Consider the following 114,222-nt stretch of genomic DNA (forward strand, 5'->3'; position numbering starts at 1 on the left):
CGACCGCCACCGCCCGGACGTGGTCCTCCTGGACGTCCGTATGCCCGTCATGGACGGCATCGCGGCACTCCCGCACCTGGTGGGCATCGCGCCGGTCATGATGCTCACGTACAGCGGCGAGTCGGAGACCGTCCAGGAGGCGCTGCGCCGGGGGGCAGGCGGCTACCTGGTGCACGGCGAGTTCACGGTGGAACAACTCGTGGCGGCGGTACGGGACATCGTGGCGGGCCGCCCGCATCTGACGCCGACGGCGGCGGGGGCGCTGGTGGCGCACTTGAGGGAGACGGCGGTGAACACGAATGCGAATGCACATGACGACTTAGAAGTCCCGTTGAACCCAAGGGTAGTTACCCCCCCAAGGCCTTCACAATTGCAACCAAATATGGGACAGTCAAGGTTCCAGCTCAGTGGGAGGGAGGCGGAGATCATGGACCTCATCGCATCCGGGATGAACAACCAGCAGATCGCCGCCACCTGCTTCATCAGTGAGAAGACGGTCAAGAACCACATCAACCGCATCTTCGCCAAACTCCACAGCACCAACCGCGCGGAGGCGGCTGCCAAGTGGCTGGGGGCAGCGGGATGAACTCACGCGTGGGCCTGGATTGGGCCCGGAAATGGGCCCTGGGACCCTCGGCCCCCCGAGCCACCGCCCCGTACCGTGCTCGCGCCGGCAGCGCGACCAGCGGAGGGGAACACCATGAGCAACTGGATCAACACCACCGTCGCGTCCCTCAGGGGGCGGGCCGCTCGGGCCGGCCGGGGGGACCGGGGGCAGACGGCGGTGGAGTATCTGGGGATCATTGCTGTGGTGGTGGCGATTGTGCTGGCTATTACGGGGACGGACATCGGGCAGACGATCTACAACGCCATCACGGACAAGATCACCGAAGTCACGGGAGGCTGACGCCGTCCCGTAGGCGTGGCGACGCAGGGCAGGCTTTCCCCATCTACATCACGGTGGTGGCGGGCCTGCTCTTTCTCGCGTTCGCCTATCTGGCGGTCGGCCAGGCGGCGGCGAACCGAAACGGGGCCCAGACGGCAGCCGACGCGGCAGCGCTCGCCGCGGCCCAGGACACCAGGGACCAGTTGGCGGGCGAGTGGGTGGAGAACGTACTCGACCCGACGGTGTGGCAGCGCATCTTCGACGGAGACGCGGAAGGGATCGTCGACTCGTGCTGGCGGGCGTACGAACTCGCCGAGCAGAACGACGCCAGTGTGGACGGGTGCGACCCGGACGGCCTTCTCGGTTACACGGTCGCTGTCACCACCAACAAGAGTGTCGGGGACTCGATAGTGCCCGGAACCGAGGGCATGAGGTCCATCGCCTCCGCATCCGCCGTGATCGAGCCGCTCTGCACGTTCGAACCGCTCGGTGAGGACGCAGAGGAGGACGAGCTGCCGCAGCTCAACTGCGAGGACGACAGCATCTGGACCCTGGATCCGGAAGACCTGACCGATCTCCCGGAACCTCAGGACCTCTTCGACGTCCACCTGGCCGACTGACAAGCGAACGACGAACGACGAAGGAAGCAGGGGCATGAGCATTCGGTTCACGACGAAGGCCCTGAGGGGGATGGTCGCGTGCGCGGTCGCGGCCGGTCTGGCTCTCGGAGTGGCCGGCTGTGGCGGTGACGGTGACGACAGCGACAAGCCCAAGAGCTCGGCGTCCGCGTCGCAGGGCGATGGCTCCCAGCCGAGCCCTCAAGAGGGGCAGTCGGGCGATCCGCTGGCGGAGCTGAAGGGGCCTGACGGCCTGCTGCTGCAGATCACCACAGCCCAACGCGACTCGGGCGGCTTCGTCACGGTGAACGGGAGCCTGAAGAACGAGGGCGACAAGACGGCCAACGTGCCTGCACAGTTGAGCGGCAACGAGACCGAGATCATCCGGAACGGCCGGTCTCTCGGCGGGGCCACCCTGGTGGATGCCAAGGGGAAGAAGCGCTACTACGTGCTGCGTGACACTGACGGACGCCCGCTGACCACGACCAATTTCCCGGCGCTGAAGGCCGGTGAGTCCCTGTCCGTCTTCATGCAGTTCCCGGCGCCTCCGGCCGGAACCACGGAGGTGGCCTTCCAACTGCCCATGTTCCCGTCCGCCACGATCGGCATCTCCGGGTGAGGCCCACCATGACCTCTCCTCGAACCGCCCTGGCTGTGGCCACGGTCATGGCCGCCACCTGCCTGCTCGGCATCCCCACGGCCCACGCCGACGACTCACCCAGCGTCCCCCCGGGCACCGAACCCACCGCCACCGCCCCCGTGGAGGTCGACCCCAACGATCCCGACCTCAAGCTCCCCGAAGGCGGCACGCTGGCCGAGCCCAAGGTCCTCGACATCAAGCAGGTCGTGGAGGACCAGACGGGAGACGAACGCCGCGAGGACACCAACGCGGATGTGAAGTTCGCCCTCCAGGCGGAGGTTCTGTTCGGCAAGGACAGCGCCAAGCTGAGTGCCGAGTCGCAGGCACGTATCGCGGCGATCGCCGAGGAGATCAAGAAGCAGAACGCGACGAGAATCCGAGTCTTCGGCTTCACGGACAACCTGGGCTCCTCGGCCCACGGCGACGTCCTGTCGAGGCAGCGCGCGAACGCCGTACAGGCAGCCCTCGACGACGAGCTGAACGACCCGAACGTCACCTTCGACGTACGCGGCTACGGCGAGCAGTACCCCATCGCGTCCAACGCGACGGAGGAGAGCCGCAAGAAGAACCGCCGGGTCGAGATCACGTTCCCGCGCACGGAGGACTGACAGGCCGATCCTCGGCACGCTCGTCGGCTGCCCGCGGCATCCGGAGCCGCGTCGGGCAGCGGGTCGGCGACGAGGTGCCACGGTCGTGGACGGTCTCGATAAGCCCCCGAGCGAGCTGGGAACCCTGCAGGCACCCTCAGTCGGTGGACTCGTCGCTCTCGGAGGTGTCGGAGGGCATGGCGATGACGAACACTCCCTTGCCCTGGACTCCCTGAACGATCCCCTCTGCTTGCAACGCCTCGATAGCGGACTTGATGGTTCGGCGGCTGATCACTCCGCCCGTCTCCTGCTCCAGTTCGTGGTGAGAGGGGATGCGTCGGCCGACCGGGATCTCGCCGCGTCGGATGCGCTCGCGCAGGGCGGAGGCCAGCTGCACATACATGGGAATGATGCTCTCCCGGTCGATCTCTATCATGCCCTGGAGCGTAAAAGGCCAGCTCAAGCCAGCATAGGACGACTTAGCACGTGAAAACACGTACCAAGACGTTCCAAGTTGCCTTACAGTCGATGTCAGCAGAAGACCCCCGCGACGGTGGGCGCCGTCCGGGGGCATGGCCGCCAACCCTCTGGAGGTTGATGACAGTGAGCATTATCCACGCGCTGCTGCGCTGGACCTTGGGCGTGTGCGCTCCCGGCACCGGCAGGCGGAGGGCGGGCGCGCGCCCTGCCGCCGTACCGGCCCTCGCCCGCGAGCCGGAGATGCGCACCCCGGTTGTCGTACGGCTCCCCGCTCACCGCTCCCCTTACGGGCTGCCGGTGCTGCTCGACGGAGCCTCCACCGCCCCGGTCCGTCCGTACGTGCTCGCGGCGGAGAGGGCGGCGTGATGGGGGCGGGAGACAAGGCGCTGCGCCCGCCCGTGCGGATGTGCGTGCGCTGCGAGGTGACCACCGAGACCCCGGTCGTGGTCGCCGTGGTGCACCAGAACTCGGGGCCGGGCTTCGTCGTGTACGCGTGCCAGGCATGCGCCGCGCACTACCCGCCGCAGCCGGAGGTCCTCACTGTCGTGTCGCCGTCGCGCCGGGCCGAGGGCGAGCGGTGAAGCCGCGGGAACTGTCACCGGAGTGCACGCTGGCGTGCGAGCCGGGATACGAGGACGTCCACGGCGCGTGCCGTCGCCTGAGCGACATCCCGCTGCCGCACAGCGGAGGCCGCCTCCCGCTGCTGCGGCGCTGCGCCTGCCACCGCCCACTGGTGGGGGAGGGGACACGGTGAACGTCGGCACTCCACCCGAACCGGGAGCCTCCCGCCTGACACTGCGCACGTACCGCGTGGACGGAAACGGACGGCGTGTCAGCCCGGCCCGGGTCAGTGTCCATGGCGACGGCGGTGACCCCACCGCCCTGTGGGACGCCCCGTCGTGGCCGCCTTGTCGCTGTTTCCGTTGCAGGGAGGACGAGGGCTCGGCGGGCGTATAGCCCAGGCGTCCGGTGCGCGGGGATATGGACCCACTCGCGCACCGGACCTCCACGTGTCAGCCTGCCGTATCGACCTTGACCCCCACCCCCACCCGCACTCCCCACCCCTCCATCGTCCCCGCCCCCGCCTCCAGCACATGCCGCGCCCGCACCCGTGGCAGCCCCAACCGCCCTGGCTGCATCGTGCGCACCGCCATCACCCTCAAGTCACGGTCCAGATAAGCCACATCGATCGGCATACGCATCCGGAAGGTGTGCACACTGTTCGCGGGGGACAGAAGCATCGCCCCCTCGACGGAGCCCCGCCCGAGCAGCCCCTTCCTGCGAGCGCGGTAAGAGGTGGCGATCTCCAGCGGAACGCGCACCCCCTCCTCACCCACCACGAGCTCCCCCCACCCGTCACGCCAGCGCGCCATGCCCCGTCTCCCCTCGGCTGTGTCGCTACCCTCTGCACCGTAGCGAGCCGGGACACGAAGAGGTGGCCGTCGTATGCGGAAGATCGTCCTGATGATGTCGATGTCCCTCGACGGCTACATCGAGGGTCCAGACCGTGACATCTCCTGGCACCGCGTCGACGACGAACTCCATCAACACTTCAACGACACGGCCCGCGAGATGGGTGGCTTCCTGGACGGCCGCGTCACCCACGAGCTGATGGCGGGCTTCTGGCCCACGGCCGACCAGGACCCCGAGGCCCCCGCCCCCGTCGCCGAGTTCGCCGCCATCTGGCGCGAGAAACCGAAGATCGTCTACTCGCGGACCTTGCAGCACGCCGACTGGAACACCACGATCGTCCGCGAGGTCGTCCCCAGGAGGTCAGGGCCCTCAAGGAGCAGCCGGGCGGCGACCTGGGTCTCGGCGGTGCCCACCTCGCCGCCGCCTTCCTGCGGCACGGCCTCGTCGACGAGTTCCGGATGTACGTCCATCCCGTCCTCGTCGGCGCCGGCACCCCCCTCTTCCCGCAGGGCTCCGCTCCCGTCGACCTCCGCCTCGTCGAGAGCCGCACCTTCGGCAACGGGGTGGCGCACCTGCGATACGAGGTGGAGTCCTGACGCCGAACAGCGGTGTACAGGACCGGAATTGATGTCCCAGAAGTCACTACTGTTACCGGGCCCCGCGCGTTAAGTTCTGGCAAAGCGTTGCACGGGGGACCACGGGAGGTTGTGCGACATGGGGTGGGACGAGTGGGAGCAGCTGAAGGCCGACGCGGCTGAGCGCGGTTCGACGCAGATGCGGCTCAACCAGCTTCCCGCGGAAGGCGGCGGAGGCGGCGGTGCCCAAGCTGACCTGATCGTCAACCAGGACGACCTCGGCGCCGTCGGCCATGACGCGCACACCCTCTACGAGGACCTGCGGGTCGGTGCGGACATCGCCGGCGCCGGTGCGAACAGGGATGGCACGGGGTCCACGGGCCAGGCCGCGGCAGCGCTGAAGTCGCATGGGTTTGAAACGGGCGGTGCCCTGGAGACGACGGTCGACATCTGGACGTCGCAGCTGAAGACGGTGCTCCAGGCCTGTGCTCACATCTCTGACCACCTCGACTTCAGTAAGAAGCTGCATGCCCAGGATGACGCCAAGATCGGGGCCGTGATCCTCGGCAGTGACGGTGGTGCCCTGCCCGTTTCCCAGATCAGCAAGTACTTCCAGTAGGAGCAGCCCGGTGGCCCTCACGTACATGGACCTTGCCGAGGTCGACCTCGGCAAGCTCGGCACCGCGGTCTCCGACTGGAAGAAGAGCGTGGACGCGCTTAAGACTGCGGCGGAGAGTGCCCGCGACGGCATGCAGGCCAAGTCGGACAAGGCCCGGTGGGCCGGTGTGAACGCGACGGTGACACGGGAGTTCGTCACCAAGACGGTGAAGGAGATCGCCGACCTGCACATCGAGGCGGACAGCATCCACACGGTGCTTTTCGACGGCCACACGGAGCTCGTCGCGCTCCAGAAGAAGGTCAGGGCCGCCGTCGAGCAGGACGCCGCAAACCTCGGGGTCCGCGTCGAGGACATCGGCGAGGGCAAAGTCCGCTGCTTCTTCCCGCACATCCGGGGCGACAGCGACGACCGCACACAGGAACAGCTCGACGCCAAGCAAGAGCTGGAGGACCGCATCAACCGGCTCCTCGCGCACGCCTCCGAGATCGATTCCTCGCTGGCTCGCGCGTTGGGCAAGAGCCACGGGGGCGACAAGCACAACGCGGGTCACAAGTCGTACGAGTCCCTCGATGACGCCCAGGCCGAGCGCGCGGCCGAACTCGCGAAGGTCGGGCCGGAGATGAGCGACAAGCAGTACATGGAGCTCAACTCCATCATGAGGTTCAACGCCAGGGACGCGGACTTCTCCACGGACTTCTACAAGTCGCTGGGCGGTCCGAAGGAGGCGCTGGAGTTCTACGGCCGTATGTCTTTGGACGGCACGATGGGGGACGACAAGGAGCGGCTCGCCCTCACCCGGCAGCTCCAGCGGAACATGGGCCTGAGCCTTGCCTCGGCGACCGACCCCGACAACAGGTCTCACCTGCCGGCGAGCTGGGCGTCGGATTTCCGCAAGCTGGGCACGCAGCGGGTCGAGCTCTACCCCGGAGCGGGCAACTCCCCGTACGGCTACCAGCTCCTGGGCGGAATGCTGCGCTACGGCAACTACGACGCGAGGTTCATCAACCCCATCGCCGAGCACGTCGTGCAGCTGCACAAGAAGGACCCATACCGGTTCATGGACAACAAGCCCACGGTCCCTGGGTCCGACCTCGACTGGGGCTTCAACCCATCCGGAAAGAACGGCGTCGGCTACGACCCGCTGACGAGCGTCTTGGAAGGCCTCGGACACAGCCCCGAGGCCGCGAAGAAGTTCTTCACCGACCCGCCGACCGCCTACAACGAGGACGGCACGGTCGACAAGGACGGCACACTCGACTTCACGTCGTACTTCGACGAGCTGAACAAGAAGGACTTCGAATGGGCCCCGGACAGCCTCGTCCACCCCGGCAGTGATGAGGCCAAGCACGCGCGCGAGATGGGCCCTGACGCTCTCGGTCACGCGTTGGAGTCGGCAACGACGGGGGCGGCGTGGGACGCGGATCCGCCGGTGCTGCACCGGGACGAGCAGACGGCCGAGATCATGCGGCAGGTGATCGAGCGCTACAACGTCACGTCCGAGGACGGGCCGCCGCACGACGTCATGAAGGACAGCCTTGCCCGCATGGGCGCGGCGTACATCGACGATCTCAACTACTCGATCATGGACTTCGGCGGCTCGGGCGACCCGTTGAACCGCGACGCGCTTTTCGGACACAGCAGCGACGGCTCGACGCGCACGCCCTTCGGTGAGCAGCCGGCGCGGAACTTCATGATGTTGGTGGCAGGCGACGAGAACGGGTATAAGACGCTGACCTCAGCTCAACAGTTGTACATGGCGAGTGGCCTTGCAGCTTTCGAGAGCAATGAGGACAACGGCGTTTCATTCGCCCAGAATGCCGCCAAGGTGCACGGAGTTCTCGATGAATCACGGTCCCACGGGATCCGTGAGGAGTTCAAGGATTCGGAAGGTGCCCAGCAATTGGCCCGGGACCAGAACGGGGAATGGCGCAAGTCGCTCGTCACTGGAGGGGTCACTGTGGTGGCGACAGCAGGAGCCGCGATGCTCGTCGGTCCTGCAGCAGGATTCGTGGCCGCTACTGCCGTTCCGCTGGTGATGGAGTCCGCCGGGGCCGCGGTCAGCACCGCTTACGGCACCCATACGATGGAGTACTTGAAGGCCAACGAGTACAAGAACGACCCGGCGGCACTTCTCGCCGTGCAGGACCTGGAGAAGGTCGGAGAGCGAGCGGTCGCGCAACCCGTCTTGAACTATGCCCAGGCCACGGGAATGAACGACGTGGAGTCCCGCAACCTGATCAACGACATCGAGAAGTCCTACCTGACTGGAAAAACCGTCATCTCGAACAATGAGAAGGTGTCGTCGTGAGGTCTCTGATCCGGATTGCCTGGTGTGGTGTGATGGCGTCGCTGGTTCTGTCGACCGGTTGTTCGTACGACCAGTCTCTGAGTGAGAAGTACCCCACGCAGTGGAAGACCTGTAACACACTGTTCGGTGCGGGGAACATGGAGTCTCTGCGGGATTCCCTTGACTCCGGCGACCTGAAGTTCTCCGAAAGCGCTCTTTCCGTCGACCAGATCAAGAATGGCCTGATGCGGGAAGCGATCGAACCCTACGACAAATTCAAGGGTTTCGAGGAGTACAACGTCTGCAAGCTCTCGGGCGGCGGTCACTTCTCTGCCACGGTGGCGTGGGCCGCGGACTCCCTGAAGGCCGTGCAGACCTACACTGAGCGCTGGCATCGAGCGGCTGAAGACGTCTACGTGGCCGACATGGCCGGGGTCGTAGACCTCGTATTTCGCTGTGAGATCAAAGGCGCGAGCGGGCAGCAGGCGCAGGTCCTTCTCGAGGCCAGGGTCAGCGCACCGAACCCCCCAAGGGTCTCTGAAGCGTTCCACCAGAGGCTGACCGTGAAGCTGGCCCGCACGCTCAGGGACGAGCTGTCGTGCGCCAACGAGCCCGAGATCCCTGACGACTTGCCGATCAGTGGGTGACCGCGCCCCATGCGGTGTGTCGGAACGGCCCGGCCGTAAAGCAGTTGTCGCCGCAACGGCCGCCCGCTAGGAAGTCCCCATGACCCGACTCGGCGCCATCTTCCGCCCCCAACTCCCTCCCGAGCGCCTCCGCACCATCGCCCGGCTCGCCGACTCCACCGGACTCGACGAACTCTGGCTGTGGGAGGACTGTTTCCGGGAGGCCGGCATCTCCGCGGCGGCGGCCGCGCTTGCCTGGACGGAGCGGGTGCGGGTCGGTGTCGGCCTGCTGCCCGTGCCGCTGCGCAACGTCGCCCTCACCGCGATGGAGGCGGCCACGCTGCACCGTATGTTCCCGGACCGCGTCACCCTCGGCGTCGGCCACGGCGTCCAGGACTGGATGGGTCAGGTCGGCGCCCGCGCCGCGTCGCCGCTGACCCTGCTGCGCGAGTACACCCTCGCCCTGCGCGGCCTGCTGAACGGGGAGCGGATCACCACCGAGGGGCGGTACGTGACGCTGGACGACGTCGCGCTCGACTGGCCGCCGCGGGGCGGTGCCGAGGTGCTGGTCGGCGGTATCGGGCCGCGTACCCTGCGGCTGTCCGGTGAGGTCGCGGACGGCACGGTACTCAACGAGGTCTTTTCACCGGACGGTGTGCGCGAAGCCCGCCGGATCATCGAGGAAGGGAGGGCCGCGGCCGGCCGCGACGCCGGTAGCGCCCATCGGATCGTCGTCTATCTCTTCACCGCCACCGGGGTTGACGCCTCCGCCCGCCTCCAGCGTGAACTGACCGGGGCCGGCCTCACCGGCGTCCCCGGCCTCGGTGTCGCCGGCGACGCGGCCGAGGTCGCCGACACCGTCCAGCGCTTCGCCGACGCCGGCGCCGACACGGTCGTCCTCCTTCCGACCGCCGACGAGCCCGACCCGGAGGGATTCATACGGTTCGTGGGGGACGACGTACGGCCCCTGGTGAAGTAGAGGAGAGAGTCAGCCATGAGTGGCCACGGCAGAGAGCGGACCTTCGAGGACCTCGTCGCCGAAGGCGTCGCCGTTCCCACCGAAGGGTGGGACTTCTCCTGGTTCGAGGGGCGGGCCACCGAGGCGCGACCCTCCTGGGGTTACGCCGTTTCCCTGGCCGGGCGCCTGGCCACCGCCCGTGCCGCGCTCGATGTGCAGACCGGGGGAGGGGAGGTCCTGGACTTCGCCCTCGGGCGGGCCGCCCCGAAGGCCCCCGTCCTCGCCGTCGCCACCGAGGGCTGGCCGGCGAACGTCGCCAAGGCCACCGCTCTGCTGCGCCCGCGCGGCATCGCGGTCGTCGCGGCCCCGGAGGACGCGCCGCTGCCCTTCGCGGACGACACCTTCGACCTCGTCTCCAGTCGGCACCCGGTACGGCCGCTGTGGAGTGAGATCGCCCGTGTCCTCGAGCCGGGCGGCACCTACTTCGCCCAGCACGTCGGGCCGCGCAGCGTCTTCGAGCTCGTCGAGCACTTCCTCGGACCGCTGCCGGACGAGGTCAGCGCCGCCCGCCACCCCGACCGCGAACGCGCCGACGCCGAGGCGGCCGGCCTGGAGATCGTCGACCTGAGGGCGGAACGCCTCCGCATCGAGTTCCACGACATCGCCGCCGTCGTCCACTTCCTGCGCAAGGTGGTGTGGATGGTGCCGGGCTTCACGGTGGCGCGGTACGAGCCCCAACTGCGGGCGCTGCACGAGCAGATCCAGTCCGAGGGCCCGTTCGTCGCCCACAGCGCCCGCCACCTCTTCGAGGCCCGCAAGCCGGCCCGGTGACTCAGGCGTGCGGCCCGGCCGTCACCTCCCCGATCACCAACTCGGCCCGGGCCTCCAGTACTTCCCCCACTCGCTCCACCCGCTCGCCCAGCTCCCGTTCCTGCCGCTCCGTCAGCCGCCCGAGCGGCTCCACGGTGATGGTCGTACGACGGCCACGGCGGCGCTGGTGCCACACGCCCGCCACCACGCCGTCGACCAGCAGCACCGGATGGTTGCCCGCCTGCCCTCCGGCCAGCGCCCGCCGGTACGCGGCCCCCGGGAACAGCAGCTCGCGCGGCTGCGCGGCGATGACGTACGCGTCGAAGTACGGCAGCAGCCGGACGCCCCGTACGGCCGTGTCCGGGAAGTCGATGTCGGCCGCCGCCACCCATGCCGGCGCGCCCTCGAACAGCACCTCCTCGATCTCCCCCTCCGCCGCCAGCTCCCCGAACAGTCCGGCGGCCCAGCCTCCGGGGGCGGCCAGCCACTTGGCGAAGTGCTGGGGCGTCGCCGGCCCGTAGGCGGCGAGGTAGCGGCGTACGAACTCCCGCAGGGCCCGCTCCGGCGGGAGCGGGGCGAAGTGGGGCGGGCGGGTGTACGTCACCCTGCGGCCCCGGTGGGGGCCGAAGGAGAGCGCGCCCGCCTGGCCGGCCCGGTGCAGTACCTGCCGCCAGCGCGGCCACAGCTCCTGGAAGGCGGGCATCACCAGGTCACCGGCCCAGGGCCCGGTGCGCGCGACGACCTCCTGGCCCAACTCGTCCACCGTCAGACACACCCCCTCCAACGCCTCCCCGATCGCCGCCACCACCTGCCCGGCCTGCTCCTCGGTCAACCGGACGTCGGGCGGGAACGGACTCGGGCCCACCGGTACCGCCGTCAACACCGTGCTCCACAAAGGAAGTTCACGAGTGGGAAGCAGATGAACGGTCCCGCGCGGACCGTGCGTCCGCACCAGCGACCGGTCCTCCCACAGCGCCGCCCCTACGTCCGCCCGCGTCACCCCCTCGGCCCGCACCCCGACCGACACCTCCGCCGCGGACGGCACCTGCGCATGGGCCCCGAGCATCGCGGCCACGACCTCCGCGGGCGCGCCGGCGCCCCTCTCGGCGGGATTGGCCAGGAACTGCCGTTCGAGCCGCCGCGCACTCGCCTCACGCCAACTGATCCTCAAGGTCACGCCACCGACGCTAGAACCAGGAGAGGACGGATCCTGTCCTGTACGGCCACTCGGGGGAATCGGGCATTCCGTACCACACTCCAACAGATCACCTCTCTATCTCCACAGGGTTTCCACATCGTTATCGCGAACGGCTCGCATCGCCCGCCCGCCTCACGTAAGTTCGAGCCCAGGCAATTCGCGTGAGCAAAGCTGCGCGGGCGACACCGCGCAGTGGAGGGGGCTGCGCGGTGCCGTCGGCGTCAAGTCGGCGCCTGTCCTCGGGGTAGCCCGTCGGGGGGACGGCCGCCCGGTCGGCCGACAAGGGCCGAAGTGGCCCGAATGCCTCCACTTGCACCATCGGGCAGCCCGATTTGCCTGTGAATCCGCTGTCTTTCGGCCATGAATCACCCAAAAGCATGCCGCAGACGACCAGCGCCCCGTCGCCGGACAACTCCGGAGAGTAATTATCTCGCGCCGATGCACGCAGCAGCCCTTACGAAGGGTTATGGTGGAAACCCCCCCTCGGGCCGGTCCGTCTCCCCCCCCACGGACCGGCCCGTTTTTTCGTCCGTCCACGGGCGACTCGGAAGAGGGCGCTCACGTGCCCGACCTCAAGGGGCGCGGGGCCGTAGCAATGTGCGGCTCCACCGCGTGGGCGCGAGCAACCCACCACAACCCGCACCCGCGCGAAACAGGACCCACTCCCTCCTCCCGCGCCCCCGACCCACCCGCACCGCACAACCCCCGGAGGGGTAGGCTTCCGCCTCGCGGGGACCGCATCCGCACGGAGGGGCTGACATTCACGTGAACCTGCGCGACAAGCTGCGCGGCCTGCTGGTGAGGCTGTACGCGCGCCGGGTGGAAGGCCACCTGGACCACGCTCAGGTGCCCAAGCACATCGGCGTCATCATGGACGGCAACCGGCGCTGGGCGAAGGCCGCCGGCTCCACGACCGTGCACGGCCACCGGGCCGGAGCCGAAAAGATCGAGGAGTTCCTCGGCTGGTGCTCCGAGACGGACGTCGAGGTCGTCACCCTCTGGCTGCTCTCCACCGACAACTTCGACCGGGCCGAGGAAGAACTCGTCCCCCTGCTCGGCATCATCGAGGACGTCGTCCGCACCCTCGCCGCCGACGGCCGCTGGCGTGTGCACCACGTCGGCACCCTGGACCTCCTCCCGGCCGGCATGCAGCGCACGCTGAAGGAGGCCGAGGAGGCCACCGCCGACATCGACGGGATACTGGTCAACGTCGCCATCGGGTACGGCGGCCGACAGGAGATCGCCGACGCCGTGCGCTCGATGCTCGCCGACGCCCAGGACAAGGGCGTGTCGATGCAGGAGCTCGCCGAGTCCGTCGACGTCGACATGATCGGCCGCCACCTCTACACCGGCGCCCAGCCCGACCCCGACCTGGTGATCCGCACCAGCGGCGAACAGCGGCTGTCCGGATTCATGCTGTGGCAGACGGCCCACTCGGAGTACTACTTCTGCGAGGTCTTCTGGCCGGCCTTCCGCAAGGTCGACTTCCTGCGCGCCCTGCGCGACTACGCGGCCCGGCACCGCCGTTACGGCGGCTGACGGACGGACACTCCGCGGGGCATCACACCCCGCGTGAAAGCTTCCCGATTACCCCGTTCGGAGCAGTGGTAACGAGGAGTTCACCGGCGCGCCGTCATATGCCGTGGCATGGCAGCGCATGTTCGAGGGCATAAGCCAAGCAGGTCGACGCCCGAACCACGGGTGTCGGATCTCAGCGGACGGCACGGGGCCGTCCGCCCGGGAGGCCCTTTGCACCAGCCCGATCGTGCGGTCAGCACGGACGCAGCGGAGGGCCGGTTTTCGGCCCGTGCAGGGCGCCGAATTCCGGTCCAGCTCCACTCCGTCGCTCCCCGACCTCATCCGAGGGGGTACGTCCTTCCGTGGTGACCAGCACAAAGCGCCACAAGCCAGACCGGCGCACCTACGTTCTCGACACCAGCGTCCTGCTGGCCGACCCGAACGCCCTGACCCGCTTCGACGAGCACGAGGTCGTGCTCCCCATCGTCGTGGTCACGGAGCTTGAGGCCAAGCGGCACCATCCCGAACTCGGCTACTTCGCCCGGCAGGCCCTGCGTCTGCTCGACGACTACCGGGTGAAGTACGGTCGTCTCGACGCTCCCATCCCGATCGGGGAACTGGGCGGGACCATCCGTGTCGAGCTCAACCACTCGGACCCCAGCGTGCTGCCCACCGGCTACCGCCTGGGGGACAACGACTCACGCATCCTCGCGGTCGCCCGCAATCTGCAGGCCGAGGGGTTCGACGTCACCGTCGTATCGAAGGACCTCCCGCTCAGGATCAAGGCGTCCTCGGTCGGGCTCCTCGCCGAGGAGTACCGCGCCGAGCTCGCCATCACGGACGCCTCCGGCTGGACCGGAATGTCCGAACTGACCCTGTCCGGTGAGCAGGTGGACATCCTCTTCGAGGATGGACACGTATACGTCCCGGAGGCCTCCGACCTCCCCGTGCACACCGGCCTCACCATCCAGTCCGAGCGCGGCAAGGCACTCGGCCGGGTCACGCCCGACGGCAACGTCCGTCTCGTGCGCGGCGATCGCGAGGCTTTCGGCATCAAGGGCCGCAGCGCCGAACAGCGCATCGCGCTGGACCTGCTGCTCGACCCGGACGTCGGGATCGTGTCCATGGGCGGCCGGGCCGGCACCGGCAAGTCGGCGCTCGCACTGTGCGCGGGTCTCGAGGCGGTCCTGGAACGCCGCCAGCACCAGAAGGTGATGGTCTTCCGTCCGCTGTACGCGGTGGGCGGGCAGGAGCTGGGCTATCTGCCCGGCACCGAGGCCGAGAAGATGAGCCCCTGGGCGCAGGCGGTGTTCGACACACTGTCGGCGGTCACCAGCCGTGAGGTCATCGAGGAGGTCACCGCCCGCGGCATGCTGGAGGTCCTTCCGCTCACCCACATCCGCGGCCGCTCGCTCCACGACGCGTTCGTGATCGTGGACGAGGCCCAGTCGCTGGAACGGAATGTTCTGCTGACCGTTCTGTCCCGAATCGGCGCCAATTCGCGCGTGGTTCTGACCCACGATGTGGCGCAAAGGGACAATTTGCGGGTCGGTCGATATGACGGGGTTGTCGCCGTCGTGGAGAAACTGAAGGGGCATCCGCTCTTCGCGCACGTCACCCTGAATCGGTCCGAGAGGTCCCAGATCGCTGCCCTTGTGACCGAAATGCTGGAGGACGGGCAGATCTGACCGTCCCGACCGGGTTCACCAGGGTTACTCGGTAGTTGGCGCCGTCCGGCAAAGGCTGTGAGCCTAGTCGGGCGGCGCCTTCGCATGTGGTCGAACGATGAAATCCCCGGGGTCAAACCGGATGTGAGCTTTCACACGCAACTGGGAATTGCCCTACGGCGTCGGGTTACGGCAGAGTCTCACTCCTGTCAGGCCCCGCATACGACACATCTGTACCCCCAGCGGTACGGCACCACGAAAGCACCACCGCCAACTCCATACCTCCGTCGTATGCCGCCCGAGCATCACGCGGCGCTCCCTGGTCGGGAGTTGCCCACCGGGCCCGCGCCTCCCGTGACCCCTCAGTTGGGAGGCCAGTGCCAGGGGCACGATTGCGTCCGCCAGGGTCACCGAAGCGGGCGATGCTGGAAGGAAAACCGTGTGAGCCGGATCTCGGTCCGGGGATTCGCAGTGGCCTCGGCCACCGCGGTCACCGCAGTCGGAAGTGTCGTCGGCGTTGCCTCGGGCAGCACCGCACAGACCAACGACGCAGAGGCGACGGCCAGCGACTCGACGCTCCTCGCGGACATCCCTGTCGGCCAGCAGGCCCAGGTGCAGACCGCCTCCCTGACGCAGCAGGCCAGCATCCAGGCCATCGCCGCGGACGAGGGCGCCAAGAAGGACGCCGAGGAAGCGGCCCGCAAGGCTGCCGCCAAGACCGCGATCGCGAAGAAGGAGGCCGCCGAGAAGGCGGCCGAGGAGGCCAAGGAGCGCGCCGAGGCCAAGGCCGCGGCGACCCGCAGCGCCTCCGACTTCCCGATCCAGAGCTCCTACACCATCGCGCAGATCCAGGCGATGGCGCAGCAGATGGTCCCCAGCGGCCAGTTCCAGTGCTTCAGCAACATCGTGGACCACGAGTCCGACTGGCGCATCGACGCGGTGAACCCCTCCTCCGGCGCCTACGGCCTCTTCCAGGCCCTGCCCGCCTCCAAGTACTCCTCCGCGGGTGCCGACTGGCGGACCAACCCGGCCACGCAGATCAAGTGGGGCCTGAACTACATGAACGACCGCTACGGCAGCCCGTGTGGCGCCTGGTCGTTCTGGCAGGCCAACCACTGGTACTGAGCCCACGCGGCTTTCGACGTTCCTCCTTTCATCTGACGACCCAGTAGTAAGGAAGCCGTGTGAGCCGGATATCGGCCCGGGGATTCGCCGTGGCCTCGGCCACCGCGGTCACCACGGTCGGCGCTGTGATGGGAGTTGCCCAGGCGGGCACCGCCCAGCCCGCAGGCGACGCCGAGGCGACCGCGAGCGATTCGACCCTCCTCGCGGACTTACCCGCAGGCCAGCAGGCCCAGGTACAGACCGCCTCGCTGGCGGAGCAGGCCGACGTCCAGGCCATCGCCGCGGACGCCACCGCCCGGAAGACCGCGGAGGAAGCGGCCCGTAAGCAGGCGGCCAAGGACGCGGTGGCCAAGCAGAGGGAGGCCGCGGACAAGGCGGCCAAGGCGGCCAAGGCGGCCAAGGCCGCGCAGGACGCCAAGGACCGCCAGGAGGCGGAGACCAAGGCCACCAGCGCCTCGGCCGGGAACGTCGGCAGCTTCCCCCAGCAGGCGTCGTACACCGTCGCCGAGGTCCAGGCCATCGCACGTCAGATCGTGCCCGCCGGCCAGTTCCAGTGCTTCAGCAACATCGTGGACCACGAGTCCACCTGGAACTACCAGGCCGTCAACCCCTCTTCCGGCGCCTACGGTCTCGTCCAGGCCTATCCCGGCTCGAAGATGTCGTCCGCGGGTGCCGACTGGCGGACCAACCCGGCCACCCAGATCAAGTGGGGCCTGAACTACATGAACGAGCGCTACGGCAGCCCCTGTGACGCCTGGGACTACTGGCAGGCCAACGGCTCCTACTGAGCCGCCGCCGCGGCCGCTCAACCCTGGCACAGCCCCTCCCCGTCCTAGGGGGAGGGGCTTTCGCCCTGTACGGTCGTAAGCCGACGACTCCAGGGGGAGTGGTGGGGAGAGACGGGGGAAGAGGACGGATCATGTCGCGAGTGCCAGGGTGGCTCGGCCGGGTCGGTGCCGGGCTGACCGAGATGGGGGAGCGGCTCGACGAGCGGCGTGCCAAGGCCCGGCGGGAGGCCGGCGAAGGCGTCGGCTCCGAATCTCCACCGCCCGACCTCCACACCGTGCCCCCTGAGGACCTCCCGCCTCCCGGACCCCGCCCCGACCCCGCGCAGGTCGTGCCCTGGGGTGTCCGGGTCGCAGCCGAGGCCGGCTGGCGGCTGCTGGTGCTCGCCGGGACCGTCTGGGTCCTGATGAAGGTCATCAGCGCCGTCCAACTCGTCGTCCTGGCCTTCGTGGTGGCGCTGCTGCTGACCGCCCTGCTGGAACCCACCGTCGCCCGCCTCAAGAGCCTGGGTGTGCCCCGCGGGCCCGCGACCGCGCTGACGGCGATCCTCGGGTTCGTCGTCATCGGTCTCATGGGCTGGTTCGTGACCTGGCAGGTCATGGAGAACATCGACGACCTCTCCGACCAGGTCCAGGACGGCATCGAGGACCTGCGCCGGTGGCTGCTCAACAGCCCCTTCCACGTCACCGACAAGCAGATCAACGCCATTGCCAAGAACCTGCGGGAGGCCGTCGGCGCCAACACCGACGAGATCACCTCGGCGGGCCTGGAGGGCGTCACCGTCGTCGTCGAGGCCCTCACCGGCATCCTGCTGGCCTTCTTCTCCACGCTGTTCCTGCTCTACGACGGCAAGCGCATCTGGGAGTGGTTCCTCAAGCTGGTGCCGGCCGCCGCCCGGCCGGGCGTGGCGGGCGCGGGCCCGCGCGCCTGGGCGACGCTCACGGCGTATGTGCGGGGCACGGTGATCGTCGCGTTGATCGACGCGATCTTCATCGGCCTCGGTATCTACTTCCTCGACGTCCCCATGGCTGTCCCGCTCGCCGTCTTCATCTTCCTGTTCTCCTTCATCCCGCTCGTCGGCGCGGTGGCCTCCGGTGCGCTGGCGGTCGTCGTCGCGCTGGTCACGCAGGGCGTGTTCACCGCGGTGATGACCCTCGCGGTCGTCCTGGCCGTCCAGCAGATCGAGGGCCACATCCTCCAGCCGTTCATCCTCGGCCGCGCCGTGCGCGTCCATCCGCTGGCGGTGGTCCTGGCGGTGGCCTCCGGCGGCATGGTCGCGGGCATCGGGGGCGCCGTGGTCGCCGTACCGCTGGTGGCGGTGACGAACACGGTGGTCGGGTATCTGCACGCGTACTCGCGGGAGGCGACGGTGCGGATGGCTCCGCCGCCGCGGGGGGCTACGGCGGTGGATGCGGCGCCGGTCAGCCCGCCTCCGGTCCCGGCCCCGGAGGCTGTGCCTCCGGACCCCCCACTGTCGTGAACGCCGGCCGTTCCTCGCCCCCGCCGCCCCTACCCGTCCCGTCCCCGGGGGCTGCCGCCCCCGGACCCCCGCTTCGGCCCTGAACGGGCCTCGTCCTCAAGCTCCCCCAGAGGGGGTGCCCCCAGACGGGCTGTTCTCGCCGACCTGTGCTGAAAACCGTGCCCTCTTTCCCGACCGAGTCGGGCGGTGGGTGCGCACAGGCCGGGGGGCCTGGGGGCGGAGAACGACTGGGCCCCGCCCACCGACAGGTGAACGGGGCCCACGGAGTGAACCGGTGTCACTCGGCGAGAACCGCCTCCGCGTCCAGCGTCACGCCCACCGCCTGAACCACCGAGGCGATCTTGAACGCCTCCTGGATCACCTCACGGTCGACGCCCGCCTTGCGCAGCACCTGCTCGTGCGAGTCGAGGCACATCCCGCAGCCGTTGATGGCGGACACGGCGAACGACCACAGCTCGAAGTCGGCCTTGTCGACCCCGGGGTTGCCGATGACGTTCATCCGCAGCCCGGCTCGCAGGTTGCCGTACTCGTGGTCGGACAGCAGATGCCGGGTGCGGTAGAAGACGTTGTTCATCGCCATCACCGCGGCCGCGGACTTCGCGGCGGTGTACGCCTCCGGCGAGAGGTTCGCCTTCGCCTCCGGCTCCAACTCGCGCAGCACGATGGGGGAGCGCGAGGCGATCGCGGTCGCCAGCACGGTGCCCCACAGCTGCTGCGCGGGAAGGTCGGAGTTGCCGATGACCGAGCCCAGGTTGAGCTTCAGGTCCTTGGCGTAGTCCGGTACGGCGGACTTGAGGGAGTCGAGGGACATGTCAGCTCACTCCCCGGCCAGCAGCTTGACCGGGTCGAGGGTGTCCTCGCCCTTGGTCCAGTTGCACGGGCACAGCTCGTCGGTCTGCAGGGCGTCCAGAACCCGCAGGACCTCCTTCGGGTTCCGGCCGACGGAGCCCGCGGTGACCATCGTGAACTGGATCTCGCGGTTCGGGTCGACGACGAAGACGGCGCGCTGCGCGAAGCCGTCCTCGCCCTCGATGCCGAGGTCGCGCATCAGCTCGTGCTTGGAGTCGGCCATCATCGGGAACGGCAGGTCCGTCAGGTCCGGGTGGTCCTTGCGCCAGGCGTGGTGGACGAACTCGGAGTCACCGGAGAAGCCGAGGATCTGCGCGTCGCGGTCGGCGAACTCGTCGTTCAGCTTGCCGAACGCGGCGATCTCGGTGGGGCACACGAATGTGAAGTCCTTGGGCCATGCAAAGACCACCAACCACTTGCCCTCGTAGGACTTGTGGTGGATCTGCTCGAACTCCTTGCCCTTCTCCAGCGAGACGCAGGCGGTCAGTTCGAAATCGGGGAACTTGTCACCGACAGTGAGCACACGCTCTCCTTGCAGCGAAGAAACGTCCGGATCGCGGACGCTTCCCATGGGTTGGACTGTCCCGATGCTGGCACAAGGTGCATTGATCAAAGAAATCGCTACACTCTGTCGGGTTGATCGGAGGTGCCTATCAGTGACCGTGAGTAATGCAGACGGGAAGGGTTCCATGGGTGCCAAGAATGCCGGGGTGGCTGTGGGAGCGGGAGCCGGCGTGGGCGTCGGTTCCAAGCGGCGGCTGCCCAGCCTGGCCCAGCTGCGCGCCTTCGCGGCGGTCGCCGAGCATCTGCACTTCCGGGACGCGGCCGCCGCCATCGGTATGAGCCAGCCCGCCCTGTCCGGTGCCGTCTCCGCCCTGGAGGAGACGCTCGGCGTGACCCTCCTCGAGCGCACGACCCGCAAGGTGCTGCTCTCCCCGGCCGGCGAGCGGCTCGCCGTCCGGGCGAAGGCGGTGCTGGAGGAGGTCGGGGCGCTGCTGGAGGAGGCGGAGGCGGTACGGGCGCCGTTCACGGGGGTGCTGCGGCTCGGGGTCATCCCTACCGTCGCGCCGTATCTCCTGCCCACCGTCCTGCGCCTGGTCCACGACCGCTACCCGCACCTCGACCTCCAGGTCCATGAGGAGCAGACCGCCAGCCTGATCGACGGCCTGAACGGCGGGCGGCTCGACCTGCTGCTGCTCGCTGTGCCTCTCGGGGTGCCCGGGGTTACCGAACTCCCGCTGTTCGACGAGGACTTCGTGCTCGTGACCCCTCTCGACCACTGGCTCGGCGGCCGGGAGGGCATCCCGCGCGAGGCCCTCAAGGAGCTCAACCTGCTGCTCCTGGACGAGGGGCACTGTCTGCGCGACCAGGCTCTCGACATCTGCCGCGAGGCGGGCAGGGGAATCAGTGGGGCGGGGCGAAGCCCCTCGGGTGAGGGTGGTGGGCGACGGGAGGGCGCGCCGGTGACCACGACCGCCGCCGGGCTCTCCACGCTCGTCCAGCTCGTCGCCGGCGGACTCGGCTGCACCCTGCTGCCGCGCACCGCCGTCACCGTCGAGACCAGCCGCTCCACCCAGCTGCTCACCGGGTCCTTCACCGAGCCCGCGCCCGCCCGCCGTATCGCCCTCGCCATGCGCACGGGCGCGGCGCGTGGAGCGGAGTACACGGAGCTCGCGGAGGCCCTGCGAGAGGCGCTGCGGCCGTTGCCGGTGCGGGTGCTCGGCAGTGACGACTGATGTCCGCCGATCGGTCAAATGAGCGCCGAACAAAGAGAATTGACTTCACGGGCGGAGCAACTTCCGTCAGCTGAGAGCAGGTCGGAAATCCGCCGCTGGAATATGCGCCCCGGCTGATACACATTCCCTCCTCAGCGCTACGCGTCAGGCGTATGTGCGACAGGCCAAGGGGAGTGATGTCGGGCTACGAGCTGCTGGCACGCGACCTGGCCGCGTGCGGGCGTGACGGCTTCACCGGGGAAGTGCGGGTGTCCGGCTCGCCCGGCGGCACCGTCCATCTGCGCGGCGGTCTGGTCGTCGCCGTCGAGTCGCCGGGCGCGCCCGGACCGGAGGCACTGCTGCTGCGCTCCGGGCGGATCGGCGGCGAGGAGTGGGCCGGCCTGGTGCGCGAGTCCGGCGGGGCGCGCTGGCCGGCCGCCGGGCTGATCACCCACGGCTACACGGGGGCCGCCCAACTCAGGGTCGTCTGCGCGATGGCCCTCCAGGATGCCGCGTTCGCGGTCGTCGCAGGCAGCGTCGACGGCTGCGAACGCGGTCCGGCCGCCGAATCGCCGCCCGCCGCGGTCGCCGTGGGTGAACCTCCCACCCGGCTCCTGCAGGACGCGGCCCGCAAGCTCAACGCCCTGCTCGCGCTGCCCTACCCCGTACGTCCGGAGCGGGAACGCCCCGCCCCCGCTCCCCTCTCCCACGCGGCCGACCGTCTGACCGCGCTGCGGCGTGAGCTGATCGGCCACGCCGACGGCCGGCGCACCGCCCGTGACCTCGCCTTCCTCACCGGGCGCGGGGTCTACACCGTCACGGTCGAGGTGGCCCGGATGCTCGGCGAAGGGCTCCTGGAGTGCCCCGAGGCGCCCGCCCCGATCCCGGTGCGGTTACCGCCCGACGGGGCCGGAGTCCGCCCCCGGGAACCCGCCCCGCTCCCGCCGCCCCCGGTCGCCCCGCCCCCGGAACCGGTCGCCCTGCCCCGCCGCAGGCCCGGTGCCAGCGGTATCACCGAGGCGATCGGCGGCGAGCGGAACGGGACGAGCTGGAAGGAGTTCTTCCGCCTGCGCAATCCGACGGGGAAATGAAAGCCCCCACCCTTCTTTGCACCCCACATGCAATGCCCCCACGTGAAATGCCCTCACAGCCAACAGACGGTCACATGCGATCAGAAATAGGGGAGTTGCACTCATGGACCACCAAGCCCTCGCGCGGGAAATGCGCGGCCTGCGCGAGCAGGTGACCGGCATCACCGACACCGCGGTCGCGGCGGCCGACGGGCTGCTCATCGCCGCCGACACCGCCGACTCCATCGACCCCGAGGGCCTCGCCGCCCTCGCCGCGGCCGGTCTCGGCCTCGCCCGCCGCACCGCCGAGGCGACCGCCCGCGGCGCCCTGCACCGGACGGTGACGTACGGCAGCCACGGCTGCGCCGCCTTCTACGCGGTCGGCGACACCGCGCTCATGGTCGTGCTCGGCGACGAGGGCATGGACGTGGACCGCCTGCACACGGCGACCCAGCCGGCCCTGCGCCGCATCGACCTGATCCTCACCGAGAAGACCGAGAAGACCGAGAGATCCGAGAGGTCCGAGAGCTCCGAGAAGTTCGAGACGAACGTGAACTCCGCGAAGGCAGTCGAAGGAGTCTGAAGGGATGGCGACGAAGCGTATGACCCCGGGTTTCTCCGACCAGGTGATGGGCCTGGTCAAATCGCTCCGCACGGATGCCCCCGACTGCGTCGCCTCCGGCGTCGTCGACATGTCGACCGGCATGCTCCTGTCGTACGAGACCGTCGACAACCACCCGCCGGAGGTCCTGGACCTGCTGGCGGGCGCGACCCTCGACCTGTTCCAGGGCCGTACGGTCGTGATGATCGAGGACGTCTTCAAGGAGCGGCGCGGGGTCACCAGTGACAACCACTTCTTCCAGGAGATCCTCGTCAACAGCGACAACCTCACCCACCTGTTCGTGAGGATGACCGAGCAGCAGGACGTGGTCGCGGTGGTCGTGTGCCGCAAGTCGGTGAACGTGGGCATGCTCTTCGCCCAGGTACGGCGCGTCGTGAAGGAGTACAGCCTCTGAAGCGGGCCTCCGAAACGGGCGAAGGCCCCTCCCGGCGTCAGGGGAGGGGCCCTCGGCTCACTCGGTGCTCACTCGGTGCGCAGGCCGTCCGGCCGCAGCAGCCGCAGCAGCGGCGGCAGGCTGAGCAGCGTCACCACCAGGACCACGGCGGCGCCGATGCCGGTCATCGACAACACGCTCGCCCAGTCCACGTCCACCGGGGTGTCGGTCATCTTCAGCAGGACCGCCCCCAGCGTCAGCCCGACCGTCGAGGCCAGTGCCAGGCCCAGACCGATCGGGATCGCCGTCTGCCACAGCACCGACAGGCTCAGCGTGCGGCGCCGGGTGCCGAAGGCGACCAGCGACGACAGGAGCTTCTTGCGGTCGCGCAGCTGCTCCAGCTGCGACACCAGCAGGCTCGCGCCGATCAGTGCCAGCACACAGGTGGCGCCGATGAACAGGCCGGTGCGGATCTTGTCGTAGGTGTCCGTCCGCTCGCTGGACACCCACATCATCGGGTCGATGAGCGGATCGATCCGGTGGGCCGTGTTCCGCACGTGGTCGGGTGCGTCCGCCAGTGCCCGGTCCAGCCCTAGGTAGATCTCCCCGCTGACCCCCTGCTCGGCCCCCGCGGGCACCGCGCCCGGCGTCAGCAGGAAGCCGCCGCGCTTCACCCCGGTCGGGTCGTCGATCGACTGCGCCTGCTTCATGTGTGCCGGCACCGTCCAAGGCGACGGCTTGTCTTCGGCGTCGCCGTCGACGGGGTCGAACCACAGCGTCCTGCCGGGCTTCACCAGCTCGGGCGACGCCTCCTCGTACTCGCCGCCCTGGACGACGAAGGTGTCACCGTCCTTGCAGGAGGGCAGGGAGGCCACCTCGCGCAGGGACGCGCAGTCGGCGATGGTGACCTGGGCGAAGTTCTCGGGGTCCTTGCGACGGTCGCCGATGTAGCCCTCGTCGAAGGCGAAGACCTTCTTCACTCCCTTGGTCGCCTCGAACTCGGTCACCGCCTTGGCGAGCGGGGCGCCGTCCGGCAGGGCCACCTGCATCTGGGCGCGGGCGAGGTCGTTCTGGGAGTGCTCGGTGTACTGGCCCTCCACCCCGGAGAACAGCATCTGCAGCGCGATGGCGCCCGCCACCGCGACCGCGATGCCGTTGACCATGCGGGCGGCCGTGCCGCTGCTCAACTGGAGTCGGCGGATGGCCAGTTGCCAGGCGATGCCGCCCGAGCCGAGCCGGGTGACGACCGCCTCCACGACCCACGGCAGCAGCGCGGTCACCCCGACGAGCAGCAGCAGGACACCACCGGTGACCAGGTACTGGTTGAACTCACCGCTGTCCCGGCCGTTGCCGATCATCGGGTAGAGCATCGCGAGCCCGCCCAGCGGCAGCAGCAGCCGCCACCAGAGCCGGCGCCGCGGGGGCTTCGCTGTGCGCACCACACCGAGCGGCTCGATCACCACACCGCGCAGCGCGAACAGGGTGACCAGCACGGCGGCGGCCGGGACCGCGACCGCGACCAGCAGGGCGAGCGTGGGGGAGGGGGTCAGATAGCTGGGGAACACGCTCACCTCGAGCAGTTCCATGGTGCCGGCGGCCTCCCGGACGAGCAGGAAGAAGACCGTGCCGAGGACCAGGCCCGCCACGGAGCCCGCGAGCGCCTCGCCCGCGGCGATCCGCCGGGTCATCCTGCTGTCGGAGCCCACCAGCCTGAGGGCCGCGAGCCGCCGGTCCCGTCGCTCGCCGCCGAACCGCACGGCCGCGGCGATGAAGACGCCGACCGGCATCAGCAACACCACGAACACGACGAGGAGCAGCAGGAGCAGGACGGGGTCCGTCCGCGACGGGGGCGGATCGGGGTCGCCGAACCGTTCGAGGCGGACGACCTGGTAGCTGTCCTTCTCGGGTACGAGGTTGTCGGCGCCGCGGTAGAAGGTGAGTTCCTGGGAGCCGATCAGGCCGGGTTCGGCGATGGTGCCGACGATCCGGTCCGGCAGCCGCTCCCGCAGCAGCTTCCCGCCGTCCGACTCCAGCAGCCGCTTCAGCGCGGGGGAGACCACCATCTCGCCCACCCCGGGGAACTTCGCCACGCCCGGCGGCAGCGGTGCCCGGGGCCCCTCGGGCTGCAACTCCCGCCCGCGCACCTCCTCGTCGCGGAAGGTCGTCCCGACATCGGCGACCAGCAGCGTGTTGTCCGCCTTCGGCGGCAGCGAGTTCTCGTACGTGATGTCCGTGCGCGCTTCTCCCCGGTCGTGCCGGACGGCCAGCGCGTTCGGGATCGCGGTGGTGAGCAGCAGCAGCGCCACGCCGAGCCCCACGCCGACGGCGGTGAGCAGCATCCGCGCCCACCCCTCCCGCCCGCCGGCGAAGGCGAACCTGGCCCCCATGCCCAGGTCCCTGGACCACTGACGCAGGTTCATATCACCCGCTCCATGTCCCGCGACTTGCCGTCCCGTACGACGATCTCGCGGTCGGAGTAGGCCGCCACCCGCGCCTCATGGGTCACCAGCACCACGGCGGCGTTGGCCGACCGGGCCGCCTCGGTGAGCAGTTCCATCACGCGCTCGCCGTTGAGCGAGTCCAGCGCGCCGGTCGGCTCGTCGGCGAACACCACCCGCGGACTGGTGACCAGCGACCGGGCCACGGCCACCCGCTGACCCTGCCCGCCGGAGACCTCACCGGGCCGCTTCTTGCGCAGGTCGTCGACCTCCAGCCGCTCCATCCAGGCCAGCGCGGTCCGCTCGGCCTGCTTGCGCGGGGTGCCGTTCAGCCGCAGCGGCAGCGCCACGTTCTCCACACAGGTCAGCTCCGGCACGAGCTGCCCGAACTGGAACACGAACCCGAACTCCGAGCGCCGCAGCGCACTGCGCCGCGCGTCGCTCATCGTGGCGAGCTCCTGCCCGTCGTAGACGATCGAGCCCGAGTCGGGCGTCACGATCCCGGCGAGACAGTGCAGCAACGTGGACTTGCCGGACCCCGAGGGGCCCATCACGGCGACGACCTCGCCGGGGTGGATGGAGAACTCGGCGCCGTCCAGGGCCATCGTCGGCCCGTACGCCTTGCGCAGGTTCTCGGCGGCCAGCAGGGATCCCGCGGGAGCGGTCACGCGGTCACCACCTCTCGGAGCTTGTCGAGGCGCGCGGCGGTCAGCTCCAGCCAGCGCAGATCGGCCTCGAGATGGAACAGGGCGTGGTCGCAGATCAGCTGGTCGGCGAGGTCACCCCTGCGCTTGCGGTCGGTGAGGATGCGCATGCTGCGCAGATGCTCCGAGCGCTGCGTGTCGAGGATGTCGGCCGCGTCGCGGTGGGTGAGCAGCGCGAGGACGACCTTGGTGTAGAGCGTCGACTGCAGATACGGCTCGGGCTTCTCGGGCGTGGCGAGCCAGCGGGCGACGTCGGTGATCCCGGCGTCGGTGATGGCGTACCGCTTCCGCTCCGGGCCGCCGCCGGCCTCGATGCCGTCGACTTCGACGAGCCCGTTCTTCAGCAGCCGGGACATCGTCGAGTAGACCTGGCCGTAGTGCAGCGGCCGGTCGTGACCGAACTTCTCGTCGAAGGCCCGCTTCAGGTCGTAGCCGTGGCGGGGCCCGGACTCCAGGAGTCCCAGGAGGGTGTGACCGATGGACATGGGGAGGACTCTACATACGGTGTATACGCCGGATGTATACGCCGAGTGTGGAGTCGGTGGCGCGGGGTGCGACGGTGCAGGTGGGGGGCGATTGTCACAGCTCTGCTACAGGGGTGGGCGGGCGTGTCCCGCCCCCCGTGGGGGAGTTCGAGGACAGGGCCGTTCAGGCCGACGGGGGTCTGGGGGCCGAGCCCCCGGGCGGGCGGCCACGGCGCGGCAGCGGGCCGGCCTCACCGGGCAGCCTCCCCGCCTCCTTCAGGGCCTTCCGCAACAGGAACTCGATCTGCGCGTTCGCCGACCGCAGCTCGTCGGAGGCCCACCGGGCCAACGCGTCGTGCACCAGCGGATCCAGCCGCAGCAGCACCTGCTTGCGCTGCTGCGGCCGCCGCTTGGGTGCAGAGCCCTCCGAAGGATCCGCGGGCGAGGTCACTGGTAGAGCGTCCCCGTGTTCAGCACGGGCTGGGGCGCCCGGTCCCCGCACAGCACCACCATCAGGTTGGACACCATCGCCGCCTTCCGTTCCTCGTCCAGTTCCACGATGTCCTGCTCGGCGATCCGGTTGAGCGCCGCCTCCACCATGCCGACCGCGCCGTCGACGATCTCCCGCCGCGCCGCGACCACCGCGCCCGCCTGCTGCCGCTGGAGCATCGCGGAGGCGATCTCCGGAGCGTAGGCAAGATGGGTGAAGCGGGACTCGATGATCCGCACACCGGCCGCCTCCACGCGCGCGTGCAGCTCGGCGGCGAGCTTCTCGGTGATCTCCTCGGCGTTGCCCCGCAGCGAGAGCCCGCCCTCGTCGTGGGCGTCGTACGGGTACTCGATGGCGATGTGCCGCACGGCCGCCTCGGTCTGGGTGGAGACGAACTCGAAGTAGTCGTCCACCTCGAAGCTGGCCTGCGCGGTGTCCTGCACCTTCCACACCACGACCGCGGCGAGCTCGATCGGGTTGCCGTAGGCGTCGTTGACCTTCAGGACCGCCGTCTCGTGGTTGCGGACGCGGGTGGAGATCTTCTCGCGGGAGGTGAAGGGGTTCACCCAGCGCAGGCCGTCCTCGCGGATGGTCCCGCGGTAGCGCCCGAAGAGCTGGACCACACGGGCCTCGCCCGGCGCCACCATGTTCAGCCCGCACATCGAGAGGAAGGCGCCGGGGGCGACCAGGATGCCGACGACCATCAGCGCGGCCTTGGCGGCGCCCGCCACCACGGCCGCGGCGGCCACGATCAGTCCGACACCGATCAGCAGCCCGACCAGGCCGAGCAGCAGTGCGAGTCCGCCGCCCACGCTGCGTGCCGGGAACTCGTGCACACGCGGGGCGGGCATCTCGGGCGCGTCGACGCCTATGGAGGCGTCCGCGGTCGCCGACGGGGCCTGCGGGCCGTGCGGGTCATGCGTGGACATGAGGGTCCCCCTGTTTCTCGCGAGTGGTCTCTCGCGGGTTAGCTTCGATCTAGCTAAGTGATATCACTTTATCGGGGGATGGCAACCCTCGGGCCCTTTCGAACGTCGATTCCGGTGGAACGGTGTGCCGGTTCCACCGAGCGGGGTGCTGATTCTCACGGCCGCGCGGAGCCGGATCGACAGCCCTTCGTCATAGACAGCGGTGTTAGCTTTCTGAGCTGACCTGCCTCCGGGCACTGGTGTGACTGCCGAGTAGGAAGCGGAGCGAGCGGACTCATGGGACGAGCGGACGAGAGACGAGCGCGACAGCGCGGTGGCCGCCGCGCGGCGCCCAAGAACCGTTCGTCGCGGGCGGCGGCTCCCGCCTCGCGCAACGAGTCGGTACCGGCTGCCGAGCAGACCACGGCCGCGGCGACCGGCGGACGCGCGGCGGCCCGCAGGAGCGCCAAGAAGGGCGCCAAGGGCGCCAAGGCCGAGAAGGGCCGCATACGCCGGCTCTTCACCTGGAAGAAGATGCTCGGCACCTTCCTCGGCCTCGTCGTGCTCACCATCGGCGCCTTCATCGCGCTGTACATGACGACGCCGATCCCCGACACGGCGAACGCCGACGCCGAGCTCCAGAGCAACGTCTACAAGTACAGCGACGGCAACCTCCTGACCCGCGAAGGCAAGCTCAACCGCGAGAACGTCGACCTCGCGGAGATCCCCGAGCCCGTCCAGCGCACCTTCGTCGCCGCCGAGAACAAGACCTTCTACAACGACGCCGGCGTCGACCTGAGGGGCACCGCGCGCGGCATGCTCAACACGCTCATGGGCAAGGGCGCGCAGGGCGGTTCGACGATCACCCAGCAGTACGTCAAGAACTACTACCTGACGCAGGAACAGACCGTCACGCGCAAGCTGAAGGAACTGGTCATCTCCCTGAAGCTGGACCGGGAGAAGTCCAAGAACTACATCCTCGCCGGCTACCTCAACACCAGCTACTACGGCCGCGGCGCCTACGGCATCCAGGCCGCCGCCCAGGCCTACTACCGCGTCGACGCCGACAAGCTCACCGTCCCGCAGGGCGCCTACCTCGCCGCGCTGCTCCAGGCCCCCAGCCAGTACGACTGGCACGCCGCCTCCGACACCGGCAGGCGGCTGGTCCAGCAGCGCTGGAACTACGTCCTCAACAACATGGTCGAGGAGGGCTGGCTGGACAAGGCCGAGCGCAACGCCATGAAGTTCCCGGTGCCCAAGGAGCCCAAGGCCGCCCCCGGGATGGAGGGCCAGGTCGGCTATCTGGTCAATGCGGCCAACAACGAGCTGAAGAAGCAGCTCGTCGACCAGGGCGTCGCGGAGACCAGCAAGGAAGCCGACGCGATGGTCGACGCCGGCGGCTGGAACATCACGCTCAACATCGACAAGAAGAAGCAGAAGGCGCTGGAGGCCTCCGTCAAGGAGCAGCTGACCAGCAAGCTGGACAAGAAGAAGCGCTCGGTCGACGGCGACGTCCAGGCCGGCGCCGTCTCCGTGAACCCGAAGACGGGCGCGGTCGTGGCGATGTACGGCGGCGTCAACTACGTCGAGCACTTCACGAACAACGCCACCCGCACCGACTACCAGCCCGCCTCCACCTTCAAGCCGGTGATCCTCGCCGCCGCCCTCGACCAGGGCGCCGAGACCCAGGACGGCGAGAAGATCACCGCGAACACGATCTACGACGGCACCAGCAAGCGCCCGGTCGTCGGCAGCGACATCGGCTTCGCCCCGGAGAACGAGGACGACCTCGACTACGGCGACGTCACCGTCCAGACGGCCATGAACAAGTCCATCAACTCCGTCTTCGCGCAGCTGGGCGTCGACGTCGGCATGGACAAGGTGCTGAAGACCGCGGGCGACCTCGGCATGGACACCGAGGACCTGAAGGCGGTGCCCGCGCAGACCCTCGGCACCATGGGCGCGAGCCCGCTGCAGATGGCCGGTGTCTACGCGACCCTCGACAACCACGGCAAGAAGGTCACCCCGACCCTCATCAAGTCGGCGGAGAACAGCGCCCACGCGGTGAAGGCGGCCGAGCCGATCGGCGAGGAGGTCATCAGCCGCGAGGCCGCCGACACGGTCACCTCGGTGCTGACGGGCGTGGTCGACGACGGTACGGCCAAGAAGTCCGTGCGGGACAACCCCCTGCGCAAGGGCCAGAAGGTCGCCGGCAAGACCGGTACCTCCGACGACAACAAGTCGGCCTGGTTCACCGCCTACACCCCCGAACTGGTCACCTCCGTCGGCCTGTTCGGCGAGTCCGCCAAGCCGCCGCACCCCCAGGTCACCCTGACCGGCGCGACGACCGGCCTGAGCGGCGATGACGGCCGTGTCAACGGTGGTGGCTTCCCGGCGCAGATCTGGGCGGCGTACACCTTCGGCGTCTCCACCAAGGTCACCAAGTTCGACCTGGAGACCGACCAGGGCGCCGCGGTCCAGCCGAGCCGCTCGGCGAGCCCGTCCCCGTCCCAGTCGGAGGAGGAGGAGTCGGAGGCGCCGAGCCCGGAGGCCCCGACACCCAGCAAGTCCCCGCAGACCCCGACGACCCCGTCCAACACGCCGACGACGCAGGAGCCGTCGGAGGAGCCGAGCTCGGAGGCACCGACGCCCAGCAATTCCCCGTCGACCCCGTCGACACCACCTGAGGACCCCCTGGATCCGCAGTCGGGGCAGTAGACACGCAGAGAGGGCGCCCGGTGCTCACCGGGCGCCCTCTCCGCGTTCTCTTCGGGAAACTCAGCCCTGATTCAGCTCGAACCAGACCACTTTCCCGGTACTCAACCGAGTGGCCCCCCACCGCCGGGCCAGCCGGTTCACCAGGAACAACCCGCGTCCACCCTCGTCCGTGGCGCGGGCCTGCCGGAGCCGGGGCAACTGCGGCACGTCGTCCCCGACCTCGCACCGCAGGACGTCGGTGCGCAGCAGCCGCAAGGTGACCGGCCGCGTGGCATAGCGCACCGCGTTGGTGACCACCTCGCTCACCAACAGCTCCACCGAGTCGGTGAGTTCCTCCAGCCCCCACCGGGCCAGCGCACGACGGGCCAGCTTCCGGGCCCGTCCGGGCGCGGCGTCCTCCGGCTCCAGGAACCAGTACGCCACATCGCTCGGCGCGATCCCGTCGAACCGGGCGGCGAGCAGCGCGATGTCGTCGTCCCGGTCGCCCGGCCCGAGCATGTCCAGCACCTCGTCGCACAGCGCTTCCAGCGGCGGCGGATGATCGGGCCCGGTCAGCTGCGCGGTCGCCGCGAGCTTCTCGCGCAGTTGCTCTATGCCGGTCGCCACGTCCCGCAGCCGGGACTCCACCAGGCCGTCGGTGTACAGCAGCAGCGTCGCCCCGGCGGGCGCGTCCAGCTCCACGGCCTCGAAGTCGACACCGCCGACCCCGATCGGCGCGCCCGGCGGCACGCGCAGCACCTCGGCCCGGCCGCCCAGGTGCAGCAGGACGGGCGGCGGATGGCCGGCGTTGGCGATGGTGATGCGGTGCGAGACCGGGTCGTAGACGGCGTACAGGCAGGTCGCCATGCGGTCGGTGCCCAGCCGCTGGGCCTGCTCGTCGAGGTGGTGCAGCACCTCCTGCGGCGGCAGGTCGAGCCCGGCGAGGGTCTGCGCGGTCGTCCGCAGCTGCCCCATGATCGCGGCCGACGTCATGGAGTGACCCATGACGTCACCCACCACGAGCGCCACCCGGCTGCCCGGCAGCGGGATGGCGTCGTACCAGTCGCCGCCGACCCGCGCGGTCTCCGCGGCGGGCAGATAGCGGGAGGCCAGCCGTACGCCCGTGGGGCGGGGCAGGGTCTCCGGGAGCATGGTGCGCTGCAGTTCGTCGGCGATGTACGCCTCACGGTCGTACAGCACCGCCTTGTCGATGCCCAGGGCGCTGTGGGTGGCGAGCTGGGCGGCGACCAGCAGGTCGTCGTTCTCGAACGGGATGCGGTCCGGGCGGCGGATGAAGACGGCGGCGCCGATCACCCGGCGCCGGCCGCGCAGCGGGGCCAGGATCGCCCGCCGGCCGTCCGGGATGTCCAACTGGCTGTCCTCGCCCAGGAGCTCGGGCAGCGCGGCACGGGCGGCCGGGCTGTCGGCGAACACCGGACGCACCCCGCGCAGCACCTCCGCGAGGGCTCCGCCCGGCCGGACCTCGCACAGCTCGGCGACCGCCGCCGACAGCTCCGACCGGTCCGGTGCCTCCGGGAGCGGCAGGCCCAGCGCCGCGAACCCGGTCTCGGTGTCCCGCTCCTCCGGGATCCGGTCGGTGCGCCGCAGCCGCAGCACGACACGGTCCGCCGTCGGGCGTTCGTCGCCCACCGGCAGCGGGTCGCGCAGATGGACGAGGATCGCGTCGGAGAAGGTCGGCACGGTGGCCCGGCACAGCCCCATCACGATCTCGTCCAGGTCCAGACCGCGGGCGATCCGCCGGGTGGCCGCGCCCACGAAGCGCAGCCGGTCCCCGTCCCGCCGCATCGGCGTGGGCCGGCCGGGCGCCGGCACCTGTCCGGTACGGCGTTCCTGCCCGTCGGGGCCGTGCTCGGCGCCCGGCTGGGCCGGGATGGACTCGGGCACGGGGCGCGGCCGGTGGTCCCCCACGCTCGGCTCCGCTCGCCCGGGGAGTGCCCCCATGGTCTCGGCGGACGCCGACTGTGAGTGCTCGGGACCGGAACCGGCCGGATCCTTTCCCTCGCCCACCTCGGCCCCCTTGCCTGATGTGCCTCCCTTGCCTGCCTTACCGGTCCTGCCGTACGGCGCCGGAGAGCCCGGCGTGCCGATGCCCGGTGCCCCGTCGGTGCGGGCCTGGGCGGCGGGGGACGGTAAGGCCGTGGAGTCCGGCACGGGCGCCTGGGAACGCAGAAGCGCCCCGCGGGGGTCCGTGGGGTCGCCGCCCTGGGGGCGTTCGTAGGAGGTGGGCTGCTCCGTCACGCGTGTCGAATCCGTCCGTCCGGGGCTGCGCGCCGCGCGTGCAGTTGGTCCCGCAGAGAACCCGATACCCGGAATGCGTGTCCCCGGAACGGATTTCCCGCGTGGTCAGAGGCTGTTCCTGTGCCACCGGTGCACCGGGCGCGGCCCGCGAGGCCGGCGTCAAAAATCCCGCCCGCCCCACCGATGTTGCCCTCGTACCCCTCGCTCACGTCCTGCCGCCCCTCGGTGACATTCGGTCAGACCTGGCGTCTGCTCCGGGAGTTGCTGATTCAAGCCCTTGCGGAGGACGATCCTACGTTTGTTGCCCGGGGGCACATCAAGGGTCTCATGTGGACAGGTGCGCGGGCGTGCGGTCCCAGTCCTCCGGCAGCAACGGTACGGCCCAGGACGGATCCGGGCGCCAGTGCTGCCAGCCGTCCGAGAACGGCGGCCCCCAGGCGTGGATCATCTCCACCGCCGACCGGCCCGCCTCCCGCACCCGTTCGGCCGCCGACGCGTCCATCAGGCCGTCCTGCTGGGCCTGCGCGAACTCGTCCTCGTCGCGCCAGCCCCACGTGCGGTCCGGATACACGCAGATGTCCAGAAAGTGGTCCTCGGAGTCCACACCGCCCTCCCAACGGGCCAACGGCTGCTCCAGGTTGACGTACCAGTTCTTGAACTGCCAGCCCGGCTCCCAGAACAGCCACACCGACCACGGCTCGCCGGGCCGGGCCAGCTTCAGCACACCGGTGCCGAACCAGTGGTCGCGCACCACGGTCCGGGGCTTGGTGTACCGCGTCCGCAGCGGTTCCTGGTGCAGGGGGGTGCCGTCGGCGAGGACGGGCTTGACGCACTGGGTGCCGGGGGCCATCCACACGGCGAGCAGGTCCTCGTCGTCGCGCACGACGGTGACGGGCCGGGCGATGTGGAAGCGCTCGCCGCCGTTCTCCCGGTACCGCCACAGGATCTGCTTCCCGGGCTCCCAGAAGACCGCCGCACCGCCCGTTCCCACGCGTCTCACCGCTCCACCGTCTGCCATGCACAGATATTAGGTGCCATGGCCATACGACGCTGCGGCACGCGTCACGGTTCTCGCGCCGGACGCCAAAGGTTACGGACGCGTCATCCGCAGGACATCCAGCGCCTCGTCGAGCTGCTGATGCGTCAGGTCACCGCGCTCCACGTACCCGCCTTCGAGCACCGCCTCCCGGATGGTCTTCTGCTCCGCCATCGCCTTCTTGGCGACCTTCGCGGCCTCCTCGTACCCGATGTACTTGTTGAGCGGGGTGACCACGGACGGAGACGACTCGGCGTACTCACGGGCCCGCTCCCGGTGGGCGACGATGCCGTCGACGGTCCGGTCGGCGAGCAGCCGGGAGACGTTGGCGAGCAGCCGGATCGACTCGAGCACGTTCTTGGCGATGACCGGCAGCATCACATTGAGCTCGAAGTTGCCGGCGGCCCCCGCCGTGGCGACGGTGGCGTCGTTCCCGGTGACCTGCGCGGCGACCATGAGGACGGCCTCCGGGATCACGGGGTTGACCTTGCCGGGCATGATCGAGGAGCCGGGCTGGAGGTCGGGGAGGGAGATCTCGGCGAGTCCGGTGCGCGGCCCGGAGGACATCCACCGCAGATCATTGGCGATCTTCGTCAGCGATACGGCGATGGTCCGCAGTTGCCCGCTGGTCTCGACGATCCCGTCCCGCGCGCCCTGCGCCTCGAAGTGGTCGCGCGCCTCGGTGAGCGGCAGCCCGGTGACGCGGGCCACCTCCTGGATGACGGCGGCGGAGAAGCCGGGGGGCGTGTTGATGCCGGTGCCGACGGCGGTGCCGCCCAGCGGCAGTTCGGCGAGCCGGGGGAGGGAGGCCTTCAGCCGCTCGACGCCGTACCGCACCTGCGCGGCGTACCCGCCGAACTCCTGACCCAGTGTCACGGGTGTGGCGTCCATGAGATGGGTCCGGCCGGACTTCACCACGTCCGCGAACTCCTCGGCCTTGCGTTCGAGGGCGACGGCCAGGTGTTCCAGGGCCGGGATGAGATCCCGGGTGACGGCGGCGGTGGCGGCGATGTGGATGGAGGAGGGGAACACGTCGTTCGAGGACTGCGAGGCGTTGACGTGGTCGTTGGGGTGGACGTCCCGCCCGAGGCGCTCGCTCGCGAGGGTGGCGATGACCTCGTTGGTGTTCATGTTGGACGAGGTGCCCGAGCCGGTCTGGAACACGTCGACGGGAAAGTGCTCGTCCCAGCGCCCTTCCGCCACCTCGGCGGCGGCCTCCTGAACGGCGTCGGCCAGGTCCTTGTCGAGCACCCCCAACTCGGCGTTGACCTTGGCGGCGGCGCCCTTGATCCGGGCGAGGGCCTCGATGTGCGCGCGCTCCAGGCGCTGACCCGAGACGGGGAAGTTCTCCACCGCGCGCTGTGTCTGGGCCCGCCACTTCGCGTGCGCGGGGACGCGGACTTCGCCCATGGAGTCGTGCTCGATGCGGTAGTCGGTCATACCGGGTACAGCGTGGGGGAGGGTGCGGTTGTTCCGCGGGTTCCCCCGTCCGTGGCCGTTCCCGGGGACGGGACGGGTAGGGGCGGCGGGGGCGACGAAAGCCTCCCGCCGCCCCCGAACGGCTACGCCAGCCCCGGCCCCCGCACGGGAATGGTCGTGAACGTCGGCGCCGGCGCCGGGTCCTTGAAGAAGTCGTTGCCCTTGTCGTCGACGACGATGAACGCCGGGAAGTCCTCGACCTCGATCTTCCAGACGGCCTCCATGCCGAGCTCCTCGTACTCGACGACCTCGACCTTCTTGATGCAGTCCTGGGCGAGCCGGGCCGCCGGACCGCCGATCGAGCCGAGGTAGAAACCGCCGTGCGCCCCGCACGCGTCCGTGACCTGCTGCGACCGGTTGCCCTTCGCCAGCATCACCTTCGAACCCCCCGCCGCCTGGAACTGCTCGACGTAGGAGTCCATACGCCCGGCCGTGGTCGGCCCGAAGGAGCCGGACGCGTAGCCCTCGGGCGTCTTCGCCGGCCCGGCGTAGTACACGGGGTGGTCCTTCAGGTACTGCGGCATCTCCTCCCCCGCGTCCAGCCGCTCCTTGATCTTGGCGTGCGCGATGTCGCGGGCCACGACCAGCGGACCGGAGAGCGAGAGCCGCGTCTTCACCGGGTACTTGGTCAGCTCGGCGAGGATGTCGTCCATCGGCTGGTTGAGGTCGATCCTCACCACGTCGCCCTCGTCCAGGTGGTCGTCCGTCGTCTCCGGCAGGAACCGCGCCGGGTCCGTCTCCAGCTGCTCCAGGAAGACGCCCTCCGCCGTGATCTTCGCGACCGCCTGGCGGTCGGCCGAGCAGGACACAGCGATGGCGACAGGGCAGGACGCCCCGTGCCGCGGCAGCCGCACCACCCGCACGTCGTGGCAGAAGTACTTGCCGCCGAACTGCGCGCCGATGCCGATCTTCTGGGTCAGCTCGAAGACCTTCTCCTCCAGCTCCTTGTCCCGGAAGCCGTGCCCGAGCGGCGATCCCTCGGCCGGGATCTCGTCCAGGTAGTGCGCGGAGGCGTACTTCGCGGTCTTCAGCGCGTACTCGGCGGAGGTACCGCCGACGACGATCGCCAGGTGGTAGGGCGGGCAGGCGGCCGTACCCAGCGAGCGGATCTTCTCCTCCAGGAACTTCATCATGGAGGCCTCGTTCAGAACGGCCTTCGTCTCCTGGTACAGGAACGACTTGTTGGCGGAGCCGCCGCCCTTCGCCATGAACAGGAACTTGTAGGCGCCGCCGTCCGTCGCGTACAGCTCGATCTGCGCGGGGAGGTTGGAGCCCGTGTTCTTCTCCTCCCACATGGTGAGCGGAGCCATCTGCGAGTAGCGGAGGTTCAGCTTCGTGTAGGCGTCGTAGATGCCCCGGGACAGCGCCTCCTCGTCCCGCCCCTGCGTGAGCACGTTCTGCCCGCGCTTGCCCATGACGATCGCCGTGCCGGTGTCCTGGCACATCGGGAGCACGCCCGCCGCCGCGATGTTCGCGTTCTTCAGCAGGTCGAGGGCGACGAACTTGTCGTTGCCGGACGCCTCGGGGTCGTCGATGATGCGGCGCAGCTGCGCGAGGTGGGCCGGGCGCAGGTAGTGCTGGATGTCGTGGATGGCCTCCTCGGCCAGCTTGCGCAGCGCCTCCGGCTCCACCCTGAGGAACGTCCGCCCGTCGGCCTCGAAGGTGGAGACACCCTCGGAGGTCACCAGCCGGTAGGGGGTGGTGTCCTCTCCCATGGGGAGCAGATCGGTGTACTCGAACTCAGGCATCGGTGCCCATTCCTCACTCGACAGACAGCGCGGCCGGCCTCCATTGGCAAGCGCCCACCAGCGTAGAACCTGCCACTGACGCCGAGCTTGTGAGGTAAGGCTCAGTTCGACTCCGATCGATGGCCGAAGAGGGGCTATCGCGATCTATCGTGTTTCTGTACGCTGCTGCCGTGGACCTTCAGAAGCAGACCGAACCGCGCGCCTCCGTCGCCGAGTTGCGCGCCTCGGACGCCGACCGTGACCGTGTCGCCGACATCCTGCGCGAGGCCCTCGCCGAGGGGCGCCTCACCACCGAGGAGCACGCCGAGCGCGTCGAGGGCGTGCTGGCCGCCAAGACGGTCGGCGAACTGGACGTGTTCATCCGGGACCTGCCGGCCGCCCATCAGCGGCACGCCCCGCCGCACGCCCCGGCCCCGGGCCGCCCGTCGGCCGGCGCGATTCCCGCCGACCCCGACGACAACCTGGTCGCGATCTTCAGCAGCAGCGTCCGCAAGGGCCGCTGGCGCGCCGGGCGTCGCATCCACGCGTACGCGGTCTTCGGCAGCGTCGAGATCGACCTGAGCGAGGCGCTCTTCGAGTACCAGCAGGTCGTCATCAAGGCGTACTCGGTCTTCGGCAACGTCGAGGTCCGCGTCCCGGAGAACGTGTCGCTGCGCGGCACCGGCGGCGGCGTCCTCGGCAACTTCGAGGTGGACACGCTCGATTCGCCCGAGCCCGACGCCCCGGTCGTCTACGTCGACGGCTGGGCCGTCCTCGGCAACATCGAGGCCCGGCCGAAGCGCGGCAGACTCGTCGCGGACATCCTCGATCGCGTCCAGCGCAAGGTCGACAAGAGTCTGCGCAAACACCTGGACCGTTGACGGTTGTGAATGCCGGTGCGCTTCGGGACTCAGTGCATAGGCGCGCGCACAGCGGGTAGGGCTTGCTGCATCGTCTCTCGCTCGCGAAGCCGTCGTCAGGAGTAGACCGTGCTGCAACCGCCGCATTCGTCCCTGCAGGTAGCCGCTGTTCCGGCCCAGCGGGTGCCAGCGCGCGACAGGGACCAAGACGCTCCCTGGCACACCGAGGCCGTGTGCCGGCGCGACGAGGCAGGCTTGTTCTTCGCCCCCTCCAAGGAACCCACCGCCGCCCGCCTCTCCCGCGAGGAGGCGGCCAAGCGGGTCTGCGCCCGCTGTCCGGTCATGGTGGAGTGCCGCGAGCACGCCCTCCTGCAACCCGAGCCCTACGGCGTCTGGGGCGGCCTCACCGCCGCCGAACGCCGAGTGGTCCTGGCCCGGCGCCGCCGCCGCGACATGGAGCTGAAGAAAGCGGCGAGGGCAGCGAACCGCATAGCCGCGGCAGGCTGACACACGAAAAGCAGGGCGCCCCCTCCGCACCGGGGGCGCCCACTGCTTCCGGGTGCGGGGCCGCCCATGGTCCGCAGCTCCCGCACCGCGTGCGCGGCTACTTCGCGCGGTCGAAATCGATCGCGCTGTAAGCCCGCAGCTTGCTGAGCCGATGCTCGGAATCGATCCGCCGCACCGTCCCCGACTTGGACCGCATCACGATCGAGTCGGTGGTGGCGGTCTCCGACCGGTAGCGCACCCCCCGCAGCAACTCCCCGTCGGTGATCCCGGTGGCGACGAAGAAGACGTTCTCGCCGGTCACCAGATCCTCGGTCGTCAGCACACGATCAAGATCGTGCCCCGCGTCCAGCGCCCGCTGCCGCTCCTCGTCGTCCTTGGGCCACAACTTGCCCTGGATGGTGCCGCCCAGGCACTTCACGGCACAGGCCGAGATGATCCCCTCGGGCGTGCCGCCGACCCCGAGCAGCAGATCGATCCCGGTGCCCTCACGCAGCGCCAGGATCGAGCCGGCGACATCGCCGTCGGAGATCAGCTTGATGCGCGCGCCGGTGTCCCGGATTTCCTTGATCATGCCCTCGTGCCGGGGCCGGTCGAGGATGACGACGGTGACGTCCTCGGGGGTGGCCCGCTTGGCCTTCGCGACCCGGCGGATGTTGACCTCGATGGGCGCATTGATGTCGACGAACTCGGCGGCCTCCGGGCCGGTGACCAGCTTGTCCATGTAGAACACGGCGGACGGGTCGAACATCGCCCCGCGCTCGGTGGCCGCGAGGACGGCGATCGCGTTCGGCATGCCCTTGGCCGTCAGCGTGGTGCCGTCGATCGGGTCGACGGCGATGTCGACCTCGGGTCCGGTGCCGTCGCCGACGCGCTCGCCGTTGAAGAGCATCGGGGCCTCGTCCTTCTCGCCCTCGCCGATGACGACCACGCCGTTCATCGAGACGGTGGAGACGAGCGTCCGCATCGCACGCACCGCGGCGCCGTCGGCGCCGTTCTTGTCGCCGCGCCCCACCCAGCGGCCCGCGGCCATCGCGGCCGCTTCGGTCACCCGGACCAGTTCCAGGGCGAGGTTGCGGTCGGGGGCCTCGGAAGGGACATCGAGTTCGGACGGCAGATGATGATGCTCGGTCATCGGAGCGCACCTTTCTGATACGACGACGGCCGGATGAGGGTTCGAGCTCGACTCTATCGTCAGTCCGACAAAATGAGCAGGGGACCCCACGGATGAGCGCGCCGGGTACCTGCGACGATAGGGGGCGTGGCAGGTTCGAAAGGCAAGACGCAGACGGTCCGGGACATGGTGCTCTCCCTGGGCCTGATCATGGTCGCGGGGGCGGTGATGTACCTCTTCATCCCGCACGACGATCAGGCTCCCGACATCAAGCGGGTCGACTACCGCGTGGAGCTCCTCACGGCACGCCGCGCGGCCTCGTACCCGGTGGCCGCGCCCGAGGGCCTGCCGGCCGACTGGAAGGCGACCTCCGTGCGCTTCGACGGCGCCGACTCCGACGCCTGGCACCTCGGCTTCCACACCCCTGACGACGAGTACGTCCAGATCGAGCAGTCCGCTCAGGAGAAACGCTCCGAGTTCATCGACGAGGCGACCCAGGGCGCCCGGAAGACGGACGTCACCGAGACGCTGGGCGGCCAGACCTGGACGCGCTACACCGACGGCCGCTACGACGCCTTCGTCCTGGAGAGCGCCGACGGCTCGACGACGGTGGTGGCCGGCACGGCCTCGTTCGCCAAGCTGGCGCAGGTGGCGGAGTCGCTGCGCATGGAGTGAGGGTGCGGACGAGCGGGACGGCGTGAGCGTCGTGCCCAGCGCGCGAAGTGGCCCTACCCCTGCTGCTCCCCCTCTTCTTCCTCCTCGGCCAGCGCCGCGTCCAGCCGTGCCCGCGCGCCCTCCAGCCAGCGCCGGCACACCTTGGCCAGCTCCTCACCGCGCTCCCACAGGGCGAGGGACTCCTCCAGCGTCGTACCCCCCGCCTCCAGGCGGCGTACGACCTCGATCAGCTCGTCGCGCGCCTGCTCGTACCCGAGCGCCTCGTCCGTCTTGCCAGTCATGCACCCAATCCCTAAGTAACCGCCGACAACGAACCGCCGCCGGCCGACCGTCGCCGACTAGCCGTCGACTCGAACCGTGAACTCGCCCTCGGCGACCCGCGCCCGCAGCGCCTCGTCCGCCGTCACCTCGCCCGGATCCCGGACCACATGCCCGTCGGCCCTCTGCAGTACCGCGTACCCCCGCTTCAGTGTCGCGGCGGGGGAGAGCGCCACCACGCGCGCGTGGGTGTGCGTCAGCTCTGAGTCGGCGCGGTCCAGGAGATGGCCGAGCGTGCGCCGGGAACGGTCGACCAGCGAGGCGACCTGCTCCGCGCGCTCGTCGATCATCCGGTGCGGATCCTGTATCACGGGCCGCGCGATCGCGTGGGCGAGCCCGCGCTCCTCCCGCTCCACGAAGGCCTCCATGCACCGCCGCGCCCGGCCGCGCAGCATCCGCACCCGCTCCAGCTCCTCACCGACGTCCGGTACGACCTTCTTGGCCGCGTCGGTGGGCGTGGAGGCGCGCAGGTCGGCCACGTGATCCAGGAGCGGATTGTCGGGCTCGTGCCCGATCGCCGACACGACGGGCGTACGACAGGCCGCGACCGCCCGCACCAGCTGCTCGTCGGAGAACGGCAGCAGGTCCTCCACGCTGCCGCCGCCACGCGCCACGATGATCACGTCCACGTCCTCCAGCGCGTCCAGCTCCTTCACGGCCTGGACGACCTGCGGCACAGCGTGCACCCCCTGCACGGCGACGTTGCGTACCTCGAAGCGGACGGCCGGCCAGCGGTGCCGGGCGTTCTCGAGGACGTCCCGCTCCGCGGCGGAGGCCCGCCCGCAGACGAGTCCGATGAGCTGCGGGAGGAAAGGCAGAGCCTTCTTCCTCTCCGCCGCGAACAGCCCCTCCGCGGCGAGGGACTTCTTCAGCTGCTCCAACCGCGCCAGCAGCTCCCCGACCCCCACCGGCCGTATCTCGACCGCCCGCAGCGACAACTGCCCCCGCGGCGCGTACCACTCCGGCTTCGCGTGGACGACGACGCGCGCGCCCTCGCCGACGACGTCCGCGACCGCGTCGAACACCTGGCGGAAGCACGTCACACTCACCGAGATGTCGTACGACGGATCCCGCAGCGTCAGAAACACGACGCCCGCTCCCGGACGCCGCGACAACTGGGTGATCTGCCCCTCGACCCACACCGCGCCGAGCCGGTCGATCCACCCCCCGATGAGCCGGGACACCTCACCCACGGGCAGGGGCGTCTCGGCGGACGTGTTGACAGCCATGCCCGCGAGGGTAGTGGCCGTCACTGACAATCCGGCGTGCGCCGCATGGGGCGCGACTGCTGCGAGGGTCGAGCCCTTGGGTGCCGGCCGGAGAATCAGCCCGTCTGGGGGAGCTTGAGGACGAGGCCCGTCCAGGGCCGAAGCGGGGGTCTGGGGGCGGCAGCCCCCAGTGACCCAGCGGTGGCCGCACCCGGCCTTACGATGGGACGCATGACTGCTTCGTCTGGCCGCCGTGTCCTGCTCGCCGCCCCCCGGGGCTACTGCGCGGGTGTGGACCGCGCCGTGATCGCCGTCGAGAAAGCCCTGGAGCAGTACGGCGCTCCCGTCTACGTCCGCCACGAGATCGTCCACAACAAGTACGTCGTGCAGACCCTGGAGAAGAAGGGCGCCATCTTCGTCGAGCAGACGGAGGAGGTCCCGCCGGGCAACATCGTGATGTTCTCGGCGCACGGCGTCGCCCCCGTCGTCCACGAGGAGGCCAGGCGCGGCCGGCTCGCCACCATCGACGCGACCTGCCCCCTGGTCACCAAGGTCCACAAGGAAGCCGTCCGCTTCGCCGACGAGGACTACGACATCCTCCTGATCGGTCACGAGGGGCACGAGGAGGTCATCGGCACCTCCGGTGAGGCCCCCGACCACATCCAGCTCGTCGACGGCCCCGAGGACGTCGCGAAGGTCGAGGTCCGCGACCCGTCCAAGGTCGTCTGGCTGTCGCAGACCACCCTCTCCGTCGACGAGACCATGGAGACCGTCGACGCACTGAAGGGGAAGTTCCCGCAGCTGATCTCCCCGCCCAGCGACGACATCTGCTACGCCACGCAGAACCGTCAGCTCGCGGTGAAGCAGATGGGCGCCGAGGCGGAGCTGGTGATCGTCGTCGGCTCCCGCAACTCCTCCAACTCCAAGCGGCTCGTCGAGGTCGCCAAGCTCGCCGGCTCGCGCGCGGCGTACCTCGTGGACTTCGCCAGCGAGATCGACGAGGCCTGGCTGGAGGGCGTGACCACGGTGGGCGTCACCTCCGGCGCCTCCGTCCCGGAGGTTCTCGTCGAGGAGGTCCTGGCCTGGCTCGCCGAGCGTGGCTACGGCGACGTCGAGCTGGTCAAGGCCGCCGATGAGCACATCACCTTCTCGCTGCCCAAGGAACTCCGCCGTGACCTGCGCGAAGAGGCCGCGGCGCTGGTGGCCGAGCGGGGCGGCAGCGGGACGGCGGACGCCTCCGCGCAGTGACCGGCGGAGTGACTGTCAGTCGATCGTCGTAACGTAGAGCCATGCAGATCTTCGGCGTGGACATCGGTGGATCCGGGATCAAGGGCGCCCCTGTGGACCTGGACAGGGGCGATCTGGCCCAGGAGCGCTGCAAGGTGCTCACCCCTCAGCCGGCGACACCGGACGGGGTGGCCGACGGCGTGAAGCAGGTCGTCGACCACTTCGGGTGGACGGGACCGGTGGGGCTCACCTTCCCGGGTGTGGTCACCGGCGGCTCCACCATCCGTACGGCGGCCAACGTGGACAAGAGCTGGATCGACACGGACGCGCGTGCCCTGTTCAGCGAGCGGCTGGGCGGCCTGCCGGTGACGGTGGTCAACGACGCGGACGCGGCGGGCGTCGCCGAGGTCGCCTTCGGCGCCGGCCGCGACCGCAGCGGCACGGTGATCCTGCTGACGTTCGGCACGGGTATCGGCAGCGCCCTCTTCGCCGACGGCGTCCTCGTCCCCAACACCGAGCTGGGCCATCTCGAGCTGAACGGCCATGACGCGGAGAAGCGCGCCTCCAGCAAGGCCAAGGAGGACGCCGAGCTGACGTGGGAGCACTGGGCCCGCCGCGTCCAGAAGTACCTCGCCCATGTGGAGATGCTCTTCTCGCCCGAGCTGTTCATCATCGGCGGCGGCGTCAGCCGCAAGGCGCAGAAGTTCCTGCCCTTCATCGAGGGCATCAAGGCGGAGATCGTCCCGGCGCAGCTGCAGAACAACGCGGGCATCGTGGGGGCGGCGATGCGGGCGGCGAAGGGGAGCTAGAGCCAGGGCGGGTCCGGCGGCCCGGACGGCCAGCGCCGGACGCCTGCCCGGCCGCGTCGGCGACGTGTCCTGATCGCCACCCTCACCCGGCGCACCAGCGCCACCACTCCTGCCAGGAGCGTCCCCGCGTACAGCCAGCCGGCCTGGGTGGCCAGGGCGGTGAACAGGCCCATCAGGTGCGACCCCAGCCCGTTGCCGCTGTCGGCGACGGGTACGAGCCCCACGGCGAAGGCGATCGGTGCGACGACGGGCGCGGAGAACAGTTCGGCCCGGCGCACCCACAGCGCGGTCAGCAGACACACCGGCAGGAACAGCACGCTGTACACGGTCGGCGAGGCACCGAACAGCAGCTGGTCCAGCCAGCCGAGGGCCAGCATCAGTGCCACGCTGAACAGGCCGCCGCCGAGCCCGGTGAGCCGGGGGTTCGGCGGCCGCCGTACGGCTGGCGGCGGGGGCGGGGTGCGAGCGCCGGGGGCGCGGGCGGGCCGGGGGAGCGCCGAGGGGTGGCGGGCCTTCGGAGGCGTACCGGAGCCGGGTCCCCGGTTCCGGCCCGCGCCCTCGCCTCCGCCACCGGCCCTGCCCCGGTCTGCCTGCGGCGGAAGGGGTGGGGTGCCGCGTCGCGTTCCGTTCTGCGGGAGGCGGGTCCTGTGGTGCTCCATCGGTCCAACTTAGGTCGGTTTATGTGCCGAATCGGGCGCGGGACACGCCGTGAGAGAGACCTTGGCCATGCGTTCGAGCTGTCCGCCGGGGCGGTTGCGGGCACGCCGTAAACTGGTGGATCGGCCAGCCCCCTGGCCCCCTGGCCCTCTCACTACGGGAAGTCGCAACGTGTCGCTCACGATCGGAATCGTCGGTCTGCCGAATGTCGGCAAGTCGACCCTGTTCAACGCCCTGACCAAGAACGACGTGCTGGCGGCCAACTACCCGTTCGCCACGATCGAGCCCAACGTGGGCGTGGTCGGCGTCCCCGACGCCCGCCTCACCAAGCTGGCGGAGATCTTCAACTCGCAGCGGATCCTCCCGGCGACCGTCGACTTCGTCGACATCGCGGGCATCGTGCGCGGCGCGAGCGAGGGCGAGGGCCTGGGCAACAAGTTCCTGGCGAACATCCGGGAGTCCGACGCGATCTGCCAGGTCATCCGCGCCTTCAAGGACGAGAACGTCGTCCACGTCGACGGCAAGGTCTCGCCCAAGAACGACATCGAGACGATCAACACCGAGCTGATCCTCGCCGACCTCCAGACGATCGAGAAGGTCCTGCCGCGCCTCCAGAAGGAGTCGCGGATCAAGAAGGACATCGCCCCCAAGGTCAAGGCCGTCGAGGAGGCGAAGGAGATCCTGGAGAAGGGCGACACGCTCTTCGCGCATGGCATCGTCCAGGGCAGCGAGCGCGCGGAACCCCTGCACGACCTGCACCTTCTGACGACGAAGCCCTTCCTCTACGTCTTCAACGTCGACGAGGACGAGCTGGTCGACGACGCCTTCAAGGACGAGCAGCGCACCCTGGTCGCCCCCGCCGAGGCGATCTTCCTCAACGCCAAGCTGGAGGCGGACCTCGCCGAGCTCGACGAGGAGGACGCGATGGAACTGCTGGAGTCGGTCGGCGCCGAAGAGCCCGGCCTCGCCACCCTCGCCCGCGTCGGCTTCAACACCCTCGGCCTCCAGACCTACCTCACGGCCGGTCCCAAGGAGTCCCGCGCCTGGACCATCAAGAGGGGCGCCACCGCCCCCGAGGCCGCCGGCGTCATCCACACCGACTTCCAGAAGGGCTTCATCAAGGCGGAGGTCATCTCCTTCGCCGACCTGGTGGAGACCGGCTCGGTGGCGGAAGCCCGCGCGAAGGGGAAGGCGCGCATGGAGGGCAAGGACTATGTGATGCAGGACGGGGACGTCGTGGAGTTCCGCTTCAACGTGTGAGCGGATGACATGACACCACGTTGGTGTCCTGGTAAATATGCAGGTCAGATGGGGTCCGGCTCTTCGGGGTCGGGCCCCTGGTCTTTGCCCATGCTGGGATGGTGCCGGGAATCAATCACCCTCCGTACCCGACTCTGCACTCGCCCCCCCCAGGCCGGTGCCCTCGGTGTGGACGTCGTACGGGGGACCTGGCTGATACCTGGTCCCTGTGCGGTGTCTGCGACGGCGTCGACGTCGTGCTGCACCGGCGGCGCGTGATGAACTCTCCCTGACCGCATCGACGTACAGGGGGTTCAGTGGACAGCCATCGCGCACTGACGGGGAAGGTCGCGCTCGTCACCGGGGCCGCGCGGGGCATCGGCCGGGCCATCGCCGTCCGGCTCGCGCACGACGGGGCTCTGGTCGGGGTTCACTACGGCCACAGCGAGGCCGCGGCACTGGACACCGTGGCGGAGATCCGCAAGAACGGCGGGCGGGCCTTCCCGGTCGGCGCGGAGCTGGGGGTGCCGGGCGACGCTGCCGCCGTTTTCGAGGCGTTCGACGCCGGGCTGCGGGAGGAGGGGTCGGAAGCCGGCGAAGTCACCGAGGGCGGCGCGCTCGACATCCTCGTGAACAACGCGGGGGTGAGCGGTTCCGGGCCGGTGGGGCGGGCCGTTCCCGAGGTCTTCGACCGGATGATGGCCGTCAACGCCAAGGCCCCGTACTTTCTCGTGCAGCAAGCGCTGCCGCGGATGAGGGACGGCGGGCGGATCGTCAACGTCTCCTCGCTCGCCTCCCGGCACGCCTTCCCGGAGTCCGTGGCGTACGCGATGTCCAAGGGCGCGCTGGACACCCTGACCCTGTGCCTGGCGAAGGAACTCGGCGGCCGGGGCATCACCGTCAACACGGTCGCGCCGGGCTTCGTCGAGACGGACATGAACGCCCGGCGCAGGGCCACCCCCGAGGCGCGGGACGCGCTGGCCGCACGCTCGGTCTTCGGCCGGATCGGCATGCCCTCCGACGTGGCGGACGTGGTGGCCTTTCTCGCCTCCGACGACGCCCGCTGGGTCACCGGCCAGTACCTGGATGTGAGCGGGGGCACCGATCTGTGACGGTCGTACGGGACTCCCGGACCGCTGGTGACGCGTCGGGAGTCCCGCGACGTCCGCGCGGCGGCGCCGGTGCGGTCAGGCGGTGGGCCGGTCCAGGGTCAGCAGGCTGCTGAACACCTGCTCGCCGTCCTGGCGCCCCACGACCCGCACCCCGCCGGGCCGCCCGGCCGGGTCGTCGGCCGGCAGCTCCTCCGCCTCGATCCAGCACGGGGAGCCGAACTCCACGTACCGGTCGAAGCCGTTCTCCATGGCGACAAGCACACTGCCCTCGGGCGAGAGGGCCGTCGCGGCCTGGCGGGCCGCCTCCAGCAGCACCATCCCCGGTATGTGGTCGTCGGGGTGGTCGAAGAGGATGGGGTGAGCGGTGTCCACGCGCAGCTGCCAGCGCCGGGTCGACTCGCTCCCGGCCAGCACCACGTCGAACGCGGACTGACGGCCGACCGACGCCGGGGGCAGGGGCTGCGGGGGCGTCGCCGCCGCGCCGCCGCCCTGCGCGGACTGCTCCAGCCGCGCCCCGCGCAGCCGCCGGTAGACCGCGGGGGAGGTGCAGGTGAAGCGGGCGCCCCCGGTGGCCACGACCCGGTCCTCGAGACGGATAGTCACGGTGTACGGGCCTTCCAGCCGCCCCTTCGGGCCGCGCACCTCGCTGAAGTCCACGTCCAGTTCCAGGTCCGCGGGGCGCGTACCGACCGCCAGATGGTCGGGCCGAACCGTGAAGTGCAGCCCCCACATCAGGAAGCGGTGGCCCAGCGGCACGTCGTGGACGGCGTGCGCCACGAGGACCCCGGCCTGCCGGATGGTCTCGGCGACGAGCAGGGGGTCGTGCCGGCCGTCGACGGGCGTGTAGAAACTGTGGGCCCTGGGCCACTGGGCCAGGACGCGGGTGCGGCCCTCGTCGAGGGCCGACCAGCCCGTGAGAAAGACCTCGGCGACTGCGGCGCGATGCACCAGCTGCCGGGGCACGGTCCGGGTCAGCTCCGGAACGTCAACCGCCCCCGGGCGCGCGTCCGCCACGAACGACTGCATCATGAATGGTTCCCCCATGTGTAAGCCCCATGTGCCAGGTCGGTTCACATGGTCCTGTCCGCCGGGCGGAGACGTTACGTACTGGAGAGTTTACTTTGCAAGGGGCTACCTATCGTCTGTGTCATGAATAATCCTTGAATCCATACCTCACAGTTTGGTTTGAACAGGCGCAAGGCTGACGGCGGGAGCGCCGTGGCACAGAAGGGTGGTAACTCCGATGGCGAAGCAGGACAGAGCGATTCGCACGCGCCGCGCGATCCTGGAGGCGGCGGCGATCGTCTTCGACGAGAAGGGTTACCGGGCCGCGAAGCTGTCGGACATCCTGGAGCGGGCCAAGCTCACCAAGGGCGCGCTGTACTTCCACTTCACCAGCAAGGAAGCCCTCGCCAACGCGGTGCTGGACGCACAGGTCAGCGAGACGCCGGTGCCCTCCCCGCAGACGTACAAGATGCAGGAGTACGTCGACATGGGGCTGCTGTTCGCGCATCTGCTGGTCAGTGACCCGCTGCTGCGTGCCAGTGTGCGGCTGTCGCTGGAGCAGGTGCCCGAGATAAACCGCAGTTCACCGTATGTCGAGTGGGTGGAGCGCAACACCCGGGTGCTGACCGAGGCGAAGGAGTGCGGGGAACTGCTGCTGCACGTCGACCCGGCGGAGACCGCGCGTATCACGGTCGGGGCCTTCGGCGGCATGAACGCGATGGTGTCGACCATCACACCGCCACTGGATCTGGAGCGGGAAATCCTCACTCTCTACCGGCACTTGCTGGCCGGAATCGCCGTCCCCTCGGTGCTGCTGCGCCTGGACGTCCGCCCGGACCGGGGAGCCCAGGTACTGGCCGAGGCGGTCCTGGAGCCGGCCGCCGTGACACCCGGCGTGGACATCGCGTGAGCTGTGGATGAACGCGCGTCGGCATGTGATGGGCGCTACTTTTGGACTCGCTGGTCTGTTATTGACAGACCCGCAGGTATCTTTTTGAATCAATTCCAGCGCAGCACTGATTGTGTGAAGCGGGGGATTGATGGACATCAAGGTTCTTGGACGTCTGCAGGTGTCGGTGAGCGGCCGGTCGGCCCTGCCGGAGGAGCCGGAGGCCCGCAGGGTCCTGGCACTGCTGGCGCTCCGTGCGGATCAGGTCGTGCCGACCTGCCTGATCGCACAGGAGTTGTGGCCGAACGGTTCGCCGCCGGGCGGCGACTCACGGCTGGTCGCCCTCATCACCTCCATACGCTGGAAGCTGACGGAGGCGCTGCGCGCCTCGCACTCCCGCGGGAGGGGCCGGACCACGGGTGCGGATCTGCTGATCTCCACGCCCGCCGGGTACCGGCTGGACAACTGTGGCGGAGTGCTGGACGCCCGCCAGTTCGAGCGGCACATCGGCGCCGGATACCGGGCCATGGCCACCGGCAACGCGGTCAGGGCCGCCGAACGGCTGCGTCTGGCACTGTCGTTGTGGACCGACAACTCACTGTGCGACCTGGAGCAGGGCCCCGTGCTGCGGGCGCACACCACCTTGCTGCACGACGACCGGATGGCCGCACTCGACCAGTGGGCCGCGATCGAACTGCAACTGGGTCACCACCGTGAACGCCTCGTCGAACTCGGCGCACTCGTCGCCCGGCACAGCACCCACCAGGGGCTGCACCGCCACTACATGACCGCCCTGGCCCGCTGCGGACGCCCCGCCGAAGCGCTGCGGGTCTACGACCGGCTCTGCTCGACCCTGCACCGCGAGGGCGGCCCCGAAGTCAGCCCGGTGCTACGGCGGTTGCGTGACCGGATCCTCAACATGTCGATGGGACCCGGTGGTGCGGTCACGGAGTTCACCGCTCCACCGCTGGCCTGGGCAGGCTGACCCCGGGGCGATCCGGTGTCACCCGCGGGCCGGCCCGCCCGCGGCACGGGCGAAGTCCCGTGCACCGTGCAGCCACGCCACCTTGTCGTAGAGGTCGTCGACCGTCAGGGAACGCAGCATCGCGTTGCGTTCCTCGGCGGCCCGGCCCGCCGGGTGGTAGAGCCGGGTGCCCATCTCACGGGCCACGAGCTGGGTCCGCCCGGTGCGTTCACGCCGCTCGGCGTTGAACTTCTCCAGCCGCCGCGCCACGTCGTCGCCGGTGCCGCCCTCCAGCAGAGCGCCCAGCACGACCGCGTCCTCCAGGGCCTGGCAGGCCCCCTGGGCCGCGTACTGGAGCATCGGGTGGGCGGCGTCGCCCACCAGGACGACCCGGCCGTCGGTCCAGGTGTCCACCGGGTCACGGTCGCACAGCACCCACTCGCGCCAGCCCTCGCCGAGTTCGAGCAGCCGCGCCGGTGTCTCGCCCACGCCCGGGAACCGCCCGAGGACGTGCTCGCGCTCCACGGGACGGCCGGCCACCGGCACGCGGGCGCCGTCGTCACGGGTCACGGCGAGGTTCAGATACCGGCCGCCGCCGATGATGTAATGCACGAAGTGCCACTGGGGACCGGCCCACAGGGTCACGGCGTTCCACCGCAGTTCCTCCGGGACCTTCTCGATGGGGATCACCGACCGGTAGATGGTGTGCCCGGAGACCCGTGGATCGCCGTCGCCGAGCAGCTGTCGGCGCACCGTGGAGCGGATTCCGTCGGCGCCGACCAGGACGTCGGCCCGGAGGGTCCGGCCGTCGGCGGTGCGGACGTCGACACCGTCCGCGTCCTGCGTGTAGCGCTCGACGGTCGCGGCCGCGATCAGTTCGACGGCGTCGGACGCCTGGCACGCGGTCAGCAGCGGCTGGAACAGATCGCCCCGGTGCACCACCGCGTAGGGATTGCCGAAGCGGGTGCGGTACGCCTCGGTGAGCGGCATGGCCGCGACCTTCTCGTCCGTCGTCCCGTCCATGAAGCGCAGTTCGTCGATGAAGACGGCGCGGTCGCGCACCGCCTGCCCCACGCCCAGCAGATCGAGGGCGTGGAAGGCGTTCGGGCCGAGCTGGATGCCCGCGCCGATCTCCGCGAAGACCTCACCGCGTTCCAGCACCGTCGCGCGGTGACCCCGCTGTGCCAGGGACAGTGCGGTGGCGAGTCCACCTATGCCGCCGCCGGCGACAAGAATCCGAGCCATTCTTCCCGTATCCCTTCCGTTCCGTCGTGCGCTGTCTCGTTCGGTCGGACGCGGCGGGCCGACGCCGCTCGCTGTCCCGTTCCGGCACCTTCGGCGCGCGCGGCTCGTGTGCCGGGCTCGATCCAGCCATGCCACCGGGACGGCGGGCAACGCGGCGACGGGCACTTCGTCACAACGCCGTGGGCGCGGTCAGATCGGTGGCCCGGGGCGGGCGGTGGTGGCCAGTTCCCGGTCGGGGCCGCGCCCGGCGAGTAAAGCGACCGCGTGGGCCACCGAGGCCAGGGTGATGTGCCGGTGCCAGCCGTCGAAGGAGCGGCCCGAGTAGTCCCGCAGTCCTACCGGGCCGCCCGCCTCGGCGAGGTCGGCGGCCACCCGGCCCGCGAGTGCCGTCGTCCGCAGCAGCTGGGGCACGGACACGTCCGGCACATCGGTCAGCCACAGCCGGGCCGGCGGGCGCTGCGGGTCGTGCCACTCGCCCAGGAGCCGGAGCTGCCGTGATCCCCGCGGCCGGGGCAGCAGAGCGCCGAGCCGGGCGGGGGCCTCCACCAGCACGGCCGTCGCCAGCACCGGATGCGGGCCGGGTCCCGGCGCGGACGGGTGCGGCACCGACCGGCGCAGTCCCAGCACCGCCTGCATGATCCGCTCTGCGGGCAGCGGACCCGCCCCGAACCCGGGCAGCGCGGTGTCGGCGACACGCAGCCGGGTGGCCGGGTTCACCCGCGCCAGCACGGGGATCCGGGCTGTCGAGAGCCGGTGCCGTACGGCGTCCATGCCGGGTCCGCGGCCGTCGATCACCACCGGGCGCACCGGGACGTCCCAGTGCCGCACCGCTTCCAGGACCACGGCGGCGGCACACTCGTCGCGGGTCTCCGGCCGTATCTCCTCGGGCACCGACACCCGGTGGCGGCGTTCGGCGTCGCGCGCCCAGGCGTCGGGCAGCAGCAGCCGCCAGTTGACGGGCACGCTCAGCCGGGGCGAGGCGTACCACAGCCCGAACGCCTCCTGGCCGCGGAAGACATGGCCGAGCTGCGGATGGCGCTGCCGGGCCACGCCCACCGAGTGCCGGCCCGCTTTCGGGATGGGCAGCGGCTCGACCACCCAGGCGGCCGGCGGCGCGGTCCGCTGCAGGTGCCGGGCCAGGGCCGCCCGGATGGGGCGCCAGTCCCAGGTCGAGTCGGCGATGAAGTGATGCAGGTTCTGTTCCGACTCGGGGTGGCCCACGGCGGCGGCGATGTTGCGGACCGACTTGCGCCCCCGCGCGACCAGCAGGCCGCGGATGTACTGCTCTCCCCGCAGCCGCTGGTCTCGGCGGCGCAGGGAGGCGAACAACTCGTCGCTCAGCCCGGTGAGCAGATCCGCGGTGGCCGCGTCGCAAGGGGGCGGGGTCGCGCGGGTGGGCGCGTTCATGACTCTCCCGTCGATTCGGCAGCAGTGCGCGTGCGCCTTCACCGTCCCCCTCCGGCCGCCCGCCTGCGAGGTCCACCCGTCACCGTGCTGCACCGCGACCCAGGTGCCCGGCCACCTCCGCCGCGGGCTGCCGGGTACGCCGGGTGCGCGGTGGACGGGGTGGTGGTCCGGACACCACGCGGCAGGGCCCGGGCGGTGGTTCGGTCACCACCCGTAACCGCCTTGACTGCTACAAGTGACGGACCGTAGGTTAACGACGAGTACGACTTGGCCATCCTGGCCGTCTGGGGGGTCGGTTTCTGTGTCGGATGCGTCATCACCGGACGACGCTTATGCGTTCCAGGTCCTGGAACTGCTGGCACAGGAGGCACCGGCCGCCGAGATCGAGGCGCTGCTCGAAGCGGCGCGCGACTCCGGGGCCGGCCCCGGGCAACTGGAACGTGCCGAACGCGCCACCCGGCTGGGCATGTCCGTGCTGGCGCTCTTCGGCCAGCGGCAGAAACGTGAGGCCGATCTGGCGGCCCTGGTCGACACCGCCCGCGATCTGACGTACCCGCACGACCTCGACAGCCTGCTGCGGGTGATCATCCGTCAGGCCCGGCGGCTGCTCGGCTTCGACCTGGCCTACATCAGCCTGCTCGACGAGACCGACGGCAGCTGGCGCATCCGCACCTCCGAGGGCGAGACCACCGCGCTGAGCGTGGGCCTCCAGGTCGAGCCGGGCTATGGCTTCGGTGACGCGCTCACCGCCCGCAACGCCGCGTTCTGGACCGCCGACTACCTGAAGGACGAGCGGATACAGCACTGCGAGCGCATCGACGACGTGGTGCGGGCCGAGGGCCAGCGGGCCATCCTCGCCGTGCCGCTGCACCGCGGCGGCGCCCCCTTCGGCGCGCTGTACGGTTCCGACCGCACGGTGCGGCACTTCACCCCGAACGAGGCCGGGCTGATGCGCACCCTGGCCGATCTGGCCGCCGTCGCCATCGACAAGTCGCGGGTGCTGGACCAGGTCCGCGCCGACGTCAACGACCTGGAGGACGACTCCTACCGCGCCCAGCTGTCCCTCACCCGGATGCGCGGCCTGGTCGACATGCAGCGCCGGCTGATCGGCCTGGCCCTGGGCGGCAGCGACCTGGCGGCGGTCACCAGCGCGGCGGGACACGCCCTGGACGGCACGCTGGTGGTGCGCGACCCCGGTGGCCGGACCCTGACCGCCACCGGCGAGATATCCGGCCTGGACGACGCCGCCGTCGCCGAGGCCGTGCTCGACGCGCACGCCGGTGGTGCGCCCGTCACGCTCGCCAGCGGCCTGTGGATCGTCCCCCTCGACGCCAGCGGCGAGAACGTCGGCGCACTGATCCTGCGCCCGGCCGGTGAGCTGACCTCGGAGGACGAGCAGCTGCTGCAACTCGCCGCGCAGGCCGTGACCATGGTGCTGCTGCTCCAGCGCAGCACGGTCATCGCCGAGGGCCCGGTCCGCGACGAGCTGCTGGAGGACCTGCTGGCCGATCCGCCCAGCCGCTCCCAGCGCCAGTTCAGGGACCGCGCCGAGCGGCTCGGCATCGACCTGTGCGCGGAACACGTGGTGGTGCTGGCCCGGCCGGAGGGCGGGGAACAGGGTCGGGCCGCGGTCTGGGGCTCCTCCTACGCACACCGGATGAACGGCCTCAAGTGCGTACGGGCCGGCTGTCTCGTCCTTCTGCTGCCCGCCTCCGACGCCTCCGACGCGGCCCGCCGGGTGTCCGCCGAACTCTCGCCGCTGCTCGACCATCCCGTCTCGGTCGCCGCCGCCGGACCCGGCCGCGGCGCCGCCGACATCGGCCGGGTGTACCAGGAGGCGCTGCGCTGCCTGGACGCTCTGACCCTGCTGCGCGGGAAGGGTGCCACCGCGGCAAGTTCCGACCTGGGGTTCCTCGGGATGCTACTCTCCGACGACCACGACATCGACGGCTTCATCACCTCGGCGATCGGCCCGGTGCTGGAGTACGACAACGAGCGCTTCACCGAACTCGCCAAGACGCTCCAGGCGTACTTCGACTCCGACCGCAGCCCGACGTACGCCGCCGAGACGCTGCACGTCCACCCCAACACCGTCTCGCGCCGGCTGGAGCGGATCACCGAACTGCTGGGACCGGACTGGCACAAGCCGCAGCGGGCGCTCGAGGTGCAGCTGGCGCTGAAACTGCAGAACACCCGCAGGGTGCTGGAGGCACGGCGCCCCGACCGGCCGCGCCTCCACGGGGACGCCTGACACCGGCGGGGCCGCCGTACGTCGGTCTCATCCGGCCGGGGTCTCCAGCGCGATGCCCCGGCCCGCCAGGGCCGCGACGGTGTGCACGCCCTCGGCGGTGGCCTCCACGTCGAAGGCGAGGCGCACGCTCGGCGGCCGGCCGATGAGTTCGGCGGCACGGGACGGCAGCGGCGCCGCGGCGGCCTCGGCCGACTCCCACAGCAGCACGGCACCCCAGCGCTGGGCGGCCGTGTCGGAGATCCAGAACTTCAGCCGCAGGCCCTCGGCCCGGGAGAAACGATCCACCGCCTCGTCCCGCAGGAAGCCGCGCAGCGACTCCACGGTCTGCCCCGACCCCTCCAGGTCCCACCAGACCACTACCGCGTGCACGAGCGCACCACCTCGCCCAGCAGCGAGCCCACGATCTCCGGACCGTCCTGGGTCAGCACGGACTCGGCGTGGAACTGCATGGACGCGAAGCCCCGGCCCCGCAGCGCGTGCACCTCACCGGTCGCGGGATCCCGGCTGACCGCCACCTCGCCGAAGGCGGGATGGCCGAGTGTGTCCCGCTCGGAGCGGGCGGCGAAACTGTTGTAGAAGCCCACCTTGGCGGGCCGGCCGAACAGGTCGATCGTCCGCTGTACCCCCTGGTTCGGCACCGGGCGGGCGACCAGGTCCAGGCCGAGCAGCGAGCCGAGCACCTGGTGGCTCAGGCACACCGCCAGGAACGGCCTCCGCTCCTCCAGCAGCTGCGAGATCGTCGTGCGCAGGTGGGCGATCTTGGGGTGCCACACGTCCCGCGGATCGCCCGGCCCCGGCCCCATGACCACCAGGTCGTGGGCGTCGACGTCGTACTCCTCGTCGAACCGGCGGACCGTCACCTCCGGTCCCAGGGAGCGCAGCTGATGGGCGATCATCGCGGTGAAGGTGTCCTCGGCGTCCACCACCAGCACTCGGTGTCCGGCGAACACGCCGGTGTCCGGGGCCCGGCCGCCCGGCGCGTCCAGCCAGAAGTCCGCGATGCCGTCGTTGCGGGCCGTCAGCGCGGAGCGGACGTCGGGGTGCGCGGCGAACCGGGTGGGCTCCGGCTCGCCCAGCGCGGCCAGCAGACCCGACGCCTTGGCCCGCGTCTCGCGTACCTCGGAGTCCGGGTCGGAGTGACGGACCAGCGTGGCCCCGACCCCGATGCGCAGGTGCCCCTCGGCGGAGATGTCCGCGGTGCGGATCAGGATCGAGGAGTCCAGGGCACGGGCACCGGAGGCGTCCCGGCCGATCAGCGCGGCCACACCGCTGTAGTAGCCGCGCCCGGTCGGCTCGTAGCGGCTGATCACATGGGCGGCGTTCTCCAGCGGGGAACCGGTCACGGTCGGGGCGAACAGCGTCTCGCGCAGGATGTCCCGGACGTCGTGGTCGGTCTCGCCCTCGATGAAGTACTCGGTGTGGGCGAGCCGCGCCATCTCCTTGAGGTACGGGCCCACCACCCGGCCGCCCGAGGGGCAGATCCGGGCCATCATCTTCAGTTCCTCGTCGAGGACCATGTACAGCTCGTCGGTCTCCTTCCGGTCGGCGAGGAACTCCAGCACACCGTCCAGGGACGGGCCGCCGGCCGGGTACCGGTAGGTGCCGCTGATCGGGTTCATCACCGCCTTGCCCTTGTCGACGCTGATATGCCGCTCCGGCGTGGCCCCCACGAAGGTGCGCCGGCCGGTGTGGATCAGGAACGTCCAGTGGGCGCCGATCTCCCGCTCCAGCAGCCGGCGGAAGAACGACAGGGCGACCCGCGGGGTGAAACCGGGCAGCTGCGCGGTGAAGGCCCGCTTGATGACGAAGTTGGCGCCCTCGCCGGTGCCGATCTCGTCCGCGATCACCCGGCGCACGATGTCCGCGTAGTCCTCGTCGGAGACGTCGAAGCCGCCGTCGTCCACCTTCACCGGCTCGTTCGGCAGCCGGAGGAGAGCCTGGGACAGGGGCAGCGACTGGGCCGCGCGGACCGGCATCGCCATCAGCGGCTCGCCGTCGTCGTGGGCGGCGTAGCCGCGCTCGGCGATCTGGCGGTAGGGGATCAGGGCGAGCAGTTCGTGGCCGCCGCCCGGACCGGCGGAGTCCGGCAGCGGCAGCTCGGCGAGGGACGCGCACGGCGCCGCGTCGGTGAGCAGCACCTCCAGCGTGTCCCGGCCGGTGGCCTCGGGGCGGTGCAGCAGGGCGAACGCCGGCGCCGAACCGTCCAGGACGCGCGCCAGCAGGTCGGACGTGTCCTCCGGCCGGCCCGTGGGGGCTTCCTTCGTGGTCACCGGCGGTCCTCCTCGGGCATCGTGCCCAGCTCGTCGAGCAGGGACTTGGTGACGGCCACCCGGGCGCAGCGCTCGGCCGCGTACGTCAGGGCCAGACGGTGGTAGTCGGCGGAGAAGTCGGCGACGGCATCGGCCGCCAGGAAGGGCTGGATGTCGTGGGTGAAGGCGTCCACCGCCGTCATCAGCACCCCGACATGGGCGTACACACCGCAGACGATGAGTTGGTCCCGGCCGTGTGCGCGCATGCGGTCCAGCAGGTCCGAGCGGGCGAAGGCGCTGTAGCGCCACTTGGTGAGTACCCAGTCGCCGTCCGCGGGTTCCAGGGGCGCGACGACCCGGCGGTGCTCGGGGGAGGTGCGCATGCCGGGTCCCCAGAAGTCGGCCAGCAGACCGCGCTGTTCGGGGGTCATGCCGCCGGGCTGGGCCGTGTAGGCCACCGGGACGCCCAGCTGGGCGCACCGGTCGCGCAGCAGCGCCGCGTTGTGCACGAGAACGTCCGCGACATCGGGTGGGAAGGGCTTGAGGAAGTACTCCTGCATGTCGTGCACGAGCAGGACGGCACGTCGGGGGTCGGGCTGCCAGTCGACGGCCACCGGAGGCAGCTCGCCGGGTGCGGGCAACTCGTACGGCTCGATGGGCGGGATGCCGGCCATGGGTGGGGCGGGTCCTTTCGGGGCAGGGACGGGCGGGGCTCTCAGACGCCGAGGGTGGCTCCGCCGTCGACGGTGAGGCTGTGCATCGTGATGTGGCCGGCCTCGTCCGACAGCAGGAAGGCGACGGCCAGGGCTATGTCCTCGGGGCGGGCGATCTTGCCCAGGGGGATGCCGACCCGGTACGTGTCGGGGTTGCCGGCGATCGACGCCGCCGCGGCGCCGTGGTCCGTGTGCATGCCGTGCAGCATCGGGGTGTCCGTGGAACCCGGAGCCACCACGTTGCAGCGGATGTTGTGCCGGGCCACCTCCAGCCCGAGGCACTTGGTGAAGGCGGTGGTGGCCGCCTTGGACGCGGCGTACGCGGCCATCCGGTCGCGGGCCGTGCCCGCCGCGTTCGAGGCCACGGTGACGACGGCTCCCCGGCGGCGCGGGATCATGCGGTTCACGACGGCACGCGAGGTGAAGAAGACCCCGTTGGTGTTGACGCCGAAGGTCGTGGACCAGTCCTGGTCGGTGAGGGCGTGGGCCTCGGCCAGACGCAGCACACCGGCCGCGTTCACCAGGTGGTCGATCGGGCCGAGATCGCGCTCGACCGTGTCCACCAGCTGTTCCACCTCCCGGCTGGAGGTGACATCGGCGGGGTAGGCGCGCACGGTGTGTCCGTCCGCGGTGAGCTTGCCGACGGCGGTGGCCAGCCGGTCCGGGTCCAGGTCCACGGCGGCGACCGTGACGTCCCGCTCGGCGAGCAGCCTGACGACCGCCTCTCCGATTCCGCCTGCCGCCCCGGTCACCAGGGCGATGGTGCCTTTCACGGTGTTGCCTCCCAGCGCTGCTTCGTCTGCTGCTTCATGTGCCGCTCCGCCTGCCGTCCCGGGTGCCGTCGCGTGCGCCGCCTCCTTCGGGGTGCGGGTCGGGGTCCTGTGCCACGGGTCGTCAGCCACGCCAGGCCGAGACGACCTCGATGGCCTGCTGGAGGTTGAGCCGCGGGTCGCAGAAGGTCAGGTACTTGTCGCCGAGCCGGTCCAGGTGCGAGGCGTCGCGGACGCACTCGGTGACCGCCTCGGGGGTGGTCTCCAGATGCAGCCCGGCCGCGACACCGCCGTTGCCGTTCACCGCGCACTGGAAGTTCTCCACCTCGCGGACCACGGACTCGACATAACGGGTCTTCAGCCCCTCCGGGCTGGTGACGGTGTTGCCGTGCATGGGATCGGACAGCCACAGCACGGGGTGACCGGCGCCGGCGACGGCCGCCACCAGCGCGGGCAGCTTCTCGGCCGCGTTCCGCGCCCCCATCCGGGCGATCAGGGTGAGCCGGCCGGGCCGCCGCCCGGCGTCCAGGCGCTCGCACAGCGCCAGCAGTTCGTCCGGCGTCATGCTCGGGCCGACCTTGACGGAGACGGGGTTGTCGATCTCGGCGAGCAGCGCGATGTGCGCCCCGTCCAACTGCCGGGTGCGCTCCCCGACCCAGGGCCAGTGGGTGGAGGTGAGCAGCAGGGAACCGTCGGCCTCGCGGCGCAGCAGGGGGAGTTCGTAGTCCAGCAGCAGTGCCTCGTGGCTGGTCCACACGGGCACGTCCAGCTCCGGGCGCAGGGATGTGCCGCGCCAGCCGAGGAAGTGCATGGTGTCGCTCGCGGCCCGGTATCCGGAGAGCAGATGGCGCGGGTCGGGGCGGCGCAGCTCCGGGTCCGGCTCGGGGCGGTTGACCATGTGCCCCCGGTAGACGGGAAGTTCGGTGCCGCCCACGACCTCGGTGGGCCGGGAGCGCGGCTTGCCGTACTGGCCGGCGATCCGCCCCACCCGCAGCACGGGCTTGGCGGAGGTGAGCTTCAGCGTGCCGGCGAGCACATCGAGGAGAGCGGCCTTGCGGGCCACGTCGTCGGGTGTGGCCTCGGCGGGGTCCTCGGCGCAGTCGCCGGTCTGCAGCACCCGCAGACGGCCCGAGGCCGCCTCGCCGAGCAGGGCGCTCAGCCGCTGTACGGCGTCGGCGTCGACAAGCGCGGGCATGCGGCAGAGGTCGTGGCGGACTCCTTCGAGCGTGGGGTCGTCGTGCCAGTCCGGCTGCTGCCGGGCCGGGAGAGAACGCACGTAGGACACTGTGTCGATCATGAAAAGTCCCTGTGGGGGAAGACATCGGGCCAGGGCCCGGTGGATGGCTGGGGCTCGGAGGACGAAGGCGGAAGTGGTGTCCGGCGAGGGCCGCGGGCGTTACGGGGGAATCGCGCGCCGCCGGCCCCCGCCGGAGTCCTGGGGGCCGTGCCTGATCGACTGCGACTATCGATGCGCGTCAACCACGGGGGCAACGGCGTTCGTTCTAGTTCGTCAGGTGGCGGACGGCGTACGGCACCGCCGGTGGTCCGTGCACACCGGGCGGGTGGCGCGGTGGTGGCGCGGCCACTGCCCGACGTCAGGCGGTGAGCCTCGGACGCGGCTGGTCGAAGGGGCCGGAGGCGTCGGTGACCCCCGTCAGCAGGGACGCGGCGTGCGCCACCGCGGCGAGCGTCGTGTGGCGGTGCCAGCCGCGGAACGAGCGCCCCTCGAAGTCCCGCAGCCCGACCCGGTCACCGACCGTCGCGAGATCGCGCGCGACGCGGCGGCCCAGCTTGGTCAGCCGCAGCAGCCGACACGGGGGCGCAGCCAGATCGGTCAGCCACATCCGGGCCGGCGGCTGCCACTGGTCCTCCCACTCGCCCAGCAGGTACAGGGGCCGCCGGTCGCCCGCCGGGGCGGAACCGGGCGTGGCCACCCGGATCGACAGGGCGGAGGAGGCCCGCCGGGTGCCGTGTTCGGCGTCGTCCCACGCCACGGTCCGGCGCAGTCCTCGTACGGACATCAGGATCTGCTCCGCGGTCAGCGGCCCGGCGCCGTACCCGGGCATGGCCGGATCGGCGACCAGGAGCCGGGTGCCGGGCATCACACGGGCCACGACGGGCAGCCCGCAGCGGGCGAATCCGTCGAGCACCGCGCTGTCGGTCCAGTTGCCCGGGACGTCCAGGAGGACGGGGCGCGGGGTGACGTCCGGGTTGCGCAGGGTCTGGGAGACCGCGGCCAGCGCGCTCTCCTCGACCGTCTCGGCGGAGACGCCCTCCGGGAGCTCGGCGCGGCGCCGCAGGTCCGCGTCCTGCGTCCACTCCTCGGGCAGCAGCAGCCGCCAGTTGACCGGCGCGCTCACCGGCCCCGAGGCGAACCACACCCCGAGCGCGCACTGCCCGCGCAGTACCTGGCCCAGCTGGGGGACGAACCGCCGCCCCACACCCACGGAGTGCCGGCCCGACTTGGGGATGGTCAGTGCCTGGACGACCCATGCGGCGGGTGCGGTGGTCCGCTCCACATGGGCGGCGAGGGCGGCCCGCATCGGCCGCCAGTCCCAGGTGGAGCTGGAGACGAAGTGGTGCAGGGACTGCACCGCCGACCCGCCGCCCGCCTGCGCGGCGATGTTGCGCACCGACTTGCGGCCCGGTGTGGTCAGCAACCCGCGCACGTACTGCTCGCCGCGCACCCGCTGGTCCCTCCTGGGCAGTGACGCGAACATGAGCGAGCACAGCTCACCGACGATGTCGTCGCCCAGGAACGGGTAGCGCACGGGCCCGGTGGGGTGCCGCCGGTCGGCGGAACGTCCGGAGCCGTGGTCCATCGGGACGGATGACAGTTCGGATGGCTTCACCGCAACCTCGCCTCAGGGGTCAGGCAGCCCCGTTCGGACTGCCCTCTCACCGTCGCCTCGGAAGCGGCCGGTTCACGAGGTGGACCAGCCACCCTGATCGCGGACGCGCCGGTTGTGCGGCCACCGCCGCCGGCCGCCGGATCACGTGCCCGGAGAGGCGCGGACCGGTTACGGTCCGGACCACCGCGCCACCGCGGCCGACCGGTGGTCCGGGCACCGCACGTGTCAGGGGGAGGTGGTGGCGGCCGCTACGGTGCCCACGGCCAGGACGTTGCCCTCGCTGATGTAGCCGTCGGGGTCGTCGAGGGGGTGCGCGGGGCCGTCCGGGTCGAGCAGGTCCGCCCACCGTTCGCTCAGCCCGAGGTCGAGCGCCTGACGGGCCACCTGGGCGCAGGCGGCGGTGTAGAAGGCGCGGGCGGCCGGTGTCAGCGGGGCATGGTGCTCGATCAGCACGGTCCGCTGCCGTACACCGGTGAAGCCCGCCCGTCGCATCCAGCGGTACAGCTCACGCGAGCGCAGCAACTGGCGGGCGTAGCCGGGACCGGCGCCGGCGGCCCGGAAGAAGTCCGTGAACAGATACGGTTCGCCGGGCCGTACGGTGATCAGATGGGCGTCCAGGTCCTTCACGGCGACCGTGCCGCCGGGTCGGGTGACGCGCCGCAACTCGGCGAGCACCGCGGCGAGTTCGGTGTCGTCGAGATACTGCACGGTGTTGGCGCACCACACCGCGTCGAAGGTGTCGTCCGGGTAGGGGAGGGCGAGCAGGGTGCCCTGCCGGACCTCCACCGGGCAGCCCGGCGGCTGTTCCCGGACCCGCCGGGCGGCGAGGGCGGCGTTCTCCTCGGCCAGATCGATCGCGGTGACGCGGCCCGTGGGGCCGACGAGGGCGGCCAGATGCGGAAGGAAGTCGCCGCTGCCGCAGCCCGCGTCCAGGACGTGGTGGCCGCGCCGGACGCCTGCCTGCCCGAGCAGCTGGAGGTAGGGCACCTCGCACGCCTGGAAGTGGGCGTCGACGATGGTGTGGTGGGTGAACCCCAGGCCGGTGGAGGAAGTGTGGCCCCACGCCTCGTGGTCCTCGGTCAGCACGTGGCGGCTCCCACCCGGTCCAGGAGGGAGCACAGCGCGGCGGTCACCGCGTCCGGTGTCTCCAGCGGCTGGAGGTGGCCGGCCCCTTCGATGGTGACCAGCTCACCACGGGGCAGGGCCCGGACGGTGTGCAGCGACTCGTCGGCCGCGACCAGTTCGTCCTCGGCGCCCGCGATCACCAGAGCGGATACGTCCGTCTCCCGCAGTGTCGCGGTGTGGTCGGAGCGCTCGGCGATGGCGCGCTGCGCCCAGGCCACGGCCGCGGGATCGGCGCGGTGCGCGTCGGCCAGCACCCGGGCGAGCACCTCGGGCCGGGTCTCGCGTGTGGTACGGCCCACCAGACGAGGAGTCGTCCGGGCGACGACGGTCTCCCGCATGCCGTCGGCGGTGATCGCGTCCGCGAAACGCAGCCGCTGCTCCTGTGCTTCGGGCGGGTCCGCGGTAGCGCGAGCCGACAGCAGGCACACGGCCTCGGCCCGGCCGGGGTACCGGCGCAGAAACGTCATCAGGACGTAGCCGCCCATCGACGACCCGGCGAACACGGCCCGTTCGACGCCCCGCGCGTCCAGCTCACGGGCCAGGTCGTCGGCCACCACGTCCAGCGAGGGCGGCGCGTCGCCGAGCGGGGCCGAGCCGAAGCCGCGCTGGTCGACGGCGAGGACCTGGTGCCCGAGCGCGGTCAGCTCGCGGCGCTGGGCCTCCCACATGGATGCGTCCAGGGAGAGCGCGTGGAGCAGCACCACCTGGGTCATCGCTCGGCCCCGGCTTCCGCCGCCGCGACGAACCGCCGTACGTGCTGGGGCAGTTCGCGGTCGTTGCACCAGGCCAGGCTCACCGGAGCGGGCGGCAGGCCGGTCACCGGGACGACCCGCACCGTGGGCGGCGCGACATCGGCGAGGGAGATGAGGGAGAGGTGCACCGCGTTCCCCTCGGCCACCAGACGCATCATCGCGGGGATGTCGGTGACCCGGTGGCGGCGGTGGAGCGGCCGGCCGGCCGGGGTGTGCGGGGGCACCACCTCGTCCCACACGTACTGGGGCATCTCGCCCGGACGGTCGAAGAGTTCCTGGTCGGCCAACTCCTCCACGGAAATGGCGTCCTGCTTGGCGAGCGGGGAATCGGCCGCCACCACGGCGCCGCGTGCGTCGTACGTCAGAGCGCGGCTGCAGGCCAGGTCGGGCTCCTTGAGCCCGAACTTGACGATCATCACGTCGAATTCGCCCCGGCGCAGCTCGGTGAACGGATCGGCGATGTCGTACTGGCCGAGGCTCACCGCGGCCGGGTCCCATCCGGCGATCCGGACGATGTGCAGGGCGACGTCGGGGGAGCCGTGGAAGCCGAGGCGCAGGGGCGTGGGCTGGTCAGACAAGGGGGGTCTCCTGGGTGAGTCCGGCGGTGGCCATCAGCCGCCCGGGCCGCTCGAAGACGATCCGGACGGACGCCAGATGTCCGTGCTCCCCGGTCAGCCGGGGAACCTGGCGCAGCGTCAGCCGGTCGCCCGGTGCGAGCAGTCCGTCGATCACGGCTTCGGCCAGTACGTGGTTGAGGTCCACCAGGGTGTCGGCGACGGTGCGCCCGGCGGTGGCGAGACAGAGGTCACGGTGGGCGGCGGGACGGCCGGTGCCCGCGCCGGGCAGTTCGACGACGGTGTCCGGCGCGGGCGGCGGCGCTGCCCGGCCCTCGAACAGCTTGAGCAGCCGGCGCAGCGAGGACTGGTCGGCCTGGCCGGGCGCCGTCCACGCCGCGGAGCCGTCCTCGGCGATGTGCGCGAAGTCGAACCGTCCGCGCAGCCGGCCCGGATGGCCGGCGAGGAACACGGTGCGGGTGAACGAGCGGCGCCAGGCGGACGCCGTGTCCGGGTCGAGCCCGAAGGCGTACGCGCAGGTGTCCCGGACCCATCGGGCGAGGTCGACGTGGTGGATCACCACGACGGCGGTGGTCTGTCCGGTGTCGTCCTGCGCGGCGATGTCGTCCTGCGCGGCGAGGAGCCCCTCCGGCGAGGTCAGGTCGTGGCGCGCGGCCAGGTCGGGGCGGACCGCGACGATCCGCCGTCCGGCCGCCCGGCACAGCTCCGTCTGGACCGGGGTCACAGGAACACCCCCGCGAGCAGATCCCGGGCCGGCGGGGTGCGCCGTCTGCCGAGCAACTGGGCCGTCACCCGGTAGGGGTCGACGTACACATGGTCCTTGCGATGGCGGGCCAGCCGTTCGGCGAGGGGGACGTCCGGCGGCTCCTGGCCGTCGGCGATGAGCCGTTCGGCCCGCCGGAAGCACTGGTCGAGCAGGTCCGGGCGGTACGACTCGTGCTCACCCGGGCCCAGGGTCGCCACGAAGTAGAGGCGGACCCCGAGGCGCACCGCGGGCGGCGCGTACCGTTCGCGGGCGGCGGCCAGCAGGGTCCTGGCCTGATGGTCCCGCCAGCCGCCGTGCCGGGCGGAGCGGATGTGCCCGTCGACCGGAACGCGGCTGAGGGGCACCCGCCGCACGTGCGGGCCGAGCGCGCCCAGTACGCGGGCGAGCAGCTGGTAGTCGGGGTCGAGCTCACGGTCGTACAGCAGCACCACCTCGTCGAAGCCGACGGCCAGAGCGACCAGTTCGCGCAGCGCGCACGCGAGGTAGTTGGGCCGGCCGTCGGCGGTCACCAGACGGCGCAGCGGCAGCCCGCACCGGGTCAGGTCCAGATAGACGGGGCCGCCGTCGCGCCGCTGGTCCAGGCACATGCCGAGCCGGTCGAGCCGGTCCAGGACCTCGTCCAGGCCCAGACCAGGCGGCTGGTGGTGCAGCAGCCCCGGATCGTGCAGGCCGAGGCCGGCGTAGTGCTCCGACCACAACTGCAGGATCCGGGTGCTGGCCGGATGCACCCAGCCCCGTTCGGCCGCCTCTGCGTAGGGCCGCAGCGCCCGTGCGGAGGCGGTCCGGTCCGCGGTGCGGAACGCCATGTACAGCTCGCCGATCTCGTCCTCGGTCAGCGCGGAGTAGCCGGCGTCGCCGTGGGTGCGGTCGAGGAACTCCCAGAAGCCCAGGGTCTGTTCCGTCGGGTGGTAGGTCGTGTGGCTGTAGCGGTAGGTGACGTCGGCGAGATGGCGGGTCGCCCGGTACATCACGTCCGTCCACAGCAGACCCTTGAGGTGGCTCGGGGTGAGCGGCTTGGACGGGGTCACCGTGATCGGCGCCAGCAGCACCGAACGCCGGGCGGCGGACTGCCGTTCCGGGACGGTCTCCATGGACGGGGCGGCGGTCATACGGCCGCTCTCCGCGCCCCTGCCAGCAGCCGCAGCAGTTCGTCGCGCGGCGGGGCGCCGCCGGGCCGGGGCAGGTCCGCGCCGGGGTCGCCCGCGGCCTGCCGTACCCGCGCCACGAACTTGTCGTCACCCAGCAGCTGCGCGGGCGTCGTCAGGGTCATCAGCATGCGGGTCAGCCCTCGCCACACCTGTCCGTCCCGCTGCGCCGCTGCCGCGATCTCGTCGATCGTCGGCACTCCTTCGGCCGGTTCCGGGCGCGGCGGGGCAGCGCCGTTGATCGCCGCGCGCCAGCGGGCGATTCGCACCCGGTCGGACCCCACGGCCTGCTCGTACCAGGGCAGGAACAGTTCCTCGGTCATCTGCGCGACGGCCCGGGACTGGGCGATGCCGGCGTCCGGGTGGGCGGCGAGCACATCGGCGAGCCGGAAGGCGTGCTCCAGGGCCAGCGACACCCCGCGCCCGAACAGCGGGTCGGTGACACACGCGGCGTCACCCACCGGGAACAGCCCCGCGACCGGCCGCTGCGCGGTGGTGGCCAGGCCCCGCAGGGTGTTGGGCGGGCTGGTGATCGCCTGCACCGGCGAGACCGGTTCGCTCACCCCGTCCGCCAGCCACGGGGCGACTCCGGGCGTGGCGCGGGCCACCGCGGTGAACGCGGACGGCAGCCGCAGTTCGGCCATCGCCCGGTCGCCGGGCAGGGTGCCGAGGGCGACGGAGAAGACACCGCCGTCCGCGGGGTGGAGCACTCCGGCGTAGTGGTCCCAGATGCCGCCGGCGGCGTTGCCGCGGCCGAGCGGTCCGGGTCGTTCGGTTCCGGTCAGCCGGTAGAAGCGGGTCCAGCCGGTCAGTCCGGACGGGCTGGTTCGGTCATCGGCGACCGGCACCCCGGCGATCCGCAGCCAGGTGCGGGACAGCGCCTGTCGGCCAGTGGCGTCCACGACCAGGTCGGCGGGCACCCGCTCGCCGGTGGTGGTGATCACGGCCCGCACCCGCTGCCCGGACGGGTCCAGTTCCAGTCCGCCGACCGCCGTCTCGTGCCGCACGGCGACACCGGGCAGCTCCCGCACCACCCGGTGCAGCACCAGCTCCAGCACGGCACGCCGGCAGCCGAGGCCGACGAGGTCCTCGTCGCCGGGCGCCCGGCCGCCGTCGACCGCGTCGGCCGGCAGCGCTGCCGTCAGATCCAGGGTGACCGCCCCGGCCGCGACGGCCGCCTCCAGCACCTGCGGGGCGCGCTCGCGCAGCACCCGCACGCCCAGCGAGGTGAGGGTGTGGGCGTGCGCGGACTGCGGGACGGTGGGACGCCGCCATCGCCCGGCCGCCTCGGCGGGCGGACCCTCCGGTGGCGGCGCGGCCCGCTCCAGCACCAGTACCCGGTGGCCGGTACCGGACAGGGCCAGGGCGGTGGCGAGCCCCGCGACACTGCCGCCGGCGACGACCACGGCCGGCATGTCAGCGCCTCCTGCCGTGCACGAAGAACACCCGCCGTACGTCGCGCTCGGTACGCGGCGGCACCGGGTCGGGCCAGCGCCCGAAGTCCGCGCCCTCCTCGCCCGGTTGCAGCGCGTCCACCTCGTACCCGTACTCCGCGAACAGCGCCTCGGGCTCGTCGGTGCCGAACAGCCAGGGACAGCCCCAGCCCGCGAAGACGTCGAGCAGGCCCCGCATGTGCGGCAGGGTCAGCGCCGCCGCGTTCACGATGTCGGCGGCGATCCGGCTGCCCGGGGCCATCAGGGCCGCGACCCGGCGCAGGATCCGGTGCGCGTCCGCCTCGGGGATGTAGTAGAGCAACCCTTCCAGCAGCCAGGTCGACGGCACGGCCGGGTCGTAGCCCGCCGCCACCAGGTCCTGCTCCCAGTCGGGTGAGGTGAGATCGACGGCCACCGTACGGTGGTGCACGCGCGGCGCGGTCCTGCGCAGCCGGTCGGCCTTGTACGCCAGTACGGCGGGCCGGTCGACCTCGAACCAGCGCACGTGCTCCGGCCAGGGGAACCGGTAGGGCCGGGAGTCCATACCGGCCGGGGCCAGCACGATCTGGGTGGTGCCAGGGTCCTGGGCGGCCCGCAGCAGGTAGTCGTCGAAGAACCGGGTGCGGATGGCGTTGTAGTCGGGCGTGCTGGGCAGGGTGCGGGCCCGCCCGGGCGGGAAGGTCGCCTCCCGCACCTCGGCCAGCAGCTCCGGGCCGATGTCGCCGGCCAGCGCCGCGGCGAAGGGATCGGTGTAGAGCCGGTCCTCGCGCAGCGTCTCGGCGGCGCGCAGGGCGGCGGTCAGCAGGGCGGTCCGCTCGACGGCGTCCAGCCGGGGGGTCATCTCCCACTCTCCTCGTCGATTCGTGTCGATGGGTGCCGGGCCCGGCCGGTCAGCCGCGCCCATTGCTCCGGGTCCTGCCGGAAGAGGCGGTCCTTGACCTGGGTGGGGCGCACGCCGCTGCCCACGCGGTCCTGCCAGTCGCCCAGGAACGCCTCGGGAGTCAGTCGCAGTACGGAGGGCGTGCCGAGCCGTCCGTCGTGCCGAGCCGTGCCGTAGTCGGAGGACTCGGTGCCGAGGGCCGTGTCGAGCAGGGTGGTGAAACGGTCGGTCTCGTCCTCGCTCCACGGCAGACGCGGGGCCACCGCGAACGTGTACGCCGGGGCCGTGCCGGGCCGGGCGGTCGCCACCCGGCAGGCGGCGTTGGTGACCTCGAGGCCCGTGGCGGAGAGCGCCGTACGCAGTGCCCTGATCACCTGGGCCTCGCGCAGCCGTTCCCCGGCGTGGTCGGAGAGGGCGGCGCGGCCGTTGTACTCCAGCCTGGGCACTCCCCCCACCCGGTCGACGACTCGCACGACATCGCCGACCGCGTAGCGGTACAGGCCGCCGACGTGGCTGAACACCACGTGGTAGTCCCGGTCCGGCTCCAGCTCGTGCGGCAGCAGGGTCGGGGTGTCGGGGCCCAGGTCGGCGTCGGCGTCGGCGAACTCGTACAGGGCGGCGGTGACGACCAGGCTCCCGGCGGTCGGATGGCGGTCCAGGGCCACACCCACCGGCCCCTCCGACGCGGCCACCGGCGCCGGCAGCAGTGTCACTCCGGGGCCGTACTGTTCCCGCAGCCGGGGCAGATAGAGCGAGGCCAGGCCGGTCGTCCAGCAGAACAGCACCCGCATGTGCGGCCAGATGTGGGCCGGCAGAACCGTGCCGTGCCGTGCGGCGAGGCGCTCGAACTCGGCGGCCCGGCCGGGGTTCGGCGTGGTGAAGGGCCGCCCGCCCAGGGTGCCGTCGCGCACCTCCCGGACGATCCGCTCCCACCAGTGGTGAAGCTGGTACGGGACCGCCGCGACCATCGCCGGGTTGATGCCGATGACACAGCGGACGTCGCTCTCCACGGCCAGCCGCAGCCGCAGATACATCTTCTCCAGGTGGTCGCCGTCCGCGACCGGCACCGGCAGGGACCCCCAGGGAGCGGCGGTGCCCGGCTCCGCGGACAGCGGTTCGCCGAACCGCGCGCCGAAGTCGACCTGGCTGGCGCCGACATGGGGGCGGCCGGACGCGGTCGTGGGCGGGGCGGCCAGCGGGTCGTGCTTGAGGTTGAGCACCGCGTCGGGACGCTGGAGCACCTCGGCGAAGTGCTCGGCGAGCGGCGCCCAGGCGGTGAAGTAGAAGGGGAAGAACGTGGTCTTCATGAACCGCGGGGTGACCGGGATCTTCTTGTGCGCACCGGTGCTGCCGCTGCTGGTGAAGAAGACCTCCGGCCGGTCGGCGGTGAGCACGTTCGCCTCCCCGGCGGCGGCCCGCTCGATCCAGGGCGCGAGGTCCGCGTAGCGCTGCACGGGCACCGCCCGGCGGAACTCCTCGACGGTGCGGATGCGGCCGAAGCCGTACTTCCTCCCGTACTCCGTACCGGAGTTGAACTCCAGCAGATCCTCCAGCACCCGGCGCTGACGACCGGCCGGGTCCGCACAGGCCGCCCGCAGCCGCCGTCGCTCCCCGAAGACCCGCTCGCGGTAGCGGCTCAGCCGGTCCGGGTCCGTCCAGTCCTCAGTCGAACTCATCCGTGAGCACCTTCCGTATCTCCTCGGTGGTCCGGGCCGGCCCGTGCTCCTCGCCGATCACCGTCACCGGCAGGTCGCGGATCTCGTCCCACATCGTCTTGGCCAGGTCACGCTGGTACAGCTCGAAGCCGTCGCGCTCGGGCCGTTCGCCGTAGTACTCGAGGGCGTTGAGGTTCCGGCCGTGGCCGCAGCGCTGCCAGGCGCTCTCGGGCCGCACATCGAGATAGATCACCCGGCGCGGGCGGGGGAAGGAGCGCCACCAGTCGAACATGGGGTGGTCCAGCGCGCCCGCCAGACGGCACTTCGCCAGCAGTTTGTAGTAGTACGAGTCGACGACCGCCGGACGGGACGGATCACCGTGCAGCAGCTGGTCCCGCAGATGCACGACCGCCGTCTGCACCATGGTCGTCAGGAAGTCCGGGGACCAGACGCCGTCGGCACCCGTGACCTCCCCGACGACCTCCCGGCGCAGCCTGCCGATCAGGGCGTGCTCCGGCCCGAGGAACCGGTCGTCGACGGACAGCAGCCGCCAGGGCGCCCCGGATCCGCGCAGCCGCTCCATGACGGTCGACTTGCCCGCGTGGTCCGGGCCCAGCAGCACACAGAAGGGAGCCGCGCCGGCGTCGTGCGGACGCGTGGCGCGGGAACGGACGGAGACCATGGCGGTGCCCTCCCGGGAGTGTGACGGAAGTCGGGGGGCGGACCGGCCCTGGCGGGGCCGGTCCGCCCTGGGCGGGTCAGCTCGAGGCGAGACCGCGCTCGAGCGCCGCGGCGATCTCCACGCAGCGGGCGGTCTGGAAGCCGATCGACCCCAGGTTCTCCTCGGTGGCCCCCGTGGTGCCGTTGGCGGAAACGCAGCTGGCGCCGTAGGGGTTGCCGTTGGTGGGCGCGAACTGAACCTGGTCCGCGTAGCCGGGGGCCACGATGATCGCGCCCCAGTGGTAGAAGGTGTTGTTCAGCGCGAGTATCGTCGACTCCTGGCCGCCGTGCACGGTGGACGTGGAGGTGAACGAGGAGACGACCTTGTTCACCAGCTTGCCCTGCGCCCACAGGCCGCCGGTGGTGTCGATGAACTGCTTGATCTGGGAGGCCGGCAGACCGAACCGGGTGGGCGTGCCGAAGAGGACGACATCCGCCCACTCCAGGTCCTCGGGCGTGGCGACCGCGATGTCACGGGTGGCCTCGCGGTGCGCGGCCCAGTCCGGGTTCGCCGCGATGGCCTCTTCCGGGGCGAGTTCGGCCACCTGCCGCAGACGGACCTCCGCGCCCGCCTTTTCGGCGGCTTCGGCTGCCGCGACGGCCAGCTGGTGCACCCGGCCGGTGGACGAGTAGTAGATGACGGCGACGTTCGTCACGAGCGTGGGCTCCTCGGTCGATGGAGGCTCTGGTGAAAGAGGCAGAAGTGCCGGGGACGACTCTGGCCTGCAGGTGACGGCCGGCCAATGCGGCGGAGAAGACTTGGTCACCTGTGGTGTCGGAGGCCGGGTCGGCGGTGGCGCCGGCTCAGACGATCTGCATCGTCGCCATCATGCCCATCGCCGAGTGGTCGAGCATGTGGCAGTGGTAGACGTAGCTGCCCCGGTAGCCCTTGAAGGTGGCCTGCAGCTTGACGCTCTCGCCCGCCAGCAGCGTGACGGTGTCCTTCAGCCCGCCCTCCGGGCCACCGGTGACCGGTGTGCCGTTGCGTTCCAGTACCCGGAACTGCACCAGATGCATGTGGAAGTTGTGCGGGGCCAGTTCGTTGACGTTGCGCACGGTCCAGAGCTCGGTGGTGCCGTGCTGGATCACGGTGTCGACGCGGTGGTGGTCGTAGAGCTTCTCGTCGATGTAGGCGTTCGGGTGCGGCCGGCCGTCCTCGTCCATGCGCAGGTCGATCGTGCGCTCCACGGTCGGGGTCGGCAGGGCCGGCAGGGTGCGCAGCCGGGCGGGGACGGAACTGTCGTCGGCCGCCGTGCGGACCACGTCGAAACGCAGCACCTTGCCGACGTGCTCGGCCGGCCCCGGCCCGTTGTCGTTGACCAGCTCGAGCGACGTGCCGACCGGGTAGCGGGCGAAGTCGACGACGATGTCGGCGCGTTCACCGCAGGACAGCCTCAGCTCGGTCGTCTCGAACGGCTCCGCCAGCAGACCGCCGTCGGATCCGATCTGGGTGAACGAGCCGCCGTCGGACAGCTTGAGGGTGAAGAACCGCAGATTGGTCGAGTTCAGGATGCGGAAGCGGTACTTGCGCGCGGCGACCTGGAAGTACGGCCAGGGCCTGCCGTTGACCAGGATGGTGTTGCGGTTGAGGAAGTCGTCCATGACGTACACGAGTTGGTTGTCCGTGTCGAAACGGGCGTCGCGCAGCATGATCGGCACGTCGAACTCGCCCGACGGCAGCGGCAGGCTCCGCTCCGTGCGGTCGGAGAGCAGATAGAACGCGGACAGACCGCGGTAGACGTGTTCGGACTCGTGGTGGTGGGCGTGGTCGTGGAACCACAGGTTCGCGTGCGTCTGGGTGTTGGGGTACGTGTACGAGCGCCGGTCGCCCGGGGCGATCAGGTCCATCGGCCCGCCGTCGTGCTCGGGCGCGACATGGGCGCCGTGCAGATGCACGGAGGTCGCGGTGCCGAGCGTGTTGAGCCTGCTGACGACGGTGCGCCGGCCCGTGGTCGCGAGGAGCGTACGGCCGGGGAACGCGCCGCCGTACGTCAGCACACGCGTCTTGCGGCCGGGCAGGATCTGTACGTCGCTCTCCCGCATGTCCACGTCGAAGAACGAGGTGCCGCTGGTCAGCCGTGACGGTTTGAGCACCGGTATCCGCGGCATCGGGACCTCGTACTTGGGGATAGTGCCCGGGTCGAGATCCGCGGCGTGCGCGGGGCCCGCGGACAGCAGCGGGGCCGCGACACCGCCGCCCGCGAGTACGGCGGCGGTGCCGGCACCGGCCTTGAGCAAGGAACGTCGCGAAATCATGGACCTCAGCATGGACACGGCTCCGGCCGGGCGGCACGCGGTCCCGCGCTGATGTGTCAACTCCCGCCGCTGACCGAGGATTTGACCGGCTATTGACTAACTATCAAGGCCGTCGTGGCGGCTCCCGGGCGCTGGTGCGAGGCTGACCGGCACACCAGGAGGTTCGGCCCGAGATGGGGGATATCCATGGGGGAAATCAACTTCCGGATTCTGGGCCCGGTCCGGATCGGGAGCGCCGGCAGGCAGCTGCGACCGGGCGGCCAGCGCCAGCAGACCCTGCTGGCGCTGCTGCTGCTGGAGGCGAACCGGACCGTCGGCATGAGCGCGATCATCGACGCGGTGTGGGACGAGCGGCCGCCGGCCTCGGCGACCGCGCAGGTGCGCATCTGTGTGTCGTCGGTGCGCCGCGCGCTCGACGAGATCGGGCTGCCGGACGTCATCGAGACCCGGCCCGCCGGATACCAGCTCAACGTGGCGCGGGACGCTCTGGATCTGCACCGCTTCCAGGACATGGTCGCCCTCGGCCGGGCGAGGGCGAAGGAGGGACGGCTGGAGGAGGCCGTCGCGCTGCTGAGGGAGGCGCTGGAGCTGTGGCACGGGCCGGTCGCCGCGGGCCTGGAGAGCACACGGGTGCGCAACGCCGCCGCGCTCGCGGAGGAGGCACGGCTGTCCGCCGTGGAGGAGTGCCTCGACCATGAACTCGCTCTCGGACGGCACCACACGATCGTCGGCGAACTGCGTGACCACGCCGCCGAACACCCCTTCCGGGAGCGGTTCATCGCCCAGCTGATGCTGGCGCTGTACCGCTCGGGACGGCAGGCGGACGCGCTGGAGGTGTTCCGCTCGGCCCGCGCCCGCTTCGCCGGCGAACTCGGGCTGGAGCCGGGAGAGGGGCTGCGCTCGCTGGAGGCGGCCATCCTCTCCGGGGACTCGGCGCTGCTGCACACCCCGCCGATGGAGCGGGAGCGCGTGTCCGCGGTGCGGCCCCCTGTTCCTGGCGGCGCCGGCACCGCGGCCGACCGGCTGGACCAGCTGGAGCGCGAGAACAGCAGGTTGCGTGCCGAGCGTGACATCTTCAAACAGCTCGCGGCGTCCTGGCTGCGCTACCTGACGGATATCGACTGACCGATAGCGGCCGGGAAGGGCTTTTTTATCGGTTCGATAGGCCCCTCGCCAAGTCTCTGATCCCGACGAGACCGATGGTGAGAGGCGGTGCTGTGAGTCAGCTGCAGGACGGCGTCCTGGTGCAGAAGTACGGCGGCAGTTCCCTCGCGTCGCTCGACCAGATCCATGCCGTGGCCCGCAGAGTGGCCGCGGCGCGGGCCGGGGGCACACCCGTCGTCGTGGTGGTCTCCGCTCGCGGCGGCGCCACGGACGAGCTGCTCGCCCTCGCCGCCGAGGCGGGAGCGCTGCCTCCGCCGCGCGAGGTGGACCAGTTGCTCACCACCGGCGAGACGGCCTCCGCGGCCCTGCTGGCCATGGCGCTGTGGGAGGCCGGGACACGGGCCGGCTCGCTGGCGGGCGCCCAGACCGGGATCCGCACCGTGGGACCCAGCGGTGACGCCGTGGTCGACACGATCGACACCACGCACATCGAACGGCTGCTGGCCGGCGGACACGTGGTCGTGGTCGCCGGATTCCAGGGCACCACGGACGACGGCGATCCCCGGACCCTGGGCCGGGGCGGCTCGGACACCACGGCTGTCGCACTGGCCGCCGCCCTGGGCGCCGCGCGCTGCGAGATCTACACGGACGTGGACGGCGTCTACACCGCCGATCCGCGTGTGGTCCCCACCGCCCGTGTCCTGGCGGACGTGCCCGTCCGGGTCATGGAGGAGATGGCGTTCGCCGGGGCCCGGGTCCTGCACACGCGCGCCGTCGAACTCGCCGCCCTCACCGGGGTGGAGATCCATGTCCGGCACTCCGCCGGGGACGGTCCCGGAACGGTCGTCCAGGACCTCGGCGACCACGACGAGCAGGGGGACACGATGCTGGAGACACGACCCACCGTGGTCGCGGTGGTGCACGACGTCGATGTGGTCCGGGCCGTCGTCCGGATCCCCGAGACCTCCGGCGTGAGCGCCGTGGACGTTCTCGCCGAGGTGGCGCGGGGGCAGGTGGCCGTCGACATGGCCGGCTTCTCCGACGCGCCCGGAGACCGCCTGACGGTGAGCATGACCGTGAGCCGGCCCCAGCTGACCGCTCTCGGCGGCGTCCTGGGACGCCTGACCGAGCGCTGGGGCGGAGACACCGAGCTGTACGAGGACGAGGGCAAGGTCTCGCTGGTCGGCACCGGGCTGCTGAGCCGGCCGCAGTACGGGGCCCGGATGCTGTCGGCGCTGAGCGCGGCCGGGGTCGGGACAACCTCCCTCACCTCCTCCCAGCGCCGTATCTCGGTGACCGTGCCCGCCGACTGCGCGGTACGCGCCGTGGACGTGCTGCACCGGGAGTTCGAGCTGGAGTCTCCGGTCGTCACCTGACCCTCACCCGCCCTGCCCGACCGGCCGACATGGGAGAACACATGGCACTGGAACTGAACAATCCGTTCGGCCGCAGGCTGCGGCTGCGCCGACTGCACCGGCACCACCCCACCCGGCTGCTGATCGTGCCGCTGGACCACTCCGTCACCGACGGCCCGGTCACCGGCGGCAGCCGGGTCAACGCCCTGGTGGGCAGCCTCGCCAAGGCCGAGGTGGACGCGGTGGTGCTGCACAAGGGAGCCCTGCGCTACATCGAACCCGGATGGTTCACGGACACCTCGCTGATCGTGCATCTGAGCGCGAGCACCGTGCACGCCCCCGACCCCAACGCCAAGTACCTGGTGGCGAGCGTCGAGGAGGCCGTACGGCTGGGCGCCGACGCGGTCAGCGTGCATGTCAACCTGGGCTCGGACGAGGAGGCCCGGCAGGTCGCCGACATGGCCGCCGTCGCCGAGGCCTGCGACCGCTGGAACGTTCCGCTGATGGCGATGATGTATCCGCGCGGCCCCAAGGTGACCGACCCCAGCGACCCCGACCTCGTCGCCCACGCCGTCACCCTCGCCGCCGATCTCGGCGCCGACCTGGTCAAGACCCACTACGTCGGCTCCGTGGAGAAGATGGCCGAGATCACCCGTACCGCCCCGGTCCCCGTGCTGGTCGTCGGCGGCCCGCGGGTGGACGACCAGCACGCCCTGCTCGGCCATGTCGAGGAGGCGCTGCGCGCCGGCGCCGCCGGCGTCGCCATGGGCCGCAATGTCTTCGCGGCCGACGACCCCGAGGCGACGGCCCGCGCCCTCGCCCGGCTGATCCACCGTGAGCCGATCGCGGCCGACAGCGCCGCGCTGTGACCACCAGGTCCGCCTGACCTGTCCCCGTACCGCCGTGGCACCGACCGCCCGCAACCAAAGGAGTTCGAACGTGAAGCTGGTCTGGCTGGACATCCGTACCGTGGACGCCAAGCAGGCGGTCCTCGAAGAGGCCCTGCACCAGAGGGTCGACGCCGTCGTCACCGACGTCCTCGCCGACTTCGAGGGACTGCCGCCGACCGTCAAGAAGGTCTTCTTCCCGTCGGGCAAGGACCTGCCCGAGGAGTTCGGCGCCGCGGACGTCGTCATCGTGGACCCCCGGCGCCACGGCGAGCCGGCCGAACTCGCCGCCCGCTTCCCGGACCTGGAGGTCGGGAGGTTCACCGAGATCGTCGACGCCCCGACGCTGGAGGACGCGTGCCGGTCGGCGCGCACCGAGCGCTGGAGCGTGCTGCTGTTCCGCGACCCCACCAAGATCCCGCTGGAGATCGTGATCGCGGCGGCGGCGCGGGCCAAGGGCAGCCTGATCACCGTCGCCCAGGACGTCGAGGAGGCCGAGATCATCTTCGGTGTGCTGGAGCACGGCTCCGACGGCGTGATGATGGCCCCGAAGAAGGTCGGCGACGCCACCGCGCTCAAGGCGGCGGCCGAGGTCGACGTCCCCGACCTGGACCTCACCGAGCTGACCGTGGTCTCCACCGAGCACATCGGCATGGGTGAGCGGGCCTGCGTCGACACCTGCAGCCACTTCCGGGAGGACGAGGGCATCCTCGTCGGCTCGCACTCCAAGGGCATGATCCTGTGCGTCAGCGAGACCCACCCCCTGCCCTACATGCCGACGCGCCCGTTCCGGGTCAACGCCGGTGCCATCCACTCGTACACGCTCGGCAAGGACGAGCGGACCAACTACCTCAGCGAGCTGAAGGCCGGCAGCAAGGTCACCGCCGTCGACGTCAAGGGCCAGACCCGGCTGGTCACCGTCGGCCGGGTGAAGATCGAGTCCCGCCCGCTGATCTCCGTCGACGCCGAGGCGCCCGACGGCCGCCGGGTCAATCTGATCCTCCAGGACGACTGGCACGTCCGGGTCCTCGGCCCCGGCGGCGTGGTGCTCAACAGCACCGAACTGAAGCCGGGCGACAAAGTCCTCGGATATCTGCCGGTGGAGGACCGTCACGTCGGTTACCCCATCGACGAGTTCTGCCTGGAGAAGTGAGCGCATGACCTCGACGGAGCGTCGGAGGATCTTCGACGCCCACGCCCATCTGGCACCGGGCGAGGGCGCCGCGGACCGGCTCCTCAGGGTGATGGACAGCTGTGGGATCGACCGCGCCGTCGTCGTGGCCGGCGGCGTGGTCGATCCCGACCTGCTGTCCCGCCAGATCATCGAGGGGGGCGCGGTCGACCGCGACGCGGACAACGAGGCCGTACGCGGAGCCTGCGACACCTCCGGCGGCCGCCTCGTCCCGTTCTTCTTCGCCAACCCGCACCGGGGCGGCGCGGACTACCGGGCGGAGGGGCGGCGGTTCGCGGGACTGAAGCTCGCCCCGTCCGTGCACGGGGTGCCGCTCGGCGATCCGAGGCACGCCGAACTCGCCGCCATCGCCCAGGAGTTCGGGCACGGCGTGTATCTGCACTGTGTGGCGCGGCCCGGCTTCGGCGTCGCCGACCTCGTGGAACTCGCCCGCGCTTTCCCCGCCGTCACCTTCGTGCTCGGGCACGCGGGCGTCGGGGACATGGACCTGTACGGCATCGACCTGATCAAGCCGGTGCCGACCATCCTGTTCGAGACCTCGGGCGGCTACTCGGCGGTGGTCAGGGCCGCGCTGGACCGGCTGGGCCCGGAGCGGGTGCTGCTGGGCACCGAGTACCCGCTCCAGCACCCCGGCGTGGAGCTGGCCAAGTACCGGGCCCTGAATCTGACCGACCGGGAGTGGCACCTGGTGGCCTGGGAGAACACCCGCCGACTGACCGGGGAGACAAGCCGATGAACCAGCCGTACGCACCACCTGAACCGCCCGAGCTGCCCGAACTCGGCCAGTGGGGCTCGCTGGAGGAGCTGTACGCGCTCCAGGACCGGCTGCTGGCCGCCGCACTGGAACGGGCTCACGCCTCGCCCTTCCTCAAGCCGCGGCTGGCCGGGTCCGGGGCGCCGTACACCTTCGACGGACTGGCCGCCCTGCCGTTCACCACCAAACAGGACCTGCGGGACGCCTACCCGTTCGGCATGCTCGCCGTGGACCGGCGGGAGCTGGCCACCTACCACGAGTCCAGCGGCACCTCCGGCGAGCCCACCGCCTCCTACTTCACCGACGCGGACTGGCACGACGTGGTGAGCCGGTTCGTCCGCAGCGCGGTGGACCTCTCCCCTGCCGACACGGTCATGGTGCGCACCCCGTACGCCATGCTCACCACCGCCCACCAGGCCCACCGGGCCGCCCGGCTGCGCGGCGCGACGGTGGTGCCCGCCGACAACCGCTCCCTGGTCACCCCGTACGCCCGCGTCGTACGGAGCCTGCGCGACCTCGAGGTGACCGTCGCCTGGTGCCTGCCGAGCGAGGCCCTGCTGTGGGCCGCCGCCGCGCGGGCCGCCGGTCTCGACCCGGCCTGCGACTTCCCCGCCCTGCGGGCCTTCCTGGTGGCCGGCGAACCGCTCACCGAGGCCCGCCGGGCGCGGATGAGCGAACTGTGGGGCGGGATCCCCGTCCTCCAGGACTACGGCTCCACCGAGACCGGAAGCCTCGCCGGAGAGTGCCCCGAGGGACGGCTGCACCTGTGGGCCGACCGCTTCGTGGCGGAGGTGTACGACCCCGCCACCGGGCGCAGCTCCCGCGAGGGACGCGGCCGGCTGGTCGTCACCACGCTGCACCGCGCGGCGATGCCGCTGGTGCGCTACGACCTGGAGGACACGGTGGAGGTGTCCGGCACCGACTGCGGCTGTGGCTGGCGGCTGCCCGTGATCCGGGTCCTGGGCCGCTCCGCCGGCGGGGTGCCGGTCGGCCCGGTCCGGGTCGTACCGCACCAGCTGGAGCGGCTCGTCTTCGAACTGCCCGGCGTGCACGGCGTGCTGTTCTGGCGGGCGCGGGCCGCCGGGGAGCGGCTCGAGATCGAGATCGAGGTGGCGCCCGATCACCGTGAGGCAGCGTGCGCCGGACTGGCCGACGCCGTACGGGCCCGGCTCGGTGTGCCGTGCGAGGTGCGCGGTGTGCCCGCGGGCACCGTCGTACCGCTCGAAACGCTCACCCGCGGCCACGAGTTCGTCAAGCCCAGGAGCCTCTTCGCCGCCGGAGAGGACTGGGACAAGGCCCTCGTCTACTACTGACGCCGTCCAAGAGGAATCCCATGCCCCTGACCGTCCCCGCCTGGGCGGCCCCGGCCCCCGGCGCACCGCTCGAACCCACCGCCATCACCCGGCGCGACATCGGCGAGCGCGACGTCCTCATCGAGATCGCCCACACCGGCATCTGCCACACCGACCTCCACCAGGTCCGCGCCGACTGGGGGCCCGGCATCTTCCCCATGGTGCCCGGCCACGAGATCACCGGCACGGTCACCGCCGCGGGCCCCGGCGTACAGCGGTACGCGCTCGGGGACCGGGTGGGCGTCGGCTGCCTGGTCGACTCCTGCCGCGAGTGCTCCGCCTGCCGCGCCGGGGACGAGCAGTACTGCGCGCGCGGCCACACCGCCACCTACAACTCCCGTGACCGGTACGGCGAGCCCACCCAGGGCGGCTACAGCACCCACATCGTCGTCGACGAACGCTATGTCGTCCGGATCCCCGACGCCCTGGAACTCGACCGCGCCGCACCCCTGTTGTGCGCCGGGGTCACCGTGCACGCCCCGCTGGTCCGCCGGGGAGCGGGCGCGGGCACCCGGGTGGCGGTCCTCGGCCTGGGCGGCCTGGGCCATCTGGCGGTGCAGCTCGCCCACGCCATGGGCGCGGAGGTCACCGTGCTCAGCCGGTCCCCGCACAAGCGGGACGACGCGCTGCGGCTGGGTGCGAAGGCGTTCGCCACCACCTCCGACCCGTCGGTCCTCGGCGACCTCGCGGGCTCCTTCGACCTGTTGCTCAACACCGTGTCGGCGGGCGTGGACCTCGACGCCTGTCTGCGGCTGCTCGCCGTGGACGGCACCTTCGTCGGACTCGGCGTGCCCGACGGGCCGAGCGCGTTCGGGTTCTTCTCCCTCATGCTGGGGCGCCGCTCGATCGAGGGCTCGCTGTTCGGCTCGGTCGCCGAGACCCAGCGCACCCTCGACTTCTGCGCCCGCACCGGCGTCGCCGCCGAGATCGAGACCGTCACCGCCGACCGGATCAACGAGGCGTTCGACCGGCTGGCGCGGGGCGATGTGCGCTACCGCTTCGTCATCGACGCGGGATCGTTCTCCGCCTGACCGGTGGGGTGCCTCAGGCGTCCTCGACGTCCTGAGGAGTGGTCAGCGTCGGCCGGTAGTGGTCGATGAACAGCAGACCGACCAGCTCGCCACGCGAGGACACGCCCGTCTTCTCGAAGACGGCCTTGATGTGGTCGCGCACGGTGTGCGGGGAGAGGAACAGCCGGCCCGCGATCTTCTCGGTCGACAGACCGCGGGCCACGTACTTGGTCACCTCCAGCTCCCGCTCGGACAGCTCGTAGGCGTCGGCCACCAGCGGCATCACGTCCGACACCTTCGCCGGTTCGAGGACCACCGCGGTGCCGCCCAGCGAGCCGTCCGCCTGTCGCATGCAGGTGGCGTGGCACACCAGCCAGCGGCCGTCGCGCGTACGCAGCCGGATCCGGGCGGTCCCGCGGTCCTGGCGGTGCGCGGACGCGCGCACCTTCGTCGAGATGCCCTGCACCCAGGCCGGCACCCGCAGCCCCAGCGCGGTGGGCCAGGACGGCCCGTCCGGCAGCTCGTCCAGATAGCGGCGGGCCTCGTCGCTGACCGAGACCAGCTCCCCTGCGGGGTCGAACAGCAGCAGCCCCGGCCCGTCCGGCACGCCCATCGCGTACGGCGGCGGTCCGGCCGGCTGCGGCTCGGCATACGACCGCAGCCGCCGGGCGAGCGGCGTCACCAGCGACGCGACCAACTCGGTGTCCCGGTCGCCGAACGCCGGCCGGCCGTGCTCCCGGAACAGGCAGACGGTTCCCTGGGGGCGCCCGCCCACGCGCAGCACCATGCGCAGTTCGTCGTGCAGCCCGCGGGGCACCATGAAGTCCTGGTAGACCGCGCTGAGCCCGGGCCGGCCGCCGGTCGTGCGGTGCAGCCCGGCCACCGGGACCGGCGCCTGCGCCAGCTCGCTGTACAGATTGACGCTCTCCGCGAACAGCTCCAGCTCCCAGTACGCGGCACAGCTCTTCTCGTCGATGTTCTCCGCGTGGATGGGCGCCGTCATGATGCCGGTCTCCGGATCCGTCACCCGCCACACCGCCGCGTCGAACGGCAGCAGCCGCCGCAGCTGGGCGGAGGCGTCGGCGAACATGCGCAGCGCGTGCGGGGCGTGCTCCACCCGGGCCAGGAGTTCACTGCGCCCGGGACCGGCGGGGCGGGCGGACTGCGACATGGGAAAACCTCCGGAACCTCCCGCCGCGTCGCGCGCGGGGGACGGGACAGGGCAGCCGGACCGGCCGGCGGTCCGTGCCGGGCCGGATGCCCGGCCGATCTCCCGCCAGGGTAGGGCCGCCCGGTCCGGCACCGCTCCCCTCAATTGAGGGATGGAAGGGGCCCCGGCCGCTTCGCAGACTGCCTCTGCGCGACCACCGACCCCAAGGAAGGCCCCGGACATGTCTGTTCCCCACTCCCGCACCGACGACACGGCGGAATCCGGACCGGCCGGTCTCGCGGCCCGGATCCGCGGCGCGTTGCTCACGCCGGACGACGAGGGCTGGGACGACGAGCTGGCCCCGTTCAACGCCATCGGCGTGCACCGGCCCGACCTGGTCGTCGCCGCCGAGAACGCGTCCGACATCCAGGAGGCGATACGGTACGCGGCCCGCCACCGGTTGCCCGTCGCCGTCCAGGCCACCGGCCACGGCATCGCCGCGCCCGCCGACGGGGGCGTGCTGATCAGCACCCGGCGGATGAACGCCGTCGCCGTCGACCCGGTCGCCCGCACCGCCCGCGCCGAGGCCGGCGTGCGCTGGCACCAGGTCATCGACGCCGCCGCCGAGCACGGCCTGGCCCCGCTCAACGGCTCCTCCCCGCTGGTCGGCGTCGTCGGCTACACCCTGGGCGGCGGCCTCGGACTGCTCGCCCGGCGCTACGGCTACGCCGCCGACCACGTCACCCGTATCCACGTCGTCACCGCCGAAGGAGAGCTGCGTGAGGCGACCGCACACCGGAACCCCGACCTTTTCTGGGCGCTGCGCGGCGGCAAGGGCAACTTCGGTGTCGTCACCTCCATCGAGTTCGGCCTCGTGCCCGTCGCCACGCTCTACGGCGGCGGACTGTTCTTCGCCGCCGATGCCGCGCAGCCGGTGCTGGAGGCCTGGCGCCGCTGGAGCGAGGACCTGCCGGAGGACATGACCTCCTCGCTGGCGCTGCTCCGGCTGCCCGACGCCCCGTTCATCCCCGAACCGCTGCGCGGCCGGCTCACCGTCCACGTCCGGGTGGCGTTCCTCGGCCCGCCCGAGAACGGCGAGAAGCTGCTGGCGCCGCTGCGGGCCGTCGCGCCCACCGTGCTCGACACGGTGCGCGAGATGCCGTACACCGAGGTCGGCGAAATCCACATGGACCCGGTGGAGCCCGTCCCGTACCACGAGCGGTCCATCCTGCTGCGCGGCCTCGACGAGGCGGCCGTGCGGCGGCTGCTGGAGGTCGCGGGCCCCGGCTCGGACTGCCCGGCGTTCGTCGTGGAACTGCGCCGGCTCGGCGGTGCCGTCGCCCGCCCGGCGCCGGTGCCGAGCGCGGTCGGCAACCGCGACGCCGCCTTCACCCTCACCACCGTCTCCCCGCCCGCGGGCCCCGACGACCCGGCCCGGGTGGTCCTGACGGCGCTGGAGCCGTGGGGGACCGGACGCGCCTACGTCAACTTCCTCACCGGCCCCGACGAGGTGGGCGACGCCCGGCGGCTGTACGACCCCGAGACGTACGAGCGGCTCGCCCGGATCAAGCGCCAGTACGACCCGCACCACCTCTTCCGCTTCACCCACCCCATCGTCCCCGGCGACGCCGACGGCGTCTGACCGGACGGAACGGAGACCGTCATGACCACCGAGAACCCCACGGCGCAGGCCCTGCCGGCCGCGCCGCCCGGCCCCGCCCTCGGCGCGCGCTCCACCGGGCTGCGCCTGGGCGCCCTGTTCGGACCGGCCATCTTCGGCGTGACCGCGGCCGGTGTCGCCCTGCCCGACGTGGCGCGCGACCTGGAGGCCAGCCCCTCGGCCGCGGCCTGGGTGCTCACCGCCCACGCCCTCGCTCTCGGCATCGGCACCGCCCTGGCCGGCCGGGTGGCCGACTCCCGCGGCATCCGGTTCATCCTCTTCGCCGGCGGACTGGTGCTGGCGGCAGGTGCCGTGGTCTGCCTCGTCGCCCAGGACATCGGCACCCTGGTCGCCGGCCGGTTCCTGCTCGCCGCCGGATCCGGCGCCATGTCCTCCGCGGCGCTCGCCCTCGCCGCCTCCTCCGCGCCCGACCACCGGCCCCGGATCCTGGCGATCTTCGGCGCCACGATGTCGGTCTTCTCGGCCGGCGCCACCCTGGCCGGCGGTGTGGTCACCGAGTGGCTCACCTGGCGGCTCACCGTGATCCTGCCGGTGCTCTCGCTGCTGGCGCTGCCCCTGGTGCTGCGCCAGGCCGCGGCCCGGCCCGGATCCGGCCGCTCGATCGACCTGTGGGGCGCGCTGCTGCTCACCGTGACCGCGGCGTCCTTCCTCATCCTCATCCAGTCCTCCGCGCTGTCGCTCTCGGCGGTCGCCGTCACCGTCACCGCCGTGCTGCTGGTGCTGGCCGGGGCAGGGCTGGTCGCCCGGACCCTGCGGAAGCCCGAGAGCTTCGTGCCGCGCGCCATCGCGGGCGACTCCGTCTTCGTACGGGCCGCGATCACCGGGGTCGGCGTGTACGCGGGTCTGTTCGGCACGATGTACGCCGTACCGCAGCTGCTGGTGCGCGAGCACGGCTGGAGCGTGCTGTCGATCGGCCTGTGGCTGCTGCCCGGCGCCGTGATCGGCGCGGTGCTCTCCCGGTACGCCAGCACCATGGGCGGCCCGGCGGGCGTGCTGCTCACGGTGACCGCGTTCGTGTGCGCCGTGCTGCTCGCCCTGGTGTCGTTCACCGACGGCGGTCCCGCGTTGATCATCGCCGGCGCGTCGCTGGGCTTCGCGGCCTTCGCCGTCACCCAGGTCGTCGCCACCGGCCTGCTCTCGGCACGCATCGCGCCCCAGCAGCGGGGCGGCGCCGTGGCCCTGCTGAACCTGACGTTCTTCGTCGGCGGCGGTGTCGGCTCCGCGGTCGCGGGCGCCCTCGCCAAGTCGATGGACCTGACCGACGTGATCGGTGTCGTCGCGGCCTTCCCGCTGCTCGGCACGGTCTTCGCGCTGACCCTGCCGCGCCCGGCCGCGGCCCCCGGAGCAGGCGGCCCGCAGAAGGGCGGCCCGCGGGGCGCTGCCCGATAGCCCGCCGATACGGGAGCGATACACGGTCGTACGCACGATGGGCTCCGCCGATCAACCGCTGAGAGAGGTGGGGCAGCGTGACGTCCGATTTCGACAGCCACGTGCGCGCGACCGTGGCGTGGCACTTCGACCCCGACACGGGCTCGCCGTTCTGGCTCGGCAAGCGCGCGGCACTGGACTTCGACCCGGTCCGCGAGGTGCGGACGGCCGCGGACCTCGCCCGGTTCCCCGACGTCAGCGAGGAGTTGCGCACGGTCCCGGTGGCCGATCTGATCCCCCGGGGCCTGCGCGACAAGCCGTTCCGGGTGTACGAGTCGGGCGGCACCACCGGCGCCCCCAAGCGGATCGTCGACGCCGAGGCCCGCGGCCGGATGCTGCTGTGGGCCCGGGAGCGGCTGACGGAACTCGGCGTCCCGGCGGCCGGTGACTGGCTGCACCTGGGGCCCAGCGGACCGCACGTGGTCGGGTCCGACGTGGCCCGGCACGCCGCGATGGGCGGCGGCCTCTTCCACACCGTCGACTTCGACCCCCGCTGGGTCAAGCGGCTCGTGGGCAACGGGCGCGGCGACCTCGCCGACGAGTACATCGGCCATCTGCTGGACCAGGCCGAGACCGTGCTGCGCAGCCAGGACATCAGCGTCCTGAACACCACGCCGCCGGTCCTGGAGGCCATCTGTGCCCGGCCGGATCTGTACGAACTCGTCCGCGGCCAGGTCAAAGCGGTCATCTGGGGCGGCATGTCGGCGGGTCAGGAGACCGTCCGGCTGCTGGAGGAGGAGTTCTTCCCCCAGGCCACCGTGGCCGGTGTCTACGGCAACAGCCTGATGGGAGTGGCGCCGCAACGGCCCGCGCACCCCGGCGACTCCCACCGCTGCGTCTTCCAGGCCCACCCCGCCACCACGCGCGTCCAGCTCGTCGACGACGACGGCCGCGAGGTCGCCTACGGAGAGCGGGGCCGGGTCCTGCTCCACCTGGTCACCGACGAGATGTTCCTGCCCAACGTCCTCGAACGGGACACCGCGATCCGTGTCCCGCCCGCGCCGGGCGCCACGACGGACGGGATCGCCGACATCCGGACGGTCCGCTCGATGGGGCAGGCCCGGATCGTCGAAGGTGTCTACTGATGGCCTCACCGGCGCCCGTCGCCGTCGACCCGATGATCGCCGGCCGGACCGTGCACAGCGCCGACCGCGTCCCGCTGACCGGTGTGCTCGGCGAACCGCTCGCCGACATCGGGCAGGCGCCCCGGCTGCTGGCCGTCTCCGCGCTGCGCGAACTGCGCAAGCACGCCGACGGCACACCCCCCGGCGCCGAGGTCTTCCGCCGTGCCGCCGACCTGTTCGCCGACGCCGAGCTGGACGGCGAGAGCCCCGAGGACTACGTTCGCCGGGTCACCCTCGGCGCCGGGCTGACCACCACCACGGTCCGCCTCGCCACGGCCGAACTCACCGCCGAGATGCGGGACTTCGCCGCAGTCGCCGACGCCGAGCTGCCTGGCACGGACTTCGGCCCCGGCAACCGCACCCGGTGGGTGCCCCGCGGCCGGCTGTTCGCCGCCGTGCTCGCCAGCAACCACCCCACGCCCAGCAGCTCCTGGCTCCAGGCCTTGTTCCACGGGTACAGCGTGCTCGTCCGACCCGGCGGCCGGGACCCGTTCACCCCGCGCCGCCTCATCGCGGCCCTGCTGCACGCCGGGCTCGACCCGCACCGCGTCGCCTTCCTGCCCTCCCCGCACACCGTGGGCGAGTTCCTGCTCAAGGAGGCCGACCGGGGCATCGTGTACGGCGGTGACCGCGCGGTCGCCGCGTGGCAGGACCATGAGACGGTCGCCGCGCGCGGCCCCGGCCGGGCCAAGGCCCTCGTCGACGTCGTACCCGACGACACGGTCCTGGACCATCTCGCCGAGTACGCGGCCTTCGACGGCGGCACCCGCTGCACCAACCTCTCCGCCGTGCTCACCACCGGACCGGTCGACGAACTCGCCGACCGGCTCGCCCACCGGCTGAGCGCGCTGCCGGTGCTGCCCGCCACCGACCCGAAGGCGTCGCTGCTGGTCCTGGAGCGCAGCCGGGCCGACCAGCTGGAACAGACGCTGACCGTGCTGCGCGAGACCCTGACCGACCACTCCGCCCGGCTCGATCTGCACGACCCGTTCGTCCGGCTCGACGACGGATCGTTCCAGCCCCGGCCGCTGGTGCTGTCGGCCGACCGGGCCGACCACCCCGCGCTGGGCACCGAACTGCCCTTCCCGTTCGTCGTGGTGGCTCCCTGGCAGGAGCGGGACGGCATCGCACCGCTGAGCCGCTCCCTCGTGCTCAACCTGCTCACCGACCGCGACGACCTCGTCGACCGGGCAGTGCTGGAACCCGGCATCCGCAAGATCACCACCGGAACGGTGCTGCCGTGGAACGTCCCGCACGGCATCCCCCACGACGGCAGCTACACCCAGTTCCTGCTGGAGCCGAAGGGGATCGTCGGCGACGGCCGCCTCGGCAGGTCCGTCCGTGACAACCGAGGAGACAGTGATGAAACGACGTGAAGTGATCGCCGGGGTCGCCGCGGTGGCCGCCGCCGGCGCGATACCCGCCGTGGCCGGCTACCAGGGCGCGTCCGCCGGCACCGCCGACGCGCACCCCGCGGCCCACGCGGCCGGTGAGGTGCACACCGAGCGCTACCAGGGCCGCACCATCCGGGTCGCCGACCACGGCGGCGCCCCCGTCGTCACCATCGACGGCCGGGAACTGCACCTGATGCGTCTGGGCGAGGGCGCCTACCTGAGCGCCCTGTGCCACTACGAACTGTCCGCCACCCCGCTCCAGGCCGCCCGCCGCGCGGTGCAGGAACTGCGCGGCGCCCAGCTGCTACCGCTCGGGCACTCCGGCACCCACCAGGCATGAGCGAGGGAACCGAGGAGGCCCCCATGACCCCGTACATACGCAAGAACCACCTCGACATGACGGCCGAGGAGAAGCGCCGGTTCGTCAACGCGGTGCTGGAGATCAAACGCCGGGGCGTCTACGACCGGCTGGTCGACCTGCACATCAGAGTCAACTCCACCGACTACCTGGACAAGGACACCGGCAAACGGCTCGGGCACATCAACCCCGGTCTGCTGCCCTGGCACCGCCAGTACATCCTGGTCTTCGAGCGGGAGCTGCGGAAGGTCGACCCCAGGGTCACCCTGCCGTACTGGGACTGGACCACGGACCAGGGCGAGGACTCGCCGCTGTGGGCCGACGACTTCATGGGCGGCAACGGACGCCCCGGCGACCGCCAGGTCATGACCGGCCCGTTCGCCCGCGTCAACGGCTTCAGGCTGAACGTCAGCGTGGTGCCGGTCGGTGAGGAGCACCCCTCGCTCAACGGCCACTACACCCAGGACGACCGGGACTTCCTGGTACGGGACTTCGGCACGATCGCCCCGCTGCCCACGGCCAAGGAACTGGAGGACACCCTCGCCCTCCCGGTCTACGACTGTCCGCCGTGGAACTACACCAGCGGCCACACTCCGCCGTACGAGAGCTTCCGCAACCACCTCGAGGGCTACGCCAAGTTCGAGTGGGAGCCCAACTTCGGCAAGCTGCACGGGGCCGGGCACTCCTGGGTCGGCGGTCACATGGTCTACATCGGCTCGCCCAACGACCCGGTGTTCTTCCTGCACCACTGCTTCATCGACAAGATCTGGTCCCTGTGGATGGAGCGCCATCCCGACGTGCCGCACTACCTCCCGGTGGAGGACACCACCGACGTGCCCGGTCTGCACACCCCGCTGGGCCCCTGGCACACAATGACCCCGGCCACCCTGCTTGATCACACCTGCTGGTACCGCTACGACAACTGAGCCGTGACCGGAGCGTGCGGGGCGGCACCGGGTGCCGCCCCCACCTGACGAAGTGACCGGCGGTTCGTTGCCGCCCCCCTCGCCGCACGCAAGGCTCGTGCCCATGACGCACGCCGAGACCCACGACGCCCCTCCGACCCGCCGGACGGTGATCGCCGGCACCGCCCTCGCCCTCGCCGCGGCGGCGGTTCCGGCCGTCGCTTCCGCCGCGTCCTCCGCCGCCGGGCCGGTCACCCGCACCACCGCGGGCCGGATCGCCGGCGAGCGGGCCGGGCGCACGGTCGTCTTCCGCGGTGTCCCGTACGCCCAGGCGCCCACCGGCGCGCTGCGGTTCTCCTCGCCCCGGCCGCCCCGGCCCTGGCGCGGGGTGCGCGACGCGACCCGCTTCGCGCCGCCCTCCTACCAGTCGGTGATGCCCGGCAGCAGCGAGGACTCGCTCTACGCCAACATATGGACCCCGGACCTGAAGGGCTCGCGGCCCGTCATGGTCTACATCCACGGCGGAGGCTGGTTCGTCGGCGCCGGCAGCCACCCCCTGTACGACGGCCAACGCCCCGCGGACCGCGGCGACATGGTCGTCATCACCTTCAACTACCGTCTGGGCGCCTTCGGCTGGGGTCTGCACGAGGACCTGACCGATCCGGCCACCGGCTCGTTCGCCAACTGGGGTCTTCAGGACCAGGCCGCGCTGCTGCACTGGGTCCGGGCCAACGCCGCCGCGTTCGGCGGGGACCCGGACAACATCACCGTCTGCGGCACCTCGGCCGGCGGATCGAGCGCCTGGCAGCTGTCGCTGCTGCCCGAGATGCGGACCGTGATCCGGCGGATCGTCGCGATCAGCACCGCCCACGCCTGGACCCCCGCCGTCGGCCTGACCGCGGCGGACGCCACCGAGACGTACGAGCGGATCGCCCACCGGCTCGGCACCACCGTGCCCGGACTGCGCCACGCCGACGCCGCCTCCGTCAAGGACGCCTGGGAGGCCCTCTTCTCCGGCCCGCCCGAGAAGCGCGCTCTCGGCAGCGGACGGGAGTACCAGGGACCGGTGGTCGACGGCCGGTGGATGCCCGCCTTCGACCACGAACGCCCCACCCCCGGGGTGCCGGTGCTGTCCGTGCACACCCGCATGGAAGGGTCCTTCTTCACCGGCCCCGGCTCGCCCACCCCGCAACCCGCGCCCACCGATGAGACCGAGCTGCGGACCGCCGTACGCAACGTCCTGCTCAAGGGAGTCCCCGAGGTGCCCGGCACGCTGGTCGAGCGCTGCCTGGCCGACTACCGGGAGGCCGCCGCCGCGGACGGGCTGCCCGACGACCCGCTGACCCTGTGGACCGAGATCTGGGGCGACGGCCTCTTCCGGCGCCCGGTGGTGCGCTTCGCCGAGCGCCACGCCCGCATCGGCACCTCGCCGCTGTACGTGATGGACTTCGGCCACCCTGTGTACCCGCCGCACTTCGGCACCCCGCACGAGGCCACCTCGCGCTTTCTGTTCGGCACCCACCGGCTGCCCGAGGAGGCGCCGGTCTACGGCGACGGGCCGCTGGAGCGGCGGATCTCCGACACCTTCATCGACCTCGTGTCCTCCTTCGCGCGCGGGCAGGCGCCCGCGGCGCCGGGAGTCGACCCCTGGCCCGTCTTCGCGCCGGGCCGGCCCAGCGCCCTCGTCCTCGGCGGACCGGACGTCGCCCGGATCGGCGACATTCCCAAGTCACGCCAGCTGCGCTTCTGGGACGAGGCCGGCTGGGGACCGCGTATCTGACCGCGTAACCGACCTGGCGCTCCGGCCGCCCCCGCGGCCGGGCGCGTCCCGCACGGACACCCGAGTGCAGCACCGACGACCCATGAGAGGGGACGAGCCATGTGCGGCCTTGCCGGATGGCTGAGCTTTCAGCGTGACCTGACCCAGCACACGTCCACCGCCGAGAAGATGAACGCGACTCTGGAGTGCCGCGGCCCCGACTCCCACGGAGTGTGGACGTCCGAGCACGCCCAGCTCGCCCACCGCCGGCTGGCCGTCATCGACCTGGAGGGCGGCAAGCAGCCGATGGCCGCCGGCGACGCGGACGAGCCGGTGATCACCTACACCGGGGAGACCTACAACTACCGCGAGCTGCGCGAGGAACTGCGCGCGCTGGGCCACGACTTCCGCACGGACTCCGACACCGAGGTGGTGCTGCGCGCCTACCAGGAGTGGGGAACCGGCTTCGCCGAGCGGCTGACCGGCATCTACGCGCTGGCCATCTGGGACCCGCGCACCGAGGAACTGCTGCTGGTCCGCGACCGGATGGGCGTCAAACCGCTCTACTACTGGCCGACCGACGACGGTGTGCTGTTCGGCTCCGAGCCCAAGGCGATCCTCGCCCATCCCGACACCGAGGCCGTCGTCGACGCCGAGGGGCTGCGCGAGATCTTCGGCATCGTCAAGACGCCCGGCCATGCCGTCTTCCGCGGGATGTACGAGGTCAAGCCGGGCACGCTGCTGCGCTTCGGCCGCAACGGCAGCGAGGAGAAGCGCTACTGGCGGCTGACCGCCCGCGAGCACACCGACGACCTCGACACCACGGTCGCCCAGGTCCGCTCGCTGCTGGAGCAGATCGTCGCCGAACAACTCGTCGCCGACGTCACGGTCGGCACCCTGCTCTCCGGCGGGCTCGACTCCAGCGCCGTCACCGCGCTGGCCGCCCGCGCCCTGACCGACGGGGGAGAGGCCGACGGCAAGGGGCCGGTGCTCGCCTTCTCGGTGGACTTCAAGGGCCACGGCGAGCGGTTCAGGTCGAACGTCCAGTGGGCCGACCCGGACACCCCGTTCGCCGTCGAGGTGGCCCGGCACGTCGGCGCCGAGCACATCGTCGTCGAGTTGGACAACGCCGACGTGCTCGACCAGGCCGTGCGCGACGACGTGCTGCGCGCCCAGGACCTGCCGGTCTCCACGGGGGACATGGAGTACTCGCTGCTGGTGCTGTGCCGCGCGCTCAAGGAGCGGATGACGGTCGCGCTGTCCGGGGAGGCGGCCGACGAACTCTTCGGCGGATACACCTGGTTCCACGACCGGGAGGCCGTGGAGGGCGACACCTTCCCCTGGCACCACCCCTTCGAGAAGGCGGGCGGCATCGGGGCGCTGCGCACGATCGGCCTGTGGGGCCGGCTCGGGCTGACCGACTACGTCAAGCGGCGCTACGCCGAGGCGCTGGAGGAGGTGCCCCGGCTGCCGGGGGAGAGCGGTCGGCGCGAGCGGATGCGGGAGCTGACGTATCTCAACCTGACCCGCTGGGAGAACTTCCTGCTGGACCGCAAGGACCGGATCTCGATGGCGACCGCGCTGGAGGTCCGCGTCCCGTTCACCGACCACCGCCTCGTCGAGTACGTCTACAACACGCCCTGGGAGATGAAGAGCTTCGACGGCCGGGAGAAGAGCCTGCTGCGGGCCGCCATGCGCGGGGTGCTGCCGGACTCCGTCCTGGACCGCAAGAAGAACCCCTACCCGTCCACCCAGGACATCGGGTACGAGAGGGCCGTGCGCGAGCGGGTCGAGGCCGCCGTCGCCGACGACGACGCTCCCGTGCTGCAGCTGGCCTCGCGCGAGGAGATCCGCCGGCTGCTGGACGCCCCGGAGGGTACGTACTCCATGGGCGGACCGTGGAGCGCGCGGGCGGTGCTGGAGCGCCTGGTCGAGTTCAACAACTGGGTGAGGATGCATGACGTCCGCATCGACCTCTGAGTCGTGCCGCGGACCGGTCCTCACCGTCTGGTCCGACATCGGCTGCCCGTGGGCCTCGCTCGCCCTGCACACCCTGCGCGAGGAGGCCCGGCGTTCCGGGACCGAGCTCCTGATCGACCACCGGGCCTTCCCGCTGGAGCTGTTCAACAGCCAGCCCACGCCCAAGCGGATCGTGGACGCCGAGACCGTGGTGATCGCCGCGGCCCGGCCGGAGCTGGGCTGGCGGCTGTGGTCGGCGCCCGAGTCGACCTACCCGTCGACGACGCTGCCCGCGCTGGAGGCGGTGCAGGCGGCGAAGGACCCCGCCATCGGCGGGCTCGCGGCCAGTGACGAGCTGGACGCGGCGCTCCGGCGCGCCTTCTACGCCGACAGCCGGTGCATCGCGGTGTACGCGGAGATCTTCGCCGTGGCGAAGGAGTGCGCGCACGTCGATTCGGCGGCCCTGGAGGAGGCGGTGGCCTGTGGCGCGGGCCGGGCGGCGGTCTTCGACCAGTGGCGGACCGCCCGCGGCGGCCGAATCCAGGGCAGCCCCCACCTGTTCGCCCCGGACGGGTGGGAGGCGCACAATCCCGGCGTCGAGTTCCGCTGGACGGCGGACCCGGCGGACGGCGGCCTGCCCCAGGTGCTGCGCTGGCACCCCGACTGGGCGGCGGACCTGCTGTCCCGTCTGGCGGGCTCCTGACATGCCGCTCCGGCCCTGGGACGGGAGGCTCCGGTCCCAGGGCCCAGGTTCCAGGCCCTGGGCCCAGGCCCCAGGTCGCGGTGTCGCGGCCCCGAGGCGCGTCGCCTCAGCCGCGGTACGCGTTGCGCTGTTCCCTGAGGGCCTTCGCGAGCGCCTTCAGGGCCGGTGCGGCGGTCCTGAGGCTGTCCCGCTGGGCCGGGGAGAGCGCCGCCAGCGAGTCGGCGAAGATCTCCGCCCACGCCTGCTCGATCTTGGCCATGCCCTGCACGGCGCCCATCGTCGGATGCAGCTGGACGGCACGGCGGTCGTTGGGGTCCGGCTCACGGCGGATCAGTCCCTGGGCCACCAGTCCGCGCACGGTGGTGCTCACATTGCTCGCGTGCAGGCCCAGCTCCTGGGCGACGGTTCCGACTCCGATGCCCGGCGACTCCAGCACATGGCGCAGTACCTCCAGGTCGGACGGCGGGAGCGGGGTCAGTCCGGCCTCGTCCACACCGCGCAGCCGCAGGACGCGCCCGAGCGCGTACAGGGCAGGAGTGAGTTCCCTCGCTTCACGCAGCAGGACTGCGTCGCCTTCCGCATCGGTCGCTGTCATGGCTCGACAGTAGCAATGCTTATAGCTATATAGCTATATTGAAATCTCCGCTCAGTCATCCTTCTAGGAGCACGTGATGTCCACACCGTCCCCCGGTCAGGGGCAGACACCCCCGGCGTCACCGGCCGTGACGCTCACCGCGACGCTCGCCCTGCTGTCCTTCGTGATGCCGCTCGCCACGGACATGTACCTCCCGGCCTTCCCCCGGATGGCCGACGAGCTGGACACCAACGCCTCGGGAGTGCAGCTCACCCTCACCGCGTTCCTGGTCGGCATGGCGGCAGGCCAGCTGGTCCTCGGACCGCTGTCCGACCGGTACGGGCGGCGCGCCCCGATCCTCGTCGGCGCCGCCGTGTGCACCGTGGCCACGGCCCTGTGCGCGGTCGCCCCGAACCTCGCCGTGCTCATCGTGCTCCGCTTCGTCACCGGCTTCTCCGGCGCGGCCGGCCTCGTCGTGGGACGCGCGGTCATCGCCGACGTCGCCACCGGCACCGTCGCTGCCCGGCTCTTCGGGGTGCTCATGGCGCTCGGCGGCATCGCGCCGATCGTCGCCCCGCTCATCGGCGGTGTCGTGGTCAGCGACGCGGGCGGCTGGCGCGGGGTCTTCTGGGTCCTGGCCGGCGTCTCGCTGCTGATGTTCCTCGCCGCCCTGGCGTTCGTCCCGGAGAGCCTCCCCAAGGAGCGGCGCCGTGCCGGCGGCATGGCCGCCACCGTCCAGGCCGCCCGCTCCGTGCTCACCGACCGCGCCTACGTCGGCTACACGCTCGCCTTCTCCTTCGGCTGCGGCGCGCTGTTCTGCTACATCGCCGGATCGGCGTTCCTCCTCCAGAACGTCCTCGGGTTCAGCGTCGGCGAGGCGTCTGTCGCGTTCTCCGTCGGCGCCCTGACCGCCACGGTCTCCAGCACGGTCAACACCAAGCTCGTCGGCACTTACGCCCCCGGCCTGCTGCTGCGCATCGGCCTGACCACCCTGCTGATCGCGACCACCGCCGCCCTGCTGGTCACTTTGGCCGGACAGCTCAACCGCGTACTGGCGCTCTCGCTCATCGGCATCGGCTTCCTCGGCCTCGGCCAGGTCTTCGGCACGGCGACCGCCCTCGCCATCGAGCGAGTCCCCTACGCCGCCGGAACCGGCTCCGCCGTCCTCGGCACCCTGCAGAGCGTCCTGGGCGCCGTGCTCGCCCCGCTGGTGGGCCTGGGCGGCAAGGACACCGCCACGCCGCTGTTCATCGGCATGGCCGGCTGCTCCCTCATCGCGGTCCTGTCGCTGCTGCTGACCCGCAACAGCGCCCCGGTGGCCGACCCCTCCGCCACCCCGGCCGACGACGCCCTGGAGGGCACCGCGAGCGCGGCGACCTGACACACTTCCTGCCACCTGACCAGGTCGGCCCCTCGTCTTTGACCGGCCGATCGCGGTGCCAGCAGGATCGGCCGGGAACCCAGGAGTTCGCGAGGAGAGGGGCGGAAGCGCCGCATGACAGCAACCAATTCCCCAGCGAGCCGGCAGCGTCCTGCCTCCGGATGGCACAGCCTCACCCGTGCCGAACTGCGGGTGGCCCGCCTTGTCGCCACCGGCCTGACCAACCGCGCGGTGGCCGAGCGCCTCGTGGTGTCGCCGCACACCGTCGACACCCACCTTCGGCGCGTCTACGCCAAACTCTCCGTCCACAGCCGCGTGCAACTGGTCCGGCACGCCCTCCAGCACGAGACCGCGGAGGACTGACCCGGACCACCCTCGACGACGGACCACCCACCACGACGGCCGTGTGACCCACCCCCCGGGTCGCACGGCCGTCGCGCATGTCCGCCTGCCGCAGTGCCCCCGGCTACCGGCGGTCCGCCCGCATCACGATGACGTCGCCGTGCACCCCGTACCCCAGCAGCGGATGCGACGAGCCGTCCTCGTAGGCACGCTCGTCGGACGTCACCATCAGCCATGGCTCACGGCCGTCCGCGACCGGCAGCGGGAACACCTCCGGGAACGGCGTGCCCAGCGGATACGGGGCGTCCAGGGACTTGTGCGGACGCATGGCCATGTCGCGCACCAGGTACTGCCGCGACTCCGCGTCACTGGTCAGCAGATACCAGCGATCGCCGAACCGCTGGAGCCGACAGCCCTCGTTGTTGTTCGGCCACGCGACATCCTCGTGCCGGATCCGGATGCCTTCGTCGTAGTCTCCGCCCGGAGCGGCGGCGGCCAACACCGGCCGGAACCGCAGGGACGGCTGGAAGTCCGTGACATTCGCGTACGCGTAGTGCCAGCGGCCGTCGATCAGCCGCAGCGCCGGATCCCAGACCGCCTCCTTGAAGGGCAGCTCCAGCCGCTTCGCCTTGATCAGACGGACCCCGCTCAGCAGCTCCTCGCCGCCCGTCCCGTGCCGGACCGTCACTCCGGGAGTGGGCAGATTGCCGCCGCACGCGAGCGCGATGAACCTGCCGCGCTCGGCGTCCCGCACCAGCTGCCCCCCGTGATTGCCGACCAGGAGACCCTCGTACGAGAAGAAGTGGGAGCCGACCTGCTCCATGCGCTCCGGGTGCGCCGGATCCATCCGCCACACACCCGTGTGCGCCTGATGGGCGTACCCGACGCCGGAGGAGGTCGCGGTGAAGTGCAGCAGCCCGTCGCGGACGTACGGCGTGCCGTCGGCGTTGCGCACCAGGGACACGTCCCGCAGGCCGAACTGGCCGAACGGGCCCGCCTGCGCCCGGCCCAGCGCCACGCCCCGGCCGCCGAACGCGTAACGCAGCCGCTCCAGCTGAGCCGGCCGGTGCAGGTCCATCAGATCGAACAGCTTCCCGCGGTCGGTCACCAGCGGCTGCCAGGGATACGCGATCCCCGTGTCGTGGCCGCCGCCCGCGCTGAACGCGCCCACCGCGTTGGCCGTCACCACGAAGGCGAACGTGAACGGCGCCGTCAGCCGCACCTGCTCCGAGTGCACCGTGCGCACCGAACCCGAGCGCACCCACTCCACCGAGACCTTCGCCGCCCCGGCGTCGTACCGCACCCGCACCGCGTCGCCGTCGGCGGCGCTCAGCCCCGCCGTGACCGAGCCGTCGGCGGCCAGCTCCCGCACGTCCAGCACGACGGACGCCCACGGCGCCACCGGCCGCTGGTCCGTGCGCACCGTGCCGCCGGCCCGCACCCGCGCCAGCGCGGCCCCGTCACCGGCGCGTTCGGTGTCGTACTGGACCAGCCGCGGCGGTATCAGGTTCACCGGCCGGAAGCGGTGGGTGATCTCGAAGTGCAGATCCGACGGCGCGAGCCGGCCCCTGCCGGACGGGGCCGCGGCGGCCGGCGAAGCCAGCGTCGTCGAAGCGGCCGCGCCGGCGAACAGGGCCACCGCGCCGCGTCGGCTCGGATGGTCGTTCATGGTCATACCGAAGTCCTCCAGTCGTCCGGGCCGGGATGGCGAGTTCACCCTGGACCGGACCCCGCGGGCAGGCATCACGTGACCTCGCGATATCCCGTGGAATCCCGGAAAGACGTGATGTGCCGCCCGGCGGGCGGCGGGCAGGGTGTGCCGCGTACCGACCTCCACCGAAAGGCAGCCCTGCCCATGGATCCGCTCCTCGTTGTCAGCGAAGAGGTACGCACCGCTCTCGACGAACAGCGCCCCGTGGTGGCGCTGGAGTCCTCGCTCATCGTCAACGGACCCGCCTATCCGGCCAACACCGAACTCGGCCTGGAGATCGAGAAGTCGGTCCGCGACGCGGGCGCGGTCCCCGCGACGATCGGTATCGCCGACGGCAAGTTCGTCGTGGGCATGGACGCCGATCTCATCGACCGGTTCGCGAGCACCAAGGGCATCCCCAAGGTCAGCGCCCGCGACCTCGGCCCGGTCCTGGCGGGCGGCGGCCTCGGCTCGACGACCGTCGCCGGCACCGTGGTGCCCGCCGCGCGCGCCGGGATCCCGGTCTTCTCCACGGCCGGCATCGGTGGTGTCCACCGGCGCGCCCAGGAGACGTTCGACGTCTCCGCGGACCTGCTGCAGTTCACCCGCACCCGGATCGCCGTGGTGTGCGCCGGCGCCAAGTCCATCCTCGACCTGGGCCTGACCGCCGAGTACCTGGAGACCGCGGGCGTGCCCGTCCTCGGCTACGGCACCGACCGCCTCCCCGCCTTCTACGTCCGCGAGTCCGACGTGCCGGTCAACCGCGTCGACGACCTGCGCGTCGCCGCCCGCGCCACCCAGCTGCACTGGGAGGTCAACGGCGACCGCACCGTCCTGCTGACCACCCCCATCGACGAAGAGGACGCCCTCGACGGCGACGAGATCGAGCGGGCCATCCAGTCCGCGCTGGACGAGGCCGACCAGGCGGGCGTGCGGGGCAACGCCATCAGCCCCTTCCTGATGCGCGCCCTCACCCAGGTCACCGCCGGCCGCAGCGCCGCCGCGACCCGCGCCGTACTGCTGTCCACGGCCCGCGTCGCCGGCGAGTTCGCGGTCGCCTTCAGCGCCACCCGGACGGAGCGCTGAGATGACGGCAGAGCACAGCGGCGTCCTCCGCGGCGTCATCTTCGACATGGACGGCACCCTCGCCGACACCCCCGGAGCGATCGTCTCCATCACCCTGAAGGTCCTCGCGGAACTCGGCCGCGAGGCCGACGAGGACGCCGTGCGCGCCACCGTCGGCAAGCCGCTGGACCGCAACTTCTCCCAGCTGCTCGGACTGCCCGCCGACCACGCCGAGGTGCAGAACGCCATGGCCGCCTACCGGCGCGGCTTCGCAGAGCACCTCGCCGAGCAGCGTGAGCGCATGCTCTACGCGGGCGTCCCCAAGGGCCTGGTCAAGCTCCGCGAGTCCGGCCATACCCTGGCGATCGCCACCTCCAAGACCTATGACGCCGCGGTCAACGTGCTGCGGACCACCGGCATCCTCGACGAGTTCACCGTCGTCGCGGGCCATGACTCCGTCGACCGCGGCAAGCCCGCGCCCGACATGGCCCTGTACGTCGCGCAGGAACTCGGCATTCCGGCCGCCGACTGCGTCGTCATCGGCGACGCGACCGGCGACATCGAGATGGCCGGCGCCGCCGGCATGACATCCATCGGGGTCTCCTACGGAGTCGCCACCGCGGCCGAACTCCTCGCGGCGGGAGCCCAGTCGGTGGCCGACTCCTTCGACGACGTCGTCACCGCCGTCACCCAAGGCAGACAGACATGACTCTGGCATCGACACCGGACGTGGGGCAGGAAGCGCGCACCGCCACCAAGCGGCAGCAGCTTCCCGCCCTGACGGGTATGCGCTTCATCGCGGCCTTCGCGGTCTTCCTCTTCCACCTGACCATGCTCGCCATCCACACCCCGCACGGCATCGACGTCCTGCACCAGTTCGGGGACGAGGGCGTGCGCGACGCCTACAACTCGGTCTTCCGGGTGGCCGGCTTCACCGGGGTCTCCTTCTTCTTCGTACTCAGCGGATTCGTCCTGACCTGGTCCGCCCGGTCCACCGACACCCTCACCGGGTTCTGGCGGCGCCGGTTCTTCAAGATCTATCCGCTGCACGTGGTGACGTACGCGATCGGTCTGCTGCTGCTCACCGGCTCCGCGTTCCACGCCGCCGACGACCTCCCCGGCGTCGTACTGATCCAGTCCTGGATCCCTGACGCGCGTGTCATCTTCGCCGCCAACTCGCCGTCTTGGTCGATCTCCTGCGAGGCGCTGTTCTACCTGCTCTTCCCGCTGCTGCTGCCGCTGATCGAGCGGATCCCGGTCCGCCGGCTGTGGTGGTGGACGGCGGCCATGGTCGTCGGCATCTTCGCCGTCGCCACCATCGGCCACCTGTACGTCTCCATGGAGTACCAGTTCTGGTTCACCTACACGCTGCCCCCGCTGCGGCTGATGGAGTTCGTCCTTGGCATCTTCGCCGCACGGCTGGTGATCCTGGGCCGCTGGCCCGACGTCAGGCTCGCCCCGGCCGCGCTGCTCCTCGTCCTCTCCTACGCCCTCGCGCTCCAGGTGCCGCAGGTCTTCGCACAGACCGCCGTCACCATCGTCCCGGTGGTCCTGGTGGTGGGCGCCGGCGCGACGGCCGACATCAAGGGCCGCTCCCGACTGCTGCGCACCCGCACCATGGTGTGGCTGGGGGAGATCTCCTTCGCGTTCTACATGATCCACCTCGTGGTCCTGCTGTCGGTACGCAAGTGGCTGGGCGCGGAGAACTCCTACAGCACCCCCAAGGCCCTGCTGATCATCGCGTTCTGTCTGGGCGTCACCCTGCTGCTGGCCTGGCTGCTGCACATCGGCGTCGAACGCCCGGCCATGCGTCACTTCAGCGTGCGGCGCCAGGACCGCAGAAGGACCGAAGCGGCGGCCTGACCCGCCCCGCGCGCCGCGCCCACCGCCACCATCCGCCGTCGAACCGCCGACACGACCGAGGAGCACCGTTGAGCAGGTTGCGCTGGCTGACCGCGGGGGAGTCCCACGGTCCCGCACTCGTCGCGACGCTGGAGGGTCTGCCCGCCGGCGTGCCGGTCACCACGGAGCTGGTGGTGGACCACCTGGCGCGGCGGCGGCTGGGCTACGGGCGCGGTGCGCGGATGAAGTTCGAGCGGGACGAGGTCACGTTCCTGGGCGGTGTCCGGCACGGTCTGACCCTGGGCTCGCCGGTCGCGGTCATGGTGGGCAACACCGAGTGGCCGAAGTGGCGGCAGGTGATGGCGGCGGATCCGGTGGACCCCGAGGTCCTCGCCGGTCTGGCCCGCAACGCCCCGCTGACCCGGCCCCGGCCGGGTCACGCGGATCTGGCGGGCATGCAGAAGTACGGCTTCGACGAGGCCCGGCCGGTGCTGGAGCGGGCGTCGGCGCGTGAGACGGCCGCGCGGGTGGCGCTGGGCGCGGTGGCGCGGTCGTATCTGAAGGAGACGACCGGTATCGAGATCGTCAGCCATGTCGTCGAACTGGCCTCGGCGAAGGCGCCGCAGGGTGTGTATCCGACGCCGGCCGATGTGGAGCGGCTGGACGCCGATCCGGTGCGCTGCCTGGACGCGGACGCGTCGAAGGCGATGGTCGCGGAGATCGACCAGGCGCACCAGGACGGCGACACCCTGGGTGGTGTGGTCGAGGTGCTGGCGTACGGCGTCCCGGTCGGCCTGGGCTCGCATGTGCAGGGGGACCGGCGGCTGGACGCCCGCCTGGCGGCGGCGCTGATGGGCATTCAGGCCATCAAGGGCGTCGAGATCGGCGACGGTTTCGAGCTGGCGCGTGTGCCGGGCTCCAAGGCGCACGACGAGATCGTCATGACCGACGAAGGCGTGAGACGGGCCACGGGCCGCTCGGGTGGCACCGAGGGCGGTCTGTCCACGGGTGAGCTGCTGCGGGTGCGGGCCGCGATGAAGCCGATCGCGACCGTGCCGCGGGCGCTGCGAACCGTGGATGTCGGTACGGGCGAGCCCGCGCCGGCCCATCACCAGCGCTCGGACGTGTGCGCGGTACCGGCGGCGGGGATCGTCGCGGAGGCGATGGTGGCGCTGGTGCTGGCGGACGCGGTGGCGGAGAAGTTCGGTGGCGACAGCGTGACCGAGACCCGCCGCAATGCGGCCTCCTATCTCGAGAACCTGGCGATCCGGTGAGCGGGCCGCTGGTCGTGCTGGTCGGCCCGATGGGGGTCGGCAAGTCCACCGTGGGTCCCCTGCTCGCTGCCCGGCTGAAGGCTGTCTTCCGGGACACGGACGCGGACATCGTCGCGTCGCAGGGGCGGGAGATCGCGGACATCTTCGCCGAGCAGGGCGAGGAGGCCTTCCGGGCGATCGAGAAGCAGGCCGTACAGCGGGCGCTCGCCGAGCACGACGGGGTTCTCGCCCTCGGCGGCGGCGCGATCCTCGACGCGGAGACCCGCATGAGGCTGGCCGGGCACCGGGTCGTCCATCTCACGATGGGCGTCGAAGAGGCCACCCGCCGCACGGCCTTGAACGCCGCCCGACCGCTGCTGGCCGTCGACCCGCACCAGCGGTGGCGGGAGCTGATGGAGGCCCGGCGGCGTCTGTACGAGGAGGTGGCCGGGGCGGTGGTGGCCACCGACGGCCGTACACCCGAGGAAGTCACCCAGAACGTGCTGGACGTGCTGGACGTGCTGGAACTGAAGGGCACGAGCATCCAGGTCGGTGGCGGTGCGGGCGCCGAGCCGTACGAGGTGCTGGTGGGCCGTCGGCTGCTCGGCGAACTCGGCGGTCTGATCGGGGCCAAGACCAAGCGCGTCGCTGTCGTGCACCCCGAGGCGCTGGCCGGGACCGGCGAGGCAGTCCGCGCCGACCTGGCCGGGCAGGGCTACGAGGCGATCGCCATCCAGGTGCCCGACGCCGAGGAGGCCAAGACCGCCGAGCTCGCCGCCCACTGCTGGAAGGCGCTGGGGCAGTCCGGCTTCACCCGCTCCGACGTGATCGTCGGTGTAGGCGGCGGAGCCACCACCGATCTGGCCGGTTTCGTCGCGGCGACCTGGCTGCGCGGCGTGCGCTGGATCGCGGTGCCGACGACCGTGCTGGGCATGGTGGACGCGGCGATCGGCGGCAAGACCGGGATCAACACCGCCGAGGGCAAGAACCTGGTCGGCTCCTTCCACCCGCCGGCCGGAGTGCTCTGCGACCTCTCGGCCCTGGACTCCCTGCCGATCGACGACCACGTCTCCGGGCTCGCCGAGATCATCAAGGCCGGTTTCATCGCCGACCCCGTCATCCTCCAGCTCATCGAGGCCGACCCGGACGGCGCGCGCAGCCCGGCCGGACCGCACACCGCCGAGCTGATCGAGCGGTCGATCAAGGTGAAGGCGGGGGTGGTCTCCTCCGACCTCAGGGAATCCGGCCCGCGGGAGATCCTGAACTACGGCCACACCCTCGCCCACGCCATCGAGAAGAACGAGCGCTACACCTGGCGACACGGTGCGGCGGTGGCCGTGGGCATGCACTTCGCGGCCGAACTCGGCCGTCTGGCAGGCCGATTGGACGACGCCACCGCCGACCGCCACCGCACGATCCTGGAAGCCGTCGGTCTGCCCCTGCACTACCGCCGTGACCAGTGGCCCCGGCTGCTGGAGACAATGAAGGTCGACAAGAAGTCCCGCGGCGATCTCCTCCGCTTCATCGTGCTGGACGGCCTCGCCGATCCGGCCGTTCTGGAAGGCCCCGACCCTGCCCTGCTCCTCGCCGCCTACGGCGAGATCGCCGGGTGAGTGAGCCCTCCCCGGCACCACACCCCCTCTGCACGGGCTGTTGACGCTACGTCATGGGTGTGGGGCTCCGCCGGCCACGGCCAGGCGGCAGGCCTCCGCGTACGCCCGTACCAACGGTCGCTGCCCGTCCTCGCGGCGCCAGGCCAGGACGTAGCGGCTGGGGGTGACGCCGTGGACCGGGCGGGTGAGCACACCGCCCAGGGTGAGGAGCGGGACGTTGCCCGCGGCCACCAGGCAGATGCCGAGGCCGGCGACCAGGGCCTCGTACGTCTCCTCGGTGCCGGCGATCTCGGCGCCGATCACGGGTGGGCGGCCGCCTCGGGCATCCAGGGCGAGCCAGTAGTCCCGTCACGGGCCGGTGCTCTCGGGAAGGGCCAGGAACGGCTCGTCCAGGAGTTCGGTGAAGTCGATCTCGGGGCGGGCGGCCAGGGGGTGGGTCTCCGGGAGGGCGACATGGACCGGTTCCTCGGCGATCAGCGTCCAGGCGTAGCGCTCCTGGTCGGGCAGCGGCAGCCAGACGAAGGCCACGTCCGCGTCGCCGCCGGCCAGGCCCGCGGTCGGGTCCTCCCAGTTCACCTGGCGCAGCCGGACGACGGTGTGCGGGTGGGCGGCCGTGAAGCGGGAGCGGATCGCGGGCAGAAGGCCGCCGCGGCCGGGGCGGGTGCTCATGCCGACGACCAGCGTGCCGCGTTCCGTCGCCCGCGCCTGTTCCACCGCGGCCGCGCCCTCCGCCCAGGTGTCCAGCATCCGTCGCGCGTGCGGCAGCAGCGCCGAGCCCGCCGCGGTGAGCGCCACGCCGTGCCGGTCGCGGCGGAACAGTTCCACGCCCAACTGCCGTTCCAGCGCCCGGATCTGCTTGCTCAGCGCGGGCTGTGACACGTACAGACGCTCGGCCGCGCGCGTGAAGTGCAGTTCCTCGGCCACGGTGGCGAAGTAGCGCAGGTCCCGGATGTGGACGTCGGAAGTCATAGCCATCGGTTATCAGCGTGGGTCTTGGACGGGCAACCGCCTTTCGCCGCAAGCTCGTGGCACAGGAGATCGACGGACTGGGAGTGGTCATGAACAAGGTGTGGCTGGTGACGGGCGCGAGCAGTGGATTCGGGCGGGCGATCGCCGAGGCGGCGCTGGCGGAGGGCGATGTGGTGGTCGGCGCGGCCCGGCGGACCGAGGCGCTGGCGGACCTGGTGGCCGCCCGTCCCGACCAGATGGAGGCGCTGTCCCTGGACGTCACCGACACGGCCGCCGCGGAGGCCGCCGTACGGGACGTGGTGGCGCGGCACGGGCGGATCGACGTGCTGGTCAACAACGCGGGCCGTACGCATGTCGGCGCCTTCGAGGAGACCACGGAGGCGGAGCTGCGGGAGCTGTTCGACCTGCATGTCTTCGGGCCCGCCGCGCTCACCCGGGCCGTCCTGCCGCACATGCGGGAGCGGCGCTCGGGCGCGATCGTGCAGATGAGCAGCATGGGCGGGCAGATGTCGTTCGCGGGCTTCTCGGCCTACAGCGGGACGAAGTTCGCGCTGGAGGGCCTGAGCGAGGGGCTCGCCGACGAGGTGCGGGACTTCGGGATCAAGGTGCTGATCGTGGAGCCCGGCTCCTTCCGCACCGGGCTGTTCGAGGCCGGCCGGGCCGGGGCCAGCGCCGACACCGGGGTGTACGCCAAGGTCAGCGAGACCCGCGGCTTCGTCTCCGGCGGCGACGGCAGCCAGCCCGGCGACCCGGCGAAGGCGGCGGCGCTGATCCTCGCCGCGCTCGACGCGGAGGAGACCCCGTTGCGCCTGCCGCTCGGCGACGACGCGGTCACGGCCGTCCTCGGCCACCTGGACGCCGTACGGGCCGACATCGCGGCCTGGGAGAAGCGGACCCGGGCCACCGCGTTCGAGGACTGAGGCCCAGCCGACGACGGGTGCCGTGTCGTCGACGGGCGGCCGCAGTCCTCCTCGCGGAAACGCTTCGGCCCGGTGGGCCGGCCGTAGTCCTCCTCGCGGAAACGCTTCGGCTCGGTGCCCAGCCCGTCGTCAGCACCAGCCCCGTCGCGCGGTGAACGGAAGCAACTCCCCGGCCGGCCCGCCCGCCTGCCCGGCCGGCACCCCCAGCGCCTCCGCCGGCTCCTCCCGCGCCGGCCCCGCCGCGCCGTCCGCCGGAATGGCCGGCAGCGGCCACACCCCGGCGGCCGAGCAGACGGAGTCGCCCTCGACGCTCCCCGCCCACCGTGCGGTCAGCCCGTTCACCGCTCGGATCGTCGCATGCGACCCCCGTACCGCCCCCGCTCGTCCCGCGCTTACCATGCGCCCAGTCGTACGTCAGTTCCCCGACCCGTCTGATCCAGGAGCACGGTATTCGTGTCCATACCCCCGCCGCCCGGGCCGCAGCAGCCCCAGGACCCGTACCAGCCTCCGCAGCCGCAGAGCCCGTACGCTCCCCCTTCTCAGGGAGCGGACCAGGGAACGCCCCAGGGAACGCCCCAGGGTTCGCCTCCGGGATCGCCCCAGGTGCTGCCGCAGGGGCCGTTCCAGGGGCCGCCGCAGGGACCGTACGGAGGGCCGCCGTACCCGGTCTGGGGGCAGGGTTTTCTTCCCCTGCAGAACCGGCCCGCGCCGGTCAACGGGGTCGCCATCGCCGCCCTCGTCCTCGGGGTGCTGTGCTTCCTTCCGGCGGTGGGGCTGATCCTCGGGATCGTCGCGCTGGTGCAGATCCGCAAGCGCGGGGAGCGCGGCAAGGGGATGGCGATCGGCGGCGCGGTGCTGTCCTCCGTCGGGCTCGCGCTGTGGGTGCTGGCGATCGCGACGGGTGGCCTGTCCGCCGCCTGGGAGGGCTTCAAGGAGGGCGCGAGCGGCAACTCCAGCCTCTCGCTCGCCAAGGGCGAGTGCTTCGACGTGCCCGGCGCGACCTTCGACGAGGACGTCTACGACGTCGACAAGGTGTCCTGCTCCGGTGAGCACGACGGCGAGGTGTTCGGCACCGTCCCGCTGACCGGCAGCAGCTACCCGGGCGACGACTCCATCACGGACACCGCCGAGGACAAGTGCTGGGAGCTCCAGGACCGTTACACGATGGACCCCTGGGCGCTGACCGACGAGGTCGACGTCTACTACCTCACGCCCACCCGGGAGAGCTGGAGCTGGGGCGACCGCGAGATCACCTGCGTCTTCGGCAACACCGACGAGCGCGGCACCCTCACCGGCTCGCTGCGCGCCGACGAGACGACCCTCGACGCCGACCAGTTGGCCTTCCTGAAGGCGATGGACGCCGTCGACGAGGTGCTCTACGAGGAGCCCGAGGAATACGCCGAAGATGACCTGAAGGTCAATCAGACCTGGGCGGGCAAGGCCGGGGACGTGACCGGCGAGCAGGCCGACGCGCTGAGCGGGCGCACCTGGTCCGCCGACAGCCGCCAGGCCGTCGCCGACCTGGTGAAGGACATGAAGGACGCCGGCAAGGAGTGGGCGAAGGCGGCGGACGCCTCCGACGTGGACACCTTCTACGAGCACTACGACAACGCCTACGACTACGTCGACGGCGACAGCACCGTCACCGCGCGCGAGGCTCTGGGCCTGGCCACCACCCCGCCCACCTACGAGGAGGACCCGGAGAGCGGGGGCAGCACCGGGGACGAGGGCGGTCTCGATGTGTGATCACGTCCATACCGGGCAGAAAGTGCCTGCGTAAAGCCCCTCCCAGGGATAAGTCATCACATCGAGTGGTTCTCTGGCCTTTGCTTGCATGGCTCAACCCACGGTTGCCAGGCTGTAGCTGTCTGTACAACCTGATGGGAGCGGCCAGTGACATTCGGTGAGCAGCCGGCGTACCTGCGCGTCGCGGGTGATCTCCGCAAGAAGATCGTCGACGGCTCGCTGCCACCGCGCACCCGCCTCCCCTCTCAGGCCAGAATCCGCGAGGAGTACGGCGTCTCCGACACCGTCGCCCTCGAGGCGCGCAAGGTGCTGATGGCGGAGGGGCTGGTCGAGGGCCGCTCCGGGTCGGGGACGTACGTACGCGAGCGGCCGGTGCCGCGCCGGATCGCCCGCTCCGGCTACCGCCCGACCGGCGGCGCGACCCCGTTCCGTCAGGAGCAGTCCGACGCCCGCGCGCGCGGGACCTGGGAGTCCAGCAGCGAGCAGGCCGACGCGAGCCGGTCCGTCGCCGAGCGGCTCGGCATCCAGCCCGGCGACCGCGTGATGTGCACGAAGTACGTCTTCCGGGAGGCCGGCGAGGCGATGATGCTCTCCACCTCCTGGGAGCCCCTCGCCCTCACCGGCCGCACGCCCGTCATGCTCCCCGAGGAGGGCCCCCTCGGCGGCATGGGCGTCGTCGAGCGCATGCGCGCCATCGACGTCGTCGTCGACAACGTCACCGAGGAGGTCGGCGCCCGCCCCGGCCTCGCCGAGGAACTCGTCGTCCTGGGCGGTGTCCCCGGCCATGTCGTCCTGGTCGTCCAGCGCACGTACTACGCGTCCGGCCGCCCGGTCGAAACGGCGGACGTGGTGATCCCGGCGGACCGGTACCGGGTCGCGTACCACCTGCCGGTGAAGTAGCCGCAGTCCCGCGGCTGCCGGCCCGGCGCCCCAGCGCGAGTCGTGCGCCGGCCCGGCGTCCCTCGCGTAAGTCGCGCGCCGGCGGCGCACGCCCGGGCTGCCCGCCGGAGTCACGCCTGCCCGTCCAATGGTTGCGGTTCGGGCTGTCGACGGGGTGGGGGCGGTCGTCGGTGAGGTGGCGCATGGAGTGAGACAGCGCACACCCTTCCGGCAGTTGCCCCCGGAAACAGCCCTCCGCGGGACCGCTCGCGTGCCGTCGGAATCCGGTCGATTCCCGTCGTTCCCGCAGGTCGCCCGCCAGGTGCCCGGCAACGCGCCGACCGGAGGCATCGTGCCGCGGGCACGGCGCGTTCGGTCTCGTGCGCCCCCTCCGTCTTGGCTGGTTGCGTACCTGTTTGTGAAAAGCCGTATTCGCTGCGTAAAGGTTAGGCGTACGCTCGGGCATATGCGGATTGCGGTTTCCTTGGAGGGCGGGGCGCGCGGCGTGCCGCGGACGGGATCCGGGCGTGCCGGGACGGGAAGGGGGCGTGGGGCGCGATGAACGACAGCACCATCTCTCTGCCCTGGCTCGTCATACGGCAGGACGACAACGGCAATCGCTACCGCGTCGGCCGGTACGCGACGCGCGCCGAGGCCCAGAAGATCGCGGACAGCCTCGACCACCGCGGACACAAGCAGCTCTACTGGGTCGAACGCATCGGGCAGAACGGGGACGCCTCCCGGAACTGACCTCCCCGGCACTCCCGTAGGCTCCGGCGCATGACGGAACGGATCGTGGTGGTCGCCGCCGCCCTGCTCGACGGCGACCGCCTGCTCGCCGCGCGCCGCAGCGCGCCCCCCGAGCTCGCCGGGCGCTGGGAGCTGCCCGGCGGCAAGGTCGAGCCGGGCGAGCGGCCCGAGGACGCCCTCGTGCGTGAACTGCGCGAGGAACTCGGTGTCGACGCCGAGGTCGTCGAGCGCGTCCCGGGGGAGTGGCCTCTGAAATCCCCCTACGTCCTACATGTCTGGACCGCCCGCCTGCGCCCCGGCTCCCCGGCCCCCGCTCCCCTCGAGGACCACGACGCCCTGCGCTGGCTCACCCCGGAGCGGATCTGGGACGTGGACTGGCTCGACCAGGACGTGCCCGCCGTACGGGAGACGAGCGCCCGACTGGGGACGAGGGCGCGCTGACCGCCCTTCCCTGAGCGGCGCCGGCGTCTGCGCCGTTGGTGCCACAGCGCGCGCTCCCACGCGGTACTGGCCCCTGTATATCGGGTATGTGCCCATTAACCCTGCGAAACCGGACATGGGTGTACCTCGCTGGCCTGGGAAGTGATCGGCGTGATCGACACCGAAGGCGACTGCGCCGAGTGGACGTTCCCCGCTGACCCCGGCGCGGTGCGTACCGCCCGCAGTGCGGTGCGGGGGCAACTGCGCGGCTGGGAGCTGGACAGCCTCGGCGACATCGCGGCCCTGCTGGTCAGCGAGCTGGTGACCAACGCCCTCCGGCACGCCACCGGTCCCATCGGTGTCCGCCTGGTCCGTCCCGCCGGTCTGGAGGGCGTGCTGCTGGTGGAGGTCTCCGACCCGCTGCCGGACCCGCCCCGCGAGCGCGTCGCCCTGCCCGACGACGAGAGCGGCCGCGGGCTGCAACTGGTGGCCTCCTCCTCGCGCCGCTGGGGCACCCGGCCCGGAGACAACGGCAAGACGGTGTGGTTCGAACTGGCGGTGCCCGGCTGAGTCCCGAGGCGTCGAAGCCGGAGCCGCCGTCGCCCTATTCACTGTGCCCGATGCGCTGTTGCCCAATTCGCTGTCGCCGGAGCCGCTGTTGCCGGATTCGCCGAAGCCGGCGACCAGGTCTGGGAGGCTGAGGGGCCGCAGGTTGCCCGCCCGTCGGCGGGCCTGTCCGCAGACCCGTGCAGGAAGGTGTGGTTCGACGACGTGTCCGCTGGTTAGAAGACTGGAAGTGTTGTCACAGATCGGTCCGGAAAACGCCTGGACCGTGCTGTGATCGTGAACACCGTGCCGCGCGGCACCGTAGTGCTGGATACTGCGGGCAGCCGCCCCCGGTGACCGATGCCGGGCGCGGTGAGCTGGAGGGGACGGTTCGCGTGAGCGAGATACCAGCGAAGGCCACGGAGTCCGAGGACCCGTCGGACGGCGCGAGGGCTGGGGCCGCGGGTGCGCTCGCGGGCGAGGCCGGGCACACCCTGGGTGAGGGCGAGGGGGAGGTGCCGGCCGGGGACGCCATGTGGCAGAGCAGTCCGCCCGGCTCGATCTACGACTACATCAAGGTCGCGTCGTTCTCCATCGGCCCCGACGGGCTGGTCGACCAGTGGAGCCTGCGCGCCGAGCAGATCCTCGGCATCTCCGCCGAGCGGGCCGTCGGCATGGACCCCATCGACGCGTTCATCGACTCGGACCTGCGCGAACGCGGCCAGCGCAAGATGGCCGAGATTCTCGACGGGCGGGAGTGGACCGGCGTGGTCCCCTTCCGGATCCCGGACACGGCCGAGGGCGAGCGCGGCGAGGAGGGCCTCGCCGAGGTGTACGTCATGCCGACGCGCACTCAGGAGGGCGAGAAGGCCGCCGTGTGCATCGTCGTCGACGTCCGCACGCTGCGCAGCATCGAGACCGATCTTGCCGCCTCGCAGTCGATTTTCGGTCAATCCCCTTTCGGTTTCCTGCTGATTGACACCGATCTGCGGGTCCGCCGCGCCAACAAGCGGTTCGCCTCGATCTTCGGCGGAACCCCCGACGACCACCGCGGCAAGGGCGTGCACGACTACCTGCCCCGGTCCGAGGCCGAGCGGGTCAGCGCGGTCCTGCGCCGGGTCCTGCAGACCGGCGACTCCATCACGGACATGCACGTCACGGGCTTCGTGCCGGGATCCGAGGAGCGCCGCCACTGGTCCATCAACCTCTACCGCGTGCACAGCGGCAGCGGACGCCCCATCGGCATCGCCTGGCTCGGCCTCGACGTCACCGCCCGGCGCGCCGCCGCCCGCGAGGCCGCCGCCGCACGGCGCAATCTCGCCCTTCTGAACGAGGCGGGCGCCCGCATAGGGAACTCCCTCGACCTGGAGACGACCGCGCGCGAACTCCTCGACGTCGTCGTGCCCGGCTTCTGCGACCTGGCCACCGTCGACCTCTACCAGGGTCTCCTCGTCGGTGACGAGACCCCGCCCGGGCTCGCCGACGGCAGCGCCGAACTGCGCCGCGTGGCCTTCGCGTCCGCCGTCTCCGACGCCCCCTTCGCCGGCACCGGCGCGCCCGTCGCGGTCGGCGCGGTCCACCACTTCCCGTTCAACTCGCCCTGCGCGGACGCCCTGCGCACCGCCCGCTCGCAGTCCATCCCCGGCGAGGACGGCGGGCTCGTGCAGTCCACGCTCGCCATTCCGATGGTCGCCCACGACACCGTCGTAGGCCTCGCGCAGTTCTCGCGGACGAAGGGCAGCGAGCCGTTCGGGGACCGGGACCGGGACCTGGCCGTGGAGTTGGCGGCGCGGGCCGCCGTCTGCATCGACAACGCGCGGCTGTACCGGCGTGAGCACGAGCGGGCGTTGATACTGCAACGGTCGCTGCTGCCGCCGGGCGACCCCGTGGCCTCCGGCCTGGACATCGCCTGCCGCTACCTGCCCGGAAACGCCTCCACGGGCCGCCCCAGCGAGGTAGGCGGCGACTGGTTCGACGTGATCGAACTGCCCGGCCACCGTACGGCGTTGGTGGTGGGGGACGTCATGGGCCGCGGTCTGCGCGCGGCGGTGGCGATGGGCGAACTCCGCACGGCGGTCCGCACCTTGGCGCTCCTGGACCTCGAACCGGCCGAGGTACTGTCCGCGTTGGACGAGATCGCGCGGGGGCTCGGCACACCCGGCGGGGTCCAGCAGGCCACCCGGGCCGCCCGCCGCCCCCGCGAGGCCGACCTCTCCGAGGTCTACCTGGCGACGTGCGTGTACGCGGTGTACGACTCCGTGACGCGCCGGTGCACCTTCGCCAACGCCGGTCATCTGCCGCCGGTCCTCGTCGAGCCCGGCGAGTCGGCCCTGATGCTCGACGTGCCGCCGGGCATGCCGCTCGGCGTCGGCGGCGAGCCCTTCGAGGAGGTCGAGGTCGAACTCCCCGAAGGCGCGCTGCTCGCGCTCTACACGGATGGACTGGTCGAATCCCGCGACCACCCGCTCGACGAGGGCCTGCAGGCCTTCGTCGGAGCGCTCACCGACCCTTCCCGCCCGTCACCCGACCACCACCCCTCAACGGCGGCGCTGCGCGCCGACACCCATCGAAACCTGGAGGACGTCTGCGACCACGTCCTCAACACCCTCGACACCCACCACGGCGAGGACGACATCGCGCTGCTGATGGCACGTGTACAGGGCCTGCCCGCCGAGTCCGTCGGCGACTGGACCCTGCCGCGCGAGCCACGCAGCGTGGGCCGCGCCCGGGAGTACGCCCGCGGGATGCTCCTCAGCTGGGACATGGAGCCGCTCGTCGACACGACCGAACTGCTCGTCAGCGAGCTGGTGACGAACGCGCTGCGGTACGGCGAGGGCGAGATCAGGCTGCGGCTGCTGCTCGACCGGACGCTGGTGTGCGAGGTCTGGGACGCGGGTCTGGTCCAGCCCCGCCGTCGCCGGGCCCGGGACACGGACGAGGGTGGCCGGGGCCTGCAGCTGGTGGGCCTGCTCTCCGCGGCCTGGGGCTCACGGCGCACCGGGCGCGGAAAGACGGTGTGGTTCGAACTGCCGCTCCCGAACGGGGAGACGGAGCTCACGGATCCGGCTGAGGCGCTGTTGAGTCTCTTCTGAGACCCGTTCGGCCTCACCCGGGTGGCGGGTTGCGGCGGGCCGCTGTGCGGGGCCCGCCGAAGCTGTTCGCAGGGGCAGGGTCCAGGGACGGGTTTCCGTGCAGGCGTACGTCCTGTTCGGCGAGTTCCCGTGCCCGGCGGGCCGAGGTGCCTGCGTGCAGCCGGGTGGTGAGGGTGGCGGGCGTCGGGACCGGCCCCTCCGCCGCGGTGTCCGACCGGGTGTGTCCCGCCTCCAGCGCCTCCCGGGCCGCCGCCAGCAGGGTGCGGGCCTCGGCGCCCACCACGGCCCGGTGCGTCTCCACGAAGCCGTCCGCGTCGGCGATCGCGCTGCGTGCCGTGAGCAGGGCGGCCGCCGGAAGGACGCCGGTCCGGCCGGCGGCGACCGGCGCGACCGCCTCGGCGATCCGGCGCAGGAGGTCGAGCGGATCGTCACGCTGCCCGCCGGTCAGCGTGTTCCGTACGGCGGTCAGGACGATGTCGGCGTGGCGGAGCCGCGCCCGCAGCTCGCCCTCCGGGAGGTTCGGCGGGGCGGCGGCCGGTTGCCTCGGCGCACCCGCGAGCACCTCCCGCACCACCGCCAGTTCCGTCTCCGCCCCGGTCAGCGCCGCCGGTACCAGCCCGGCCGCCGTCCTCAGGTCCTCGGCGAGCCGGTCGACCGCGGTGAGGAACACGTCGGCCTGGGCGACGGCGCTCTCGGCGGCACGAAGGGCGTGGACCGCGCGGCCGGTGTCGCCCGAGTCGGTTGCCTGGCGGGAGTGGTTGAGGTGGGTCGTGGCGAGGACCAGACGGTTCTTGGCTTCTTCGACGTATCCGGTGACCGGGGCGGAGGCGGAGGGGGCGTACCGCTGGGTGAGGTCCGTGGCGGTTGCCTCCGTGACCGGTGTGCGGCCGGTCAGCTCCCGGAAGCGTGTCTCCGCGATCCTCACAGCCTCGCCGTCCTCCCGTTCCAGAGCGCGGAGTTGGTCGAAGGCCGGCGCCTGCGCGTCCAGGCGGCTGCCCGCCTCCTGGCAGCGGCCCACGATGCCGGTGAGCGCGTGCCGTCGGGACGGCTGGTCCGCCGGGATGCCGGCGTCGTAGCGCCGTCGTATGCGGAAGGCGGCGGAGAGTTCGGTCTGCGCGTCGTGCAGGGCCCGGGCGAAGGGGGCCACGGCCTCGGCTCCGGAGCGGGCCTCGGCGAAGGCCAGTTCCTCACGACTGGTGCGGATCCAGTTGTCGGCCTCGGTCAGCAGGGTCCGGGACTGTTCGTCGAGGTCGGTGAGGGGTGGGACGGCCGGCGTGGCGGGGGCGCCGCCGGGGGTCGTGCGGGTTCTGGCCCGACGGATGCGTCGTATGTAGGCGTACCCGGCGAGGGTGCCCGCCGCGGCGAGCACGACGAGCGGCAGGGCCAGGTCCGTGGCGGACGTCTCCTCGTCCTGCGACTCGGCGGCCGCGACCGGGGCATCGGCACTGATCGCAACCGGAACGTCCGTACTGATCGTCGTCACTGGCAACAGCAGCCACCCGACCCCGGCCGCACCGCCCAGCAGGGCGTGGGCCACCCGCACGGATATGTGCGAGGCGGCACGCCGGGGCCGGCCCCGTATCAAGGAAGACGACGTCACATTTTGGAGCGTATGGGGAGTAATGCGGGCACGCGAGCGGGGTGAGGTGGGTGGGGTAGCCGATGAGAAGGGGAAGCGTGATGGAACGTTCCGGCAGGACGGGGACAGGGCCGGAGACGGAGACAGAGACGGAGAGGGAAGAGGAGCGGGCGCCGGAGCCGGAGCGGGAGGAGAGAGGCGAGTCCGCTGAGGGCGCCGAGGAGGAGCGGGGCGTACTACCGGAGCCGAGGCCCGGGCGCCGGCTGTGGCTCCGCCGGGTCCGCCGGACGGCCCTCGGCCTCGTCCTCGCCCTGGTCCTTCCCGTCCTCGCCGCCCAGACCGCCCTGCGCATCAATTACCTGGGCGACCCGGCCGACGGCACCTACACCCGCGGCAAGGACGCCGTCTGGCTCGGGCACGCCTGGGTCGACGGGCGCAAGAAGGACGCCGATGTCACCGCGCTGGCCGCCCGCCTGAAGGCCACCGGCATGCGCGACCTGTACGTCCACGCCGGCCCCCTGGAGCACGACGGCACGCTCCCCAAGTCGGCCTACGCCAACGCGCGATGGTTCATAGCCGCCGTACACCGGGAAGCGCCCGGCATCCGTGTCCAGGCATGGCTCGGTGACGTTCTCGCCTCCGAGGGTTCCCGCGGCATGCGGCTGGAGCGGGCCGCGACCCGCGCCGCAGTCGTGCAGTCGACCCGCGAGATCCTCGCCACCGGCTTCGACGGCGTCCACTTCGACCTGGAGCCCCTGCACTCCGGCGACCGGAACTACCTCACCCTCCTCGACGCCCTGCACCGCGTCACCGCGGCCCAGGACGCCCCGCTCTCCGTCGCCGCCCACCAGATCGACCCGCTCCCGGGCCTGCACGCCGCCCGGGGCGCCGTCACGGGCCACCCGAAGTGGTGGTCGCAGTGGTTCTTCGGCCAGGTCGCCCGCCGCGTCGACCAGATCGCCCTCATG

106 protein-coding genes and 2 pseudogenes (2 of these 108 only partly in view) are annotated in these 114,222 nt (G+C 71.5%); 64 read left to right on the top strand and 44 right to left on the bottom strand.

Annotated features, from left to right (window positions below; genetic code table 11):
* From IE263_RS08610 to IE263_RS08630, 5 genes are all read left to right on the top strand, one after another.
* On the top strand, positions 1–586 hold the 3' portion of the coding sequence (locus IE263_RS08610) for a response regulator (protein WP_189933963.1). Its footprint begins 134 nt before the window's first position; only the last 586 of its 720 coding nucleotides appear in the window; the start codon falls outside the window, past its left edge; it ends in the stop codon at positions 584–586.
* A 114-nt stretch (positions 587–700) separates the two neighbouring features.
* On the top strand, positions 701–907 hold the full coding sequence (locus tag IE263_RS08615) for a hypothetical protein (RefSeq protein WP_189934346.1): 207 nt from the start codon (positions 701–703) through the stop codon (positions 905–907).
* On the top strand, positions 904–1,506 hold the full coding sequence (locus tag IE263_RS08620) for a pilus assembly protein TadG-related protein (RefSeq protein ID WP_189934348.1): 603 nt from the start codon (positions 904–906) through the stop codon (positions 1,504–1,506). Before IE263_RS08615 ends, IE263_RS08620 begins: the two co-directional genes overlap by 4 nt.
* Before the next feature lie 34 nt (positions 1,507–1,540).
* Positions 1,541–2,122 (top strand): hypothetical protein, encoded by a 582-nt coding sequence (locus IE263_RS08625; protein WP_189933965.1) that lies wholly within the window; start codon positions 1,541–1,543, stop codon positions 2,120–2,122.
* Between the two features lie 8 nt (positions 2,123–2,130).
* A complete protein-coding gene (locus tag IE263_RS08630; protein WP_189933967.1) occupies positions 2,131–2,751 on the top strand; it encodes an OmpA family protein in 621 nt (206 codons plus the stop codon).
* 136 nt (positions 2,752–2,887) lie between these two features.
* On the opposite strand, the gene IE263_RS08635 is transcribed toward IE263_RS08630, so the two are convergent.
* The gene (locus IE263_RS08635) at positions 2,888–3,166 is read right to left on the bottom strand and encodes a GntR family transcriptional regulator (RefSeq protein ID WP_189933969.1); all 279 of its coding nucleotides are present in this window, start codon (positions 3,164–3,166) and stop codon (positions 2,888–2,890) included.
* A gap of 161 nt (positions 3,167–3,327) precedes the next feature.
* Here IE263_RS08635 and IE263_RS08640 point away from each other — a divergent pair, with 161 nt between their 5' ends.
* Together IE263_RS08640 and IE263_RS08645 are read left to right on the top strand one after the other, a co-directional pair.
* On the top strand, positions 3,328–3,576 hold the full coding sequence (locus IE263_RS08640) for a hypothetical protein (RefSeq protein ID WP_189933971.1): 249 nt from the start codon (positions 3,328–3,330) through the stop codon (positions 3,574–3,576).
* Positions 3,576–3,791, top strand: a complete 216-nt coding sequence (locus IE263_RS08645) for a hypothetical protein (RefSeq protein WP_189934382.1) — start codon at positions 3,576–3,578, stop codon at positions 3,789–3,791. Before IE263_RS08640 ends, IE263_RS08645 begins: the two co-directional genes overlap by 1 nt.
* A gap of 432 nt (positions 3,792–4,223) precedes the next feature.
* Here IE263_RS08645 and IE263_RS08650 read toward each other — a convergent pair whose 3' ends face one another.
* Positions 4,224–4,583 (bottom strand): DUF192 domain-containing protein, encoded by a 360-nt coding sequence (locus tag IE263_RS08650; protein WP_189933972.1) that lies wholly within the window; start codon positions 4,581–4,583, stop codon positions 4,224–4,226.
* Positions 4,584–4,656: 73 nt separating this feature from the next.
* On the opposite strand from IE263_RS08650, the pseudogene IE263_RS08655 reads away from it, so the two are divergent.
* The 6 genes and pseudogenes from IE263_RS08655 to IE263_RS08680 all read left to right on the top strand — a co-directional run bounded on the left by IE263_RS08655 (position 4,657) and on the right by IE263_RS08680 (position 10,519).
* A pseudogene (locus IE263_RS08655) lies at positions 4,657–5,219 on the top strand (dihydrofolate reductase family protein).
* A gap of 118 nt (positions 5,220–5,337) precedes the next feature.
* Positions 5,338–5,817, top strand: coding sequence for a hypothetical protein (locus IE263_RS08660; RefSeq protein ID WP_189933975.1), 480 nt, complete (start codon positions 5,338–5,340; stop codon positions 5,815–5,817).
* A 10-nt stretch (positions 5,818–5,827) separates the two neighbouring features.
* On the top strand, positions 5,828–8,125 hold the full coding sequence (locus IE263_RS08665; protein ID WP_189933977.1) for a hypothetical protein: 2,298 nt from the start codon (positions 5,828–5,830) through the stop codon (positions 8,123–8,125).
* Positions 8,122–8,751 carry a hypothetical protein gene (locus tag IE263_RS08670; RefSeq protein WP_189933980.1) on the top strand — a complete coding sequence of 210 codons (630 nt, stop codon included), beginning with the start codon at positions 8,122–8,124 and terminating at the stop codon, positions 8,749–8,751. Before IE263_RS08665 ends, IE263_RS08670 begins: the two co-directional genes overlap by 4 nt.
* A gap of 79 nt (positions 8,752–8,830) precedes the next feature.
* The gene (locus tag IE263_RS08675) at positions 8,831–9,709 is read left to right on the top strand and encodes an LLM class flavin-dependent oxidoreductase (RefSeq protein WP_189933982.1); all 879 of its coding nucleotides are present in this window, start codon (positions 8,831–8,833) and stop codon (positions 9,707–9,709) included.
* A 15-nt stretch (positions 9,710–9,724) separates the two neighbouring features.
* Positions 9,725–10,519, top strand: a complete 795-nt coding sequence (locus IE263_RS08680; protein WP_189933983.1) for a methyltransferase domain-containing protein — start codon at positions 9,725–9,727, stop codon at positions 10,517–10,519.
* 1 nt (position 10,520) lies between these two features.
* Here the strand turns inward: IE263_RS08680 and IE263_RS08685 are convergent, their stop codons facing one another.
* On the bottom strand, positions 10,521–11,675 hold the full coding sequence (locus tag IE263_RS08685; RefSeq protein WP_189933986.1) for a winged helix DNA-binding domain-containing protein: 1,155 nt from the start codon (positions 11,673–11,675) through the stop codon (positions 10,521–10,523).
* 786 nt (positions 11,676–12,461) lie between these two features.
* Between IE263_RS08685 and IE263_RS08690 the strand changes: the two genes are divergently transcribed.
* The 5 genes from IE263_RS08690 to IE263_RS08710 all read left to right on the top strand — a co-directional run bounded on the left by IE263_RS08690 (position 12,462) and on the right by IE263_RS08710 (position 18,272).
* On the top strand, positions 12,462–13,235 hold the full coding sequence (locus IE263_RS08690) for an isoprenyl transferase (RefSeq protein ID WP_189933988.1): 774 nt from the start codon (positions 12,462–12,464) through the stop codon (positions 13,233–13,235).
* Between the two features lie 341 nt (positions 13,236–13,576).
* Positions 13,577–14,902 (top strand): RNA 5'-3' helicase PhoH2, encoded by a 1,326-nt coding sequence (phoH2, locus tag IE263_RS08695; protein WP_189933990.1) that lies wholly within the window; start codon positions 13,577–13,579, stop codon positions 14,900–14,902.
* Positions 14,903–15,322: 420 nt separating this feature from the next.
* Positions 15,323–16,006 carry an aggregation-promoting factor C-terminal-like domain-containing protein gene (locus tag IE263_RS08700; protein ID WP_189933993.1) on the top strand — a complete coding sequence of 228 codons (684 nt, stop codon included), beginning with the start codon at positions 15,323–15,325 and terminating at the stop codon, positions 16,004–16,006.
* A gap of 59 nt (positions 16,007–16,065) precedes the next feature.
* Positions 16,066–16,794 (top strand): aggregation-promoting factor C-terminal-like domain-containing protein, encoded by a 729-nt coding sequence (locus tag IE263_RS08705; RefSeq protein WP_189933995.1) that lies wholly within the window; start codon positions 16,066–16,068, stop codon positions 16,792–16,794.
* Positions 16,795–16,925: 131 nt separating this feature from the next.
* The gene (locus IE263_RS08710; RefSeq protein ID WP_189933997.1) at positions 16,926–18,272 is read left to right on the top strand and encodes an AI-2E family transporter; all 1,347 of its coding nucleotides are present in this window, start codon (positions 16,926–16,928) and stop codon (positions 18,270–18,272) included.
* Positions 18,273–18,549: 277 nt separating this feature from the next.
* Here the strand turns inward: IE263_RS08710 and IE263_RS08715 are convergent, their stop codons facing one another.
* Together IE263_RS08715 and IE263_RS08720 are read right to left on the bottom strand one after the other, a co-directional pair.
* Positions 18,550–19,083, bottom strand: coding sequence for an alkyl hydroperoxide reductase (locus IE263_RS08715; protein ID WP_189933999.1), 534 nt, complete (start codon positions 19,081–19,083; stop codon positions 18,550–18,552).
* A gap of 6 nt (positions 19,084–19,089) precedes the next feature.
* A complete protein-coding gene (locus tag IE263_RS08720; RefSeq protein WP_189934001.1) occupies positions 19,090–19,644 on the bottom strand; it encodes a peroxiredoxin in 555 nt (184 codons plus the stop codon).
* Between the two features lie 166 nt (positions 19,645–19,810).
* On the opposite strand from IE263_RS08720, the gene IE263_RS08725 reads away from it, so the two are divergent.
* From IE263_RS08725 to IE263_RS08740, 4 genes are all read left to right on the top strand, one after another.
* Positions 19,811–20,857 (top strand): LysR substrate-binding domain-containing protein, encoded by a 1,047-nt coding sequence (locus IE263_RS08725; protein WP_189934003.1) that lies wholly within the window; start codon positions 19,811–19,813, stop codon positions 20,855–20,857.
* A gap of 176 nt (positions 20,858–21,033) precedes the next feature.
* On the top strand, positions 21,034–21,927 hold the full coding sequence (locus IE263_RS08730; protein ID WP_189934005.1) for a MarR family transcriptional regulator: 894 nt from the start codon (positions 21,034–21,036) through the stop codon (positions 21,925–21,927).
* Between the two features lie 103 nt (positions 21,928–22,030).
* Positions 22,031–22,489, top strand: a complete 459-nt coding sequence (locus tag IE263_RS08735) for a roadblock/LC7 domain-containing protein (protein WP_229910857.1) — start codon at positions 22,031–22,033, stop codon at positions 22,487–22,489.
* Positions 22,490–22,493: 4 nt separating this feature from the next.
* On the top strand, positions 22,494–22,922 hold the full coding sequence (locus IE263_RS08740) for a hypothetical protein (RefSeq protein ID WP_189934006.1): 429 nt from the start codon (positions 22,494–22,496) through the stop codon (positions 22,920–22,922).
* A 68-nt stretch (positions 22,923–22,990) separates the two neighbouring features.
* On the opposite strand, the gene IE263_RS08745 is transcribed toward IE263_RS08740, so the two are convergent.
* The 5 genes from IE263_RS08745 to IE263_RS08765 all read right to left on the bottom strand — a co-directional run bounded on the left by IE263_RS08745 (position 22,991) and on the right by IE263_RS08765 (position 27,926).
* Entirely contained in the window at positions 22,991–25,321 is a 2,331-nt protein-coding gene (locus IE263_RS08745) for an ABC transporter permease (protein ID WP_189934008.1), read from the bottom strand.
* On the bottom strand, positions 25,318–26,007 hold the full coding sequence (locus IE263_RS08750) for an ABC transporter ATP-binding protein (RefSeq protein ID WP_189934009.1): 690 nt from the start codon (positions 26,005–26,007) through the stop codon (positions 25,318–25,320). Before IE263_RS08750 ends, IE263_RS08745 begins: the two co-directional genes overlap by 4 nt.
* Positions 26,004–26,528, bottom strand: coding sequence for a PadR family transcriptional regulator (locus IE263_RS08755; RefSeq protein ID WP_189934011.1), 525 nt, complete (start codon positions 26,526–26,528; stop codon positions 26,004–26,006). The genes IE263_RS08750 and IE263_RS08755 overlap by 4 nt, the downstream gene beginning before the upstream one ends.
* 163 nt (positions 26,529–26,691) lie before the next feature.
* Entirely contained in the window at positions 26,692–26,958 is a 267-nt protein-coding gene (locus IE263_RS08760; RefSeq protein ID WP_189934013.1) for a type II toxin-antitoxin system antitoxin, read from the bottom strand.
* Positions 26,955–27,926, bottom strand: a complete 972-nt coding sequence (locus tag IE263_RS08765) for an SPFH domain-containing protein (protein WP_189934015.1) — start codon at positions 27,924–27,926, stop codon at positions 26,955–26,957. Before IE263_RS08765 ends, IE263_RS08760 begins: the two co-directional genes overlap by 4 nt.
* A 276-nt stretch (positions 27,927–28,202) precedes the next feature.
* Between IE263_RS08765 and IE263_RS08770 the strand changes: the two genes are divergently transcribed.
* Positions 28,203–30,623, top strand: a complete 2,421-nt coding sequence (locus tag IE263_RS08770; protein WP_189934017.1) for a transglycosylase domain-containing protein — start codon at positions 28,203–28,205, stop codon at positions 30,621–30,623.
* Between the two features lie 60 nt (positions 30,624–30,683).
* Here IE263_RS08770 and IE263_RS08775 read toward each other — a convergent pair whose 3' ends face one another.
* From IE263_RS08775 to IE263_RS08790, 4 genes are all read right to left on the bottom strand, one after another.
* Positions 30,684–32,861, bottom strand: coding sequence for an ATP-binding SpoIIE family protein phosphatase (locus IE263_RS08775; RefSeq protein ID WP_189934019.1), 2,178 nt, complete (start codon positions 32,859–32,861; stop codon positions 30,684–30,686).
* A 325-nt stretch (positions 32,862–33,186) separates the two neighbouring features.
* A complete protein-coding gene (gene fomD, locus IE263_RS08780) occupies positions 33,187–33,879 on the bottom strand; it encodes a cytidylyl-2-hydroxypropylphosphonate hydrolase (RefSeq protein ID WP_189934021.1) in 693 nt (230 codons plus the stop codon).
* A 72-nt stretch (positions 33,880–33,951) separates the two neighbouring features.
* Positions 33,952–35,337 (bottom strand): class II fumarate hydratase, encoded by a 1,386-nt coding sequence (locus IE263_RS08785; protein WP_189934023.1) that lies wholly within the window; start codon positions 35,335–35,337, stop codon positions 33,952–33,954.
* Between the two features lie 122 nt (positions 35,338–35,459).
* Positions 35,460–37,124: a fumarate hydratase gene (locus IE263_RS08790; protein ID WP_189934025.1), complete on the bottom strand. Its 1,665-nt coding sequence runs from the start codon at positions 37,122–37,124 to the stop codon at positions 35,460–35,462.
* Between the two features lie 170 nt (positions 37,125–37,294).
* Between IE263_RS08790 and IE263_RS08795 the strand changes: the two genes are divergently transcribed.
* Together IE263_RS08795 and IE263_RS08800 are read left to right on the top strand one after the other, a co-directional pair.
* Positions 37,295–37,984, top strand: a complete 690-nt coding sequence (locus IE263_RS08795) for a DUF1707 SHOCT-like domain-containing protein (protein WP_229910858.1) — start codon at positions 37,295–37,297, stop codon at positions 37,982–37,984.
* A gap of 108 nt (positions 37,985–38,092) precedes the next feature.
* Positions 38,093–38,470 (top strand): WhiB family transcriptional regulator, encoded by a 378-nt coding sequence (locus IE263_RS08800; protein WP_189934029.1) that lies wholly within the window; start codon positions 38,093–38,095, stop codon positions 38,468–38,470.
* 97 nt (positions 38,471–38,567) lie between these two features.
* On the opposite strand, the gene glpX is transcribed toward IE263_RS08800, so the two are convergent.
* Entirely contained in the window at positions 38,568–39,602 is a 1,035-nt protein-coding gene (gene glpX / locus IE263_RS08805; RefSeq protein ID WP_189934031.1) for a class II fructose-bisphosphatase, read from the bottom strand.
* Positions 39,603–39,728: 126 nt separating this feature from the next.
* Here glpX and IE263_RS08810 point away from each other — a divergent pair, with 126 nt between their 5' ends.
* Entirely contained in the window at positions 39,729–40,256 is a 528-nt protein-coding gene (locus IE263_RS08810; RefSeq protein WP_189934033.1) for a DUF4245 domain-containing protein, read from the top strand.
* 53 nt (positions 40,257–40,309) lie between these two features.
* On the opposite strand, the gene IE263_RS08815 is transcribed toward IE263_RS08810, so the two are convergent.
* Both IE263_RS08815 and xseA read right to left on the bottom strand, forming a co-directional pair.
* Complete coding sequence (locus IE263_RS08815) at positions 40,310–40,537, bottom strand: exodeoxyribonuclease VII small subunit (protein ID WP_189934035.1); 228 nt, start codon at positions 40,535–40,537, stop codon at positions 40,310–40,312.
* Positions 40,538–40,594: 57 nt separating this feature from the next.
* Positions 40,595–41,803: an exodeoxyribonuclease VII large subunit gene (xseA, locus tag IE263_RS08820; RefSeq protein WP_189934037.1), complete on the bottom strand. Its 1,209-nt coding sequence runs from the start codon at positions 41,801–41,803 to the stop codon at positions 40,595–40,597.
* Between the two features lie 201 nt (positions 41,804–42,004).
* On the opposite strand from xseA, the gene IE263_RS08825 reads away from it, so the two are divergent.
* Together IE263_RS08825 and ppgK are read left to right on the top strand one after the other, a co-directional pair.
* A complete protein-coding gene (locus tag IE263_RS08825) occupies positions 42,005–43,030 on the top strand; it encodes a 4-hydroxy-3-methylbut-2-enyl diphosphate reductase (RefSeq protein ID WP_189934039.1) in 1,026 nt (341 codons plus the stop codon).
* 41 nt (positions 43,031–43,071) lie between these two features.
* Positions 43,072–43,818, top strand: coding sequence for a polyphosphate--glucose phosphotransferase (ppgK, locus tag IE263_RS08830; protein ID WP_189934041.1), 747 nt, complete (start codon positions 43,072–43,074; stop codon positions 43,816–43,818).
* Here the strand turns inward: ppgK and IE263_RS08835 are convergent.
* Positions 43,815–44,477, bottom strand: coding sequence for a DUF6542 domain-containing protein (locus IE263_RS08835; protein ID WP_189934043.1), 663 nt, complete (start codon positions 44,475–44,477; stop codon positions 43,815–43,817). The genes ppgK and IE263_RS08835 overlap by 4 nt on opposite strands.
* Positions 44,478–44,646: 169 nt before the next feature.
* Between IE263_RS08835 and ychF the strand changes: the two genes are divergently transcribed.
* The gene (gene ychF, locus IE263_RS08840; protein WP_189934045.1) at positions 44,647–45,735 is read left to right on the top strand and encodes a redox-regulated ATPase YchF; all 1,089 of its coding nucleotides are present in this window, start codon (positions 44,647–44,649) and stop codon (positions 45,733–45,735) included.
* A 296-nt stretch (positions 45,736–46,031) separates the two neighbouring features.
* Positions 46,032–46,826: an SDR family NAD(P)-dependent oxidoreductase gene (locus IE263_RS08845; protein ID WP_189934048.1), complete on the top strand. Its 795-nt coding sequence runs from the start codon at positions 46,032–46,034 to the stop codon at positions 46,824–46,826.
* 75 nt (positions 46,827–46,901) lie between these two features.
* On the opposite strand, the gene IE263_RS08850 is transcribed toward IE263_RS08845, so the two are convergent.
* Positions 46,902–47,870, bottom strand: a complete 969-nt coding sequence (locus tag IE263_RS08850; protein WP_229910859.1) for a ScbA/BarX family gamma-butyrolactone biosynthesis protein — start codon at positions 47,868–47,870, stop codon at positions 46,902–46,904.
* Positions 47,871–48,069: 199 nt separating this feature from the next.
* On the opposite strand from IE263_RS08850, the gene IE263_RS08855 reads away from it, so the two are divergent.
* Positions 48,070–48,741 carry a ScbR family autoregulator-binding transcription factor gene (locus tag IE263_RS08855; protein ID WP_189934049.1) on the top strand — a complete coding sequence of 224 codons (672 nt, stop codon included), beginning with the start codon at positions 48,070–48,072 and terminating at the stop codon, positions 48,739–48,741.
* 130 nt (positions 48,742–48,871) lie between these two features.
* Positions 48,872–49,705, top strand: a complete 834-nt coding sequence (locus IE263_RS08860) for an AfsR/SARP family transcriptional regulator (RefSeq protein ID WP_189934051.1) — start codon at positions 48,872–48,874, stop codon at positions 49,703–49,705.
* Positions 49,706–49,723: 18 nt separating this feature from the next.
* Here IE263_RS08860 and IE263_RS08865 read toward each other — a convergent pair whose 3' ends face one another.
* Together IE263_RS08865 and IE263_RS08870 are read right to left on the bottom strand one after the other, a co-directional pair.
* Positions 49,724–50,929 carry a 3-hydroxybenzoate 6-monooxygenase gene (locus tag IE263_RS08865; RefSeq protein ID WP_189934053.1) on the bottom strand — a complete coding sequence of 402 codons (1,206 nt, stop codon included), beginning with the start codon at positions 50,927–50,929 and terminating at the stop codon, positions 49,724–49,726.
* A gap of 189 nt (positions 50,930–51,118) precedes the next feature.
* Positions 51,119–52,336 (bottom strand): IS701 family transposase, encoded by a 1,218-nt coding sequence (locus IE263_RS08870; RefSeq protein ID WP_229910860.1) that lies wholly within the window; start codon positions 52,334–52,336, stop codon positions 51,119–51,121.
* Between the two features lie 301 nt (positions 52,337–52,637).
* Here IE263_RS08870 and IE263_RS08875 point away from each other — a divergent pair, with 301 nt between their 5' ends.
* Complete coding sequence (locus tag IE263_RS08875) at positions 52,638–54,587, top strand: helix-turn-helix domain-containing protein (RefSeq protein WP_189934055.1); 1,950 nt, start codon at positions 52,638–52,640, stop codon at positions 54,585–54,587.
* Positions 54,588–54,614: 27 nt separating this feature from the next.
* Here IE263_RS08875 and IE263_RS08880 read toward each other — a convergent pair whose 3' ends face one another.
* The 17 genes from IE263_RS08880 to IE263_RS08960 all read right to left on the bottom strand — a co-directional run bounded on the left by IE263_RS08880 (position 54,615) and on the right by IE263_RS08960 (position 72,478).
* On the bottom strand, positions 54,615–54,956 hold the full coding sequence (locus IE263_RS08880; RefSeq protein WP_189934057.1) for a hypothetical protein: 342 nt from the start codon (positions 54,954–54,956) through the stop codon (positions 54,615–54,617).
* Complete coding sequence (locus IE263_RS08885) at positions 54,944–56,857, bottom strand: anthranilate synthase family protein (protein WP_189934058.1); 1,914 nt, start codon at positions 56,855–56,857, stop codon at positions 54,944–54,946. Before IE263_RS08885 ends, IE263_RS08880 begins: the two co-directional genes overlap by 13 nt.
* Positions 56,854–57,510, bottom strand: coding sequence for an isochorismatase family protein (locus tag IE263_RS08890; protein ID WP_189934059.1), 657 nt, complete (start codon positions 57,508–57,510; stop codon positions 56,854–56,856). Before IE263_RS08890 ends, IE263_RS08885 begins: the two co-directional genes overlap by 4 nt.
* Positions 57,511–57,551: 41 nt before the next feature.
* The gene (locus IE263_RS08895; RefSeq protein ID WP_189934060.1) at positions 57,552–58,322 is read right to left on the bottom strand and encodes a 2,3-dihydro-2,3-dihydroxybenzoate dehydrogenase; all 771 of its coding nucleotides are present in this window, start codon (positions 58,320–58,322) and stop codon (positions 57,552–57,554) included.
* A gap of 121 nt (positions 58,323–58,443) precedes the next feature.
* Positions 58,444–59,616 carry a 3-deoxy-7-phosphoheptulonate synthase gene (locus IE263_RS08900; protein WP_189934062.1) on the bottom strand — a complete coding sequence of 391 codons (1,173 nt, stop codon included), beginning with the start codon at positions 59,614–59,616 and terminating at the stop codon, positions 58,444–58,446.
* 298 nt (positions 59,617–59,914) lie between these two features.
* Positions 59,915–61,141, bottom strand: coding sequence for an IS701 family transposase (locus IE263_RS08905; RefSeq protein WP_229910861.1), 1,227 nt, complete (start codon positions 61,139–61,141; stop codon positions 59,915–59,917).
* 255 nt (positions 61,142–61,396) lie between these two features.
* A complete protein-coding gene (locus IE263_RS08910; protein ID WP_189934064.1) occupies positions 61,397–62,257 on the bottom strand; it encodes a class I SAM-dependent methyltransferase in 861 nt (286 codons plus the stop codon).
* The gene (locus tag IE263_RS08915; protein ID WP_189934066.1) at positions 62,251–63,009 is read right to left on the bottom strand and encodes an alpha/beta fold hydrolase; all 759 of its coding nucleotides are present in this window, start codon (positions 63,007–63,009) and stop codon (positions 62,251–62,253) included. Before IE263_RS08915 ends, IE263_RS08910 begins: the two co-directional genes overlap by 7 nt.
* Positions 63,006–63,626: a LysR substrate-binding domain-containing protein gene (locus IE263_RS08920; RefSeq protein WP_189934068.1), complete on the bottom strand. Its 621-nt coding sequence runs from the start codon at positions 63,624–63,626 to the stop codon at positions 63,006–63,008. Before IE263_RS08920 ends, IE263_RS08915 begins: the two co-directional genes overlap by 4 nt.
* Positions 63,619–64,347, bottom strand: a complete 729-nt coding sequence (locus tag IE263_RS08925) for a DUF6182 family protein (protein WP_189934070.1) — start codon at positions 64,345–64,347, stop codon at positions 63,619–63,621. The genes IE263_RS08920 and IE263_RS08925 overlap by 8 nt, the downstream gene beginning before the upstream one ends.
* A complete protein-coding gene (locus IE263_RS08930; protein WP_229910862.1) occupies positions 64,344–65,498 on the bottom strand; it encodes a hypothetical protein in 1,155 nt (384 codons plus the stop codon). Before IE263_RS08930 ends, IE263_RS08925 begins: the two co-directional genes overlap by 4 nt.
* Positions 65,495–66,949 (bottom strand): FAD-dependent oxidoreductase, encoded by a 1,455-nt coding sequence (locus IE263_RS08935; RefSeq protein ID WP_189934072.1) that lies wholly within the window; start codon positions 66,947–66,949, stop codon positions 65,495–65,497. The genes IE263_RS08930 and IE263_RS08935 overlap by 4 nt, the downstream gene beginning before the upstream one ends.
* A gap of 1 nt (position 66,950) precedes the next feature.
* Positions 66,951–67,808, bottom strand: coding sequence for a class I SAM-dependent methyltransferase (locus IE263_RS08940; protein ID WP_189934074.1), 858 nt, complete (start codon positions 67,806–67,808; stop codon positions 66,951–66,953).
* Complete coding sequence (locus IE263_RS08945) at positions 67,805–69,523, bottom strand: GH3 auxin-responsive promoter family protein (RefSeq protein ID WP_189934076.1); 1,719 nt, start codon at positions 69,521–69,523, stop codon at positions 67,805–67,807. Before IE263_RS08945 ends, IE263_RS08940 begins: the two co-directional genes overlap by 4 nt.
* Positions 69,510–70,184 (bottom strand): hypothetical protein, encoded by a 675-nt coding sequence (locus IE263_RS08950; RefSeq protein ID WP_189934078.1) that lies wholly within the window; start codon positions 70,182–70,184, stop codon positions 69,510–69,512. Before IE263_RS08950 ends, IE263_RS08945 begins: the two co-directional genes overlap by 14 nt.
* A 76-nt stretch (positions 70,185–70,260) precedes the next feature.
* Complete coding sequence (gene wrbA / locus IE263_RS08955; RefSeq protein ID WP_189934080.1) at positions 70,261–70,878, bottom strand: NAD(P)H:quinone oxidoreductase; 618 nt, start codon at positions 70,876–70,878, stop codon at positions 70,261–70,263.
* Positions 70,879–71,026: 148 nt separating this feature from the next.
* Positions 71,027–72,478: a multicopper oxidase domain-containing protein gene (locus IE263_RS08960; RefSeq protein WP_189934082.1), complete on the bottom strand. Its 1,452-nt coding sequence runs from the start codon at positions 72,476–72,478 to the stop codon at positions 71,027–71,029.
* A 186-nt stretch (positions 72,479–72,664) separates the two neighbouring features.
* On the opposite strand from IE263_RS08960, the gene IE263_RS08965 reads away from it, so the two are divergent.
* The 7 genes from IE263_RS08965 to IE263_RS08995 all read left to right on the top strand — a co-directional run bounded on the left by IE263_RS08965 (position 72,665) and on the right by IE263_RS08995 (position 80,153).
* Entirely contained in the window at positions 72,665–73,603 is a 939-nt protein-coding gene (locus tag IE263_RS08965; RefSeq protein ID WP_189934084.1) for an AfsR/SARP family transcriptional regulator, read from the top strand.
* A gap of 92 nt (positions 73,604–73,695) precedes the next feature.
* Positions 73,696–74,958 carry an aspartate kinase gene (locus tag IE263_RS08970; RefSeq protein ID WP_229910863.1) on the top strand — a complete coding sequence of 421 codons (1,263 nt, stop codon included), beginning with the start codon at positions 73,696–73,698 and terminating at the stop codon, positions 74,956–74,958.
* A 41-nt stretch (positions 74,959–74,999) separates the two neighbouring features.
* Entirely contained in the window at positions 75,000–75,806 is an 807-nt protein-coding gene (locus tag IE263_RS08975) for a 2-amino-3,7-dideoxy-D-threo-hept-6-ulosonate synthase (protein ID WP_308430593.1), read from the top strand.
* A 13-nt stretch (positions 75,807–75,819) separates the two neighbouring features.
* Entirely contained in the window at positions 75,820–76,977 is a 1,158-nt protein-coding gene (locus tag IE263_RS08980) for a 3-dehydroquinate synthase II (protein WP_229910875.1), read from the top strand.
* 4 nt (positions 76,978–76,981) lie between these two features.
* Positions 76,982–77,752 (top strand): amidohydrolase family protein, encoded by a 771-nt coding sequence (locus IE263_RS08985; RefSeq protein ID WP_189934090.1) that lies wholly within the window; start codon positions 76,982–76,984, stop codon positions 77,750–77,752.
* Positions 77,749–79,083, top strand: a complete 1,335-nt coding sequence (locus IE263_RS08990) for a phenylacetate--CoA ligase family protein (protein ID WP_189934092.1) — start codon at positions 77,749–77,751, stop codon at positions 79,081–79,083. The genes IE263_RS08985 and IE263_RS08990 overlap by 4 nt, the downstream gene beginning before the upstream one ends.
* Before the next feature lie 20 nt (positions 79,084–79,103).
* Positions 79,104–80,153 carry an NAD(P)-dependent alcohol dehydrogenase gene (locus tag IE263_RS08995; protein WP_189934094.1) on the top strand — a complete coding sequence of 350 codons (1,050 nt, stop codon included), beginning with the start codon at positions 79,104–79,106 and terminating at the stop codon, positions 80,151–80,153.
* Between the two features lie 13 nt (positions 80,154–80,166).
* Here IE263_RS08995 and IE263_RS09000 read toward each other — a convergent pair whose 3' ends face one another.
* Positions 80,167–81,303, bottom strand: coding sequence for a helix-turn-helix domain-containing protein (locus IE263_RS09000; RefSeq protein ID WP_189934096.1), 1,137 nt, complete (start codon positions 81,301–81,303; stop codon positions 80,167–80,169).
* 220 nt (positions 81,304–81,523) lie between these two features.
* Here IE263_RS09000 and IE263_RS09005 point away from each other — a divergent pair, with 220 nt between their 5' ends.
* The 9 genes from IE263_RS09005 (at position 81,524) to IE263_RS09045 (ending at position 92,593) form a co-directional block, all read left to right on the top strand.
* Entirely contained in the window at positions 81,524–82,924 is a 1,401-nt protein-coding gene (locus IE263_RS09005; RefSeq protein WP_189934098.1) for an FAD-binding oxidoreductase, read from the top strand.
* Positions 82,925–82,945: 21 nt separating this feature from the next.
* Positions 82,946–84,352, top strand: a complete 1,407-nt coding sequence (locus IE263_RS09010) for an MFS transporter (protein ID WP_189934100.1) — start codon at positions 82,946–82,948, stop codon at positions 84,350–84,352.
* A gap of 77 nt (positions 84,353–84,429) precedes the next feature.
* Positions 84,430–85,476 carry a class I adenylate-forming enzyme family protein gene (locus IE263_RS09015; RefSeq protein WP_189934102.1) on the top strand — a complete coding sequence of 349 codons (1,047 nt, stop codon included), beginning with the start codon at positions 84,430–84,432 and terminating at the stop codon, positions 85,474–85,476.
* On the top strand, positions 85,476–86,891 hold the full coding sequence (locus IE263_RS09020) for an aldehyde dehydrogenase family protein (RefSeq protein ID WP_189934104.1): 1,416 nt from the start codon (positions 85,476–85,478) through the stop codon (positions 86,889–86,891). Before IE263_RS09015 ends, IE263_RS09020 begins: the two co-directional genes overlap by 1 nt.
* Positions 86,878–87,249 (top strand): tyrosinase family oxidase copper chaperone, encoded by a 372-nt coding sequence (locus tag IE263_RS09025; RefSeq protein ID WP_189934106.1) that lies wholly within the window; start codon positions 86,878–86,880, stop codon positions 87,247–87,249. The genes IE263_RS09020 and IE263_RS09025 overlap by 14 nt, the downstream gene beginning before the upstream one ends.
* Positions 87,246–88,193 (top strand): grixazone synthase, encoded by a 948-nt coding sequence (griF, locus tag IE263_RS09030; protein ID WP_373311916.1) that lies wholly within the window; start codon positions 87,246–87,248, stop codon positions 88,191–88,193. The genes IE263_RS09025 and griF overlap by 4 nt, the downstream gene beginning before the upstream one ends.
* Before the next feature lie 103 nt (positions 88,194–88,296).
* Positions 88,297–89,952 carry a carboxylesterase/lipase family protein gene (locus IE263_RS09035; protein ID WP_189934108.1) on the top strand — a complete coding sequence of 552 codons (1,656 nt, stop codon included), beginning with the start codon at positions 88,297–88,299 and terminating at the stop codon, positions 89,950–89,952.
* A 99-nt stretch (positions 89,953–90,051) separates the two neighbouring features.
* A complete protein-coding gene (asnB, locus tag IE263_RS09040; RefSeq protein WP_189934110.1) occupies positions 90,052–91,911 on the top strand; it encodes an asparagine synthase (glutamine-hydrolyzing) in 1,860 nt (619 codons plus the stop codon).
* Positions 91,889–92,593 (top strand): DsbA family oxidoreductase, encoded by a 705-nt coding sequence (locus tag IE263_RS09045; RefSeq protein ID WP_189934112.1) that lies wholly within the window; start codon positions 91,889–91,891, stop codon positions 92,591–92,593. The genes asnB and IE263_RS09045 overlap by 23 nt, the downstream gene beginning before the upstream one ends.
* 106 nt (positions 92,594–92,699) lie before the next feature.
* On the opposite strand, the gene IE263_RS09050 is transcribed toward IE263_RS09045, so the two are convergent.
* Positions 92,700–93,188, bottom strand: coding sequence for a MarR family winged helix-turn-helix transcriptional regulator (locus IE263_RS09050; RefSeq protein WP_189934114.1), 489 nt, complete (start codon positions 93,186–93,188; stop codon positions 92,700–92,702).
* A gap of 76 nt (positions 93,189–93,264) precedes the next feature.
* On the opposite strand from IE263_RS09050, the gene IE263_RS09055 reads away from it, so the two are divergent.
* Both IE263_RS09055 and IE263_RS09060 read left to right on the top strand, forming a co-directional pair.
* Positions 93,265–94,548 carry a multidrug effflux MFS transporter gene (locus tag IE263_RS09055; protein WP_189934116.1) on the top strand — a complete coding sequence of 428 codons (1,284 nt, stop codon included), beginning with the start codon at positions 93,265–93,267 and terminating at the stop codon, positions 94,546–94,548.
* Between the two features lie 114 nt (positions 94,549–94,662).
* On the top strand, positions 94,663–94,911 hold the full coding sequence (locus tag IE263_RS09060) for a response regulator transcription factor (RefSeq protein WP_189934118.1): 249 nt from the start codon (positions 94,663–94,665) through the stop codon (positions 94,909–94,911).
* Positions 94,912–95,014: 103 nt separating this feature from the next.
* Here IE263_RS09060 and IE263_RS09065 read toward each other — a convergent pair whose 3' ends face one another.
* Positions 95,015–96,565 carry a hypothetical protein gene (locus IE263_RS09065; RefSeq protein ID WP_189934120.1) on the bottom strand — a complete coding sequence of 517 codons (1,551 nt, stop codon included), beginning with the start codon at positions 96,563–96,565 and terminating at the stop codon, positions 95,015–95,017.
* Between the two features lie 180 nt (positions 96,566–96,745).
* Here IE263_RS09065 and IE263_RS09070 point away from each other — a divergent pair, with 180 nt between their 5' ends.
* From IE263_RS09070 to aroB, 5 genes are all read left to right on the top strand, one after another.
* Positions 96,746–97,666 carry a pseudouridine-5'-phosphate glycosidase gene (locus IE263_RS09070; RefSeq protein ID WP_189934122.1) on the top strand — a complete coding sequence of 307 codons (921 nt, stop codon included), beginning with the start codon at positions 96,746–96,748 and terminating at the stop codon, positions 97,664–97,666.
* A 1-nt stretch (position 97,667) separates the two neighbouring features.
* Positions 97,668–98,354 (top strand): HAD family hydrolase, encoded by a 687-nt coding sequence (locus IE263_RS09075; protein ID WP_189934124.1) that lies wholly within the window; start codon positions 97,668–97,670, stop codon positions 98,352–98,354.
* Positions 98,351–99,508: an acyltransferase family protein gene (locus IE263_RS09080; RefSeq protein WP_189934126.1), complete on the top strand. Its 1,158-nt coding sequence runs from the start codon at positions 98,351–98,353 to the stop codon at positions 99,506–99,508. The genes IE263_RS09075 and IE263_RS09080 overlap by 4 nt, the downstream gene beginning before the upstream one ends.
* Before the next feature lie 68 nt (positions 99,509–99,576).
* Positions 99,577–100,761: a chorismate synthase gene (aroC, locus tag IE263_RS09085; RefSeq protein ID WP_189934128.1), complete on the top strand. Its 1,185-nt coding sequence runs from the start codon at positions 99,577–99,579 to the stop codon at positions 100,759–100,761.
* Positions 100,758–102,353, top strand: coding sequence for a 3-dehydroquinate synthase (aroB, locus tag IE263_RS09090; protein ID WP_189934130.1), 1,596 nt, complete (start codon positions 100,758–100,760; stop codon positions 102,351–102,353). Before aroC ends, aroB begins: the two co-directional genes overlap by 4 nt.
* Positions 102,354–102,404: 51 nt before the next feature.
* On the opposite strand, the pseudogene IE263_RS09095 reads toward aroB, so the two are convergent.
* Positions 102,405–103,322: pseudogene (locus IE263_RS09095) on the bottom strand (LysR family transcriptional regulator).
* A gap of 89 nt (positions 103,323–103,411) precedes the next feature.
* Between IE263_RS09095 and IE263_RS09100 the strand changes: the two are divergent.
* Positions 103,412–104,242 (top strand): oxidoreductase, encoded by an 831-nt coding sequence (locus tag IE263_RS09100; RefSeq protein ID WP_189934361.1) that lies wholly within the window; start codon positions 103,412–103,414, stop codon positions 104,240–104,242.
* A gap of 129 nt (positions 104,243–104,371) precedes the next feature.
* Here IE263_RS09100 and IE263_RS09105 read toward each other — a convergent pair whose 3' ends face one another.
* A complete protein-coding gene (locus IE263_RS09105) occupies positions 104,372–104,584 on the bottom strand; it encodes a hypothetical protein (RefSeq protein WP_189934132.1) in 213 nt (70 codons plus the stop codon).
* A gap of 111 nt (positions 104,585–104,695) precedes the next feature.
* Here IE263_RS09105 and IE263_RS09110 point away from each other — a divergent pair, with 111 nt between their 5' ends.
* The 6 genes from IE263_RS09110 to IE263_RS09135 all read left to right on the top strand — a co-directional run bounded on the left by IE263_RS09110 (position 104,696) and on the right by IE263_RS09135 (position 111,675).
* Complete coding sequence (locus tag IE263_RS09110) at positions 104,696–105,988, top strand: DUF4190 domain-containing protein (protein WP_189934134.1); 1,293 nt, start codon at positions 104,696–104,698, stop codon at positions 105,986–105,988.
* 147 nt (positions 105,989–106,135) lie between these two features.
* Positions 106,136–106,888, top strand: coding sequence for a GntR family transcriptional regulator (locus tag IE263_RS09115; RefSeq protein ID WP_189934135.1), 753 nt, complete (start codon positions 106,136–106,138; stop codon positions 106,886–106,888).
* A 537-nt stretch (positions 106,889–107,425) separates the two neighbouring features.
* Entirely contained in the window at positions 107,426–107,617 is a 192-nt protein-coding gene (locus IE263_RS09120; RefSeq protein WP_189934137.1) for an SPOR domain-containing protein, read from the top strand.
* A gap of 30 nt (positions 107,618–107,647) precedes the next feature.
* A complete protein-coding gene (locus tag IE263_RS09125; protein ID WP_189934139.1) occupies positions 107,648–108,058 on the top strand; it encodes a (deoxy)nucleoside triphosphate pyrophosphohydrolase in 411 nt (136 codons plus the stop codon).
* 141 nt (positions 108,059–108,199) lie between these two features.
* Entirely contained in the window at positions 108,200–108,607 is a 408-nt protein-coding gene (locus IE263_RS09130) for an ATP-binding protein (protein ID WP_189934141.1), read from the top strand.
* Between the two features lie 371 nt (positions 108,608–108,978).
* The gene (locus IE263_RS09135; protein WP_189934143.1) at positions 108,979–111,675 is read left to right on the top strand and encodes a SpoIIE family protein phosphatase; all 2,697 of its coding nucleotides are present in this window, start codon (positions 108,979–108,981) and stop codon (positions 111,673–111,675) included.
* 13 nt (positions 111,676–111,688) lie between these two features.
* On the opposite strand, the gene IE263_RS09140 is transcribed toward IE263_RS09135, so the two are convergent.
* Entirely contained in the window at positions 111,689–113,275 is a 1,587-nt protein-coding gene (locus IE263_RS09140) for a hypothetical protein (protein WP_229910864.1), read from the bottom strand.
* 80 nt (positions 113,276–113,355) lie between these two features.
* On the opposite strand from IE263_RS09140, the gene IE263_RS09145 reads away from it, so the two are divergent.
* Positions 113,356–114,222 carry the 5' portion of a glycoside hydrolase family 18 protein gene (locus IE263_RS09145; RefSeq protein ID WP_189934365.1) on the top strand. Its footprint extends 300 nt past the window's final position, so the window shows 867 of its 1,167 coding nt (coding positions 1–867); its start codon is at positions 113,356–113,358; its stop codon lies beyond the right edge, outside the window.

Source organism: Streptomyces aurantiogriseus (assembly GCF_014649375.1).
Classification (GTDB): domain Bacteria; phylum Actinomycetota; class Actinomycetes; order Streptomycetales; family Streptomycetaceae; genus Streptomyces; species Streptomyces aurantiogriseus.

Excerpts from the sequence above, each read along its gene's own strand:
- IE263_RS09000 (WP_189934096.1), bottom strand. The coding sequence starts at position 81,303 with ATGTCGCAGTCCGCCCGCCCCGCCGGTCCCGGGCGCAGTGAACTCCTG.
- ppgK (WP_189934041.1), top strand. The coding sequence starts at position 43,072 with ATGCAGATCTTCGGCGTGGACATCGGTGGATCCGGGATCAAGGGCGCC.
- IE263_RS09120 (WP_189934137.1), top strand. The coding sequence starts at position 107,426 with ATGAACGACAGCACCATCTCTCTGCCCTGGCTCGTCATACGGCAGGAC.
- xseA (WP_189934037.1), bottom strand. The coding sequence starts at position 41,803 with ATGGCTGTCAACACGTCCGCCGAGACGCCCCTGCCCGTGGGTGAGGTG.
- IE263_RS08715 (WP_189933999.1), bottom strand. The coding sequence starts at position 19,083 with ATGTCCCTCGACTCCCTCAAGTCCGCCGTACCGGACTACGCCAAGGAC.
- IE263_RS08745 (WP_189934008.1), bottom strand. The coding sequence starts at position 25,321 with ATGAACCTGCGTCAGTGGTCCAGGGACCTGGGCATGGGGGCCAGGTTC.
- IE263_RS08935 (WP_189934072.1), bottom strand. The coding sequence starts at position 66,949 with ATGCCGGCCGTGGTCGTCGCCGGCGGCAGTGTCGCGGGGCTCGCCACC.
- IE263_RS08960 (WP_189934082.1), bottom strand. The coding sequence starts at position 72,478 with ATGATTTCGCGACGTTCCTTGCTCAAGGCCGGTGCCGGCACCGCCGCC.
- IE263_RS08930 (WP_229910862.1), bottom strand. The coding sequence starts at position 65,498 with ATGACCGCCGCCCCGTCCATGGAGACCGTCCCGGAACGGCAGTCCGCC.
- griF (WP_373311916.1), top strand. The coding sequence starts at position 87,246 with ATGAGCGAGGGAACCGAGGAGGCCCCCATGACCCCGTACATACGCAAG.
- IE263_RS09005 (WP_189934098.1), top strand. The coding sequence starts at position 81,524 with ATGTCTGTTCCCCACTCCCGCACCGACGACACGGCGGAATCCGGACCG.
- IE263_RS08770 (WP_189934017.1), top strand. The coding sequence starts at position 28,203 with ATGGGACGAGCGGACGAGAGACGAGCGCGACAGCGCGGTGGCCGCCGC.
- IE263_RS08815 (WP_189934035.1), bottom strand. The coding sequence starts at position 40,537 with ATGACTGGCAAGACGGACGAGGCGCTCGGGTACGAGCAGGCGCGCGAC.
- IE263_RS08950 (WP_189934078.1), bottom strand. The coding sequence starts at position 70,184 with ATGGTCTCCGTCCGTTCCCGCGCCACGCGTCCGCACGACGCCGGCGCG.
- IE263_RS08680 (WP_189933983.1), top strand. The coding sequence starts at position 9,725 with ATGAGTGGCCACGGCAGAGAGCGGACCTTCGAGGACCTCGTCGCCGAA.
- IE263_RS08905 (WP_229910861.1), bottom strand. The coding sequence starts at position 61,141 with ATGGACCACGGCTCCGGACGTTCCGCCGACCGGCGGCACCCCACCGGG.
- IE263_RS08890 (WP_189934059.1), bottom strand. The coding sequence starts at position 57,510 with ATGGCCGGCATCCCGCCCATCGAGCCGTACGAGTTGCCCGCACCCGGC.
- IE263_RS09070 (WP_189934122.1), top strand. The coding sequence starts at position 96,746 with ATGGATCCGCTCCTCGTTGTCAGCGAAGAGGTACGCACCGCTCTCGAC.
- IE263_RS08730 (WP_189934005.1), top strand. The coding sequence starts at position 21,034 with ATGTCGGGCTACGAGCTGCTGGCACGCGACCTGGCCGCGTGCGGGCGT.
- IE263_RS08990 (WP_189934092.1), top strand. The coding sequence starts at position 77,749 with ATGAACCAGCCGTACGCACCACCTGAACCGCCCGAGCTGCCCGAACTC.
- IE263_RS08735 (WP_229910857.1), top strand. The coding sequence starts at position 22,031 with ATGGACCACCAAGCCCTCGCGCGGGAAATGCGCGGCCTGCGCGAGCAG.
- IE263_RS08985 (WP_189934090.1), top strand. The coding sequence starts at position 76,982 with ATGACCTCGACGGAGCGTCGGAGGATCTTCGACGCCCACGCCCATCTG.
- IE263_RS08945 (WP_189934076.1), bottom strand. The coding sequence starts at position 69,523 with ATGAGTTCGACTGAGGACTGGACGGACCCGGACCGGCTGAGCCGCTAC.
- IE263_RS08725 (WP_189934003.1), top strand. The coding sequence starts at position 19,811 with ATGGGTGCCAAGAATGCCGGGGTGGCTGTGGGAGCGGGAGCCGGCGTG.
- IE263_RS08850 (WP_229910859.1), bottom strand. The coding sequence starts at position 47,870 with ATGGGGGAACCATTCATGATGCAGTCGTTCGTGGCGGACGCGCGCCCG.
- IE263_RS09050 (WP_189934114.1), bottom strand. The coding sequence starts at position 93,188 with ATGACAGCGACCGATGCGGAAGGCGACGCAGTCCTGCTGCGTGAAGCG.
- IE263_RS08995 (WP_189934094.1), top strand. The coding sequence starts at position 79,104 with ATGCCCCTGACCGTCCCCGCCTGGGCGGCCCCGGCCCCCGGCGCACCG.
- IE263_RS09055 (WP_189934116.1), top strand. The coding sequence starts at position 93,265 with ATGTCCACACCGTCCCCCGGTCAGGGGCAGACACCCCCGGCGTCACCG.
- IE263_RS08825 (WP_189934039.1), top strand. The coding sequence starts at position 42,005 with ATGGGACGCATGACTGCTTCGTCTGGCCGCCGTGTCCTGCTCGCCGCC.
- IE263_RS09035 (WP_189934108.1), top strand. The coding sequence starts at position 88,297 with ATGACGCACGCCGAGACCCACGACGCCCCTCCGACCCGCCGGACGGTG.
- IE263_RS09020 (WP_189934104.1), top strand. The coding sequence starts at position 85,476 with ATGGCCTCACCGGCGCCCGTCGCCGTCGACCCGATGATCGCCGGCCGG.
- IE263_RS08675 (WP_189933982.1), top strand. The coding sequence starts at position 8,831 with ATGACCCGACTCGGCGCCATCTTCCGCCCCCAACTCCCTCCCGAGCGC.
- IE263_RS08710 (WP_189933997.1), top strand. The coding sequence starts at position 16,926 with ATGTCGCGAGTGCCAGGGTGGCTCGGCCGGGTCGGTGCCGGGCTGACC.
- fomD (WP_189934021.1), bottom strand. The coding sequence starts at position 33,879 with ATGGCAGACGGTGGAGCGGTGAGACGCGTGGGAACGGGCGGTGCGGCG.
- IE263_RS08865 (WP_189934053.1), bottom strand. The coding sequence starts at position 50,929 with ATGGCTCGGATTCTTGTCGCCGGCGGCGGCATAGGTGGACTCGCCACC.
- IE263_RS08870 (WP_229910860.1), bottom strand. The coding sequence starts at position 52,336 with ATGAACGCGCCCACCCGCGCGACCCCGCCCCCTTGCGACGCGGCCACC.
- IE263_RS08630 (WP_189933967.1), top strand. The coding sequence starts at position 2,131 with ATGACCTCTCCTCGAACCGCCCTGGCTGTGGCCACGGTCATGGCCGCC.
- IE263_RS08660 (WP_189933975.1), top strand. The coding sequence starts at position 5,338 with ATGGGGTGGGACGAGTGGGAGCAGCTGAAGGCCGACGCGGCTGAGCGC.
- IE263_RS09025 (WP_189934106.1), top strand. The coding sequence starts at position 86,878 with ATGAAACGACGTGAAGTGATCGCCGGGGTCGCCGCGGTGGCCGCCGCC.
- IE263_RS08635 (WP_189933969.1), bottom strand. The coding sequence starts at position 3,166 with ATGATAGAGATCGACCGGGAGAGCATCATTCCCATGTATGTGCAGCTG.
- IE263_RS08965 (WP_189934084.1), top strand. The coding sequence starts at position 72,665 with ATGGGGGAAATCAACTTCCGGATTCTGGGCCCGGTCCGGATCGGGAGC.
- IE263_RS08860 (WP_189934051.1), top strand. The coding sequence starts at position 48,872 with ATGGACATCAAGGTTCTTGGACGTCTGCAGGTGTCGGTGAGCGGCCGG.
- IE263_RS08765 (WP_189934015.1), bottom strand. The coding sequence starts at position 27,926 with ATGTCCACGCATGACCCGCACGGCCCGCAGGCCCCGTCGGCGACCGCG.
- IE263_RS08835 (WP_189934043.1), bottom strand. The coding sequence starts at position 44,477 with ATGGAGCACCACAGGACCCGCCTCCCGCAGAACGGAACGCGACGCGGC.
- IE263_RS08615 (WP_189934346.1), top strand. The coding sequence starts at position 701 with ATGAGCAACTGGATCAACACCACCGTCGCGTCCCTCAGGGGGCGGGCC.
- IE263_RS08915 (WP_189934066.1), bottom strand. The coding sequence starts at position 63,009 with ATGACCCAGGTGGTGCTGCTCCACGCGCTCTCCCTGGACGCATCCATG.
- IE263_RS08645 (WP_189934382.1), top strand. The coding sequence starts at position 3,576 with ATGGGGGCGGGAGACAAGGCGCTGCGCCCGCCCGTGCGGATGTGCGTG.
- IE263_RS09010 (WP_189934100.1), top strand. The coding sequence starts at position 82,946 with ATGACCACCGAGAACCCCACGGCGCAGGCCCTGCCGGCCGCGCCGCCC.
- IE263_RS08625 (WP_189933965.1), top strand. The coding sequence starts at position 1,541 with ATGAGCATTCGGTTCACGACGAAGGCCCTGAGGGGGATGGTCGCGTGC.
- IE263_RS08855 (WP_189934049.1), top strand. The coding sequence starts at position 48,070 with ATGGCGAAGCAGGACAGAGCGATTCGCACGCGCCGCGCGATCCTGGAG.
- IE263_RS09080 (WP_189934126.1), top strand. The coding sequence starts at position 98,351 with ATGACTCTGGCATCGACACCGGACGTGGGGCAGGAAGCGCGCACCGCC.
- IE263_RS08740 (WP_189934006.1), top strand. The coding sequence starts at position 22,494 with ATGGCGACGAAGCGTATGACCCCGGGTTTCTCCGACCAGGTGATGGGC.
- IE263_RS08650 (WP_189933972.1), bottom strand. The coding sequence starts at position 4,583 with ATGGCGCGCTGGCGTGACGGGTGGGGGGAGCTCGTGGTGGGTGAGGAG.
- IE263_RS08940 (WP_189934074.1), bottom strand. The coding sequence starts at position 67,808 with ATGACCCCCCGGCTGGACGCCGTCGAGCGGACCGCCCTGCTGACCGCC.
- IE263_RS09060 (WP_189934118.1), top strand. The coding sequence starts at position 94,663 with ATGACAGCAACCAATTCCCCAGCGAGCCGGCAGCGTCCTGCCTCCGGA.
- IE263_RS08640 (WP_189933971.1), top strand. The coding sequence starts at position 3,328 with ATGACAGTGAGCATTATCCACGCGCTGCTGCGCTGGACCTTGGGCGTG.
- IE263_RS09100 (WP_189934361.1), top strand. The coding sequence starts at position 103,412 with ATGAACAAGGTGTGGCTGGTGACGGGCGCGAGCAGTGGATTCGGGCGG.
- IE263_RS09075 (WP_189934124.1), top strand. The coding sequence starts at position 97,668 with ATGACGGCAGAGCACAGCGGCGTCCTCCGCGGCGTCATCTTCGACATG.
- IE263_RS08755 (WP_189934011.1), bottom strand. The coding sequence starts at position 26,528 with ATGTCCATCGGTCACACCCTCCTGGGACTCCTGGAGTCCGGGCCCCGC.
- IE263_RS09045 (WP_189934112.1), top strand. The coding sequence starts at position 91,889 with ATGACGTCCGCATCGACCTCTGAGTCGTGCCGCGGACCGGTCCTCACC.
- IE263_RS08790 (WP_189934025.1), bottom strand. The coding sequence starts at position 37,124 with ATGCCTGAGTTCGAGTACACCGATCTGCTCCCCATGGGAGAGGACACC.
- IE263_RS08785 (WP_189934023.1), bottom strand. The coding sequence starts at position 35,337 with ATGACCGACTACCGCATCGAGCACGACTCCATGGGCGAAGTCCGCGTC.
- IE263_RS08975 (WP_308430593.1), top strand. The coding sequence starts at position 75,000 with ATGGCACTGGAACTGAACAATCCGTTCGGCCGCAGGCTGCGGCTGCGC.
- glpX (WP_189934031.1), bottom strand. The coding sequence starts at position 39,602 with ATGACCGAGCATCATCATCTGCCGTCCGAACTCGATGTCCCTTCCGAG.
- asnB (WP_189934110.1), top strand. The coding sequence starts at position 90,052 with ATGTGCGGCCTTGCCGGATGGCTGAGCTTTCAGCGTGACCTGACCCAG.
- IE263_RS09065 (WP_189934120.1), bottom strand. The coding sequence starts at position 96,565 with ATGACCATGAACGACCATCCGAGCCGACGCGGCGCGGTGGCCCTGTTC.
- IE263_RS09125 (WP_189934139.1), top strand. The coding sequence starts at position 107,648 with ATGACGGAACGGATCGTGGTGGTCGCCGCCGCCCTGCTCGACGGCGAC.
- IE263_RS08900 (WP_189934062.1), bottom strand. The coding sequence starts at position 59,616 with ATGATCGACACAGTGTCCTACGTGCGTTCTCTCCCGGCCCGGCAGCAG.